The sequence below is a fragment of the Virgibacillus salexigens genome (assembly GCF_000723585.1).
GTDB classification, from domain to species: domain Bacteria; phylum Bacillota; class Bacilli; order Bacillales; family Amphibacillaceae; genus Virgibacillus; species Virgibacillus salexigens.
This window is the reverse complement of the sequence record NZ_CCDP010000001.1, coordinates 2247953-2363295: the sequence shown is the minus strand read 5'-3', so window position 1 is coordinate 2363295 and position 115343 is coordinate 2247953. Positions and strand designations below refer to the sequence as shown.

The window sequence follows — 115343 nt, the reverse complement described above, 5'->3', positions numbered from 1 at the left end:
GGTTTTTATTAGGAATATGGTATTTTGTTGCGTCAGTACTATTACTTATTACCGGTTTTATTCTTGTAGTCAAGCGTAGATTTCCAGACTTTGCGAATAAAAAATTAATTGGGTTTTATATTGTTTTTGCAGGTATACTATTATTAACGCATATTCAAATGTTCGATGAAGCAATAGCAACAAATTCAAACCTTTCGATTATCGGCACCACTTGGGAGAATTATTCAGAATTTCTAAATAGCCAACTAACCTCTGGATATTTAGGTGGGGGGATGGTTGGTGCATTATTACTAACATTTTCTTATTATTTATTTTCACTTGCTGGTGCAAAAATAGTTGCTGTCTTTTCCATTGGTATTGGGATTATTTTTATGACAGAACTATCTGTTGGTGATATCTTTTCTAAGTTTTGGAAACGAATATCGACAACCATGAAGCAGGCAAATGAAGCTAGAAGGGAAAAACGAGAAGCAAGGCAAGCTAAATCAGAAACTCCTTCTAAAGAAGTAGAAGAGCAAGCAGATGATGAGGTCGTCTATCATATAGATGAAGAGCCGGTAATTCAAGATTTTACGGATGTAGCCTATTCAGGTCAGGAACCTGTACCTGAGTCACCCACTCCATCAGAACCGGTTGATGTGACGCCAAATCAAGAGAAAACAGAGGATGCTCTTGAAAACATGCCAATGACAGAAACAGAAAACTATGAATATGTATTGCCATCAATGAAATTGCTGGCGGAACCTGCTCATAATTCACAGCAGCAAGAAAAATCACAAATCCAGGCGACAGTTAGAAAATTAGAGCGTACATTTACTAGTTTTGGGGTTAAGGCGAGGGTAACCAAGGTACATGTTGGACCAGCAGTTACCAAGTATGAGGTTTATCCAGAAGCAGGAGTTAAAGTAAGTAAAATAGTCAGTCTTCATGATGACTTAGCACTAGCTTTAGCAGCAAAGGATATACGTATTGAAGCACCAATACCAGGGAAATCAGCAGTGGGAATTGAAGTACCGAATCAAGAAGTTGCGATGGTTTCATTACGAGAAGTACTTGATAGTATGGGAAGTAAGGAGTCAAAACTATTATTCGCTTTAGGAAGGGATATTTCGGGAGATGCGATAGTTTCAGAGTTAAATAAAATGCCGCATTTACTTATCGCAGGTGCTACTGGTAGCGGTAAGAGTGTATGTGTGAATGGAATTATCACTACCATTTTAATGCGTACCAAACCACATGAAGTAAAAATGATGATGATCGACCCGAAGAAGGTTGAATTGAATGTGTATAACGGGATTCCACATCTATTGGCACCAGTTGTAACGGATCCGAAAAAGGCATCTAGAGCATTGAAAAAAGTTGTTTCCGAAATGGAAAGAAGGTATGAATTATTTTCTGACACAGGGACCAGGAATATTGAAGGTTATAACGAATATATTCGGAAGCATAATCAACGTGAGGGCGATACGCAACCGAATCTACCATATATTGTTGTTCTTGTAGATGAACTCGCAGACCTCATGATGGTTGCTTCTAATGATGTGGAGGACGCGATTACACGATTGGCTCAAATGGCCAGGGCAGCTGGTATTCATTTAATTATTGCAACTCAAAGGCCTTCTGTAGATGTTATTACTGGTGTGATTAAGGCAAATATCCCATCAAGAATTGCTTTTAGTGTATCCTCATCAACAGATTCAAGAACGATACTTGATTCTGGAGGAGCAGAGAAGTTATTAGGAAGAGGAGATATGTTATTCCTACCAGTTGGTGCATCCAAGCCTACTCGTGTTCAAGGAGCCTTCTTGTCCGATGAAGAAGTAGAACGAATCGTTGATCATTGTATTGAGCAGCAAAAAGCATCCTACCAAGAAGAAATGATCCCAGAGGAAACAAACGAGGTCGTTGATGAGGTAGATGATGAATTATTTGATGATGCCGTACAATTGATTACGGAGATGCAAAGTGCAAGTGTGTCCATGCTACAACGGCGATTTAGAATTGGTTATACACGTGCAGCACGATTAATTGATGCCATGGAACAACGTGGAATTGTAGGGCCATATGAAGGTAGTAAACCTCGTACAGTTCTCGTTAGTCAGCCGACAGAAGAGCAGTCTTCTTAGAAAGGGCAGTATAATACCAGTGCTGGTATTATACTGTTTTTATATTTTTTCTTTCATACGATTATACATTCGGGGTCTTTTTGTCGATGGATGTCAAAATTGGAAGAAAATTTTTAAGGAATTTGTCCTAGAAGTATTTATTTATTAAGTAATACATGATATGATTTATGACGAATAAACCAGTCAAACGTCAGATGTCGGATTTCTTGATGTAAGAAATGATTTTGTAAGGAGGGATACAGCTTGTCTATCAAAACCGATTCGAGGCACTTATATTTACAAGTAATTGATGAAATTAAACGTGATATTGAAAACGGTAAGTATAAAGAGAAAGAAAAACTACCTTCTGAATTTCAATTATCAAAGCAATTAGGTGTGTCCCGTGCAACATTAAGAGAAGCATTACGAATACTAGAAGAAGACAACATTGTTAATCGCAGACACGGTGTTGGGACGTTTGTTAACCCAAAGCCAGTTTTTTCTTCAGGTATAGAGCAGTTAACCAGTGTAACGCACATGATTGAACAATCTGGTAAATCTGCTGGTTCACAATATTTATCAACAGAAATCATTGACCCAACAAATGAAGATAAGCGTAAATTTGGCCCAAAACGTATGAATCGATTAGCAAAAATTGAGAGGGTTCGTACCGCAGATGACCAACCTGTCGTTTTTTGTATCGATAAAATACCCGAAAACTATATACCAATGGATAGGGTGCATAAATCGGATTCTATCTTTCGTCTGATGGAAGAATACGCAAATAAACGAGTTGCTTATGCTGTCACATATATTGAAGCAATAGGTTACCATGATCGAATATACGATATACTGAACTGTCATCCGGAACAAACGCTCTTATTATTAAAGCAAATGCATTATACCGAAGATGATGAACCCGTACTTTATTCTGCGAACTATTTTCGATCCGATATGTTCAGTTTCCATGTTTTACGAAAACGACTCTACTGAATCCCCGATTAAAAAAATGAAGCTTTACTCAATATGTAACGGCTTCCATTTTTTTAAATATATTTTTCCTAATTTTTTAAAAATTAAGGAGGTGATCTTACATAATTGATAGGAAGGATTAGATGATTCAAACGTAAGATGAAAAAACATAACAGGGGGGCTTTTAAGTGAAGAATCGTACATTTATTTTACTATTTGCAATTATGGCGAGTGTCGCTGTCGTTCTTTCCGCTTGTGGTGGAAACGAAAGTAGTAACAAAGATAATGCAGCTGCAAATGAGAGTGAGTCCGAAGATTATTCAGTAGCGATTGTTACGGATGAAGGCGGTGTCGATGACAAATCTTTTAATCAATCATCTTGGGAAGGCTTGAAAGCATGGGGAGAGGAACAAGGATTATCGAAAGGGAACGGATTTGACTACGCGCAATCTTCTGATGAATCCGACTATCTGCCGAATTTAACTCGGTTAACGAGAGATGGTTATAATCTTATTTTTGGAGTGGGCTTTTTATTACAAGATGCAGTTACAAAAGTAGCTGAGCAAAATCCAGATACGAATTACGCTATTATTGATACGGTAGTAGAAGCGCCAAATGTTGCAAGTATAACATTTGCTGAGCATGAAGGATCTTTTCTGGCAGGTGTAGCTGCTGCTATGAAAACAAAAACAGATAAGCTTGGTTTCATTGGAGGAGTGGATTCAGACTTAATCAATAAGTTTGAGGCAGGTTTTGAGGCAGGAGCAAAATCAGTGAATCCGGATATTGAAGTGGATATACAATACGTAGGTAACTTTAGCTCGGCGGCTGATGGTAAGCTAATTGCCACCCGCATGTACGAAAATGATACGGATATTATTTATCATGCTGCAGGTGCAGCTGGTAATGGGGTGTTTGCTCAAGCTAAAGACTTGAAACAGAATGATCCAGATCGTGAAATTTGGGTCATTGGTGTTGATCGTGATCAACATGAAGAGGGCAAAATCGGTGAACATAATGTTACCTTTACATCTATGGTAAAACGTGTCGATTTATCGGTTCAGGAAGTCAGCGATATGGGAGCAAAAGATGCATTTCCTGGTGGTGAAGTGCTTGAGTTTGGTTTAGTAGATGATGGGGTGTCTCTTGCAAAAACAAATGAAGAAGCAATGAGTGATGATATCATATCCGCTGTTGATGAATGGAAAGAAAAAATTACGAATGGCGATGTGACCGTTCCAAAAACGAGAGATGAATTAAAGGAATTCGAAGAAAGCTTATAATATAAAACGGAGGCTGGATAGCCAGCCTCTTTATATGTACATATTTTTTCGGAAAAATAGCAATTATTTGTCTTTTAAAAAGGGGGCAGCAATTGAATGGAATACGTCATCGAAATGTTAAATATAAGAAAAGAATTTCCTGGAATCGTTGCCAATGATAATATTACTGTTCAACTAAAATCTGGTGAAATACATGCACTATTAGGAGAAAACGGTGCTGGAAAATCAACTTTAATGAATGTGTTATTTGGATTGTATCAACCTGAACAAGGAGAAATACATGTAAAAGGTAAAAAAGTAAACATTTCAGATCCAAACGTCGCAAATGATCTAGGGATAGGAATGGTCCATCAGCATTTTATGTTGGTAGAACCGTTCACAGTCACCCAAAATATTATTTTAGGAAGTGAACCAACAAAAAAAGGGAAAATTAATCTAAAAAAAGCAGAAAAAGAAGTACAAGAATTATCCGATAAATACGGATTGCGAGTCGATGCGACTGCGAAGATAAGCGATATCTCGGTAGGTATGCAGCAGCGAGTTGAAATATTAAAAACACTTTATCGAGGAGCAGATGTGTTAATTTTTGACGAGCCTACGGCGGTGTTAACTCCTCAAGAAATAACCGAGCTTATTGAAATTATGCATGCTCTAGTGGCTGAAGGTAAATCGATTATTCTAATTACGCATAAGCTAAAAGAAATCATGCAAGTGTGTGATCGGTGCACTGTAATCCGTAAAGGGAAAGGGATTGGTACCGTCAATGTCGAAGATACCAATGTTAATGAGTTAGCATCATTGATGGTTGGTAGAGAAGTTTCTTTTAAAACAGAAAAAAAACCCGCGGAACCAAAGGAAACGGTACTTGAAATTAAGAATTTAATTGTAAAAGATACAAGGAAAGTAGAAATGGTAAAAGGGCTGAATTTAGATGTGCGAGCTGGGGAAATTGTAGGTATTGCCGGAATTGATGGCAATGGTCAAACGGATTTAATAGAAGCCATTACTGGCTTAGCAAAATCTAGTTCAGGTAGCATTCAATTAAATAATAAAAAAATAACGAACCTCTCACCTCGAAAAGTAACAGAAAGCGGAGTTGGCCATATCCCTCAAGACAGGCATAAATTTGGACTTGTACTTGATTTTCCAATTGGTGAGAACATGGTGTTGCAAACGTATTACCAAAAACCGTATTCCAAATATAAGGTGCTGAATTATAAAGAAATTTACCAAAAAGCTAAAACACTAATTGCTGAATATGATGTACGTACGCCAAGTGTGTATACGAAAGCAAGGGCGTTATCCGGGGGAAATCAGCAAAAAGCTATTATTGCAAGGGAAGTGGATCGTTCTCCCGATCTGCTGATCGCCGCCCAACCTACTAGGGGCCTTGATGTAGGAGCTATCGAATTTATTCATCAAAAATTAATTGAAGAGCGGGATAAGGGAAAGGCAATTTTGCTACTGTCCTTTGAATTAGACGAGATATTAGATGTAAGTGATCGGATTGCTGTTATTTTTGATGGAAAGATAGTAGCAGATGTTCATCCTGATGAAACCAGCGAACAGGAATTAGGTTTATTAATGGCTGGCAGTAAAACCAAAGAGGCAGGTGATCATCATGCATTCGAATAAATGGTTTAACATTTTGGTTCCAATTATTTCTGTCATCATTGGACTATTGTCTGGTGCAATTATTATGCTTGTCTCCGGATATAACCCGATACAAGGCTATGTCGCTTTATTTAATGGGGCATTTGGTGACCTGTATTTCTTTGGAGAGACAATTCGTCAAACAACGCCGTATATATTAACTGGACTTGCGATCGCTTTTGCTTTTAGAGCGGGGTTATTTAATATCGGGGCAGAAGGCCAGGTAATAGTAGGCTGGTTAGCAGCTGTTTGGATAGGTACCTCAATGGAAGCACCTATGTATATTCACCTTCCATTAGCCTTATTCGTAGCAGCATTGGCCGGAGCATTTTGGGGATTCATCCCAGGTTTATTAAAAGCACGCTTAGGTGTTCACGAAGTTATTGTTACTATTATGATGAATTATATTGCTTTATATAGCGCCAATGCCATTATTCGTCGTGTATTAACAGATAGTGCAGATAAAACTGAGACCATTGCTTCCAGTGCATCATTGGCATCTGAATGGTTAGAAGGATTAACATACTTTTCTCGCATGCACTATGGAATTATGATTGCTTTATTTGCAGCAGTGATTATGTGGTTTATTATAGAACGAACAAATATCGGTTATGAACTTAAGTCGGTTGGTTATAATCAACATGCATCTAAATATGCAGGGATGAGTGTAAAACGGAATATCGTATTAGCAATGGTTATCTCAGGGGCTTTTGCAGGTTTAGCAGGATCAATGGAAGGGTTAGGTACTTATGGTAATATGACCGTTAGCTCTGGTTTTTCCAATATTGGCTTTGATGGTATTGCTGTCGCTCTTTTAGGAGCAAATACGGCAATTGGTGTGGTACTGGCAGCATTTTTATTTGGTGCATTAAAAGTTGGAGCGCTTAATATGCCAACACATGCTGGCGTCCCAAATGAATTAGTAGATATTATTATTGCATTGATTATTTTCTTTGTAGCATCTAGTTATATTATTCGGTGGATAATACTTCGCTTTAAAAAGGAGGAGAAATAAATGGGGGTTATTGAATTATTGCAATCGATTATCCCAACTGCATTATTTTATTCTGCACCTTTAATTTTCACAGCTTTAGGCGGAGTATTTAGTGAGCGCTCCGGCGTCGTGAACATCGGTTTAGAAGGATTAATGGTCATGGGGGCTTTTGTTGGAATTGTATTTAATCTGACATTTGCGGATGTGTTGGGAGCTTGGACACCTTGGGTGTCGATTATAGTCGCTATGATCGTTTCCGCACTGTTTTCTATTATTCATGCCGTGGCATCTGTTTCATTTCGCGCAGATCAAGTAGTTAGTGGGGTCGCAATTAACTTTCTCGCATTGGGATTGGGTGTATTTTTAACAAAGCAATGGTATGACAAGGGACAAACAGATATGGTAAGTCAACCATTCTATACAACTGACATTCCATTACTAGCAGATATTCCAATTATTGGGTCGATTTTCTTTGAAGGGATATATATTACCTCATATGTAGCGATCATCCTAGCTTTTTTTGCATGGTATGTATTGTATAAAACGCCTTTTGGTTTAAGACTTCGAGCAGTAGGTGAACATCCGATGGCAGCGGATACAAACGGTATTCATGTTTATAAAATAAGGTACATTGCCGTGATTATTTCTGGTGCAATGGGGGGACTAGGCGGTTCTGTGTTTGCTTTAACGATCGCTCTAAATTTCTCTCATGCTACTATTGTAGGGCAAGGTTTTATGGCGTTAGCAGCTGTTATCTTTGGAAAATGGCATCCATTAGGAGCAATGGGCGCTGCTCTTTTCTTTGGGTTTGCACAAAGTCTAAGTGTTATTGGAGCCGGAATTCCTTTCCTTGCAGATGTACCACAAGTATTTCTGTTAATCGCACCATATGTCCTAACGATATTAGCATTAGCCGGTTTTATTGGCCGGGCAGAAGCACCGCGAGGGAATGGAGTACCTTATATTAAGGGAAGTAGATAAGTTATTACATTTACGGTTTGCGTATTATATTCGCAAGCCGCTTTTTTTTACTTTATAATGGATGATAAATGGAAAATTTGTGAAGAATAAATAAGTAAAAAATTATCAAGTATACAGGAGGATGGTTATGCGTGAAATCACCGAAATTGTAAAGGACATGGATGGATCACAGCTTCATCTTATTCCCAATAAAAAATATAAAACCATAACTTTAGTGATTAAATTAAAAGCACCATTAACGAAAGAAACAATAACTAAACGTGCGCTGCTTCCATATATTCTCAAGCAGGGAACAGAGAAATATCCTACCAAGCAAAAATTGCAACTCAAGCTTGATGAATTATACGGGGCTTCTATTTCCATTGACGGTGCCAAAAAAGGTGAGAATCATATTATAAGTCTGCGTCTGGAAATAGCGAATCCTAAATTTCTCAAAGATGCGTCTACGATTGTAGATGAAGGCATTCATTTATTACACGAAGTCTTATTTAATCCAAATATCGAAGGCTCAGGATTTGAACCAACCATTTTTAATCGAGAAAAGGATACACTAAAACAAAAAATACACGCAATTAAAGATGATAAGATGAGTTATGCAAATATGCGATTAATGGATGTAATGTGTGAGGGTGAACCCTATCAATTACATGTACATGGTTATTTAGAAGACTTAAAGGATATTACTCCGGAAACGCTTTATACTTACTATCAAGAGATGCTCGTATCCGACCGAATAGATATCTATATGCAAGGTGATATGGATGAGCAGCTGATGGAAGAAAAAATAACTACAGTCTTTGAACGCTTAACATCAAATAATTCAATCGTTAAAAAGACAAGGACATCTTCTGTTTCTAGTGATAAGCAACCAAAGGAAGTCATCGAAACCGATCAGATTCAACAAGCGAAATTGCATATTGGGTATCGCACGAATGTTACATTTGAAGATGAGGCATATTACGCCTTGCATGTATTTAACGGTATTTTCGGCGGTTTTCCTAGTTCAAAACTATTTATAAACGTACGTGAAAAGAATAGTCTAGCATACTACGCTGCTTCTCGAATGGAAAGTCATAAAGGATTATTACTTGTATTTAGCGGCATTGCTCCTAGTGATTTTGAAAAAGCAAGAGAAATTATTCGAGAACAAATGGTTGCGATGAAACAAGGGGATTTTACAACAGAGGCATTAGAGGAAACGAAAGCGTTAATAACGAATCAATTATTAGAAACCATGGATCATCCACAAGGCACAATTGAATTCTTATACCAGCAAGTATTATCCGACAAGCAAGTAGAGCCATTAACATTTATTGAAAAAATTAAACAAGTAACCAAAGAAGATGTCCTTCATGTTGCCCAGCAAATCCAAGAGGATACACTGTACTTATTAACTTCTGCGAAAGGAGATACCCATGAATAAACATACGTATCAAGATATGGATGAAACTTTGTATACGAATAAATTAGATAACGGTCTTACCGTGTGTTTACTGCCAAAACCTGAAATGGCTAAAACACATGCATTATTTACAACAAATTATGGCTCCATCGATTTACATTTTACTCCCATCGGGAAAGAACAGGTTATCTCTGTGCCAGAAGGGGTTGCCCACTTTTTAGAACATAAGCTGTTTGAAAGTGAGAAAGGGGATGTATTTGCTGATTTTTCAAAGCAAGGAGCTTCTGCAAATGCGTATACATCATTTACGAAAACGGCTTATTTATTTACGGCCACGGATCAAATTGAAAAGAATGTAGAAACGCTAATCGATTTTGTTCAAGATCCTTATTTTACGGAAGAATCCGTAGAAAAAGAAAAGGGAATCATCGCACAAGAAATAAAAATGTACGATGATCAGCCAGATTGGCAATCGTTTATGGGAACGATTAAAGCAATGTTTAAGAATCATCCAGTAAATGTTGATATTGCTGGTACAGTAGATTCAATTAATCAGATTACAAAAGATGATTTGTATACCTGTTACAATACGTTTTATCATCCAGAAAATATGATTTTGTTTGTTGCTGGGAATTTTAACCCAGAAGATATGATGAAGTTAATTGAGCGAAATCAAGCGAAAAAATCATTTAAGGAAATGGAATCATTAAAACGAGAGTTCCCAGAGGAACCTTCTGCAGTTGCTGCGAAAACGAAGAAAATTACGATGCCTGTCTCGATTGCTAAATGTACGGTGGGCATTAAAAATCTAGCTAATGGTCTTTCAAGTGATGCGTTCTTAAAAAAAGATATCCTCCAAGACATGATCATGGACCACTTCTTTTCGAAAGGTGGCGCATTTTATCAACAGCTTTATAGCGAGCAACTAATTGATGATAGCTTCTTTTTTGAAACCAATTTAGATCGTGACTTTGGTTATACCTTAATTGGTAGTAACACCGAGCAACCTGAAGCATTTGCATCATTATTGAAAAAAATGTTACTAGAAATGAAAAACACGACACTTTCACAAGCAGAATTTGATCGTATGAAAAAGAAAAAAATCGGTCAATTGCTTCGTTCCATGAACCGCTTAGAAAATGTAGCTAATGCTTTTACACATTATCATGCAGCAGGAATCGATTTTTTCTCCATTCTGCCAGCAGTCAGAAATCTAACATTAGAAGATGCTCAGCAATTTGTGAAGCAATGGATAGATGAAGAGCGTTTGGCAGTATGCACGATTGCTCCGGAGTAATAAGTCATGGGGAAAAATATTTTAATCGTTGGGGCAAGCGGTGATATTGGAATGGCAATAGCTAACCAATTAGTTATCGAAGGTTATCAATTGCTGCTTCATTATCATCGTAATAAACAAGAAGTAGATCGGATTATAACAGAATATCCGACTTCAATTGTAGCGATGATTGAAGCAGACTTAAGCTCTCAAGCAGGTTGTAAACATTTTCTTAACCACCTTGTATTTACAATTGATGGGGTAGTGTTTGCAAGTGGCAGAGGAGAATACGGGTTATTTCAAAACACAGATGAAACCGTTATGGACGACATGATACAATTGCATGTGAAATCCCCATGGATGATTACCAAACAAGTTTTACCGGCAATGATCAAGCAGCAGGCTGGGAAGTTTATATTTATAACGTCTATATGGGGTGAACAGGGCGCTAGTAATGAAGTGATCTATTCTTCTGTAAAAGGCAGTCAAAATAGTTTTGTTAAAGCACTGGCAAAAGAAGTTGCACCTAGTGGTATTTCTGTTAATGCAATTAGTCCAGGTTTTATAAATACGAAGATGAATCAGCATTTATTGCCAGGAGAAAAAGCCGAAATATTTGCTGATATACCAATGAACCGTGCTGGAAAGCCGCAAGAAATTGCTGACATGGTATCTTTCCTATTATCGAATAAAAGCAATTATATCCAAGGAGAAGTAATTAATATTACAGGCGGCTGGTAATTTTCTTCTGCCTACATGTATAAACTAGGAAGTATTTCAAATACTATGCATGTATAAATTGAGAAGGAGGAGAAAAGTATGTCAGTTCTTGATAACTTTGATTCATGGAAAAGCTTTCTTTCCAGCAAACTTACACAGGCGCAGCAGCAAGGAATGAGCGACAAGACCATTCAAAATGTAGCCCAAGAAGTAGGCGATTATCTTGCACAGAATGTAGATGCTAAAAATAATGAAGAAGCAGTGTTACGTGATTTATGGAATGCAGCATCTGAAGATGAGCAACAAGCGATCGCAAACACAATGGTTAAATTTGTTCAAAATCAAGGAAACCAACAGTAAACAATATGTCGATACGCTGAAAGAAGCTGTTCAAAAGCAGCTTCTTTTTAATTTTTTGGATAATCACTTTTCACATTAGGGAAAATCCTTTATTATATATTTAGATAGTATCAAAAAAGAAGGCTCATAAGTAAAGTCTCGGTAAAGGAGCTTTATATGGAAAAAACAGAGTGGTATCTTGAATATGAAATTCAAATTAATCGACCTGGTCTATTAGGTGATATATCTTCTTTATTAGGTATGCTATCCATTAATATTATTACGATAAACGGTGTGGAAAATGCTCGTAGAGGAATGCTTTTACTTTCCAAGTATGACGAAAACATAACACGATTAAAATCCATTTTGCAAACCATGGACATGATTCAGGTCACAAAACTGCGGAAGCCTAAGCTTCGAGATAAGATGGCAGTACGTCATGGAAGATACATACATAGAGACGTAGATGATCGCAAAACGATTCGTTTTGTACGAGATGATCTTGGCCTGTTGGTCGATTTTATGGCAGAACTTTATAAAAAAGATGGTCATAAATTAATTGGTATTCGAGGAATGCCCAGAGTAGGTAAAACAGAATCAATTGTTGCCGCAAGTGTATGTGCAAATAAACGATGGTTGTTTGTATCCAGTACCTTATTAAAACAGACCGTCCGTAGCAAATTAATTGAAGGGGAGTATAACCCTGATAATATTTATATTATCGATGGAATGGTGTCGACAAGACGAGCGAATGAGCAGCACTGGCAATTAATTCGGGAAGTCATGCAGCTTCCTGCTATTAAAGTGGTAGAACATCCAGATATATTTGTACAATCAACAGAATACAAAATGGATGATTTTGACTATATTATTGAATTACGAAGTCATGAAGAAGAAGAAATTACTTATGAACCTGTTCAAAGACAACAATTTGGTCAAGAAGATGGTTTTTCGATGTTTGATTTTTAAATTGGATGGTGTTTGGAATGGAAATTGGAGCAAGACTAAAAGAGGCAAGGGAGGCAAAAAACCTCTCTTTGGAAAGCCTACAAGAAACAACAAAGATACAGAAAAGATATCTAATTGCAATTGAGGAAGGCAATTTACATATTCTTCCTGGAAAATTTTACGCAAGAGCTTTCATAAAAGAGTATGCCAATGCAGTAGGGGTAGATCCAGATGAACTAATGGAAGAATTCAAAGAAGAAGTTCCAAAAACGGAAGAACCGACGGAGGAGCATTACAGTCGGATGCAGCGATCGCGTAAAAATAACAATACCGATAAGCCATCATCTAACTTTTCCTTATTTCCTACCGTAATTGTAGTATTATTGATTGTCGGTATTATTCTTGTTGCCGTATTTTTTATTTCTCAAAGTATGTCTGGTAAGGGAGAAAATGAGCCTATTAATCAAGATGGGGATGAGGATGTCATTATTAATGATGACACAAGTCAAACGCAGGACTCCGAAACAGCTAGTGACGAAAACGAAGAAAACAAGGACAGTGCAGCGAATGAAAAATCGGAGGATGCATCTATTGATGATGAAGCAAGTCAAGAGGAAACAGAACCGAAGGGTGAATTTTCTACTGTAGAAAAGGGAACAGGAAATACGCCTGAATCAATTGTAGCATATAATTATACAGGTGAAGAAGTTACTGCAACCTTAGAAGCAGAAGGAGATACTTGGCTTGGAGTGAAATCGGAAAGTGATGAAATTTTCTTTGAAGAAGCTATGTTCAATGAAGAAAAGTCACCACTTGAAATCGATCTAACAGGACAAGAGCGTGTATTTTTCAAAATCGGTAATGCTTCTGTATTAACGATTACGGTTAATGGGGTTGAGATGGAATATCCTGTGGATTCAAGTACTGTAAGACAAAATATTTGGATAGAATTGAATCAAGAAGCTGAATAAATCAATTGACCCTTCCTTTCAACTTTTTGGAAGGGTTTATCACTTTTCGTTGAAATACTAGGAGGATAAAAACAAATGAATATACCGAATAAAATTACCATTTCTCGTATCCTATTAATTCCAATCTTTATCATTCTTATGAGTGTACCGTTTAATTGGGGAACATGGAATATTGGAGAAGCAGAGCTACCCGTATCTCATTTTATAGCTGGGCTGTTATTCATTATAGCAGCAGCAACAGATTGGGTAGATGGTCACTATGCCAGAAAATATAATTTAGTAACGAATTTAGGGAAATTCCTAGACCCGCTAGCAGATAAATTACTTGTATCCGCAGCACTAATTATTTTAGTTGAAGTGGGGGTAGCCCCTGCATGGGTTGTTATCATCATTATTAGTCGAGAATTTGCTATAACTGGACTCAGACTTGTTGCTGCGGGTGAGGGAATTGTGTTAGCAGCGGGTAGCATGGGGAAATTAAAGACAGCTACACAAATGGTGGCAATTGCTGTTTTACTGCTTCATAATTTTCCATTTTCCTATATTGGCTTCCCTTTTGGAGAAGTGATGCTATATATTAGTCTTCTATTCACTGTCATATCTGGTGTTGACTATTTTGTGAAAAATTGGCATGTGATGAGGGATTCTAAATGATAAAACAAGTGAAAGCAGAAATTGTTGCGGTTGGAACCGAATTATTGCTTGGACAAATTGCAAATACGAATGCTCAATGGCTTTCTCAGCAATTAGCCAACTATGGAATTAATGTCTATAACCATGTGGTTGTTGGTGATAACCTCACGCGTGTGGAGGAATCGTTCTATCAGGCACAGCAGCGATCTGATCTGATTATTGTAACTGGTGGTCTTGGACCAACCGATGATGATTTAACTCGGGAAGCTTTTCAAAACATCAGCCAACTTTCCATGATCGAACATCAACCATCCATGGAAAAGATAACAGCATATTTTGCCAAACAACAAGCAACAATGACGCCAAATAATCGGAAACAAGCAAGAGTATTTGAAGGTGCTGAGGTTTGGTTAAACAATGCTGGTATGGCTCCGGGGATGTGTGTGTCTTTTCAAAATAGAACATGGATCTTCTTACCTGGTGTGCCAAGAGAAATGAAAGCATTGGCAACGGAGCATCTGTTCCCGCTCGTTCAACAATTAGTAGGAAAAAATGAAATTATTAAGTCGAAAGTGTTGAAGTTTATTGGTATTGGAGAATCTAAATTGGAGCATGAATTGAAAGATATTATTCAAGCTCAAACAAATCCAACGATTGCCCCGCTAGCTCAGGATGATGGGATTGTCATTCGCTTAACTGCTAAGAGTGAGTCAGATCTTCAAGCTAGTCAACTAATTGAACATACAGAAGACCAGATAATAAATCGAGTAGGCTCATATTTTTATGGATCTGATCAAGACACGTTAGAAGGGAAAGTGATCGACCTTCTAATAAAGAAACAGAAAAAACTTGCAGTAGCTGAAAGTATAACTGGAGGTTTATTTACAGGGAAAATATCTTCTGTTTCTGGCGTTTCTTCTGTTTTTGAAGGTGGAATCGTCAGTTATGCTGCGCATGTTAAGCAACATGTATTAGATATTTCGGAAGAGACATTGACCGACAAGGGTACCATTAGTGAAGCATGTGCACTTGCCATGGCTAAAAATGTTGCTGCTAAGCTAGGAGTGCCTGTTGGAATAGGATTTACTGGTGTTGCTGGACCGGATGAGGTTGAGGGACAACCTGTAGGGACCGTGTATATCGCTATCTATGATGATGGAAAAGAACAAGTAGAAAAATGGATGTTTCAAGGTGATCGTAATACGATTAGAAATAGAGCCGTATTAAAGGGAATGGAACTTCTCTACAAATGGCTAAAATCATAAAATATAAGTTTAAATGATTATCATTTTAAATAATTTCATTACTTGGGTTAGCTGTAAATCTATTTTTATCTCATTTTCGCTTCAGAAAAAGGGAACATTTATTCGATTTATTGCTTGGCAAACGATGAAAAAGCATGTATGATAGAACTAGATTATTAAAGGAGGACGACGCTTTGAGTGATAGAAAACAAGCTTTAGATATGGCGTTAAGACAGATAGAGAAACAGTTCGGTAAAGGGTCTATTATGAAACTAGGCGAACAAGCAGAACAAAAAGTGGCAACCATCCCTAGTGGTTCATTAGCATTAGATGTAGCTCTTGGAATTGGTGGGTATCCTCGTGGCCGAGTTGTTGAGATTTATGGTCCGGAATCCTCTGGTAAAACAACCGTAGCGTTACATGCTATAGCTGAAGCACAACGTCAAGGGGGACAAGCCGCTTTTATTGATGCGGAACATGCGTTAGACCCTACTTATGCACGTGCTTTAGGTGTTAATATAGAAGAACTTTTACTTTCACAGCCAGATACTGGCGAACAGGCCTTAGAAATTGCTGAAGCACTTGTGCGTAGTGGTGCAGTCGATATTATTGTGGTGGATTCAGTTGCTGCCCTTGTGCCAAAAGCTGAAATTGAAGGTGAAATGGGTGATTCCCATGTTGGGTTACAAGCTAGGTTAATGTCACAAGCCTTACGTAAATTATCTGGAGCAATTAATAAATCAAAAACGACGGCGATATTTATTAACCAAATTCGTGAGAAAGTTGGCGTTATGTTTGGAAATCCTGAGACTACACCTGGTGGACGGGCGCTGAAATTCTATTCCTCCGTTCGATTAGAAGTACGACGAGCAGAGACGTTGAAGCAAGGGAACGAAATGGTAGGAAATAAAGCAAGAATAAAAGTAGTTAAGAATAAAGTTGCCCCGCCATTTAAACAAGCAGAAGTAGATGTCATGTATGGTGAAGGGATATCTAAAGAGGGCGAAATTATTGATATTGGCTCCGATTTAGATATTGTAAACAAGAGTGGTGCTTGGTATTCTTATAATGAAGAACGTCTTGGTCAAGGACGGGAAAATGCCAAGCAGTTCCTAAAAGAAAATACTGATATGATGGCAGAAATACATGCTGCAATTCGAGAGCACTATGGTTTAGACGAAGAGCCGAAAGAAGAAGAACAACAAGTTGGTCAAGAAAGCTTAGATGTATAATGCTATTTACATCCCCTTGCGATAGAAGCAAGGGGATTTTTACTATAAGAATAATGTATTACCAATATTTTCAATCAATATGAGGTGAAGTTGTGACGTTTCCTTGACATTCGTATAGTACACAATTAAAATTAAATTTGTATAGATTTATCATATCAATGATATAATTTATTGTTATTACACGCATTAAAACTGTTACATGCCGACAATAATGAATTGTACAATTTTATAGCAATAGGAGGTGAAATCATGGACAGTCTTATACTCATCTCCATTTTGCTTGTAATCCTAATCGTCGGTATTGTTGTTGGTTATCTGATTCGTAAATCTATTGCAGAAGCAAAAATCTCTAGTGCAGAAACATTAGCAAAGCAAATCGTTGATGAAGCACATCGAAATGCTGACGCTTCCAAGAAAGAAGCGCTTCTTGAAGCAAAAGATGAAAACCATAAGCTTCGTCAACAAACGGAAGACGAACTTCGTGAACGGAGAAATGAAGTTCAAAAGCAAGAAAATCGTCTGATGCAAAAAGAAGAAAATCTAGACAGGAAAAGTGAGTCACTAGATAAGCGTGAGCTTATGTTAGAAAAGAAAGAACAGTCTCTAACAGAAAAACAACAACAAATTGAAGAAATGGAAAGCAAAGTGGAAGCTATGATACAAGAGCAGCAAACGGAGCTTGAGCGCATTTCGGGATATACTACAGACCAGGCTAGGCAGATTATTTTAGAACGAATTGAACAAGATGTTGCACATGAATCAGCATTATTAATCAAAGAAGCAGAAAATCGTGCAAAAGAAGAAGCAGATAAGAAAGCTAAAAACATTCTATCATTAGCTTTACAACGCTGTGCTGCTGACCACGTTGCTGAAACAACCGTATCGGTTGTTAATCTTCCTAATGATGAGATGAAAGGACGTATTATTGGTCGTGAAGGTCGTAATATTCGAACACTTGAAACGCTGACAGGAATTGATTTAATTATTGATGATACACCGGAGGCAGTAATACTATCTGGATTTGATCCAATTCGTCGAGAAACTGCTCGTATAGCGTTAGAGAAACTCGTACAAGATGGGCGTATTCACCCGGCTCGTATTGAAGAGATGGTGGATAAAGCAAGACGCGACGTCGACGAATATATACGTGAAATCGGGGAAGAAACAACATTTGAAGTGGGAGTGCATGGCTTACATCCCGATTTGATTAAGATTCTTGGGCGTTTAAAATATCGTACAAGCTATGGACAAAATGTCTTGAAGCACTCAACGGAAGTAGCATACTTATCAGGTTTGCTTGCTGCTGAACTTGGTGAAGATGAAACATTAGCAAGAAGAGCTGGATTACTGCATGATATCGGAAAAGCAATCGATCATGAAGTAGAAGGAAGCCACGTTGAAATTGGTAAAGAGTTGGCTGTTAAATACAAGGAGCATGAGGTTGTTATTAATTCAATAGCTTCTCACCATGGTGATGAAGAGCCTACTTCGATTATTTCCGTGTTGGTAGCTGCAGCGGACGCGCTTTCTGCGGCTAGACCTGGAGCTAGAAGTGAGACGCTAGAGAATTATATTAAACGATTAGAGAAATTAGAAGAAATTTCGGAATCGTTCACAGGTGTAGAGAAATCATTTGCTATTCAAGCTGGTAGAGAAATTCGAATTATGGTGAAACCAGATGAAATTGATGATGTAGAATCTGTTCGAATCGCACGAGATATTCGTAAGCGTATCGAAGGAGAACTTGATTATCCAGGTCATATCAAAGTAACTGTAATTAGAGAAACGAGAGCAGTTGAATACGCAAAATAAAAAGTGGTCTGAGGGCCGCTTTTTATTTTGCGGTGGAATCAAGCTATGCTTTGACAATACATACCCATTGTGGAAAACTGAAAGTACTATAATAGATAGGATGATTGAATAAATGAAGATATTATTTATAGGAGATATCGTTGGATCTCCAGGAAGAAATATGGTACAAGAATACCTACCAAAATTAAAAGAAAAATACAAACCAAACCTAACAATCGTAAATGGAGAAAATGCAGCCTCAGGAAAAGGGATTACCGAGAAAATATATAAACAGTTATTAGATTGGGGAGCTCAAGTAGTAACTATGGGTAATCATACTTGGGATAAAAAGGAAATATATGACTTCATCGATGATGCTTCGAATATGATTAGACCAGCAAACTTCCCTGAAAACAATCCAGGAAAAGGAATCATTTATATCAATATTAATGGTGTGGAAGTTGCGGTAATTAATCTACAAGGAAGGACGTTTTTGCCGCCAATTGACGATCCCTTTACAAAGGCTGATGAATTAATAAAAGAAGCAAAACAAAGAACAAACATCATTTTTATCGATTTTCATGGTGAGGCAACCAGTGAGAAACAAGCGATGGGCTGGTATGTTGATGGTAGAGTAAGTGCTGTAGTAGGTACCCATACCCATACACAAACAGCAGATGAACGTATATTACCAGCAGGAACCGCATATATATCTGATGTAGGAATGACAGGCCCGTATGATGGTATACTGGGAGTTGATAGAGAATCGGTAATGAACCGTTTTTTAACTTCTATGCCAGTACGTTTTGAAATTACAAAAAAGGGAAGAAGCCAATTAAATGGTTTTTTTGTTACCATTGATGATAAAACGGGAAGGGCAAAAAGTGTAGAACGTATTTTAATTAATGATGACCATCCGTTTTTCATTTGATTATTTGAATGTTTTGAATTATTAATGCATAATAGGGTAATAAGCTAACATCTCCAGGAATATAGTAGGTATAGAACTATAATAGTAAATGAAGGAGGTACTAGTAATGGAAGTATTAAAAGTGTCAGCAAAATCAAATCCCAATTCAGTAGCAGGTGCACTTGCGAACGTCTTAAGAGAACGTGGATCAGCAGAAATTCAGGCCATCGGAGCTGGTGCACTAAACCAAGCTGTGAAGGCAGTAGCAATCGCCAGAGGATTTGTTGCACCTAGTGGAGTAGACCTTATCTGTATTCCAGCTTTTACTGATATTTTAATTGATGATGAAGAACGTACCGCAATCAAATTAATTGTAGAACCTAGATAGATATGACGGAAGAATAGAAAATAAAAGTGTTACGACTAATCGTAGCACTTTTTTTATGACAATAAGGAGATATAACTTATCTGATAGATGTCTTTTTATTGGAAGGCATCAGATTAATATTGTTAAAATAAATAGAAACGTTTATACTGTAATAATGGGAAAATTATCTTCCAATCAATAGAAAGGAGATATATCATGAACGAAGAACAGCGTAATCATCAAGCGCAAATTAAACAGGTCGATCCAATGGACAAAAGATCCAGTCAAGATAAACCTTTAAGTGAAAAGACTAGTGCAGATTTTGCGAAGTATTTTGAAACTACCTATGAACCACCAAATTTAAACAAAGCTAGAAAACGTGGTCGCGATAAAGTAAATGTTCATTATGATTTTGGTATTCCTGAAGATATGGAAAATATCGGTAAAGGCAAAAAGTTTTTAATACGTACATATGGCTGCCAAATGAATGAGCATGATACGGAAGTAATGGCGGGAATATTAACAGAAATGGGCTATGAACCTACTTCTGAAACCAATGAGGCAGATATTATCTTATTGAATACTTGTGCAATCCGAGAGAATGCTGAGAATAAGGTGTTCGGTGAAATTGGTCATTTAAAGCCGCTAAAGTTAGAAAAACCTGACTTGATTTTAGGAGTGTGCGGCTGTATGTCGCAGGAAGAATCCGTTGTAAACCGGATTATGAAGAAACACCAACATGTTGATCTTATATTCGGAACACATAATATTCACCGCCTGCCGCACCTTGTAAAAGAAGCAATGTTCGGTAAAGAAAAAATTGTTGAAGTATGGTCAAAAGAAGGCGATGTTATTGAAAATTTACCGAAAGCTAGAAAAGGAAAGATTAAAGCTTGGGTAAATATTATGTATGGTTGCGATAAGTTTTGTACATATTGTATCGTACCAATGACTCGCGGAAAAGAGCGAAGCCGCTTACCAGAAGATATTATTCAAGAAGTACGTCATTTAGCAGCTCAAGGTTATCAGGAAATCACTTTGTTAGGACAAAATGTAAATGCCTATGGAAAAGATTTAGAAGATATGGAATATGGCCTTGGTGATTTAATGGATGATCTTCACCGGATTGACATCCCAAGAATTCGATTTACTACCTCTCATCCAAGAGATTTTGATGATCGACTAATCGAAGTGTTAGCCAAAGGTGGTAATCTTCTTGATCATATCCACCTTCCTGTCCAATCTGGGAGCAGTGAAATATTGAAGAAAATGAACAGAAAATATACCAGAGAATCCTATTTGGAACTCGTTCGCAAAATAAGAGAAGCCATGCCTAATGCAACCTTGACAACTGACATCATTGTCGGATTCCCAAACGAAACCGAAGAGCAATTTGAAGAAACAATGAGTTTAGTTGAAGAAGTAGGTTTTGAAGCTGCTTATACCTTTATTTATTCTCCACGTGAAGGAACACCAGCAGCACGTAAAAAAGACGATGTTCCAGAAGAAGTAAAAAAACAACGGTTATATCGCTTGAACGAGTTAGTAAACAAACAATCTGCTGAATCAATGAAGAAGTATCAAGATAAAGTAGTTAAAGTCCTTGTGGAAGGTGAAAGTAAGAAAGATCCAGATATTTTAGCCGGTTATACAGAGAAGAACAAATTGGTTAATTTTAAAGGACCAACGTCTTCAATTGGTAAGATTGTAGAAGTAAAAGTAACAGAAGCGAAAACGTGGTCATTAAATGGTATAATGGTAGAAAAAACAGTTGAGGTGGAGTAGTATGGCTGAATACACACGAAAACAAGTACTTGATGAGGCCAAGAAATTAGCAGGCATGCTTGCAAGCACAGAAGAAATTGACCGCTTTAAGCAAGTCGAGGCTAAAATTAATGAAAACAAAAAAGTACAGCAGTTAATTACAAAGATAAAAGCATTGCAAAAACAAGCAGTTAATTTACAGGCTTATGGAAAAAAAGAAGCTTTAAAACAAGTAGAAGAGCAAATAGATATTTTTCAAGCTGAGATTGATGCTATTCCAGTAGTTCAGGAATTTAAAGAATCACAAGTGGTAGTAAATGATGTATTGCAGCTTGTTTCTGGAACCATCGCAAGAGAGGTTACGAATAATGTTATAGAATCAACTGGTGGCGATATCCTAGCTGGAGAAACAGGGTCTAAACTAAAAAACAAATCCGGTTGCAGCCATTAACAATTGGACAGGAAAATAATTTCCTGTCTTTTTTCCATCCTTTCTTCCTTTTTCATAAATAGCTATGCACTTTAGGTATTTGTCTTGCATAAAATGACTATGAAAAAAGAGGAGGTAAAGGTAATTATGAGTTTTCTAGATAATGAATATAGAGAGATCATTACGAAAGCGGTATGTGGCAAAGGTCGCAAATTCTCACAAGAAACACATTCCATTTCGCCATCACATAGACCTTCAAGTATTCTAGGATGCTGGGTAATTAATCATTTATACAATGCAAAGAAAAAGTCCAAAGACACAGTAGAAATCAATGGCAGCTACGATATTAATATTTGGTATTCGTATAATGATAATACAAAAACAGAGGCAATTACAGAGCGTGTAACTTATTGCGAAAAGGTTCCATTGTCTGTAAAAGATGACCACTGTTTAAATGATGACTTTGATGTGATTGCGAAAGTGATTCAACAGCCTAATTGTCTAAACTGTAATATTGAAAATAAAGGGCATAAAATTGTGGCGGAAATTGAGCGGGAATTTATTGTGCAAGTAATTGGCGATACGAAAATAGCCGTTCGTGTAGACCCTAAACGGGAAAAATTTGAAGATGACGATGACCATGTTTGGGATTATGAATTAACCGATGATGAACTCGAAGAAGTAGAACCAGATTTTCTTCATAAAGATTAAATAAAATTACGAGGGATTCTATTCCTCGTAATTTTTTTGTTTTGTGAAATGTGAATGATCGATCGTATCGATTCATCGAATGTCTGCGATATTATATGCTATAATAGCAGAAGAATACTTGGGATTTTTGGGGGATAAAACATGACAAAGAATACACCAATGATGGAACAATATTTAAAAATTAAAGCGGAGCATCAGGATGCATTTCTTTTCTTTCGATTAGGCGATTTTTATGAAATGTTCTTTAATGATGCGATTGAAGCGGCTAGAGAACTAGAGATAACTTTAACGAAGCGAGATTCAGGCAAGCAAGAACCGATCCCAATGTGTGGTGTTCCATATCACTCTGCAGCGAATTACATAAAAGTATTAGTTGATAAAGGATATAAGGTTGCTATTTGTGAACAGGTGGAGGATCCCAAGTCTGCAAAAGGCGTAGTTAAACGAGAAGTTATTCAATTGATTACACCTGGAACAGTAATGGAAAAGAATATGTTAAATGAGAAGGAAAATAACTTTATAGCGAGCCTATCCCATTTTAATCATTCCTACGTGATCGTTTATAGTGATTTATCAACGGGGGAAAATCGCTTGGTTCTATTCGAAAATGGGTGGGATGCCGTCCTTCATGAATTATATCATCAGCCAATTAAAGAAATTGTAATATCCTCCGATTTACCCGAGGGATTGCAGAACCAATTGCGTGAACGGCTTCATGTCACCCTATCTTATCAAGATGAAGTAACTTTTAATGCTGAATATCGCAGTCTTTGTGAGAATTTACATGATGATCGTCTGTTAACATCACTAAGTAGACTGTTAAATTATATACAGTATACGCAAAAACGATCACTTGAACATATGCAGCCAGCAGAAATAATTCATTTGAGTTCCTATTTATCATTGGACATGTATTCCAAACGGAATTTAGAGCTTACAGAAACAATGATGAAGAAAGAAAAATACGGGAGTTTGTTATGGGTATTGGATAAGACGGTAACAGCAATGGGAGCAAGAATGCTTAAAAAATGGTTAGAGCGCCCATTGTTGAACAAACAGCTGATAGAAGAGAGACTTGAAATCGTCGATCGTTTTTATCAGCAGTTTATGGATCGTGATGATTTACGGGAGACCTTAAAGTCAGTGTATGATTTAGAAAGACTCGCAGGAAGAATCGCATTTGGCAACGTGAATGCACGTGATCTCCTACAATTAAAGGAATCATTATCAAAGGTTCCTCGATTAAAAACGATTTTAAAACAATTTTCACAGCCTGTTGTCCAAAATCTGGCAGATCAGTTTAATTACCCGGAAGCGGTTGTTGATTTATTAGAAACGAGTTTAGTAGGGGATCCTCCCATTTCTATTAAAGAGGGAGGGATCATTAAAGACGGCTACCACCAACAACTTGATACTTATCGTGATGCTTCGAGAAACGGAAAACAATGGATAGCGGAACTCGAACGGAAAGAAAAAGAAGAAACAAATATAAAATCATTAAAGGTAGGATATAATCGAGTATTTGGCTACTATATAGAAGTAACTAAAGCCAATTTACATCTGCTTCCTGAGGGGAAATATGAACGAAAACAAACCCTAACAAATGCAGAAAGGTATATTACTCCAGAATTAAAGGAAAAAGAACAATTAATATTAGAAGCGGAAGAAAAGAGTGTCGAGTTAGAATACCAATTATTTATTGATATTCGTGAAAAGATGAAAGAACATATCCCTGCATTACAGCAATTAGCCGAAGCGGTAAGTTATGTAGATGTCTTACAAGGATTTGCTACGGTAAGTGAAGCGAATAATTATGTACGTCCTACTTTTGTAGAGAATCAGTTATCCATTGAAAAAAGTAGGCATCCAGTTATTGAACAAGTAATGAAAGAAGGTACCTTTGTTCCAAATGATATTGTCTTAAATGAGGATAAAAGTATTCTATTAATAACTGGTCCAAATATGTCCGGAAAGAGTACATTCATGCGTCAATTGGCGCTAACGGTAATTATGGGTCAAATCGGCTGTTTTGTTCCTTGCGCGTCCGCTGATTTACTTTTATTTGATCAAATCTTTACGCGGATTGGAGCGGCTGATGATCTTGTAGCTGGACAGAGTACTTTTATGGTAGAGATGCTTGAAGCAAATCATGCTATTTCGAATGCGACAGATCGCAGCCTTATCTTGCTTGATGAAATTGGCAGAGGGACTAGTACGTATGACGGTATGGCCTTAGCACAAGCAATTATTGAATATATCCACAATCATATTCATGCAAAGACGCTTTTCTCTACACATTATCACGAATTAACTGATCTGGAGCAAACCTTGCCAAGGTTGAAAAATATTCATGTTCGTGCTGAAGAGTATGAAGGGAATGTTGTCTTCTTACACCAAATTAAAGAAGGAGCGGCTGATGAAAGTTATGGCATTCATGTTGCTAAGTTAGCTGAACTACCACCGTCATTAATTGAACGTGCCAGTTCGATATTACAAGAATTAGAAGGTACAGCTAAGTCACAACTATCTGTTCAACAGTCAGAGACAGCTGCAACCGAGGAATCGGGACAGCTATCCTTTTTTATAGAAGAAGGGAAACAAAAACCAAAACAGCATACAACCGAAGAATCTGATATTGTACGTGATTTAAAAGATATTGATTTATTTGATATGACACCGATGGACGCCATGAATGAATTGTACCGATTGCAGAAGAAGCTTAGAAAGTAGAAAGGATTGTTTGCATGAAAATTATGCAGATGCCAGATGCACTTGCTAATAAAATTGCTGCTGGGGAAGTAGTGGAGCGACCTGCTTCTGTGGTAAAGGAACTAGTAGAAAATAGTATAGATGCAAACAGTACATGGATAAAAATTGACATAGCGGAAGCAGGCTTACAAGAAATTAAAGTAACAGACAATGGTGAAGGGATGTCGGAAGAAGATTGTGAACATGCATTTCTCAGGCATGCCACAAGTAAAATAAAGAACGAAAATGATTTATTCCATGTTCAAACACTTGGTTTTCGTGGAGAAGCACTTGCTAGTATAGCTTCCGTTAGCCGATTAACGGTCCAGACTTCTACTGGTGATGAAGCAGGTACGTATTTGGAATTGGAAGGCGGCAAAATTACTCAGAAACAAAAGACCACTGCCAGACAAGGTTCAGAAATCACCATACGTGATTTGTTTTTCAATACACCTGCTCGTTTAAAATATATGAAAACCATTCATACCGAGTTAGGTCACATCACAGATTTACTGAATCGATTGGCTTTATCTCATCCTGAGGTTCGTTTTGAAGTGACTCATAATGGAAAAGGATTATTTAAGACGGCAGGAACAGACGATTTATTACAGGTTATTTCACAAGTTTATGGAATGAATGTTGCGCGCCAAATGCTTTATGTAAAACTTGAAACATTGGATTTTACAATCGAAGGCTATATTGCAAAGCCGGAAGTGACTAGAGCATCAAGGAACTATGTTTCTACGATTATTAATGGAAGGTATATTAAGAGCATCCCGTTAACCCAGGCGATCATGCGGGCATATCATACGCTATTACCAATTGGACGTTCGCCTATTGTCGTCTTATCGATCCACATGGATCCAATACTGGTCGATGTAAATGTTCATCCAACCAAACTGGAAGTTCGCTTTAGTAAAGATAAGGAGTTATTTCAAGCGATCGAACATACCATAATTTCCAAATTCAGACAGCAGACCTTAATTCCAGAGGTTCAACATAAGCCGGAACCAAAAGAAAAATCCGTACAGCACCGGATGCATTTTGATGATCATGACTCCTATGCTGCATCCAATGTTTCAACTGATTCAGTTCAACCTTCTTTCGTTCAAAATGAACCGTTGATCAATCAATCCGAAGTTCCAATAATAAAAGAACCTCAAGAAGAAACGTATACGGATGGTCAAGAAGCGCAGAACGAAATGCAAAGCAATGTCAATTGGAATAAGGTAAACGACTTCACTTATCAGCAAGAAGATAGTCCTTCAATACAAGATACACATGATCCACGGATACCTATCATGTATCCCATTGGACAATTACAAGGGACCTATATATTGGCACAAAATGAAAATGGGTTATATATGATTGATCAGCATGCAGCACAAGAACGGGTAAAGTACGAATTCTTTAAAAAGAAACTAGGAAAGCCAGCGAATGAATTACAAGAGCTACTTATCCCGTTAACTTTTGATTTTTCTAAAGAAGAAGCAATATGGATCGATCAGTATAAAGAAGAATTAAAAGCTGCAGGTTTATTTTTTGAGTCATTCGGGCAACAAACATATATTATTCGCTCCCATCCTAATTGGTTTCCAACTGGATTTGAAGAAGAAGTCATTCGAGAAATGGTTGATCAAATTATGAATGAAGAGAAGATTAATGTTGAAACCATTCGTGAAGAGGCTGCAACATTAATGTCATGTAAACGATCCATTAAAGCAAATCACTACCTGAATCAAGATGAAATGTACCATTTACTTGACGATCTGAGGAAAACCAGTGATCCATTTACATGCCCGCATGGGAGACCAATTATCGTCCATTTTACAACCTATGAATTGGAAAAAATGTTTAAACGTGTCATGTAAAGTATAAAAATAGCTTCACCTCCAAACACTAATAGAAAATAAGTGAGGTGTACGCTATGGAAAACCAAAAATTAATCCAATTCCTGAATCAATTACTTTCCAATCAATTTGTACTATATGTGAAACTCCATCGTTATCATTGGTTTGTTCAAGGTCGTCATTTCTTCCAGTTACATTCCCAGTTTGAAGAAATGTATCAAGAAATGGCGAAAGACCTTGATGAAGTAGCTGAGCGAATTCTAATGATCAATGGGAAGCCATTTGCAACGATGATAAAGTATTTAAAAGAAGCAACACTAGTGGAAGCCAGTGCGGATGATAAAGAGAATGAGCTGATGAGCCAATTAATTCATGATTTTGAACAAATAATTACGGAAATTCGAAATCAAGGATTGCCTGAAGCGAGACAACTAAATGATGCTCCATCAGAGGATTTACTTATCGGTATTCAAGCGAAATTAGAGAAATATATTTGGATGTTAAAAGCTTACATTGCATATGAATAATGAGATAAAAATAGGGGAATACTCATGAAAAAAAAGGTTATTGCAGTCGTAGGGCCTACGGCTGTAGGCAAAACAAAATTAAGTATTGCAATTGCAAAGCAATACAATGGGGAAATTATCAGCGGAGACTCTATGCAGGTTTATAAAGGAATGGATATTGGGACAGCAAAGATTACCCACGAAGAAATGCAAGGGGTGCCTCATTACTTGATTGATATAAAAAAGCCAGATGAGTCTTTTTCGGCTGCTGATTTTAAGCATTATGTTATGGAGTATATTGATCACATAACAAGTAAAAATAAAATTCCGATTATTGTTGGCGGAAGTGGTTTATACATTCAAGCAGCTCTATACAATTATAATTTCCCAACGCATAAAAAGGATGATAGAATAATTCAACGAATCGAAAAAGAAATCGAAATGATGGGGATTGAACCTGCTTATCAGCGTTTACAGCAAATTGACCCACAACAGGCAAGCAGGATTCACCCAAACAATCATCGGCGAGTAATTAGAGCATTAGAAATCTATGAATCAACAGGAAAGACGATGACAGCTTATCAAAAACAACAGCAAACCGAATCACCATACGATTTAAAACTGATTGGTTTAGAAATGGATCGGACCATGTTATATGACCGGATTAATCAACGGGTCAACGAGATGATTGAAAAGGGATTAGTTGAAGAAGTTCGTTCCCTTTACCAAGCTGGGTATGCACAGGAACAGGCAATGAGAGCAATTGGCTACAAAGAGTTTATCCCTTATTTTGAAGGTGAGAGCTCCCTCTCTGAAACAATCGAAACATTGAAACAGAATTCCAGAAGATATGCAAAACGGCAATATACTTGGTTTAGGAACAAGATGAATGTTGATTGGTATTCAATCATACCTGAAACAATTAATGAAAAATTTAGAAAAATTTTGTATGATCTTGCAGGATTCTTAAAAGATAGGTAGAAACTAATATATATAGACAGAAATGAGGAGGAAGTATGATGGCGCAAACCGTTAACATTCAAGACCAATTTTTAAATCAGCTAAGGAAGAACCATATCTCGGTTACCATGTTTCTAACAAACGGTTTTCAATTAAGAGGGGTTATTAAGGCTTTTGATAATTTCACAGTGTTAATGGAAACAGATGGGAAGCAACAATTAATTTTTAAACATGCGATTTCTACCTTTTCCCCAGTCAAGAACGTTGAACTGGAAAAGGAATAATATTGAGAATATGGGAATAGCCCAGTAAATAAAAAGGGTGGCACGTACTGCTGGATTAGTCGGTAAAGGTGCCGCTCTTTTCTATTGGCTACAACATATATCTATATTCTGTAATAGGGTGCTTCCCTCGGATAAGAACTGGGTCAAACGGCTATTTTGATGATTAATGGATAATTTTTAAGCAATCGAGAAGAAATTTCGAGCATTTATATGTGATAAACTAAAAAAGACTCAGTGACATAACGAAAAAAAGGAGGATTTCATCATGGCGAATCCATCCAATAATAAGAGAATAGATTCTGCTTCAAGAGTGATTATGGCTTCACCACAAACCATTTATCAGTCATTCATAAACCCGGAAGCATTGGTTTCTTGGCTTCCACCGAAAGGAATGGCGGGTCATATTGACATGTTTGACCCCCGTGAAGGCGGAGCTTATAGAGTAACCCTTACGTACGAAATGAATCACTCAAATTCTGGAAAAACTTCGGAAAACACCGATGTAGCCCAAGGGAAATTTTTGGAACTAGTTCCAGACAAGCGAATTGTTCAATCCGTAACGTTCGATTCCGAGGATCCAGAGTTCTCAGGTGAGATGACACAAAAATGGTTTTTGGAAACCATTTCAGAAGGTACAAAGGTCACTATCGTTTGCGAAAACGTACCTGAAGGAATACGAAAGGAGGATCACGATGCAGGTTTAATGTCCACACTGGAGAATCTCGCTATCTTTACCGAATGACATACTATAAAAATCATTATGACTTTATAAATAGGATCGATCTTAAGTAATCGGGTACAATGCTCGATTATAGAATTGTCCCTGATTTTTGAGAACAGAGCCATATTCTGGAGTAAGTCATTGTAAAATGAATTTTTGCAAAAATGAGATTTCCTGAGGGATTATCTTTAAAAGGAATAAATTGGAGGGAATAGAAAATGGAGGCAAAGACACTTTTGTTACAACAATGGGCAAGCTGCTTAGATGAAAGAGACTGGTTTCCGCCACTTGAAAAAGCGCTAGAGGATATTACTTTTGAACAGGCAATTTGGAAACCAACTGATGGGGCAATGAATTCCATTTGGGAATTAGTGTGTCATTTACTTTTCTATGAAAAGAGATTTCTGATGCGATTTCTTGGTGAAACTGCGAATGAACCACAGGCAGAAAACAATGAATCTACTTTTCGATTACCAACGAAGACGGTAGATAATTGGAAGAAAACAAAACAAGAATACTTTTATGTTCATCGTGAGCTTGGAAAAATATTAGCAAAATCAGAACATGAGGATTTGTATAGAAAGGTTCCAGGAGAAGATAATTCATTAATGCTTGAACTGAAGAGTTTAGCAATGCACGACGCCTATCATATAGGGCAAATTGTATTCCTAAGTAAAATGCAAGGAGCTTGGGCAGGAAAATCCAGCTCTTAAAAAGCTTCATTAGCTTTACAGTCAGATTCTTGAATTACTAAAAAAAGAAAGTGAGGTTCGTATATGGTGGTTGCTAGCATAGAAATCCAAGATTTATCCATTAAATCCTTGGACTCAACTTTAAATAAACTTTCAACTGCTTATAAAAGCATGACTGAAAAAGTGTCAAATATAAGTCTTGTTAAAAAAAGGCGAAACGCAGTAAAAATTGGTTTAGAAAGTTTCAAAGACGATTGGAAAGGGGAAGCGTTTTTTTATGACGAAGAAATCATATTGGCCCCTAAGGATACTTTACAAGGTTTTATTGCATCTATCGAAAAACAGATAGCAAAAGCAAAAGAAGGCAGTTCGCAAAAAACAATAAATGAGCGTCGCTTAACTGCACTTAAACTGGCAACTGAATCCTTGGAAAACCGACTTAAATAATGCTATTCCACGATTTTTAGGTGTTTCAGAATAAGGTGCGAACCAGGTAAAGGATTGTGTTTGAAATATAGTAATGGGTATTTTTCATGAATTAGTAAGGAGTGAAGAAATCGTGATTCACAAGATGGGATTATTTGAAATACCATTTAACTCCATTAAATTAGGTAGAAAAATTGTTGAAGTTCGTTTATATGATGAAAAAAGAAGAAAGTTAAATATTGGAGATAAAATTGAATTTGTACAAATCCCTGACAAAAACGATGCTGTAACAGTGAAAGTTACAGGTCTAAGAAATTATAATACATTCAAAGAAATGTACGAAGACATTTCCCCTAGCGATTTAGATACGGTTGGCGAGTCTGTTGAAGAAATGGTGGAAAATACATATAAAATATATACTCCAGAAAAAGAAAAGGAATGGGGGACATTAGCCATATCAGTTAAGTTAGAAGCGTAATATTATTCTGCGATCGGTGCGCAAGTGCCACTCTTTTAATGTGATATCCCCTCGATTCGATATACTAAACAATAATTTTAGGAATACCCCCTTTTTCATCAACTGCTGTGCTATAAAATAGAGAGGGAACAGAATAAATTGGTCGTCCATTTTAGAGAGTTCTCGACCATAGTATAAGGTTACTCATTTCTATATGAAATAGGTTAAGTAAGAAGTGAAATATCTAAAGAGATTTGGGATTTATTGGAAGTGATGATGATCTAGTATAATGGGCTTGTACATGAAGGTTTATTTTCTGTTTGAATGAATACGAGACTTAATTTTAGGAACTGATTCAAAATATCTTTTGAAGAATTTCTTGTCTCCTCTATTGAATTCGTCTTCGACTTAGCGTTTCCCTTTTAAGATACATTTCATTAATTCAACTGTAAAGGGGAGGTTTAATGAGCAATTACTTGCTGGGCTTTATCCTTGTAGGGTTGGTTGGTACTCTTAGCTTAGACATACTCATCAGGAAAAAACATAACATTGTTTTTGGTATCCGTCTATATAAACCGGTTAATAATACCCATAAATGGATAGAAAATACTTTGTTGATTGTTTTTATCTTTAGTGTTCTCATAGCAGCTTTGTCTCTTTCCTATATAGCAATTTATGTATTATTGTTTTGTTTTCTAACAATCCTGATGAGTATTCGTACTGTGATGGAATATAAAAAAGGTATAGAGGAAGAAAAAGAATATATAATTAGCTTTGTTTGGGCTATAGGTTATAGTGTAATCTTTATTGGTTCAGCTTTTTTTATGTTTTAGTTGCAGCTTTTGGTACTCCCTTTTAGCATCCTATGTTAAAAAGCTATTTGATTGTTCAAGACTCGGGACAGATCGTGGAATAACTTAAAAATTGGTCAATAATATGATGAAAAATCAAATTAAAACAGAACAATCGACGTATATCTGGAATAACCTTCGTCAGAAATAGAGTGATGCTTTTTATAGGAGGTATTAGCAATGAATTTAAAGAGGTTTTTGCCAGCTATTCTAGTAGGATATCTAATTACGATGTTGCTATTATATTTTATTTTTCATTATTTTTCTGGATTTGTTTTGAGTTCTATACTCGGTTTAATCTTATTCGCGCTTATAATAACGTTATCTAAGAAAGCGAACTAAATAAAGTCGCAATTGGGCATTTTTTCTGGCAAAAGAAACATCCTTCTTCAGTTGGCCTAGGTTATGAAAGAAAAGGATAATATTAGCAAGCGAATACATCATCAGTAGCATCTTACTTTTACTAGGATTTATTGGAATATTTCTAGTCTTTTTTACTATTCAGGCTATTTATCTTTTAAGCGAAACGTTACTATTAAACTAAATAGCATTTTAAAGAATAAAGTTTAATGAAGGAGATTCTAAATGGGGTTTTTTATGGCAATTGCACTTGTTGTAATAGCTGGAGGAATCGGAGTATTTGTAATTGAAAGACTTAAATATAAATATAACCAAGGTACCCTAGGTAAGAAAAAATTAAAAAGCATTCAATATTTATTAGATAGTTTAATACCTTTAGGAATGTTCTGCGGTTGTAGCATAAGCATAATTTCAGGCATATTTGTCCCTGTTTTTTACTAATCACAGTTAGTTTAGGAACTGGATTAGGTTATTTATTTAGATATTTTGCTTATGAGATGTTTAGTAAACAAGAAATAATCATTGATAAATAACTACTTTTCTATATCGAGTGTTAAAATTTAAGAACGGGGGATCAAAGATGTCATCGCCGAAACATATTATATCAGCAGCAGTTATTGTATTAAATGACCATAAAGAAATACTATTAATTAAAGGACCTAAAAGAGGATGGGAAATACCTGGTGGACAAGTTGAAGTAGGTGAATCCTTAAAGAATGCGGCAGTTAGGGAAACAAAGGAGGAATGCGGTTTAGATATTGAGGTTACACAGTTTTGTGGTGTATTTCAAAATGTCACTGCTTCTATATGTAATACATTATTTTTAGGTAAACCAATAGGAGGAGAATTAACTGCGACTTCAGAAGCATTGGAAGTCAATTTCTTCCCTATCGAGAGAGCATTGGAAATAGTAACTTGGAAAAATTTCAAGCAGAGAATTCAATATAGTTTAAATGAGAAAAGCCACCCTTTTTACGTTGAATTTTAAAATAATTTGTTTTTAAATAAAGGCTAATTTATAAAATTATTTTAAAAGTGGGGTATGTATGTGACTAATCAGAGGAGATGGTTTATTGATTAATCTGTTGGAGAATATATTTCAACTATCGGCGATACTACTACTCCTATGTTCTTTCTACTATTATAGACATTTTAAGAAAATAAAGCGAGAAAGAAAGCTAACTTTCATTGAATTATCTATTTATATCCTAACTCAAGCTGCAATCTTTCTCTGCTCAGCAAGTTATTTGCTTCTTTTTTTAGATAGAAATTATTGAACAAATGTATTTCTTAAGAAGCGGACAGACTGCTAAATAAATTTGAATATCTAGGGGGATGTATTTGAGTGGGAAAAAGGTAACTTCTTTGATATTTATTCTTGGCATTTTATTAGGAATGTTTATTATTCCGTCCATTTTATCCTTCTTTGGAATCCCTACGTTTGGTTATCTGTTAGCGAGTGTATTCGGAAAAGGTAACCCTTTGGTACTGACCATTTTATTATTAACCATCTGCTTGGTAATCTTTAGTGTTTATAAAAGAACAAGAATGTAGGTTAGGATTAGAATGAATTTGTAAGCGATTTATTCCCTATCTTTAGATATATACAAACAGGTTTAAAACGCGATTAGATGATTTTATCAAAGTTAAGAGGTTGCAAATTTGCATAAGGAAAAGGCAAAGAGTGTATAGGGGATTCTATCACTATCAACAGTGGTAGTGAGTGTTTTTTTCTTCTTAATAATAAGAGGTCCTAATGCAAACTTGATTCTAGTTATCTATGTATTAAGCAGGACTTTCAGTATTTGGGATTATTTTTGCTGTAATATCTAAAAAATGGTAGTTTGTGATAACAGGAATCGTACTGAATAGCGCAATTTTAGCAGTGGCTTATTTTCTTTTGCTTGCGGTAGGTATTAGTGAACCATAAAATATTCAAGTATTCTGGTATTATGCTGACTAATTATTACAATACGAAGAGTCAGGGAAGAAAAGATGACCAGCTAAACGTCGACTATGTATCTGCGCCTTTCTTGAATAAGAGCGGAAAAGGAGGAAGTTTAAAATGAAAAAAGCATTACCAGTTAAGAACCAAATGAATGGGGTGTTTGTTCACGTAACTAATCTGAAGATCTCAACAAAATGGTACACGGAATTGTTAGGGTTAGATGTTGATTTAGATAAAGTCGTTTCACCAGTCTATAATATACCTTTAGTCGGGACAACTTCTCTAACTCTAGATGACCATACGTTTGATCCTGAATTCAAACATAGTATAAGCCCAAGCCCAATTTTTAATTTATATGCTCCAAATATTGAGGAAGCGTATAAATATATTAAAGACAAAGGCATTGAAATTGTGAGAGAAATAGAGCGGGTAGGCGATACAGCCTGGTTTAATATAAAAGATCCAGACGGAAATGTCGTTATGATTTGTAATTGCTAAATATTCCTTTCTAAAAAAGCCCAATTATTATTAAGCAAACGTGCGGAAGAAATCAGTCATTTCCTTTGTGAAGATTAATATAAAGGGGGATTAAAAATGCCAATTTGTCAAAATTGCGGTGAAAAATGGTCTTGGAAACAAACCATTAGAACTACCTTTAGATTAAAATGTCCATATTGTGGTAAAAAACAATACGAATCCGCTTCATCCAGAACAAGAGCTGGCGTGTTCGTGCTTATTCCTATAGTGTTTTTACCTATAAACGCTTGGTTAGAAATTTCTGTAAGCGCATCATTAATTATTGCCATTTTTATTTCATTTTTAGTATTAGGTTTGTATCCATTTGTTTTAAGTTTGTCTAATGAAGAAGAGCCTTATTGGTAAAAGGATGTTGTTAGAGTTAATTTAAATTAATGGACGAATCGCAAATAGGTAACACCCTAAGAAGGGTGCAATTTAAATCAAACAATCATGCGATTCATAAATTAAATCAATTTTCTAACTTTAGATGTAATCCATGAATATTTAAGGGGGAGTTTGTTTGATATTCTTTGCAGAAATATTGCTGGTAGTCGCTTTAGCAATATTAGTTTTTAGCTCCTTTATGTATTTAAGAGATTTGACAAATAAGAAGAAGCATAGGAATCTTTCATCTTTTGAGTCTGTCATGTACATAATCATTGGGGTTGCAATTCTTACACTTGCTGTTAGTTTGCTGGCTTTAACATTTGTTGGGTAATCGTTGTGTCTGGCGGGTACATTTCTGGAAGAAAGGATATGCTTTCAGTATTGTTGAAACGAATCAGATTGCTAAAAGGAGGTTATTTTGCAATAGGGGATTCTGGAATAACTAATTGTGGGGAATCATAAAATTTTAATGCTGTTCTTAAGAGAGGAGAACAAAATGAAGTTTTATGTTGCATCAAGTTTCAAAAATATAGATAAAGTACGTTACGTTAGTGAACAGTTGAAAAATAAGGGTTATATCCATACATATGATTGGACTAAAAATAAAAGAGCTTCGACATTTAAAGAATTAAAACAAATTGGTCAAAAAGAAAAGAATGCTGTGATTGAATCTGATTTTATAGTGATTCTATTACCAGCAGGAAAAAGTAGCCATATTGAGTTAGGGATAGCCCTAGGACTAAATAAGAAAGTTATTCTCTATTCACCAAATGATCAAAGGAATGACTTTGCATAGTCAAGCACTTTTTATCATTTATCAGAAGTTTTAAAGTTTACTGGGATCTTAGATGAGTTGGTGAATTTTCTAACTGTAAAAGAAAAAGATTAAGACTATTGGATTTAGAGAAAAACTAAAAAGAAGGAAAGATGAAGACTCTTGTTAAAGCTAATATTGAAGATTTGGATGAAGGTAATTTTAAAATCATATACTTTAAATCAAAGTCGTAGTTATTCCTGAATAGAGGCATATTGTTGCTTGAAATATAGCCAAAGAGATAATTTCATTTGCTTATTCAAGGGTAGAGCTAGATTGGTGAAAGAGGATTCCAGCGGCCTCATTGAGAATTTTAACAAAGGCGTATCTTTTTATTTGAAATATTCGTTTACATAAGTAAAGCGAAAAAAAACGAAAACATTAGATTGGAGGACTTAGTATGAAAATTGCTGCACTTTATGATATTCATGGGAACTTACCAGCGTTGAGTGCGGTACTAAAGGAACTTAAAGAAATTAAACCAGATTCAATTGTCGTTGGAGGGGATATAGTTTCTGGACCTATGCCTAGGCGGTCTTTAGAACGGGTTTTATCATTGGCTGATACGGTTAATTTTATTCGTGGAAATGGAGACAGGGAAGTGGTGATGGCTTTTGATGGTAAACCACCCCCCTCTGCTATGTCGGAAAAGGGACGTGAAAACCAACAATGGGTAGCTAGTCAGTTAACCCGGTCTCAAAGGGATTTTCTATCAGAATTACCAACAACGATAACGCTTCCCGTTGGTGGATTAGGCGACGTTTTATTTTGTCATGCTACGCCGAGTAGTGATGAAGAAATATTTACGCCGCCTACCTCGCAGGAACGGATCACCAATATTTTCTCAGATGTCCAGCAAAAGATTGTCGTTTGTGGTCATACTCACATGCAATTTGAGAGACAAGCAGGTGATATACGTATTTTAAATGCTGGTAGTGTAGGGATGCCATTCGCTGATGAACCAGGAGCATACTGGCTTCTACTTAGTCCAATGGGAGTTGAATTTCGTCGGACGACATACGATTTTGAAATGGCTGCAAAATGGATCAAAAGAAGCGGAGACCCACAGGGGAAGGAGTTTGCTGAAAAGAACGTGCTTGAAGTTCCAACAGCTGCTGAGGCTGCAAGATTATTGGAGAAAGCATAATATACATTTATTTCAATATAAGGGCGCAGTTGCTGAAGAAAAGTCTAATCTTTGGAGGGGAAATATAAATGTAGCTCCACTAATTAAAGGAAATGAAGTGTTTTTACGGCAACCAATAGAGAAAGATGTTGAGGATTTTTTTAATGTTGAGGTAAGCAAAGAACTTGTCAAAATGTACGGTGGAGATACAAAAAATATATCCCCAAAGACTATGGAACTAGCGAAAAATTTCATAGATGCCATAAAATCAAATAAGCTGGAATGGTGTGTAGAATTTGAAGGACGATTAGTTGGACAAGCAAGGCTATCAATTAATAAAGCTGATAATCGTGACGTTATGCTGTGGGTTTATTTGACCCCTCCGTCTGGAATTTAGGATTAGGAACAGAGATTACACAATTAGTATTACAGTATGCTTTTTAAGAACTTCACCTACATCGAGTCGATTTGCGGGTGCTTCAATATAATAAACATGCAATAAAGTGCTACGAAAAGTGTGGTTTTATTCAAGAAGGTGTAGAAAGAGAAGGAGCTTTAATTGAGGTAAGTATGAAACAGATGTATTTATGAGTATCTTAGACAGAGAATACCAATTTATAGAAGATACATTTATAGAAATGAGTTAACGGTAAGTTAGTTCGACAGGATAGAGTAGCAATCATTATCATTTTTGACTTTCTACAATCGTGCCCGTAGAATATATTTTAGCTTCATGAAGTAAATGAGCAAAATGGAAATTGCAAGTTAGAAAATGTGTTATTCGGACATTCCTTCCCTTTTTTAAGAATTATTTGTATAATTAAATTTGTTGGATATTAGGTGAGGGAGGGGATTCAAATGAAAAACTATAAAATTATAACAAAAATCCATACGATGGTTTATGCCCCCTCATTAAGAAGTTAATAATATTGAAAATTTAAAATTATTTTTTAAAAAGACCTTCGTATTAACGGAGGTCTTTATTTATTCCAAGAGTATCTAACAAAAAATAACAATTTAAGGAGAGAAGTAATTATGAAGATTAGGAAATACAGTGTAGATGATGAATTGGGATGGGTTCGATGTAGAGTGCTTTCTTTTTTGGATACAGCATATTATGATAACGTTTTCAGTGAAAAGGAAAAGTATGAAAATCCATCAATTGAATTAGTGGAATAATGCAAAAAGGACGATTGAAGCTGCAGCATCTCGCTTTGAAAATGCCGGCATTCCCTTACCGGAAAAAGTTGTTGTAGGAATCTTTTTAGGAGACCCAGAACACTTAGCAATGTTTGAAGGATACACGGGTATGGGATCTATACCTGGATATATATTAATAATGATAGATCCGAACGAAAAGAATCTTCCAAAGCTGAATGCATGTATTGCCCACGAGTTTCATCACAATGTGCTTTTCCATAATACAAATTGGAATTTTATGACTGACATAACAGTTGGAAGATACCTTGCTATTGAAGGCTTGGCTGAAAGCTTTGCAGCTAGTATGTTTGGAGAAGAGCATATTGGCCCCTGGGTAACAGGTGTACAAGGAGCGGATTTGGAAACCGCGAGAAGAATAATTTCAAAATCACTTGATGTCAGAGGGTTTATGGAAGTTCGTAAATATATATTCGGGGAGCACCCAATGATGCCAGAGACTCAAGACTTCGGAATGCCTTTCTGTGGAGGCTATGCTGTAGGATATCATGCAGTACAGGCATATCTGAGAAAGCCTGGTATTTCAATAGAAAAGGCTACGATTACTGATGGCGATGAAATCATAAAGGCATCTGGCTATATTGAAAATTAAATTAATGTAATAAAGCATGCTGATTGTGCAGCATGCTTTATTACTACCTAATAGTTTTGCAATAATACATAATTGCTCGATAAACGAATCCACTCAAATCTTCATCACTAAATTGGTTGATATAGTTTTTCCATCTCTTATCAGATTTATAGGTATTAGCAATACATTTTAAAATTTCTGTATCACAAGTCATATTTTGTTCCATGTAATTTTTCCATTCTACTATTAGTTTCTGTATATCCTTAGAAGAAGGAAGTTTATGTATTTGTTCTGCTAATTTTTTAAATACTTTTTCCATATTGTTTGCAAATTCATCATATAAATTTTCTTTTTCCTTATCAGATAGTTTTTCTATATTCTTCTCATACTCTTTATATTTCTCTGTTTCACCAAATACCATTTTGGCTTCACGGCTATATTGTTCTGATAGTGGCAAAATTGGTGAGTTATTAAAGATATTCAAATTAAATATATCTTTTCCTGATACATAATCCTCTAAGTCACTAATAATTGCACCTAAACGTTGTTGTTTTTCGATCAGTGTTTGATCATGTATTTTTAAAATTTGTAGTTGTTCTTGTTTCGATAGCTGCATAATATCTGATATTTCTTTTAAAGAAATATCCATTTCTTTAAAAAATAAAATAGTTCGAAGGCTTTCCAAATCTTCACGGCTATATGCTCGATAACCATTATTAGACAAGCGAATTGGTTTTAATAAATCTATTTTATCATAGTAATGTAGTGTTCTAGCAGTGACACCTGTTATCCGTACAATATCTTTAACAGTAAAAATATGCTTTTTCATTTCGAAAACCCTCTAATTAATTTTAAAATTATGTGTATTTATATATTTCACTCATTTTGTAATATATATTATACTTTAACCTTACGTCACTGCAACAGGGTTCGGACTTTTGTTTATTTTATAAGTTCGCCTAAAAGGTAAAGGAAAGTTCTTATTAAAGTAAAAAGTAGCTTTAATAATATTTTAGTATCGGGCGCTTTAACGGAGTAACGAAAAAGGCGTATATATATGTTATAAATTGGGCTTTTTAATTTGGGAATTTCCTTAACTTTGTAAATCCGCATTTTCCTGACGCTACCCCGTAAATTAGATGAACTAGGAATGGTAGTCGTACCAAAAGAACTTCGAGATAACGAAATAAATTTTACACTTGACAATACCTAACTGGGGTATGGTAAGGTAAAAAAGAATTAAAAATAGGAGGTAATTTAAATGACAAATAAAACACTTAACGTACAAGGCATGTCTTGCGGACATTGCGTGAACTCTATTGAGGAGAGTGTAGGAGAACTGAACGGTGTTGAAACGCTAAAGGTTCATTTGCAAGATGGAAAAGTCGATGTAATCTTTGATCCAGATAAAGTGAATTTGAAAGATATTATAGAGGTTATTGAAGAACAGGGATACGATGTTGCCTAAGTAGGATGATCGTGCTTACGCAGAGCGATCCCAAAATTTTGTACCTTTATGGTCAATAGCAATTGACCTGGGGCTATTTTTAACGCGCATTTTTATAAACTAAAGGGAGGTAAGGGTAGAGTGAAAAACTTTCACCTTGAAGTCTACACCAGGCCCACTTGCTCTGATTGCCAAGACTTGAAGAAATTCTTGCAAGTTCATCATATTCCTCATAAAGAATATGATTTAGCAAAACAACCATTAAAAGAGAAGGATCTTATAAAGATAACAGGAAATAGAATCGTTCCGGGGCTCGTATTTTCTAAGCCGTCCCTTTTGGGTTTGAGGAGAAAACCGAAGAGCATGATAGGGTTTGAGAGAAATAAGGATGAAATTAAGCAGTTATTAAATGTAAGATAGCTGACATTTAATAACTAGGTATGTTGGGGAGGTTTTTTTATTAAATTATACCCTTCCTATGTAAGGTAATTTTAATGAAAAGAGGGAGAAATTATATGAATACCGATGTCAAAAAAACGAAAATCGCGGTAAATGGTGGAATAGGGTTCGGGGCAAAACTAAATCCCAAGCAACTTGTGACAATCTCAAAATATATGAGTGAAGATGATGAACTTGAGTTAACTACTTTTCAACAACTCTATATAGAAATTCCGGAGAATAGAAAAGAGGAAACCATAGAAGAATTTGAAAGTGTTGGGTTGGCATGTTATCCAGTTGGAAACTTTGTAAAAAGCTTGAGAACCTGCAATTTCTGTAAAGGAGAAGAACGGGAAGGGATGCCAGTAGCAAAAGAATTAAATAAACGCTTTGCTGGAAAACCTGTACCCTTTACCCTAAAGATCGCCTATACAGGTTGCCCAATAGGTTGCGGAGAACCTATGCTAAGCGATATAGGTGTTATGAAATTTAAGGATCATTACAATTTATATGTTGGTGGAAAAGCAAAAGGAAAAGACGCTGCGGTTGGTTTCTTGCTGAGGGAGAATCTAACACCAGAGGAATTGTATGATATCGTAGATAAGATTATTTCTGCCTATTCACATCTGGGTAAAAAAAGGGAATCATTCTTTAAATTTTGGAAAAGGATAGGTAAGGATCAATTGATAAGTTAATATAAAATGCTTTATCCGTTGTGGATTAATAATAGGTAAGGACTTATAATTCACCTTTTCACAAACAATTATTTTAATATTAAAACAAAGATTAAACTGTAACACTGGAGGTAATATCATTATGTCTACACATTCACAGACACTTTCGCAACCTGACCCTAAAAGATGGAAGGCACTGTTTTTATTATGTTTTGCAAACTTTCTCGTAATAATGGATGCGTCTATTATTCAAATCGCATTACCGTCAATTCAAGAATCACTCGGATATACCCAAGAAAGTTTACAATGGGTGATGAGCGCTTTCCTTCTTATATTTGGAGGTTTCCTGTTATTAGGGGGTAAATTAGCCGATTTATATGGTAATCGCCGTATTTTTAACTTAGGTGTTTTTATTTTGGCTGTTTCGTCCTTGTTTGCAGGTTTAGCCTGGAATGAGATAAGTTTAAATATATTCCGTGGGATTCAAGGATTGGGTTCAGCATTAATTGCACCTTCAGCTTTGTCTATGGTAATGCGACTCTTCAATTTCAGCACTCCCGAAAAAGAAAAAGCACTTGCTTTTTGGGGCTTATCCGGTGCAGCAGGTGGTGCATTCGGAATTGTTTTTGGCGGACTCATAACCGGATTCTTCGGATGGCGCTGGACATTGTTCATCTATGTACCATTAAGTATTCTTGTTTTGATTCTTAGCCCTAAACTATTACAAAAATCCGGGCAAAGACTTAAAGGACGTATTGATTATGTTGGTGCTGCTTTAGCCACAGCATCTTTGATGTTAATTGTTTACGGCATTGTATCAGCGGAACACAGTGGCTGGACATCAAGTAATGTTGTGATTTCTCTTATTGTCGGAGTAGTTCTATTTCTGATTTTTCTTATCGTAGAATCCAAAATGAAAGAAGCGCTATTACCACTCAATATATTTAAAACACCTAACTTAGGTATCGGTAATGTCGGTGTCTTTTTAACACAGGCAGCATGGTTCCCATTAATATATATGTTGATCCTTTATCTGCAACAAGTGTTACAATACTCTCCGACAGCCGGCGCAATGGCAGTATTGCCTGTACCTTTGTTTATGGCTTTCTTCATAATTGTCGTGGCAGAAAAAGTATTGGCCAAATTGGGTATAAAAATGACTATGGTTGTTGGTTTCGTGATTCTCGGCTTAGGTAATATTTTATTTTCGCAATTTGCAACAGTAGATGGTACTTACGTCATAAGTGTATTATTCCCTTCATTTGTAGCAGCACTCGGTAATGCACTTGCTTATTTAGCGTCTACGACAGCGTCTGTATCGGAAGTAGAGCCGAAAAAATCAGGACTTGCTTCCGGTTTATACAATACCAATTTCCAAATTGGTTCCGCAATTGGTCTAGCTATACTGGTGGCTATTGCTGGAGTAGCAACTGCTTCCAGTACAGCCGGGTCTCAGTTAGTTGCTTTGAATGAAGGTTTTCAGCAGGCATTTTTCTGGGGCGGTATCATAGCCTTTTTAGGTGCTGTATTAGCACTTCTGTTTACCCGTTCACCAAAGCAGGAAGAATCTAATAGGTAAAAATAGGGTAAGTCCCAGGGTTATATAGCCGGGACTTGACCTTGAAATAAAAGTGGTAAATTAAGCCTGTACTTTCAATCTAATATTAAAGAATTTTCTAGGTTATTTTACAAAATATGAAGCTTTTGTTGACAAATATACCATATGGGGGTATAGTATAAGTATAAACAAAAAGGAAGTGATTGAGTTGGATAAATTCTTACGTAATCAACCAAGTAAACCAAGAACACGAGATGAAAAGGAGAAAACCATTAACCGTTTAAAGCGAATTGAAGGTCAAGTTCGTGGAATACAGAAAATGGTGGAAGAGGATCGATATTGTGTAGATATTTTAGTACAAATTAGCGCCATTCAATCCGCATTAAAAAATGTAGGTTTCTCTGTCACGGAACGACATATCAATCATTGTGTCAGTGATGCGATCAGAGAAGGTGAAGGTACAGAAACGATTGAGGAATTAATGAGTGTATTGAAGCAGTTTTCCAAGTAATTAAGGGAGGGAACGATGATGAGCGAAACAAATCATGCAACACTTGGTATAACAGGAATGACCTGTGCTGCTTGTTCCAATCGCGTTGAAAAAGTTTTAAATAAAATGGATGGAGTAGAAGCCCAAGTCAATTTAACAACAGAAAAGGCGACCGTCGATTACGATTCAGAGAAGGCTTCTATTGAAGAGATTACAAAGAAAATAGAAAATACTGGTTACGGTGTACTAACGGAAAAAGCCGAATTTGATGTTTTTGGGATGACTTGTGCAGCTTGTTCTAACCGTATTGAGAAAGTTTTGAATAAACAGGATGGTGTTAAGCTTGCAACTGTAAACTTAACGACGGAAAGTGCAACGGTTGAGTATAACGCTGGATTAGTCGATCAAAAGGCTTTGATTGAGAAAATCCGAAATGTTGGCTATGATGCAAAACCTAAAGCTGAAGCATCAGAAAAGCAAACACACAAAGAAAAGGAACTAAAACATCAGAAGACGAAGTTAATCATTTCAGCTGTGTTAGCTTTACCGTTATTAGTAACAATGTTGGTTCATTTATTTAATATGACGATACCAGATATATTCATGAATTCGTGGTTCCAATTTGCTTTAGCAACACCCGTTCAATTTATCATCGGATGGCAATTTTATGTTGGCGCCTATAAGAACCTTCGTAATGGTGGAGCGAACATGGATGTACTTGTTGCATTAGGTACGAGTGCTGCCTATTTCTATAGTTTATACGAAGCATTTAAGACTATCGGTAATCCTGAATATATGCCGCATTTATACTTTGAAACGAGTGCTGTATTAATTACGTTGATTTTATTTGGTAAATATTTGGAGGCAAGAGCCAAAAGCCAGACAACGAATGCACTATCCTCTTTGCTAAATTTACAGGCAAAAGAAGCTCGCGTAATAAGAGATGGAGAGGAAATCATGACGCCAGTTGAGGAGGTTGTCGCCGGTGATCGGTTAGTTGTAAAACCAGGCGAAAAAATACCGGTAGACGGTATGGTTATAAAGGGGAAAACTTCTGTTGATGAATCGATGATTACGGGGGAATCCATTCCAATTGAAAAGGACGTGGACGCAGCTGTTATCGGATCAACGATAAACAAAAATGGCTCGATTGAAATGGAAGCGACAAAAGTAGGGAAAGATACCGCCCTTGCATCGATTATCAAAGTCGTGGAGGAAGCTCAAGGGTCAAAGGCGCCAATTCAACGGTTAGCTGATGTTATTTCAGGTTATTTCGTTCCAATTGTAGTAGGTATTGCCATCCTAACATTTATCGTTTGGATTTCATTTGTCCAGCCTGGTCAATTTGAGCCTGCCTTAGTTGCGGGAATTGCTGTACTTGTTATTGCTTGTCCATGTGCGTTAGGGCTTGCAACACCAACTTCTATTATGGTAGGTACAGGAAAGGCTGCTGAAAGTGGAATTTTGTTTAAAGGTGGAGAACACTTAGAAAAAACACATCAGTTAGAGGCAATCGTTCTTGATAAAACTGGAACGATTACAAAGGGAAAACCTGAAGTAACAAACTTTACAGGTGATGAGGAAACATTACAGTTGCTTGCGAGTGCGGAAAAAGGTTCAGAACATCCACTTGCTGAAGCCATTGTTGCTTATGCAACAGAGCATGATGTTGATTTTGTGGAAGTAAAGGAATTTGATGCTATACCTGGTCATGGTATTGAAGTTAAAATTTCTGGAAAACACGTTCTTGTTGGAAATCGAAAATTAATGCAAGATCATCATGTCGACGTTGGTGGTGCGGAACAAGAATTGATTGATTACGAAGTTGAAGGAAAAACAGCGATGTTAATTGCCATTGATGGAAACTATCGTGGAATTGTCGCGGTTGCTGACACCATTAAAGAAACCGCACCACAAGCAATTAAAGAATTGCAGGAACAAGGCTTAGAAGTGATCATGTTAACAGGGGACAACGAACGAACAGCGCAGGCTATTGCAAAACAAGTAGGAATCGACCATGTAATTGCGCAAGTATTACCTGAAGAAAAGGCAGATAAAATCAAAGAAATTCAGTCACTAGATAAAAAAGTGGCAATGGTAGGTGACGGTGTGAACGATGCACCTGCATTGGTTACTGCAGATATAGGAATCGCCATTGGGACCGGTACAGAAGTGGCAATTGAAGCTGCTGACATTACAATTCTAGGTGGTGAGCTATTACTCATACCGAAAGCAATTAAAATCAGCCATTCAACGATTAGAAATATTCGTCAAAACCTCTTCTGGGCATTCGGCTACAATACAGCAGGGATTCCAGTTGCAGCTATTGGGCTACTTGCACCGTGGATTGCAGGTGCGGCAATGGCATTAAGTTCGGTAAGTGTTGTTTCGAACTCCCTTCGCTTAAAACGAGTGAAACTATAAATAGACAAATTTAAAGGAGGTGAAAAAGTCATGGAGAAAACGTTAAATGTGCAAGGCATGACATGCGGTAATTGCAAAATGTCAGTTGAAGGCGCATTAAAAAAACTAGATGGCGTATCAGCAGCTGAAGTTAATTTAGATACTGGTAATGTAGAAGTTGCTTTTGATGAATCAAAAGTACATGTTGATGCCATGAAAGAAGCTATTGAAGAACAAGGTTATCATGTAAGTGCCTAAATATAAAATAGGAAAGCTGGTTTTCTGTTTGGAAACCAGCTTTTATAAAATAAGATGGGAAAAATATAGCCATGTGTTTCCCCCCATTAATAATACCTCCAGCATTAGCCAAAGCCAACCTTGATTCCACAAACTTTGAGTCAGACGAGACATTTAAAATTTTGATTAATAAAAAGGAAGAACAGATCGAGACAGTTGACAATATGGATTTTGACAATGCAACAAACGGGCCAGATTGTGGAGCAACATCTTTAAAGAAAACAGAATATAAATGAGATTCAAATGTACTTAAACTATCTTATAGAATAATTGAAGAATAGAATTATGCAATAAGGCATTGGAGAAAGCAATAATAGTAATTAATTTGCTCCTGATGTAGAAGATAATGCTAATGTTTGTACCCCAAAAATTAGATTTTGACTCTAACTCTTGGGAACATTGATAGTTAGGACACGTGTTTACTTTTGGTTTTTGATAAATTTATTGTATTATTTTTTATTAAATGAACTAATAAGGCGATTAAAGGCAAAGCTGCTCCAATGAGTAAAGTTACTTCACTATTAAATTTATAGTAAGCATAACTTCCAATCCATGAACCAAAGGCTCCTCCCAAAAAGAAAATAGTCATATATAATCCATTAAGTCTATTTCTTTTCTCGGCGTTCAAACCAAAGATAACCTTTTGACCTAATAACATATTTCCTGATACACCAATATCGATACCGATGCCTGAGATAACGATTAAAATTACACTAAATGATGAATGATCTTGAACAAAAAATAATAGTACGATAGATAATAGTACGAATGCCATTGATACATTAGTCATTGTAAAAATATAACCTTTATCTGCTATTTTACCGATAGTAGGAGTTAATAAAGCCCCTGCTATTGCAACAAATCCAATTAATGCAATTTCATTATTTGAAAAATGTAAAGACCTTAATAAAATTGGCATAACTGTCCAGTAAAGACTAAACGTTGCAAATAAACATGCGTGATAAAACGCTCTTTGTTGTAACGGAGATGTATTTATTAGTAGCTTCACCATAGAAGCTAATAAATTTGAATATGACATGTTACTAGTTGATGCTACTTCATAGTCGGGCAAAAATTTTATAATTAACAGTAATACGGCAACTAGCGTTATTAATGAAAATAGAAATACCATTCTCCAGCCGAACCAGCCAGTTATTCCGATAGATAATGGGCGAGCAATCATAATCCCAATCAATAAACCGCTCATCACTTTACCTACATATTTACCTGTCTCTTCAATGGGCACAATCCTCATTGTGAGTGGAACTAATATTTGAGCCGCACAGGCCCCAATGCCAATTATGATTGTTAATATTAAAAAAACAATACCATTTGTCGAAATAAGAGTACCCATTAATGAAATAATAGAAAGCACGATAAGAATACCAACGATTTTCTTACTTTTAAATAAGTCAGCCATTGGTACGATAAAAAATAATCCCAATCCATACCCAATTTGTGTCAAGGTAGTGAGCAATCCGGATAAATCAGAAGAGATGTTCAGATCTTTTGCAATGAATTGTACAATTGGTTGTGCATAATAAATATTAGTAGCCAGTGAACCACAACTAATTGCCAAAATAAATATTAAAAGGTTTGCTTTTTTAGTCAACAGTATCATTCCTTATGTGTTTATTTTTATTTTCTGGTACGATCATTCCAAAATACTTAAAAAAAGAAAGACTATAAATCTGCAATAGCCTTATCTACTAGACCCTGTGCTAGATTTTTTTCTTTTTTATATTTAGACATTAATTTAATGCTATGATTTAAACTTAAAAAAGAATATGCTACTAATTCAGAGTTAACCTGTTGTGAAATCTCTCCTTTCTTTTTTCCTTCTTCAATGACTTGCTTAATTATTTTCTCAAGCTCATTAAAATCATTTAAAAGGATTTCTTCTATAGAAGGATCAATCTGTCCAATAAGCAGTGAAGAATTCGTTATAATACAACTTTTGGGGAGGTCATCTGAATAACATTCTTCAATAAGTTGATAAAAATAGGATTTTAATGATGCTTTCGTGTTGATACCACTAAAAAGCAAATTTCTCTTTCGATAGCCATAGTTTTTATAATGATCTAAAACCAGTTTAAATAGTTCATCCTTATCTCCAAAACTATCGTAGAGAGTGGATCGACTTATTCCCATCGTTTCAATAAGATCTGAGACATACGTAGCGTCATAACCTTTTTCCCAGAATAAATACATAGCTTTATCCAATGCCTGTTCTTTGTTAAAACTAATACTTCTACCCAACTTACAACACCCCCATTCATATAATTTAGTATAAAGTTTACGGAACGATAAGTCCAGAAAAACTTATCTTGAAATCAAGTCTTCCGTTAAAGGGCGCGATTGTGGAACAAAAAGTTGATAAAAACTTAATCACTGCATATAATAAGAATAGAACAAACGTTCTTTGAGGTGATTCCATGAATGAGGAATTAAAACAGTTAGCAAAAGATTTCATCATTCTTCCCTTCGCAGTGAAGGTATTTGAACAGGATAAAATACTTAAGTATTGTTTATCAAAGTATGACCGTACTTCAACTTTCGTTATATCTTCTGCTTCCATAAAATATCTTCTCTTAATATTTTTTCTACATATTACCATAAATACGATATCTTAAGCCTACAGTTTCACAAGATTCTTTTAATTTTCCACTTCGTAAATCAGATATCGTATACCATATTAATATCGGATGATGCTTATAGTGAGTAAAGTAATATTGATTAAATATTACTTTACTCACTTCTTTATACTTCTTGATTTTATCTTTGTTAGTCGCCATTGTCTGTTGGGTGCGGAGTTGTCTGGTAAGGTAAAAACAAGATTCTTTTATGAATCCTTTCAAACTAAAACGAGAGATAAGTAATAGAAAAACATGGAAAAACTATAAAAGTTAAAAAATAGACATTTTTTTACCTTTATGGGAAAAATCCCTTCTTTTATCATTTTATGTATGCTAAACTTTCAGTGAACTTAATCGATTGGGGAGGGGGAAACGTTAAGGATTAAGTTTTAATTTAAACTTGGGGGAGTATACTATGGCTAAAAAAATCTTATTAAGTTCAGGACTTTTACTTGGTGTATTATTATTGTTTCAGACTTCTGTTTTTGCAGAGGAAGCAAAGTTAACTAATTCTCATGGAATTAATATTAGTGATGAAGAATATGAGAAATTAATAGATTTAGGTTTCTCTGATTTGACTATTAGAACTATGGAAGAAAGTGAATTTAATGAATTAATTGAACTGGACCCCGAATCAATGTCCAGAGATTCTAAATTCTTTGAAGTAAAAGATTCTAGTATAGAAACTAGCAATGCATTTATAAGTAGTAATCTTAAACCTAAAGTAACAGAACTTAGTAAAGAAGAGTACTTTAAAAGAGTAAAAGAACAAAAAAACAAGGTTACTACTTTCGACGATGAAGACTCTACGTCAACTAGCTACAGAAGGCTTATTACTCAAATAGAAAAGTACCCTTCTGGTATTAGGCTACATTCAAGATTTGTATGGGACATAATGCCCAAAACTCGTAGTATCGATGTTCTTAGTACTTCCATTGATGATTTATACACCCCGTTACCTGAATCAGAGTACGGGAAACAATCTTGGAAAACTATACATCCTATTGAAAACGTTGTTGATTACGGAAGTGCCAATTATAGCTCGTCAAGTTCCAAATGGAATAGACAAGGATCAGGTTATGGAGTAAAAATGAATTTGAAAAATTCCCATGCTGCAGAAGAGGTAATCGAATTAGAAGGATATGCTTATTTTTGGATTGCTAGAAGTTCTAGCACAAGACCAAACTTCATAAACGCTTATGGGAATTATTCTCACCAAGCAACTAGTACTGAGACTAATTTCTCGTATAGCCTTACATATGGGGCGCCATCTATAAGCTGGTCAGGTGTATCTAGTACTGATATAACTTCAATAACTACTCACGCACAAGATGATTATTACTAAAGATTCATTTTTTCTGTTATTAATGAAAATCTCCCTTATTTCTATACCAATAAGGGAGATTTTCATTTTATTTTAGTCCTTAATCTTTCTTTTCAATTTTTTTATAAACTTCTTTAAGTATTTCGTTTGTCTTTGATGCATCAATACCTCTTCTCACTGCTGTTTCAATAACAATATAAAGCACGAAATAAAAGATGATACTAAGAAATATAAGTAAACCTAAAGAAATTTCCATATTTACACCTCAAGTAAAGTTTAACTAAATCTACTTTAGCATATCTAATTCAATTATTAAATAATATATCAGAAACTATTACATCCTAACACTTCAAGATTAGATTGATATAAGTTTAGGCTCTAATCTATCCAGGCACCAGTTAAACTATCTAACGGTAATGTCTGATCGTCTATTGTTACGAATTGATTAAGTACACCTACACCTAACAGCTTACCTTTAATCTTATGGTAGACATGGTTCTTAAAATACTCTAACTCAATGGTAAGGTCATCTTTCAAGGCAAGTTGTAAAGCCAGGTTCATTTTTTCTTTTTGAAAATCAGAGATAATGGGCTTTTCTTTCCAGTCCTGCTGATCGTTAATTTCTTTTAAGATCTCAATATGTTCAGCCATCATCATCGATGTCCATTTAATTGTTCCTCTGTCATTAACCATTAAGCACTTACCTTCCTTCTTACTACTCCTGCTGAAAGGATATTATCTAACTTAAATTTTCTAGATATTATCAATAAATCTGAATTTTTTAAGAATTTAAGATAACAATGCCACCTTCTTCTAACTTGTTTCGATAGTAGTTATAAGGGGGTGTTATTATGTATGAGGATTATTATGATGATAAATTTACTGATGCAGGAATGACGGAGATTATAATTAAGGATAAGCTATATGCAAAGGAATGGGATGTAATATGCGCTGAAAAATCTGGAGACATATAAACTTGTAACCCTTACTCCTATTCAAGAATAGGGCCAGATTGTTTAATAAAAATTAACTAAAGCTCTTTATAAACTTAGAGAAAGGTAACTCTAAAATACTGTTTTTTGATGCTAGCTTCATTAGAAAAAATAAGATGTAAAATGAATATTCTATTCAATAATTCCAAATAATATTGGAGAGTAAAACGCTGTAATGGAGGATGGGAAATAATGGAAAACGAAAAGAACATAAGACTAACCTCTGCAGAGCTATCCCAACTTTGGGCTTCATACCAAAATGACACCGGCTCCATATGCGTGTTAAAGCATTTTTTGAAGAACGTTGAAGATGCTGATGTTCGTCCAATTTTAGAACATGCTTTGGAGTTATCTCAAACTCATATCCAAAAACTAACGGCCATTTTCACTAAAGAAAATTACCCATTGCCAAAAGGATTTTCAGAAGATCAAGACTTAAACGTGAATGCTCCACGCTTGTTTACCGATAATTATATGCTGCAGTTTATGAATCAGATGGCGCAAATATCTCTAAATGCTTACGGTGTGTCAAAGTCTTTAGCCGTACGTTCAGATATTGACCAATATTTTGGGCAATGTCTGACAGAATCGAATGAAATGGATACAATGGTAAAAAAAGTTCTTTTGCAGAAGGGACTTTATGTACGCTCCCCGTATATCCCTTACCCTCAAAAAGTAGACCTTGTTAAGAAGCAAAGTTTTCTTACAGGTTGGTTTGGCGAGAGAAGGCCACTATTATCACTGGAGATGACCAATCTTTATGCTAATTTCCAGCGTAATGCTTTAGGGGGTCGCTACTTTGATTGGTTTCAGTCAAGTAGCGAATTCACAAAAAGTAGTACAATTCTTTATTCGTGGAAAAGGAATCGCTTCCAAGCATAATGAAGTATTTGGATCAATATTACGAGAAGATGACCTACCAGTTCCAATGACTTCAGATACTTATGTGACAGAATCCACAGTTTCCCCATTTTCTGATAGAATGATGATGTTTATCATTACTGGTTTAATCGCATTGGGGATTGGATATTATGGAACAAGTATATCGACTAGCATAAGGCGTGATTTAACAGCACACTATGATCGATTGATACATGAAATCCTTAAATATTCAGAAGATGGTGCGAACATTCTTATTGATAACGGTTGGATGGAAGAACCTCCACGTGCAAGTGATCGTGACGAATTAGCTAAGAAAAAATGAATGGAAGAGTTAAGATACATTTATTGCATATAAACCACTTTACGCAAATTAATTGGGGGTTTTAAAGTTGGAAACTAATTATTACTATCAAGAAGAATTAACAGTAGCAGAGGTTTCAACCCTTTGGACATCCTATCAAAATGACACCATGTTAATTTGTGGATTGCGTCATTTTTTAGCAAATGTTACCGATGAAGAAATCCGTTCCATACTAGAACAATTTTTAGCAATATCGGAGGAACATCAAAAGAAAATTACTGATATATTTAATGCTGAAAACTATCCAATTCCTCAAGGTTTTACAGAACAAGATGTTAATTCGGAAGCACCAAGACTTTTTTCCGATCGCATATATCTTGATTTAATGTTAAATGTAACTAATTTTAGTATGGCTATTTACGGATTAGCCTCATCTCAAGTTGAACGAGATGATATTATTCAGTTTTATATAGAAGCTGTAGACGAAACACAGAGAATGTACAAAATAACAAAAGATACAGCCAAAGCAAAGGGCCTTTATATCCGTTATCCGCAAATTCCAAAGGCGAAGCAAATCGACTTTGTAACGAATGATAGCTTTTTGGCAGGATGGCTGGGTGAACGCAGGCCATTACTGGGTGTGGAGATTACAGCACTTGTATTAAACACCAGGCGTAATGCACTTGGCCAGGCACTTGTTGCTGGATTCGCTCAAGTAGCACAGTCAAAAGAGGTTAAAAAGTATTTTGAAAAAGGACGTGATATTGCCGCAAAACATCTAGAAATTTTCTCATCCATCTTAAACGAAGAATTTATCTCTGATGGATCCCGTATCTTGACATCCGAAGTAACTAACTCAACAACTGCACCTTTTTCGGATAAATTAATGATGTTTCTAGTTACAACACTTATTGCTTCAGGTATGGGCCAATATGGGTCCTCCATGTCTATTAGTCCAAGACATGATTTAGGTGTTCATTACGGGCGACTAATTGCTGAAATTTCTAAGTATGCCAATCAAGGAGCAAATATTATGATTAATAATGCTTGGATGGAACAACCACCAATTGCAGCTGATAGAAAAAACCTGACGAAATAAGGCCACGTTATGTCAGGTCGTATGAAAGAAAAAAGCCACAAATTGGAAGCATTATTATGGAGTGTTGCCCTTCCTGGGTTTGGACAAATCCTCAACAAAAAATATCTTAAAGGTATCTTATTGTTTCTTTTAGAAATTTTGGTCAATGTACAAGGAAATTTTAACGAGGTCATACTTCTAAGTTTTCATGGAGAAATTGAAGCAGCGATTCAACAAACCAATTACCATTGGATCATGTTTTATCCTTGTTTGTACTTTTTTGCTATGTGGGATGCCTATAAAGATGCAGGCGGTGGGAAAAAGCCATATTCTTCTTTACCATTTGTATTTTCAGCTTATTTTGTGGCCGTTGGAACCATATATTCGTCTAGGCTGACTTTATTTGGGCTGTTGTTGGGGCCAATTTGGCTTCCAATATTAAGTGTGATTCCGGGTTTGCTTTTGGGATTTCTATTACAATGGATTCTAAGGAAAAAGCTAATTACTTAAACGGTCAGCTTTTTTTAAAAAGAATTATATAAAAAAGAAATTTGAGAGTTGATAAACCAGAAAGAAAGTTTTAAAAAAACACTCTCTCGGCGGTTGTCCAAAGGTCTACTTATAGGAGCTAAAGTAGCCAGGAATGCTACTTAAATGCTTAAATGCCTTAAAGTGCCTAAAGTATCTCAATTCCCTTTAAAACAACCGATAACCACAAACGGTATCAGGACCAACTATGGAATAACGTGTAAGTTAGTCATTGATTAACACTTTGTAAGCTATCAATCCTCAAAATAAAATAAATACAATTAAACTTTAAATATTTTACTTCAATCCCCCCCTTTTAATGGGGGTGTTGGAATAATAATCGACTAGTTTTCTTTCTGGGTTATAAGCTCACATACTATTTTCTAATTAATTACCTTGCTGTCGTAACCATCAAATTAATAATTATATTTCCTTCATTTTAGGGAATTTCTAAGATAATAACTTATATATTTCTGAAATTATAAAGCCGATATAGCTTTAAGGAGTTAGTTAAATAAAATGAGGAAATACCACTACTTTGAATTTCTTCTTTTTATCTTAATTATTTTACCATTCTTATCTGGATGCTGGGATTGTGTAGAAATTGAAGATCGGGGCTTTGTTGTTGGTTCTGCCATAGATTTAGTAGATAAGAAATCGGATGGTACATATGAACTTATGCTCACAAATCAAGCAGTTGTTCCTTCTGGGGTAGGAACACCAATGGAAAGTAAAGGAAACCAAGAAGCTTATATGAATATATCAGCCACCGGAGGTAGTCTTTTTGAAATTACTCGAGAGATGTCTTCATTAACAAGCCAATCCCTATTTTTTGCCCATATAAAGTTACTTCTTCTTTCGGAAGACGTTGTAAAAGAACCGAGATTATTTGAAAATATCATGGATGTTCATCTTCGTGATCATGAAATGCGTCGAAATTTGAGGATAGTAGTTGTAGAAGGAGAAGCAAGGAAGGCTTTGAATATCAAACCCGAAAATGAAAAAATACCTGCTCTATATATCCATTCGTTGATGGATAACAATTATAAAAATTTCGGGGCATTAAAAACTATGCATATAGAAGATATTCATGAGAAACTATTAAGTGAAATAAGCTATGTTGTTCCAGAACTACACATATATAATAACAAATTTCTTCAGTATAAAGGAGCAGTTGTATTTCGGGGGATAAGTAATGAAATGATCGACTCTCTTTCAGAAGACGAAACAAAAGGCTTAGAATTTATGACGGAAAAGGATGAGGGTGGTGCCATAGAAGTAGAAGTAGATGGCCAAAAACTTACCGTTGAGATATCAAAAATAAATCAAACTATACAAATTAAGGATGAAAACAGAGAAAATCTTAGTGTTGAAGTAGCAATTAACATAGAAGGGGACGTTGGTGAAAGGTTTGGACAGGCAGAAAATGTTATGGATACATCATATTTAAAAAAAGTAGAAGAAGCAACTGCAAATAGGGTTAAAGAGCTAGCTGAAAAAACAATCGAAAAAGCCCAAAAAGATTTAAAGGTAGATATATTAGGGATTAGTGACATTCTTTATCAGAGACACTACGATCTTTGGAATGAGATAAAGGATAATTGGGTTAGAGGGGGAAACTCCTTTACGCAAAGTAATATACATGTATCTACAAATGCGGTCATTGAATCTGTTGGTTCGATACGTAAGGATAAAGCAACTGAAAGTGAATAATTTGTATAGGTTAGCTGCCTCTTTTTTTGGGTATGTTTACATTCTCTGAAGATCTAAAAAAATGACTAACCAAACAATGAAGCGATATATGCAAGGTACGGACTTTGAAGTGAATGATGCTATTTAAAGTCTGTATATTACAGACTTTTTTTATAAAGAAAATAGAAAAAATGGTAAAAAGTTCTTGTTAATTTATACTATTAATAGTATAAAAGGAGTATAGACAAGGAGGGAGTAAATGTTAGAAGGTCTTACAAAAATAACAGAAGCGATAGCAACGCTCATCACGGCTACCGCTTCACTAACGGACAAGACACTTTAAGCCCAATTCTTTCATAATACGTTGACCCGGGTGTGTTTATTTAAATTGGGTACTTCCTATCGGTTTAACTATTGGAACTTTTATAGGGGTATATTTACAAAATCAATCTTTTCACAAGCACTATCTGTAGCATTAGGTGCATTGGTATCTGGAATTGTGATTTCACTAATAATAAAAAATCAAAGGAGGTTGTAAAAACCTCTTTTTAATTTGACTTTTTTCACCAATGGTGTAATATATAAATTGCATATGTTAAATATATATTGCTCAAACGTAGGTGAACTTATGAAAAATAATGTGAAGATTGCTCGTATTAAAGCTTCTCTTAAGCAAGAACAATTAGCTTCGCAAACAGGAGTAACGCGACAGACGATTGGCTTAATTGAAAAAGGAACCTATAATCCAAGTCTTCAGTTATGCGTAGCAATAGCCAAGGCACTAAACAAAACGTTAGATGAATTATTTTGGGAGGTTGAATAATGGTGAAATCTTGGATACCATTTTTATTGCCAAAGGACGAATATAAAGAAAAGATGATGCTGTACTTTTATTCGGAAGGCGTAGTAATTCTATTGCTTTCACTTATCGGAATGATTATATACAGTAATTATTTCGATATGTCTGTCGTAAATGCTTTATTAATACCAATCGTCATTTCTCTATTCTATATCTTAGTAAGATACATCATAGCTGGTATTGAATATACTGATGTGGCAACTGATAAGCGCTATAAAAGAAAGTTAAAAGAAATAATGATGCGTATCCTCACGTTTTTTGTATTGATGTTCGTGTATTTAGCCATAGATGGATTTGATAAATGGCGCGGGGTTCTAGGACTAGTTGTTAGCATTGGTATCGTTTGGTTTTTTGCAAGTTTCATATCTTTAAACCGTTCTTATCGTAAAAATAGGGATTTATTATAATTAGGTTTTGGAAGTGAATTGTAAAACAATCGGGCGCGTTTGTGGCATAAAAAGAATGAGTCTAATTATTACTACCCAATCAAGTGGTATTAGTAACCGGCACGTACGCGCGTACATCGTGCCGGTATTTTTCATGCTTGCAGGTGTTACTCTTGGCGTAATTAAAAAAAGATGGATAGCGATTTGGAAAAAATTTGATACAATTTATGTGTGGTGCATGGAATACTTTGAATTCAACCATCAAGTTATTTAGATGAGGAAACAATAATTTTATAAAAATCCCTAAATTAATTACTGGAACTATTTAATCGTTTAAAAAGTTAATAACGACAGAAAGTGGTTAAAATGCAGGAATATTATTATGCAATAAAATTAAATGGTTTCTCTACAAAGTAATATCAATAGAGGGATCAGTAAATTGGCGTCATTCAAGGATATTTTGGCAATATATTAAAGAAAGTGATAGATGGGCTCGTAGCTGATGTACCTATGTACAAAAACCTAGAACATTTAAAGGACAAATTGCTGTAACTTACTCTGACGGTGACTGCGGTAAATATGAAATTCTCATGAGAAACAGTAAGGCTGTCACATTCGGTGCCAATAAAGTAAATTTTAAGTACAGTGATAAACATTATATATTATACAAAAAGAGGTCATTGAAAAAAGGTTTGACTCTAACACCTGATCCAGCAAAACTATTTTAGGAGAAAAATTAATAGCTGATTGAAATATACAAGTTGGCGAGCAAAAAATACTTGAAATTTTTCATGCTATTCTTTTCTATACGCAACAAAGGAGGAATGCAATGTTCTCTAGCGTCAATATCGTATATAAGGATCATTTTGCGGAAAAGAGAGGGAAAATATGAACTGGACAATCGGAGTTAAGATGTGGATTGGTATTTTATTTTTTGTTGTTTTATCTGCTGTTGTTTTCTATTCTACCTATGTCGTGGAGCAAAAAAGTCTAATTGTATCCTTATTTGGATTCTTCTTTGTGTTAGTTTTGGGTATATTTGCTTTGATGTTGGATCGTTCGCCCAAATGGAAAAATTATAATTTATTGTTGAGGACAGCAATAGTCTTACTTTTGGTGAACATCACATTTTTTATAATAGATTTCGTTTTATTTTCTGGAGGTTTATCCAATTTTCTTATTTCTTCAATAACCTTCACAGTGGTTTATTCCGGTGTGATGTTTTTTAGGTATAAGCGTGGGTTGGAATAAAACGCCACTTAAAAGTCTTCTAATCTTTAAACCAATCTTCTTCAAATCAGGTGCTATTCTTAATATAGAGATGCGTTTAAATTGCTTATAAAGACTAGTTTATGGAGGGATTAGTGATGAAGCTAAAGCGTTTTTTGCTGGCTTTTGTGGCAGGATATCTTTTATGTATGTTAATTGTATATCTTGTTTTTGATTTCATTTCTTTAGGTTTTGCTCTGGGTTCTGTATTAAGTATAGTTTTATTTGCGATTATAATAACCGCATTAAAAAAAAGAACGAAATAAAGAAACAATCGGAAGCAAGAGTGTGAGAAGATTTTGTGTAGGATAACACTACATGAAATAATTCGGGGTGATAATATGGGCTTTTATCAAAATTGAAAAAACACTTGTGGTACTTGTGAAGAAATTAAACTTGAAGAGTTCATGGCAGCAATCGCAAAATCGCCGGAAAAGGGTGCTCTGGAATAACAGAGTCGATCACTAATTAATGGGTGGAATCCACAAATGGGAGTATTTATTGTGAAATTTGCTTTACAAACAAATATAAACAAATTTAAGTTACTTCGATAATCTTTCAGCTATTGAGCGAAATCTGGAATAGAAATTGAACAATAGGATCAGTTAGTGGAAGAAATAGCAAAAGGATAAAAATATTAAATATTAGGATTGATATAGTTGAGTAAGAAGGCATTTCATTATATAACATTATTATTTTGCTTTTATTATTGTCGTATATCGTATTAGGCTTATTCGGGACTGGAATGAGTGAAGGGGGAATTGGCTCCGAGATGTATATGCTACTGAAGTTTCTTTCGCATCTTAGTCATCTTTTATATTATTCAATTTAAATACCCCAAAAAGACTTGGCGATTTCTTGGTTTCTCATTATGGTAAAATTTTTATGTTCTTGGGCAACAGATCTTGGTGCAAAGGTTGGTCTAATGATTGCATAACAATCGGGCCAGGTTTTGAATATGAAGCTTGATATTTATGTTAAGATCATAGTTACATTGTGAGACATGAACTTAAACTAACGAGGAAGGATTGCGAAAGGAGAATTGAATATTAGGAAATTAAAATCTAAAGGGTGAGAGCGGAGAGGAAAGTGAATTGGGTGAAAAATTATAAAATGAAAGACATAATAATAAGGATTGCTGCAGTGTCGGCTTCAAGTATTATCATTTGGAATTTTATAACCTATCTTAGTGATACGTTTATGGCTCAACAATATAGTCCTCTTAGCCACTTCATAATTGCTCTAATCACAACTGTTTTAACCGTTATTCTCTTACAGATTGCACTAAAAACTGACAAAACTTCATGGAACCAACTTGGGCAGTTAACTGTTAAAACAAATATTTTTTCATTTCTTCTTGGTTTTTTTCTCTGGACAATTCCTGCATTTATTGGCTTATATATTTGTTTAATGCTTGGGTGGGTTGAAATAAAAGTTTATACAGATTTGAGTTACCTATTGATGAGTATTTTGATTTTATTCATAACTGTATTTTTTATAGAAGCCTTGCCTGAAGAACTTGTTTTTAGGGGATATATCTATCGTTACTTAAATGCGTTATTCCCTCATTGGGGGACAATCATCTTACAAGCTTTGTTGTTTTCCTTATTTGCCTCTTTTATAGGGGCGATGTATTCTGTTGAACAGCTTCAATTTATCCCAGGTTTTGCAATTATTTTAGGTGTGCTTAGGGCTATATCTGGAAGTGTGTGGACATCAATTGGATTTCATGCTGCAATTATGACAGCAACACAAATTTTAGGACCTATTCACGGACATTTTGATGTGAGTGGGATGTTCACACTTCAATTTTTATCATTTATTTTGCTACCAAGTGTTGTTGGAGCGATTGTATTGTCATTTATTTATTCAAACCACAATTGGAAAAGAAAAGTACCTTTTAATTAAAAACAAAATGGATTTCTTCAACAAAGGGCGCGTTAACGCAATTAGGCTATGGAATTATTTTGAAAAGGGAGATATAGTTTGTTATTGTGGATACTTATTATTAAGAATAAAACTATGATAGAGAGGCAGAGAAGTAAATGGAAAGAGAAAATGCAGAGATCTTGTTAACGGGGAACATTACATATGAGGATTTTAAACTGCATAATGCTTAACATATAAGAAAATATCTTATGGGGAATTTTATATTTCAGGTAATCATATTAAGTGCTATAATTGTCTTACTTTTTTATAAAATAGGGATTTTCTTATCTTTCTTATTTGGGTATTCAATTTTCGTGGCTTGGATTACTATAATATTATCTTCTTTACTTACAGCTTCTTTTATTACGGTTCCGTTAATATTGATACTTAAATTCATACTACGGATAAGAGTTCGTAAAGAATTTCAAAGCGATACACAAATAAGACACGATCTTTCTTATTTGATTAGTGAACAAAGAATTCATCAGAAAAGAGGAAGTTCGAATACATATTTTGAATGGGGAGATATTTTTAAAGCATACGAACATAAGAAAATGTTTCGTTTATATGTTTCTAGGAATAAAGCCATTCTTTTACCTAAGAGATTTTTTAATACTAATAAAGCCATCGAATTATTAAAAAATATGGTCCATAAAAATTTAGACGATAGAAGTGTAATCATGAAATTAGTCTTTCATTAAAGGGCGCGAATCAGGAATAATGTTGGAAAAATTAGGGGTGTTTTTATTAAATATTTAGTTTCAATTCTAATCCTTTTTGCAATTATATTAAGTGCCTGTTCTGATAATGAAAAAGTTAAACAAGTAAAGGATAAAGATTTATCGGGGTCGTTATTGATTCAAAAATCGGTAAATAATTCATCATCTGAAGAATTGACTAAAATGGTGAATGAAAAACAAAAGATAAAACAAATATTAACTATTATAGAGGGACTTAAGGTAAAAAGAACAACTTCTGAGAAGGTATTTGAGAAAATGAAAACACAGGATAATTATACGTTTGCCTTTTCTGAAGGCAAAGAATTAAAAGTAGGTAAGAAAGCTTCGTATGCTTTTTACGTATTAGATGATGGAACCTTTATATTTCCATATAGTGATGTTAATTCACTACAAGAACCTCTAATTACGATTAAAAAACACAAAGAACTATTAGGTGAAATAAAAGAGCTAAGTGAAGTAGATTTCTAGAAAATGTTTACTATCCTCTCAAAGTTAAATCGTAGCTGAAGGACATCAGGCAAATAATACTGTACCTTCTTATAAACGGATTTTACGAGTTACCATAGGTGTACCGCAATAGCCTGCATATCTGGAATCGAAATAGAACCTCCGAATAAATCGTTAACTAAGGGTAAATATAACTATAAATAAAGTGAATGTACCTAGGAGGTCTACGGTTGAATAAACGAATTGTTAGGAAAATAACAGTGCTGCTGTTAATAGGCTTCGTTGGTCTTGACTTTACCGGATTCAGTGAAGTTACGTCAGCAAAAGTTAAAGGCAGTTCAAATCAATTAATTACCCATTATGAAATGATTAACGAAAACATCAAATTGGAAAATGCTATACACGACTCTTTAAAAGAGGTATTTAAGAAAAAAGGCTTTCCAGATGGCCGTGAATTAACCATTTCCCATGCCCAAAAAGAAATTATTTTTGTATATAGGCCTTATGCCAAGAGTGATTTAAATTATTTATACGACCTTAAACAACGTATTGAACAGGTCCTGAAATCAAAAAAATATAAGGGTTATGATGTTAAAGTTCTTGCTTATGCCAATGACACCAATGTGACAGAAAGGTTAAAACGAGAGCAAAAAATGATGAAGGAAGTTGCACAGAAAATGGAACAGATCCATCAAATACAGGTTCACGCAGGAGGTGGGATTACATCCACCGATGGCCGCCATGAAACACTTAATTTGTCTTTTTATAAAAAACATAAAAAGATTAAGGACCCTCAAAAGATTAACAACTATCATAAAGAATTTATCAAGCTTGCTGAAGAAAAAGGGCTTAATGTTAAGGACTTCCCAACATATTTTACTGATGGTATAAAACGAAACTGGGAGTTGAAAATTATTCCAGCCATCAACCAGGGATTGAAGGATATAGAAGGTCTTCAAATTACGTCTACGACCGTATTAACTCCTAATGATCCTGTCTTTATTAATACCTCGATAAACAGCTCAGATCCAAGTGCCAAGGAAATTGGAGAACATATTGAGAAGCTCGTGAAAGGATTATTTCAATACGACAATGTAAGAAAATCGTTTCCCGGCACTCAAAAAATTTATGTTCTAAGTGAAGATAATAAGAAAATAAATGAAGGGTAATTAAACGGGCGCAAGATTAGAATAAAGAGGTGAAAAGACTCAAAAAATTTTGTCACTATTTGATAAAATAGCGCAGCATAATAAAGCTTATTCTTTAGGTAGAAGTATTCTTATACGCCCCATTATTAAAATGATTTCTCGATCACCATAATGCTTAGTAATTTATTCATATAGGAATATTTGGTTGAATGGAAAGAACGGAAAAGCGTATTAGTGTAATGAAACCAACGGTAGCTCCAAATGAGCTACCGTTATTTTAGTTGAAATATCCTGTTTTTATTTAAGAATTATTTAAGAATTACCTAAGAGTGATTTTATATTTGGTTTGTATGATTGATACAGTGTTCAAATACAGGGAGGAAACAATTTGCGAAAAATAGATCAGAGAGTTCGTATAGGTAGGATTGTCTACCTTGTATTAGCCATTATTTTTACATTAAGTGTAGTCACTCAAATCTTTTTGGCAGGCATGTCTATTTTTATAAGTCCGGCGAATTGGATGAAGCATATGACATTCGTTCACTTATTTGGATTTAATATACCGGTTTTCATGTTGGTCTTTGCATTTATCGGTGCCTTACCACACTGGGCGTATTGGCAAGTGTTAGGGATTCTAATTTCGATGTTCCTAATGTATTTCACCGCGAATATTTCAGCTAACTTACCATTGTTAGGTGCGATGCATCCCGTTTTTGGTGTTCTATTTTTTGTAATGTCCTACTCAATGGTTTCAAAAGTATGGAAATTCACATTCGATAACAAAAATAATCTGAAGGGAAAGGCGTAATATGAGAATATTTCTAGGAATACTTGTCGGCTTAATCGGAGGATTTGTTCTTGGAATTGCGTTATCAAGTTTTATTGGAGTATTGGGAATGATATTATTTAACGAACCAATTGGTATTAAGTATCTTTCGTATTTTACGACCATTATTTGTGCAGTTATCGTACCGATTATTGACAAAAAACAATCTGAAATTAAATAAGTGATATGCTAAACTCATCTTAACGACTAGTTTAAATTCATAGTTGATAGTAACAATAATGTAAGTAGGTGAAGGTCATGTCCATTAAGCAACGATTAATATTATCTAACATAGGGATGGTGATGCTTCCGATTGTTGGGTTTTTATTAGTAGAAATAGTATTAGGATACGTTATGTTTGTTATTCTTAATGGCAGCATAGAAGGTTCGGATTTACAGTTATTTTTTAATTTGCGATTGATTTCGATTGTACTCATTTTGATTGTTACGAATGGTTTACTGACGTATTACGTGTCCAGGAGTATTATTATACCGATAAAGCAACTAATCTTTTCGGCGAGGAAGATTAGTGAAGGCGATTTGGAATATAGAATTGTAACTAATAAGAAAGATGAGCTTGGTGAGCTTTCCAATACGTTTGAATTGATGAGGTTAAGGCTAAAACAGGCAAAAGAGAATCAAGCAAGGTATGAACGCAACCGCCAGGAGCTGATTGCGAGTATTTCACATGATTTATCGACGCCATTAACATCGATAAAAGGCTACGTAAAAGGAATTCAGGATGGAGTTGCAAATAACCCGGAGAAACTGGAACGGTATATGGATATCATTTATAAAACGGCTAACAATATGGATGGTCTTATCGATAATTTATTTCGATATTCCAAATTAGATATCGAACAAATCCCGTTTACGTTTGAAGAAGTAGACTTATATTCTTTTTTCACAGATTTTATTGATGAATTGGCTTTTGACCTGGAAAAAGAAGAGGGGATAGCTGCTCTGAGGGCTGATAAAAATGATGATTATATCGTGAAAGCAGATCGTGAGCAATTAAGGCGGATCGTGACCAATATTGTTCAAAACAGCCTGAAATATATGGATAAAGAGTATAAGAAGATTGGGGTCTACTTAAAATCTGAGTCCCGACAGGTCAAAGTTGAGATTAATGATAATGGAAGCGGGATCGCTAAGCAAGATGTTCCCCGTATTTTCGAAAGCTTTTATCGAACAGACACTTCAAGAAATTCCTCTACAGGGGGCAGTGGACTTGGGTTAGCGATTGTTAAAAAAATAATCGAAGAACATGGTGGTAAGGTTTGGGCTGAAAGCGATCAAGGGGAAGGGACAAGTATTTATTTTACACTTAGGAAGGTGTCGTCTTGAAAAAGATTCTAATCATTGAGGACGAAATGCATATTGCTGAATTGGAAAGAGATTATTTAGAAGTAAACGGATATTTCTCTGATATTGCAACTACTGGTGAAGAAGGAATAAAACTAGCTTTACAAAACAATTACGACCTTATTATCCTGGACTTATTGTTGCCAGGTGTTAATGGTTTTGACATTTGCAGACAATTGCGAGATTGCTTGGATATTCCTATTTTAATGGTCACTGCACGAAAAGAAGATATTAATAAAATACGCGGATTTGATCGTGGTGCTGATGATTATATCCAGAAGCCTTTTAATCCTAGTGAACTTGTCGCTAGGGTGAAAGCCCATTTGTCCAGATACGAACGGCTCGTTGGAAAGAATCATAAACCAAATGAAATTCGTATAAAAGGTCTGCACATCGATTTGAATTCACGTAGGCTTTTTGTTAACGAAGAGGAAAAAGAGTTACGTGCGAAAGAGTTTGATTTATTAATATTGTTTGCTTCAAATCCAGACCGCGTGTTTGCGAAAGAAGAATTATTTGAACGGATTTGGGGGATCGACTCATTCGGAGATATTACAACTGTAACCGTCCATATCAGAAAATTAAGGGAGAAAGTAGAGGAAGATCCCTCCAATCCAAAGTATATACAAACAATATGGGGAGTAGGCTACCGGTTTAAAAAATAAATAAGGAATTATAAGAGCGAAGTTCATCGAGAGCTTCTTTTTTTATACCTAAAATGAATTAAGGATTCGTTAAGAATTGTATAAGAAGAATTTAAGCTTTATTGATTATGATGGTTTTAGAAAAATAACAAAGGGACACATCCTTGAGTGTCAAATAAAGGAGCTTTGATTATGTTAATAAAATTTACGTTTGGAACAGTACTAGTCCACCTCTGGGTTCAATGGCTTTTGTTGGGAAGTATTTTGGTGGATACGTTCTTGTTGTATCCGAATATTTTTCATAACATTCCCAAGTCGTTGGAGCTCGGAATGGAATTTATGGCAGTGGCAAGCCCGCATACCTATTTTCCACCCTTAGGAGCAGCAAGTATTTTAACAGGAATTCTGGCGTTGATGCTAGCCTGGAAGACCGAGCCAGTCCGATATTGGATTTTATTCAGTATCCTTATGATTGTGTTAGAAGGAGCGACATCCATTGTATTTGAATGGTCACGTAACGAGATTCTGTTCATCGAAGGGGTAGATGTTCATTCTGTTGAATTCTTAAAACGAACAGCACAAGAATTCCTTATCGTTCACGGATTCCGCGTTGCCTATAACATCATCGGTTCCATTTTAATGTTTGTTGGATTTATCAAGTACTACAAACACAATTTTATATCTAAAGAGGCGGTTAAGGGAAATGTTTTATATTGGACAGGTAATAGGTTATAATAAAAGTAAATCAGAGAGATGTTTGTCTTGTCATGATAAATAGGAGGATGAACCATGTCAAAATTGACGAAGGTTGTAAAATTGCTGAACAACCCCAAAGTGAAAAAAGCAGTTAAAGAAAAAGGTGTACCGATGATTAAAAAGGAAATTGAAAAGAGGAAAAATAGATCGAAGTAAGGCGATCGCAGATTGTTGCGGTTGTCTTTTTTGTGGGGAAAATTAGCGTCGTTAAGGGCGCTATAAAACAGGTCCGATTTTGAGAATCTTGGTTTGACTATACCACAAACGATGCTTTTCTGGAATAAGAACTTGATCAATCGGGCTAAGTTTTGGAATAGGCTTAGGGTTTAAAATACATATTTATCTGATTTTATGTTAAATTTTGGATAAATACTTTTTTATGAAGGTGGTTGTATGAAGAAAAAAATATTTGGACTCTCATGTATAGGTATCATAATTATGGGATTATTTTTGGTTAATGGAATGATTAGTACATCAGAAAATGAATCCAACGTAGCGAAAGCAAAAGAAGAAAATAACATGGATAACAAAATGAACGAAGATAATGAACAAGGGCCAGCAACAAAACCTTACGGTGATCAAGAGCGTATGGAACGATTAGAAAAGGAGATTATGTTGTATGGTGAAGGATCTAAAGGTGGTTATTATGGCACAACAGTAAATAGTGCTTATTCTGAAAAAATAAAACCAGAAGAATCAACATCTAACAATAATTATTCTGTCGTTGTTAGTTTTACTGTGAAAAATGTTCGTGATGATGGGAAGACAGTTAACCCTTCGGAATTACAGTTTGAATTGCGTGAAGAACCATGGGACAAATCTTATGAAGGACAAGTTCTTCCTGACAAAAACGCTTTAAACGTTCAAATCGAACCAAACGAATCAGTGACATTGGATGTTTCTTTTGAAGTTCCAAATGTTGCAGATGAATACATGTTTTATGTTGTAAGTTCTATTGACCCTACCGATGTACACTGGAAAGTTAATGATTTAACATCAAGCACAAATTAATAATAAGTAGTAAAAAGGCTCTTTTCAGGGATCACCACCAGGAAAAGTCTTTTTTATTGCTTATAAACGTCATTGTATTACTTGATTTGTTTAGAGTAATCAAATCTAGCTTCTCTTCAAGATGTTTCATTTAATCCTCCACAATGGAGGCAGATCTGGAATAAGAACTTGATCAATCGATCCGATTTGACGGAAAGATAGCATCTTAAAGGATATTTTATTCATTTGTCGAATTTCTTACTAAGGATAATAATTAAGGGAGTTGATCTCTGTTAAAAGAAAATTGGAAAATTACTTAGGTTCTATCGGGATATAGGCTTTGAGTCATCCTTCATGGGTAGTGAAGAACAGCCTGTCATTGTGTTTGGAATATTAGGGGAGAATCAGTTTGCAGTTTGGTATTATTTCAAATGTACTTATGACTTTTAGTTTTTTACTTTGGTTATTTAATTGCTGGAAATTCTAATGTATAACTCTTTACATTAACGGGCGCCTATCTGGGGTAAGAGGCGCCCTTTCTTCTGTATTTGTAGAACAAATTTATGATAGCGCTGGAGGAAATAAGGATGAAGATTAAACGGATTGTTGCCAATGTGGAAACTCAGGATTTTACAAAAGCTAAGCACTTTTACGAGGAAGTTCTTGGACTTGATCAATTAATGAATATGGATTTTATTGCAACATACGGATCACATGAAAAAATGGAAACGCAAATTAGTTTCCTTTCAGAAGGTGGTTCCGGCACTCCGGTGCCCGATTTGTCAATTGAAGTTGATGATCTTGATGATGCATTAGCCCGCATAAAAGAAGCAGGTATTCCAGTTGAGTATGGACCGGCTAATGAGCCATGGGATGTACGCCGTTTTTTCGTTAGGGATCCGTTCGGAAAGCTTGTCAATATTTTAGTCCATCTATAGATGAATGCTTTAAAACCTGTATATCAAGATGCTATCGAGCCAAACTCTAAGAGTCAAGAGAATACCTTTAAAGGGGCCCTCTTAGCCTATCTTTCCGAATTGGTTCAGCATATTGTCAGCCACGGCACATATCATCGCAGAAATCTTACGGATATGATATGTCAACATGGTTATTCGAGTTCACCTACTGAGTATGCTTTGTATCCTTATGAAATCAACTCAACGAAAAAGTTTTTTAAATTCTATACGGATGGTAAATAAAGTTTATATCTAACTTTCGCAATCGAGCGCAAGAACAGAATAAGGGGAAGGAGGGTTATTTCTTGTCAAACGGATTACTTCATCATATTGAGATATATGTTTCCGATTTAAAAAGGTCAATTGATTTTTGGTGTTGGTACCTTGAGGAACTAGGATACGAACCTTTTCAAAAATGGGAAAGTGGACAGAGTTGGAAAATTGAGGATACCTACATTGTTTTTGTCCAAACAGAAGAACGATTTCTTGACGTTCAAGGGTTGCAAAGGAGATGAACTTTTCTGAATATAATATTAGGATTACAAAAGAATGGGGGATATAATGTGATATAATGTAAGGTTTTTACCCCTGATTCACAGATACCATTTGCAGGCCATCCGACAATTGGTACTGCTTATGTCATTCAACGTGTGATTGAGAAAGATAAAAAATGAAATTAAACTGAATTTTAAGGTTAGAACAAGTCCCAGTGGAATTTAAAGACCAAAATGTATGGATGGCACAGAGGTAGCGATTAATCCGAATTTAGCATATTACTAATTTGAGAAAGTACTAAAAGATAATGTTTTATTCATTGATTTAAAAGAAATGGTAAATAGATATAAAACACAAGGCCTTTGTGGGGATCTTTGTAATCAATTATTAGAAAGTTAGCTGAAAAAGTAATTGTTCCATATAGGGCTCGTTTATTAATAACGTGTTTTTTTCCAAACTTCAATTTTTAAAGGAGAAAGAATGTACATAAGAACAGAAAGATTAATTATACGTAATTTTGAATTACTTGATTGGGAAGAAGTACATACGTATACTTCCCAAAAGAATGTGATGAAATATATGCCAGAAGGTGTATTAACGAAAGAAGAAACAAAGGAGCTTATTAAGAAAAATCTTGGTGATTCAGCTGAGAAATTCCCAGTAATACTAGCTGATGAAGATAGTTTAATCGGGCATTTAGAGTTTTTTAACTATTTTGGTAATCATTCTTATGAAATAGGGTGGGTATTTAATCCTGAATATTATAATAAAGGTTACGCATCCGAAGCTGCATCTGCAGTAATAAAATATGGCTTTTCGGATTTAAAGATACATAGAATTGTAGCTACATGTCAGCCAGAAAACATTCCTTCTTATCGTGTAATGGAAAAGATTGGAATGAGAAGAGAAGGTTATTTTAAAAAATGCATCCCTCATGGTGATCAATGGTGGGATGAATATTCCTATGCTATTTTAAAGGAGGAATGGGATAAGTAAATGTTTTCAATGCTTTTTATGTATTAAGTGATATAACTTCTAACCTTTTTCCTTACAAAGATTTCAATTCTTTGCAGAAGCCTTAAATCTTTACTGAAAAAACATAAGAAACGATTTAAAGATATCAAGCGGTTACTAGATATACGTTTTTAATATTAATCCATAAATAAAAGGGTGCATTCCTTAATAATAAGGATCCCTTACGCCATAAAGAAGGGAGAAATCGATGTTTAGATTACGTATAGGCTTGGCTATTATTTTCTTGTTACCTATTTTGGGGTGTTCAAGTTCAATTAATGGAAGTGATGAAAAAACTAATGACATTTATACAGGAAGTGTCTATTTCACTGGGACAATCAATGAAATTACAGGTAACACGGCGCTCGTGTACGGTAAATTAGGAAGTACAGAAGGAAATGTATATGTGGATCTTTCCGTGAATAAAGTTGATAAATTTCAAGTTGGGGACAAGATAAATGTTGAATATGATGGTATTATTTTAGAATCGCATCCCGCTAAAATTAATACACTTTCTGTCGAATTGATGGAGTAACTATAAAGAAGGTTTCCTGACAGACAAGGAACCTTTGTTGAATAGTAAAGTCTGCGGACGCTGCAATAGCTGTTTTTTGGACAACATTTGGTTCTCCTACAGATGATTATAGATCAGGTACAGAAGAAGAAATTGAAATTTTACTAGAAAGCAACAAGCAAGTATTTTTATACTTTAGTAGACGTCCGATAGATCCACATCTGATCAAAGAAGATCAACGTCAAAGAATAATAAATTTCCAAGATAAGTATTCTGATAGAGGTATATATTCAATTTACAAAGAGCTACAGGAATTTAAAACAAAACTATTACAACATCTACAGATGCATTTTTTTAAGGAAATAGCCAAAAAAACAGAGACAGTCGAGAATAAAGAAAAAGTTTTTACGGTAAAAGGAGCACAAAATGGTAAGATTAGTAACCCTCCATTGCTTTATAAATCAGAATTTATAAAATCACAGTATTTATCTGATTTAAGAGAAAAAGCTATTGAAATAATTCATAAAATTAAAACATATAAGCTTATTAGATCAGATGAACTTCTTAATTCAAAAAATCCAAACACACTAAATTTAAATATACAGTTATTTAAAACTATAGATGTAGAGATAGATGTAGAGAAGCAGAGTGAAATAAAAAAATTTGCTCTTAACAATCGAATAAATATAGAATCTAGCTTCTTTGAATTGGGAAACCTTAAGAAACAACAAAATTTAGTAGCAATCACTGGTAGTGGAAATAAATATGAACTTATTGGATCAGACGATGAGACGAAAAAATACCATCTAATATTGGATTTGTACAAATTAGTTATAGCAATAGGTCATTTCGAAGACTATTTTGAAAAATTGGATTCAAAATACCGACTTGATCTAGCAATTGAAAATACTGGAACTGAATATGATGAAGATATTGATATTAAATTAATTATGCCATCCGGCTCTTTATGTGAATTGAATGATTTTCCAGTACCAGATGATGAAATTATTAAATTATCTTTTGAAAATACACCCAAATATATTTTGAAACAAATAGAATCTTCTTCAATAAAGAATTATAAATTCAGTCCTACTGAGACTGACGCTAATTTAGATATAGCCTACTATGAAGACTTCTACAAAAACGAATATATTAGTCGTATAAAAAGTTTTTATATATACAAATTATACGAGGAAGATCAACAAACCATAATAACTTTTAATCAATCATATATGAAAGCCAAAGATAAAGTCTATTTTCCGTCAGTATTATTATTTAATAAGGTTCCAGAATATATTCGATACGAGATATCATCTAAGCATTCATCTAATATAATTAAAGGCAAATTAGAATTCGAAGCAAACGAGTAGTGGGTATTAATACCACATAATTTTTTACCCTTAGTGATAGAGGTAGTTTTAATCTTTATGCAAATAAGGTAATGGAAGAAGTACGGGAGGCCTTTATTTTCCTCTCGTCCTTATTACTTTTGATAGGAATGACTAAAGATACGTCGGGATAAACATAGAAAAAAGTGAGGTTTTATGATGGATGTTAGCTTTTTCTCTAGTCCTCTTTTCTGGGGAGTATTTGTATTTAAAGTTTTTATTACGTATCATAAGTCTTTTGGGAATTGTAAATACACATTGGTAGAAGAACAAATACTAGCTCTTTTTGATAAAAGAGTACGAGTGTCGAACGAGTTTCCTCAAACGGTTTTAAAGTGGATATCAAAATTACCTTATTTTATTGCGGTTTATCCGTTCCAATCATGGGGATTATTTCTTTTCATGATAATATTTTCATTACTTTTCCAAATAGTTGTCGTTACACCTATATTTCACAACCGTATTGTTTCGAGTGATTCGTTAAACCAAAACATAGACATTATGTTACGTAAAGCAGTAGTAGAAAATGGACTAGGTAATCAAGAGGATATTAACATGGGACTATTAGATAAGGGCTTAACGAAATATAAAGATTATTTATAGTAAAGAGCTTTAATCATAATATAGTAATCAAAAAAATAATTTAAGGAAGTGATTGGTTTGCCAACGAAAAATTTTTCTGATGAAGAACTGAAAAATATGTCTATTGATACTTTTAAATCACAATTGGGGACTGAAAAATCCTTTCATTCCTTTATTCAACACCACATTAAAAAGTATAATGATAATGATATGATTATGACTTTGAACGGTTTGTTATCTACCATGTCAGATAAAGAAGATAAATGTCGTTTAGCAATAGCTGAAGATTTAAATGAAAACTATATTAAAACAAAGAAGATTTGGAATCAGCCTGCATATAAGGCTTTTGAATTGATAGAATATAAGGTGAAAGAACGATTAGATGGAATAGTCCAAGACGGAATTATTATAAATATCTTCTTATTTTTTGTATATTCTTTTGCCCTTGAGGCAAGGCAGAATTTTAATTTTAGGAGATATCATCAATTTAAAATAGGTTCAACTCTAGGGTGTTTGTTATTATTATTGGTATTAATAGGTATAGGTACTTTTATATACCTACTTTTTTAGCAAATACAACATTAATGATGAGGGTCTAAGGAGGTGACGTATGGATACACAAACTCTAAATAAACTAAATGAAATTACATCTGTTGGTAAATGGAAAGAGGTTGAAAGTTATCCAAATTATATGGTAAACACAGATGGCGATGTACTAAATAAAACTAATGGTAAATTATTAACACATCATATTAACAATGGAGGTTATAAGTTTGTTCGTTTAAGAATTAATGGTAAACCTAAACAGCTATTAGTTCATAGACTGGTTGCAAAAGCATTTATACCTAATCCTGATAATAAACCGGTTGTTAACCATATAGATTCTGACCGATTAAATCCTAAAAAAAGTAATTTAGAATGGGTTACTCACAAAGAGAATTCTGAGCATATGGTTAATAGTTTTCGCTGTCCTAATCAAACTTTAACAATTTTGTTAGATAAGATGGGGAATGAGATATGTGTTTTTCCATCCCGTATTCGATGTATAAGATATATAGCTAATCGATTTCGCATTGAACATGGATACGATGAGGGAGAGGCAATAGTTGAAGACATAGAATTCTACACTGAGTTATCACCTGTATCAAGAGACGGAAGACTAGCAAGACTTTTCAAACTTAATTTTTAAGTAAAACAAGCAGTTACTAATTAACTAATTCTATTTTTTAAATAATCACAATATAACTAAGTATAAAAGGGGAGCTAAATAGCTTCCCTTTATTATTAGGTCAGCAACAATGAAGGAAATGAAGAAGACTGGAAAGTATAGTGTCGTAAATAAATAAAAATTAATCATGCTGCTTTATTTAATAATCACATGATCTTTCCTTGCATTCCTTTTTTCTCCTTGGAAAATCCTTTTTCTCTGCTAAACTATTTACAATATAATTTTCGGGGTCAATACTGACAGAAAATCCAGCCTCACCATTCACTGTTCCACGAATCATTAAACCTCCCATAGGATCACTTGTATCATCACTAAATTCAACTTTATTTATATTTTCGTAATTGTTTTTCAAGTAACTTTCGACTGTATCTTTAGCTCTATCAATAGCTTTTTCATCATAATTTTGGTTAGTTGAATTCACATTACACCCAACAAGTACTATGCTGACAATTATAAAAAGCACAAGATATTTCCACATTCTGAATACCGTCCTATTTAATAATCACAAACCTTTTCTTTACACTCTTCTTTTTCATCTGGAAATCCTTCATTTTCTCCAATTCTTGATACTGTAAAATCCTCATTCAAACTTATCGAGAATCCAAATTCACCATTCACAATTCCATCAACTGTCATACTTCCCATTGGTGCCTGGTAAGGCTCTTCTATTTCAATAGATTGAACGCCTTTATAGTTGTTTTTGATGTAACTTTCAGCTGTTTCTTTAGCTTTAGAGATTGTTTCTTCATCGTACTTATCATTATTTTGGTTCAAATTACAACCTCCTAATAGTATAATAATAATCATAATAAAAATTAAAATTGATAAGTTCGACCTATTTTTCAATAAAATCACCTCTGTATTTAAAGAGTATACAAGAGAAAGGAAAATTTATCTATGGGTCAAAGCGTTACAGATTTTGAAGCAAGTGGTATTTCAGAGGAAACTTATAAAGATAACAAAAAAGAAATCAAATTTACCAAGAGTAACGGTGATAAAATCATTTGGAAAAATATCGAAACCATCAAAGATAAAGATACTGGCCTTCATGGCTATGTTCTACAGAACGCCGAAACAAAGGAAGTTGTTATCAGTTTTCGTGGAACAGAAACCCCAAAGAGAACGACAAAACAAGTGGAACAAAAGTATGTTGGTTCACCCTCTCAAGATGCTCGTTTAGCCGGAGCTGGTGGAGGGGCAAAACTAAAAGATGGTAATCTGATTTATGAAACGAAAGACACGGACTTTTCCGAATTCGCAAAAGATGTTTCGTTCTAATAAAAAGCGAACCAATCAACTTAATAGAATTGAAAAGAAAATTGATGATGAGAATCATAGAATATTGATGATGAGAATCATAGAATAAAAAATGGTAATGAGTAAGAATTGTTTTATTCACCAATCGGACGCAAGAACGGATTAAGACCTGTTCCACTTTTGCTTATAAGAGACATTAATTGAACAACGATTTAAAAGGAAGTGATTCAATGTTTAAATCTGAAAAAGACAATTTGATAGCCAGCATTCTTGGTTGGATTGCAGTACTTATAATTATTTATAATGCTATCACTTTTGAACCATCTCTATGGTTTATTATTGCTTTTATGTTGATAATGGGAATACCAACATATAGATCTATCCGTAGAATTCTCAAAAAGGATGATTGAGTGTTACTATTTATTGAGTTAACCGTAGATTTTAAGCAAGGATTTTTCCTCAATCAGGCGCATTCCGGAACAAGGGGTGTTTAAAATAGGGGGGGGTGTCAAAAAGTGAATTTATTGTTTTTAATTTTAATTTTTGTTGGCATCTTTCTTGTATTTGATGCGATACGGAAGGTTAACAACAACATACTTGAACAGACCAAATTACTAAAAAGGATACGTGAGGAATTAATAAATAATAATAAAGATTAGCCTATTGTTTTTCTGCATCAATATGGGTATTGTTCAAGAAAAGGGCCGCCGTGATTGAATAAGCTGAAAGTTAATTAAGATTCATTTATTCAATTATCGGGCGCAGTTGTAGAAGAAGCACTGTGACTGAATTGGGCAAGGTTGTGAAATAGAGAGAGGGGTGTATTTACTTGTGAGGAGAGCAGAAAAAAATAGAAAATTCATAACCAAACTGGATATGGTTAAGTCACTTTCAAAGGTTTATCAGCTGTATTTAACAGATGAGTTACCATTAGGAAATGTACATATATTACTTGATGATTTTCTATGGGGTTGGACTGAATATAATGGAAAACATAAAGGTTGTAAATGGTGGTCCGATAGAGCCTATGAACAATACGCCAATAGGGAAAAAAACAAAACGAAAGGGTTAATTCACGATCATGTTGTCCCCCGTAATGTAATTAGACATGAAGTTTTAGAAATGTTATATAATAAATGCAGTAATGAAGACTTATATAAATTTCTTGAGGAGAATCTCATTGGGTGTGTAATCACGAAAGAAGAAGATAATATGCTAAGGAATTTAGGTTTAAGAGATGTATTGGGTAGCAGTTTGAATAGCGATACAGTTTGGAATAGATACGAAACAGCTAAGATATCAATAACAAAAGTCATATGGTAAGGTTTAAGGACACATTTTAGATATACCTTTTGTTCCAGAAAAGGGAGCTTTAACGGAATAAAAGGCATTCAAGTTTACATTATCGGGCCATTTTGCGGAATAATTCCTAGTAGTGATTATTTCTGTTTAAAATTAATTGTTATTAAGCAAACGGGCAGTATACTTCAATAAAAAACCTGTTTTTAAGACTACAAAGTCAACTATATAACGTATTTCTAGGCTCCTGCATAAATTATTTAGAATGAATAAATTATGCAGGAGGAAGTCAAATGAATAATGATTACCAAAATTATATAGAGCAAATTTTAAGTACTTGGGAAAAGAAACAACGAGAGGGAGCCTTAAAAATAATAAAAAAGTATGGGTATCCTCAAGAAGCCATAGCAAGCAGATTGATTTGGTATAATAACGGACCTTGGAAGCGTACGGTTGTATTACGTGACGCTGTACCACATAACTTACCGACTAATCATATGGATTTCCTTGAGCAAACGGTTGATTATAGAACTCCAGTAGAATTATTTGATGAAATTGCTCGCTTTGATGGTAGTTGTTACCCTGCTAGAACGAGAGGTGAAGTTACCGTAATTTGTGATAAAGAGGAAGCGAATTTTTTGTTTGTAAATTTGTTCCACGATATTGTGACAGGAAGACGTACTGTGGATGAAGCAAAATATACCTTTGAAAGCATTTCATCACCCTATTTAGAAAAAATACTATTCCCAAATCAACGTTATACAAATGACCCTGGTATCCAATACTTTGGAAAAGAAATGTAAGGGCTACCTTCTTAAATAAACGGGCGCTTCAACGGAATGAACTGCACCCCAATTGTTAGACACAACTAACAATTGGGGTGCAGTTCAAATAAGAAGGAACGCCTTTCTAATGCAGTAATTGGGAAGTATTTTAAAATAAAGTTGGATTATTGAAATAGGGTTTTTCTTTTTATTGACGAATATATATTGGAATTGAACAGATTTGTAGAGGTGAAGTGAATGAAAAGGTCTGATCCAGTTGTAGCAGCAAAACAATTTATTGATAAGCACTTTTCAAATTGCCAAGGGGCTTTATTAGCAGGAAGTGTAGTTAGGGGAGAGGCAACAGAAACTTCTGATCTTGATATTGTCATTTTTGATAAAAGACTTACTTCATCATATAGAGAGTCTATGTTTGACTTTGGATGGGCAATAGAGGTTTTTGTCCATAATTTAACTTCATACAAATACTTTATTGAAATGGACTGTAAAGCTGCAAAGCCTTCTATGCCAAGGATGATTTCTGAAGGGATTATTTTAAAAGATGAAGGAATATTAGAATCTATAAAAAAAGAAGCGAAAGATATATTAGAGAAGGGACCTGAAATATGGTCTGAAGAAACTGTTAGAACAAAGCGATATTTTATAACTGATGCTCTTGATGATTTTTTAGGAAGTAATAACCGAGCTGAGGAAATATTTATAGCTAACACATTAGCTGATCTTGTTCAGGAATTTGTTTTAAGAACTAATCGTCAGTGGATTGGTTCTTCTAAATGGATTTTTCGTGCTTTAAATCAACATGATGAGAAATTTACCGAAGAGTTCGTAGAAGCCTTTAATGTTTTTTATAAAACGGGTGAGAAAAATAAGGTTGTTCAATTAGTAGATAAGGTTTTGAATCCCTACGGTGGGCGTTTATTTGAAGGATTTTCTCTAGGAAAAGGAAAAGATAATCCATAAAACTTATTAAGTAATCGGGCGCATTTCCTGAATAAGAATTATCATCAATGTTGGACAATAGGGCCATATTGTTGAAGATCAACAGGGATTTTTGGTAGGGAAATCGAAGATAAAATTATGTTCTTTTAAATAATGGTTTTATTAAAAACCTCGTAATATTTGGTGGTGGATATTTGTGAAACAACACTCGCTAGAGTTAAATGGTAGAAGGCTGTTAAAATGGCAGGTTCGAGAATTACCCCCTTTAGACAAGAATGAAGTACTAATTAAAACAATCCTTGGCTCGATAAGTGTTGGGGCAGAAATGCCGCAGTATAATGAAAGTGATATTACTGATGTAAACCCCAAATATCCAAAGAACACTGGATATGAAAATTACGGGGAAGTAATAAGTATTGGGGCTAACGTTCAGTCGTTACAAATTGGTGATAGAGTAATTGCGTTTTATGGCCATAAGGATTTTTCAATAGCAAAAGAAAATAACGTGATTCCGGTTCCTAAAGATACCCCTTGCTCTCCAGCATTACTCACAATTTTATCATGTGATTCAGCAAAAGGCGTCTTAAAATTAGACCCGAATAGAGAAGAAAAGGTATTGGTTACAGGGATGGGGGCAATGGGGTTATTGGCTGTCTACTTTTTAAAAAATTATGTTGGTGTTGATCAGGTCGACATCATCGAACCAGACGTTTGCCGGAGAGATATAGCCAGGAATTTTGGTGTGAAAAGTGCCTTTGAAATCCAAAACCAATTGGGATATGAGTATGATTTCGGAATAGAGTGTTCAGGAAAATATAGTGCATTTCAAGCGTTGCAAAAATCGATCAAAAAAGATGGGGAGATTTGTATTTTATCTGATGGAAACAAAGAAGAATTTAGATTACAACCAGAGTTTTATGAAAAGGAGTTACGTATCGTGGGTTCAAGTGATGGATGGGATTATAAAAAGCATTCACAATGGTTTTTTAAGCATGTTAAAAAAACTCCCTATATTGATCAATTATTTCAATATGAAACATCTAAGGAAAATCTCATTCAATGCTTTAAGGATTTAAGTAAAGGAACAATTAAACCTTTAAAGGTGCTTGTACATTATTAGCAATGAAAGTTTTAGGAATTAACTTTGTTCCATTAAAGGGCGCTTCCTCGTTAAAGAGGATTCTCTTTTGCTGATGATGTAAAGTATATTTAACATTTTAAGTACATATGATATGATGAAAATATGTAAAATATTTTTGACATTTCGGATGAGGAGGAATGAAATATGGATTGGATTTTTTTCACTTTATTCATCATTGCTTTGATGATTAGTGTGATTTTAATTATTTTTACGCTTGTATCTTTGACGCCTTTGGGAGACGAAAGAAAAAACTTTATCAAAATGAAAACCCAATCTTACACGTTTGCAGTAGTTATCGGATATGTATTAATCGAGCTTTTTAGAAAAGGATATTTGAACATTGAGATAGAAGGGGCATACGAAGGGATAAATCCATTTACTTTTCTTGTGACAATATCAATTGTGTATTTGATCTCATTATTATTTTTCAAAAAGAAGTACGGTGGTTAAATGAAAAATTATATTAAAGAGTTAAGAAGTTCTTCTAAATTATCTCAAGCAGAATTGGCTAAAATTTGCAAAGTATCCCGGCAAACAATTAATGCAATCGAAAACGACAAGTATGACCCTACCTTACAATTGGCTTTTAATATAGCAAATGCATTAGATACTACGGTGGATAGGCTATTTGTCAATAACCCCAAATATTCAAAAACCTGAGACCGGATGTTTATCAGTATGCGAAGTAGAACTTTGCCAAAGTCCCCCCTTAACCAGACGGTCGCGATAATCGAACAACTGTATGCTGGGATAGAACCGTTTTATTGAATAAGGCTTAAGCAGTGGGTTGGATTCTAATTTGAATCTGCCCTTTTTTTGTTTTTAATATTGACCAACAAACAAACACACACATATATAAACTTTTATACGATTATATTTTATTTTAATTTTGTATAATTTTACTTTACTTTTATATAAAAATAATTTATGATGCGATTATAGAGGAAAAAGGAGGTTAGCGACTTTGAAGGAGGATTTTGAAGATTATATTGAAAACAAAGTGTACGAACATAGGGTTTTAAAGAGAATGTCACAAAAAGAGTTGGCGGATGCTGTTGGCGTGTCTAAACAAACCATATTTGTTATGGAAAAAAATAATTACTCCCCTTCTCTTGTTTTAGCTTTTCGAATAGCTGATTTCTTTAACGTAGATGTTAACGATATTTTCACTTATGTGAAAGGCAGTGATCAAAATGAAAATTGAGTCTGTTTTTAATCCTTTAAAAACCTGGGTGGAAGAATCAACTGCTAATTGGAATATGCTTATTGGCATCGGTTTTGTAATGCTTTTAATCGGATTGGCTCTAACGTTCGTATTTCTACTAAAAATGGGAAAAGCTGATGAAAGAACAATTCAAATACAATTAAAAAGTACCCTTATTATGTTATTTGGAGTAATTTTATGCGATATCATTTTCCCAAAAGAATATATGTGGCAAATTTTCTTCTTATTTAAATATTCATTTGCATTCATCGCTTCAGGAATATATCTAGCTTTTCGATATAAAAAAGATTTTTTAAACTAAACAAGAGGATCAGACATTTGAAACGCAATTATCTAAACACAAAAACACATAACATTATGCTAGCTGAGGCTGATCATCAATAAGAGGAGACGTAGAACTTAACAGTTCAACTAAAGGGCCAAATTGTGGAGTAGCGCTTAAGGAAAATACAGTATTTTTCAAAGATATGGTTAAGGATTTAATGGAAATAAGGGAAGTTTAGTTGAAGAGCTGTGTTTATTTTAAGCCCAATAATACGTCCATTTTTTTGGAAAAAGTTAAGATACAATAGAAAGTGAATAGAATCTATATGCTAAACTTTATGTAGGGGTGTAAATATGAAAAATATTTCCATATTAATTGCTGATGACGAGGAGGAAATTGCTGATTTAATTGCTTTTCATTTAGAAAAAGAAGGGTACCAGTGTTTTAAAGCATCGGATGGACAAGAGGCTGTTCGTTTTGTCGAGACTCAGGTCTTTGATTTGCTGATTTTGGATATTATGATGCCGAAAATGGATGGATATGAAGTAACTCGTCGCATTCGCGAACAGCATAATATGCCTATCATATTTTTGAGTGCTAAAACTTCTGATTTTGATAAAGTACAGGGGCTGGTAATTGGAGCAGATGATTATATGACTAAACCATTCACCCCCATTGAATTGGTTGCTCGTGTAAATGCTCAATTGCGACGCTTTATAAACCTGAATCATCCCCAAAAGGATAATAAAACGCAACTAGAATTTGGTGGGTTATTGATTTCCCCTGACCAACGCACGGTTACTCTATATGATGAGGACATTGAGCTAACACCAAAAGAGTTTGATATTTTGTATCTACTGGCCAGTCATCCAAAGAAGGTTTACAGTGTAGAAAATATTTTTCAGCAGGTGTGGGACGAAGCATATTTTGAGAGTGGGAATACCGTTATGGTCCATGTTCGTACAATAAGGAAAAAGCTTAAAGAAGATAATCGAACACACAAATGGATTAAAACTGTGTGGGGCGTGGGGTATACATTCAATGGTTAAATTCTCAAGAAGTTTTCGTTCCAAAATGATTATAATATTTGGCTTAAGTATGCTACTGTCAGGTACCATCACGTATATCATTTATAAAACCCTTCAATATTTTTATTACACGGTTGTTGATTATAAAAGTCCATTAGCCCATTTCCGTCAAATCATTGGAGAAATTGGAGACATTAACTTTTTTTTACTAATATTTATCCCACTTTCGATATTGTTTTTCTTCTTACTCACGAAGCGCTACGTGACCTATTTTAATAATATTTCTAACGGAATTCACTATCTCGCTCAAGGCAACTTTAATCACCGTGTTCAAATCCTTTCAGATGATGAATTCAGAGATATTGCGCAAGATATTAATTTAGCTAGTGAAAAATTGAAACAGGCAACTGAAAAAGGAGAATTCTCGGAAAGCAGTAAAGATCAGTTAGTTGTAAATTTAGCTCATGATCTGCGTACACCGCTCACCTCTGTATTAGGCTATTTAGATTTAATCCTTAAGGATGAAAATTTGACGAAAGACCAAGTTAAACATTTTTTAACGATTGCTTATACTAAATCTCAGCGTTTAGAAGGTCTTATTGATGAATTATTCGAAATAACGAGAATGAACTATGGCATGTTGCCAATTGAACAAAAAAATATTAATTTAAGTGACCTCCTTAATCAATTGAAAGAAGAATTATATCCTGTCTTTACGAAAAATGATTTGATCGCCCGAATGAATATGACTCCTAGCTTACCTATTACCGGTGACGGAGAGCTGTTAGCACGTGTGTTTGAAAATCTTTTGATCAATGCGACTCGGTATGGATACGATGGTCAATTTGTAGATGTTAATGGCTATATTGAGTCGGGAGAAGTGGTTGTACAAGTTGTGAATTATGGAGATAGTATTCCTGCGGAGGAACTCCCGCATCTCTTTGATATGTTCTATACTGGAGACAAAGCAAGAACTCAACACAAAAATAGCACTGGTCTTGGATTGTTCATTGCGAAGAATATTGTAGAGCAACACAGCGGATCAATTACTGTTCAAAGCAGCTTAACACAGACAGTTTTTGAAGTTCGATTACCAAAAGGAAAGTGAAGCTTTACGAAATAATGAAGATAGAATAACTTCAGATACCTGATTTAAGAAAAATTTAAAATTTACCCCACTCTTTTTTTAAGAAGTTTTCGCTATCCTTTTAAGCAAAGAGAAAATAGGAGGAAGCTAAAATATGAAGAAGTGGGGATTTTTAATTTTATTACTAGTGTGCTCATGTTTCGTTTTCGCAAATAATGTTTCTTTTTTTGAATCAAAAGAAGATATAGCAAACGTAGAAGTACAAGAGTATGATCAAGAAGAGGATAGAAAGGCTTATGATAATATCCAAAAAATAAAGATTATAGAAGAACAAATCTATCAAGGAAATCTGCTTTTAGTCAATAGTGAATATCCTGTTCGCCAAGAAGGTATTAAATCAGATGTCGTCAATCTTTTTACGCACAATGAATTGGTAAAGGGATTCGGATTGTTATATAACGATACGTATTTGTCAGTGGATATAGCACGTGAATTTTCAGAAATGATTACTGCCGCAGAAAAAGAAGGAGTTGATAATTTTTGGATTACTAGTGGCTATCGGAATTTTGATGATCAAAGGCAACTTTATCAAGAAAAGGGCTCTGGTACTGCTTTGCCAGCCGGATATAGCGAACACAATTTGGGCTTATCGCTTGATGTAGGAACCACTCAAACGACGATGGCTAAAGCACCTGAAGGGAAGTGGATAGAAGAAAATGCTTGGGAATACGGGTTCATTTTACGCTATCCAGAGGATAAAACGGACATTACTGGCATTCAATATGAACCGTGGCATATCCGCTATGTTGGTTTGCCTCACAGTGCGATTATGAAAGAAAAGAATTTCGCTCTAGAAGAATATTTGGATTACTTAAAAGAAGAAAAAGCCATTTCTGTTAGTGTGAAAGGGGAAAAATATCAGATCTCTTATTATGCTGTTAATAAAAATACGACCATTCATGTGCCTTCCAAACTTCATTATGAGATATCAGGCAACAATATGGATGGTGTGATTGTGACAGTGTTTCCCTGATAGGCATGCACTAGCATCAGCATCGCATCAATGTTGATATCAATATCAATTTTGTCGATAATCAAATTACAAAAAGTGCTTTTTCCACTACCGTTATTACCTGCAAATAAAAAGAATCACCGTCTTTATTTAAATATATCAGATTGGTGGTTTAGTTATAATATTTTTTGTCTTTTAATTTGTTTTCTTCACATTCTAATGAGTATCGATCAGTGTTCAACAAAAGGCGCGCTTGTCGAACAAGGCGTCCTTTTTGAATCCATATTCTGGGGTAAGAAAGATAATAAGATAGTTCATCTTGAATTTGTAAGTATGCCATTAAAGTTGCGGTTTAATTTTAAATGAACTGAATATTATTTATAATTAAATTAGGAAACGAAAGGAGGGAAGAAATTGATTAAAGGAATTTATGAAGCACATTTACCTGTCAGTAATCTTGAAACATCTATTGAGTTTTATAAATAATTAGATTTAGAAATTGCATACCAACAAGAAAACTTAGTATTTTTCTGGATTGAGAAAGGGAGAAGCTGGTTAGGGTTATGGGAGACAGATAAAGTTAATACACCTTACCATCCCTCATTAAGACATTTAGCCTTACAAATAGATAGAGAAGATATGAAGAGTATTAAAGAGTGGTTAGAAAAAAGAGGAATAACTGTCTCAACTAATTTTGGCTTCCCACCTGAAAAACAGCCATTGGTACTACCGAATAATCCTCAGGCTCATGCAGCTATTTATTTTAAAGACCCCGATGGTAATAGTCTTGAATTAATTACTCCTTTGAGGATAGATTTCGAAGAACAATTTAACATGATGACTTTAGAAGAATGGGAAAAAGATAATAAGGTTGAGAAGTAATGTACGTAAGCTATAGGGGAAAAGCAGTAGATTGTTTTTACTATTATCTTGAAATCAAGTCTTCCATAAGGGCGCAAAATGGAATAAGTATTTGCTCCTGTATTGTGCATAAGGGCCTAAAAAGGAGTTTTTACTTATGATGGAGAACCCTACAATATAAAACTATTCTTAACAAAGAGAAAAAGAAAGTAGGAGTCGCTATGGTAATACTGGGAAAAGTGGTGTACTTAAGACCAATCAAAGATGAAGATTTCGAAAGTATTTATAATTCTTGTCAGAATGAAGAGTTCCTTTATATGACTGGAACTCGTAAGACATTTACACTTGATGAAATCACAGAAAAGTATAAACAGTTCAGCAAAGACCCTACGCGCTATGATTTCGCCATTTGTCTGTTAGATAATGACCAGATTATAGGTGATTTATCCATTTTAGAAATTGATTCAGATAATAAAAAAGCAGGGTTTAGAATATCGCTACATAGTCGAAATACTGTAAACAAAGGTTATGGTACTGAAGCAACTCAGCTTGCACAAAAGTTTACTTTTGAGGAGCTTAATTTAAATCGTTTAGAATTAGAGGTGTTCTCTCACAACATTCGTGGCATTAAAGCATATGAAAAAGCAGGGTTTAAAAAAGAAGGGACACTAAGGCAATCACTATATATGAACAATACATACTCTGATGAAATTCTTATGGGAATGCTTCAAAAAGACTATAAACAAGGTTTGTCGTAGTTCTTGTGATACCAGTCGTATTTGGATAAACTACAGTTAAGCAATTGGGCGCTTTAACGTAATAACACAAGCAGAAAATGATCAAACTTTTTTATGAAAATTCTCCGGAACGAAATATTTTGAGAACCTGTTTTGATCAATCTTTTTTCAAAAACAGGTTCTGATCTTTTTATTGAATCAGACTTTACAGCCCTATTTTAAACTAACAAAAGTTTCCTCTGTTCGATTTTATTTCGTTTCTGATAGAGGTTAGCTTTGCCATTTTGTTATCGTTCGGTTGACAAAACCGTCAAGCTTTTTTATATCTTTTTTACCTTCGGTAAACGCATAAATAACGGCAATAATGATTAAAATTTGAAACGTATTAAAATGTCCTGTTCTCATAAAATCGAGAATAACGAGTGTCAATAGCCACAAATCACTTAGCAACCATAGTAAAATAAGGTATTTATTTAGCCGGTTTAGTTTGAACACATATCTTAACAATAAAAATCCAATGATACTGCCCCAAAAAATAATTTCCCCTGCAACAAAAAAATACCATTTGTAATCAAGAATGAAATCGATCACCAATCGTTGCCCTCTTGTTTAATTGTATTTTTAATAAAAAATACATAGAACCCTTGTCCTATTAGAATAACAAACCAAATAAATGTGATAAAGATCCCTGTTTGCTCCTGGTAAAACCATATTTCACCTTCCAAAATAGATTGTTGTATACTAGAAAAAAATTGAGGCATAGATTCCGTTCCCGTTCGTAACAACATATTGATGATGATGTGAATAACGATAAACAACGTTATATGTTTTATAAAATCCTTGTGAGCGCTCGTTTCTCTTGGTAAACTCATGATTTATCAATCTCCTCTTGACTTAAGTAATACAAAGTTTGGTCCATATATTTAATGAGCTTTTCATCTAATCCAAATATAATTTGGTTATTTTTGTTGGTGGAATCAATAAAGTTAAAATATTTTTCTTGTAGTTTTACATCTCCTTTGAACCAACTAGATATACAATGCTTCCATTGTTTTGCAAGTTCTTGCGCGATAGGTGAGCTGGGGTGGGCATGCATATTCTTACGTGTTTCTTTAATAAGTTCGATTGTCCATTGTATACGTGAGTCGTCACTTCCTATTAAGGGTAGCTGTTCAAGAATTTTTATTTCATCAACAGTAAATATATCTTGTGGAAAAGTTGCTGGTATTTCACCATCAGTAAAATCAGTTCTATCCAATCTCTTTATCAATTCAAAAATATGCGCTTCATTATAGTGACCAGACATTTCAATTGTTTGGGACATACTCCTTAAGATAAATTGTTTTCGTCTTAATTCATCAATCTTGTTTGATGCAAAATTTTTTTTGTTCACTTAATGAATGAATCCAAGCATCTTCCGGTTTTATAGGAGCTGCTTTTTCACTTTTGTCAAGTAATTCTTTAATCTGATCTAACGTATAGTCCATTGATTTTAACGCTAGAATAGTCTGAAGTTTTATTAACGCTTTAGTATCGTAATAACGGTAACCACTATCTTTGACTTTGGTCGGTTTCAAAAGTTCAATTTGGTCATAATAATGCAATGTTCTTCTGCTCACATTTACTCTATTTATGATCTCTCCAATCGAATAAATAGGATTCAACTCCTCATCCATCATTCTTATTTTATAGCGCTTATTGTTATTATTAACATTAACGTTAACGTGAAAGTCAAGTTGAAACAAACATTTTATCAGCTAATAAAATCTAAGACTATCAAGAATTGTGCACAAATCTGGAATAAGAACTTGAACAATAGGGTCATTTAATGATGTAAATTATATTAAAATTAAAATAATTGAAAAGTGAAGAAGGAGCATTTTAATATGGGCCCAAATTTGGAAGTTATGCGTATTTTATTACCTGTTGTAATAGCAGGTGGAATTGCAGTATTTGTAGTTATTAGGGTGAAACATAAATATAAGATAGGTAAGCTGGGTAAGAAAAAATCAAAAGGTACTCCATATTTATTAGATAGTTTAGTACCACTTGGAATGATGGTCGGCTGTGCTGCTGCTATACTTCTTAGCCTATTTTTCTCAATCTCCCTACTATCTACAATTGGCTTAGGAGCAGGGATAGGTTTATTATTGGGGTATTTTGCTTATGAGATTTATAGCAAAGAAAAAGAGAATTATTCATAAATAGCTTTCTTCCAGAAACGGGCGCAGTTGAAAAGATGGTACTTTCCTCTTTGAAATGTATACTAAATATTACAATTTTTATTAAAATTAATTAGTTTGGGAAGCATGCAATTGGACTATAAATAATCACCATTCATAAAAGGGCCAGTTTGTGGAAGTACCATTTGTTTACCACAGTTCTACAATAATTTTTAACACGTTAGAAAATTTGCTTTTCCTTCCAAAATTCATTTCAAGAACTTATCCGACTTTTTCAGCCGCTTCTGGTTGTTTTTAATTTTGATGATTTTACAATTAATTTTTTCTTATCCTGATAAGATGTGTTAGATTGTTGATTTATTAGTAAACTTAACTTTTCAATAGAAAAGCCTACAGATAAAAGTGATTTCATATCAACTAGAAAGTCAACAATTTCTTCAGTATATGTACGATAATTTCAACCCTTTTAACTAATGAAGATAAATCCAAATTTGGTGGCTAAGAAGAAGGGTAGGGGACAAGCGAGTTTGGATGGAAAATCCAGAAAGAAGAGGATGCAATGATAGCAAATGTTGGTGTCGTAAAAGGACTAGATTGTGAAATACTATTTTACTGGAATCGCTGCTGTACTAAAAAAGGATTGCCTTGGTGGCAATCCTTAATCCCCACTGTTTTTAACGGCATTTCCAACGGATTTTTCATTTCGGTAACTGGCAGCTGTTCAATTAAAATAGCTGGTATTTAAAGCATGAAAAACATTTGAGCTCACGTAGCGGCATTGTTACTTTTAATGTAATTGAATCATGCCCATTTTGTAGTTCTCCTTTATCTTTACTATTTAAAGCGACAGTATTTGTAGTGATTATTATTTTATTTTATCCTCTAAATGTGCTATGAATTTTGCGGGATTTCCGCCGACAATGGTATTAGGTTCGACATCTTTCGTAACGACTGACCCAGCCGCAACAATGGAATTTTCACCAACTGTAACTCCCGGAAGAATGGTTGCATTAGAGCCGATCCAGGTTCTCTCCTTCAATATAATTGGTTTCAAATACATGGTTCCTCTATTTAATGGATTATAGTTATGGTTTATGGTTGCCAAAACAACATTATGGCCAATTAAACTTTGATCTCCGATGAAGATTTGGCCTTGATCTTGAAAACGACATCCAGAATTAATGAACACGTTTTTCCCTATTTTAATATTTTCCCCGAAATCAGTCGTGAATGGTAAAAACAACGAAAAGTCTTCATCTAACTCCTGACCGACAATTTGTGAAACTTGTTGCCTGATCTGCTCATTTGTATAAACACCATTATTCAAGTGTGTACACAAACGTCTCGCTTCATCGGATACTGCTACCATCGCCTTATTTACTTCTGAACCAGCATGGATCACACCCTCATTTCTCATTTTGAATAAAAGCTTTTCTAGTTCCATTTTATACGCTCCCTTCTAGTCTGTATTTCTCACTTAAATAAGTGCTCGCTACCCGCTGAGTAGGTAGGAATTTTGTGCTGAATCGATGATTATTCCCATCTATTTATTCACTATTTGGCTTTTTTAATCGCCAATTATGCTTCTTCGCGCGGTGTGACTTTCATTGTCGGACTGATTGGTCACTGAGTCATCATTGGAGGTACATATGGACTCTCCCCATACTTTTCTCGATAAGCTTGATTAATTTTTTCCGTTAATTCTGCGCCCGTTTCAATCGGTATATAGTAAACGGAATAGGAAACTTCTTTGATAACCATTTGTCCCACGCCTTATTCAATGGCGGATTGATACCATCTGGAACATTGTCCGTTATAAGCGCGAACATATAAATTGCTATCAACTACAACTGACCAAATCCATGTCGGTGTTCTATACGTTTTGCCATCACTATAAAAGGGATACATGAAAATCGTCTTGATTACTAAAAAATTCTAATTGTTCATCTGTCCATCTAGTCATCGCTGCCTTCCTCTCGTTAATTAAATCTGATAGCCTCTTTATTACCAAGGTTGTGTGGTCGGCCCAATCGTAAATTCATTCACATTGGTATCCTCCGGCTGATCGATTGCAAATGCAACAACATTGGCAACACGGTCTGGACCGATTTGATACTGGTTGTACATTGCATTTGTCCCCTCTGCGGTTTCTTCATCTGTGATCGTTTCCAATAACTCCGTTTTGATGGCAGCAGGGTAAATGGTTGCTGTTCGGATATTGGTTCCTTCTTGTGCGGATTCCATACGCAACACTTCCATTAAATCGCGAACAGCCCATTTCGTTGCACCATAGACGGCACCACCAGGATAAGCTTTGAGTCCAGCTACTGAAGAAGTTGTAATTACATGACCAGATTTTTGTTTCTTAAATTCCGAAAGAACTGCTTCAAGACCATTTAAAACACCTTTTAAGTTTACATCAACCATTTGATTCCATTCATTGCTCTTCAGTTCGGACAATGGGGAGTTCGGCATTAAACCGGCATTTAAAAAGATGACATCGACTTTGCCAAATTCCGTTTTGGCTAATTCAACTAATTTCTGACTATCTTCTATTTTTGTAACATCCGTTACCTGGTAAATGGCTTCTCCTCCGTTATTTGAGATAGCTTCCGCTAATTCGTGTAATTTATCTTCACGACGAGCCCCTAATACGACTTTCGCTCCTTTTGATGCTAATAATTTTGCGGTAGCCTCGCCAATTCCTGAGGAAGCACCTGTAATAATAATTACCTTGTCTTTGATTGCCATAATACTCTCTCTCCCTTTTAGCTATAATTCCAAGAGAATACGCTTGTATAAATTTGAATAAGAATTTAAGTTAAAAATATCCTCTATTCATTTCACCCCTTACGTTTTTCTCTTAAAAAAAGTTTAAACCTTATAGTTAACTCTAGGTCAATAGATAAGTTTATGCATTTTTCAGATGGCTTTGACTATTAGCAAGTACCTTGATATAATCACTTTTATGTTTAGAGTTAACGCGAAATCTAAATTGTGAAAAAGAAAAGGGGGAGAAATGATGAAGACATATTCTATAAGCGAGGTTGCTAAAGAATTAAATCTTACCGTATATACCTTGCGTTACTACGACAAAGAAGGACTTCTGCCTTTTGTAGAGCGTACAGCCAGTGGAACAAGAGCGTTTAAAGAATCCGATATTGACGCTTTAAAAGTAATTGAATGTTTAAAAGCCACTGGAATGCCTATTAAGGAAATAAAAAATTTTATTGATTGGTGTTCTGAAGGAGATTCCACTTTGCGACAGAGATTTGACATGTTTATGGAGCGAAAAGCTACGGTAGAATCACAACTGGAGGAATTAAACAAGACTATGGAACTCATCAAGCATAAATGCTGGTATTACAAGACAGCTTTGGATGCCGGGACGGAAGATATTCATAAAAATGATAAAATAGAAATTCCTATTAACTAATGAACAAAATATAGTTTTCAATTATTCCTTAGAGACCGTCAAGTGCGATGACTTGAGGATTGGGAAAGTGCAACAGAACGGCAGGATTATTAAATAAACGAGAATTCTGATTATAAAGGTAGAAGAACGATCTTCCGTTAACGGGCGCTTATCAGGAATAAGAACACATCTATTATTGTCTCATCGCACCGGAAATCATATTTTTTTGAACTTTTTAATGCTCGGATCGGCCCGTTTTTTCTTAATTATTTCAGAGATAATTTACGTGATCCTTAGGGAAACAATCGAAACAAACAATCTTTCAGAAATTAGATCACTTATTGTGTAGTATTTTGTATTGTTATAATAAAATACTTATTGCAGGAATTTTCCATTGAAACATTTTTACTATAATGCTAACATAACTTTAATTGAATATTTCCTTTAATGCAGTCCAGAGAGGCTGAAAAGGGTGATATAAGCTAAACATCTGATTATGGTATATCGATGGATATTTATGCCCTTTTGTCCTTTATGACAATAGGGCATTTTTTATGTCTGCATGTTGGCTGGGGTATTTATTATTAACTTAGTCTTGTGAGGCTTGGATAGAGAATGGTAGAAAAATTCACACCCCATTCCCTTCAAAGCAAGGATCAAAATTTATTTCAAAAAATTGGAGGGGAACGTATGAATTATCAGAAAAAAACAGTAATAGCATCTGTAGCAGGTTTAACATTAGAAGGTATGGACATTATGTTTATCTCTTTTGCCATGTCGATGATTATTACACATTTTAATGTCGATTTAGCAACAGGTGGACTCATATCCTCTATTACAAACACAGGAATGCTTGCTGGTGGAGTGATTTTTGGAGTTTTAGCAGATAAATTTGGTCGAGTACGAATTTTCACTTATAGTATTTTTCTCTTTGCAATCGGTACTGCTTTAACTGGGTTTGCCACAAATATTGAACAGATTTACGCTTATCGATTTATTGCAGGTCTTGGTGCTGGTGGAGAATACGGAATTGGCATGGCACTGGTTGCAGAGGCATGGCCAAAGAATAAACAAGGTAGGGCATCTTCATATGTAAGTCTAGGTGCTCAATACGGTGTCATTCTCGCAGCGCTGCTAAGCGCTATGATCCTTCCAGCCTTTGGATGGAGAGCATTGTTTTTTGTTGGATTAGTACCGGTGATTTTTGCATTCGTTGTGCGAAGAAATTTAGATGAGTCACCAGAATGGGTAGCTGCTCAAAAACAAAAAAAGCTAGACAACAGGAAAGAAAAAGGCAGGTTAATCCAGTTATTTGATACACCTAGAGCTACAGCGACGACAATTTCTTTAGCGATCATGGCAACTGTTCAGATTGCGGGTTATAATGGTTTGATGATTTGGTTGCCATCCATGTTGCAACAATCACAAGGATTATCAGTTTCAAGCTCCGCGATTTGGACAGTTGCTACTGCAGCTGGAATGATTATTGGAATGCTAACCTTTGGACGATTTATGGATAGATTTGGGGTAAAACTTTCCTATGGAGTGTTCCTTCTTGCTTCTGCATCAGCTGTATATTTATACTCGTATGCGGAAGGAAGTGTAGGCGTACTAGTTGGTGGGGCCATCGTAGGATTCTTTGCAAATGGAATGTTCGCCGGGTATGGAGCTTTAATTGGTAGTCTTTATCCAGTTCAAATTCGAAGTACTGCTACAAATGCAATTTTTAACTTTGGTAGAGCTTTAGGAGGCTTGTCTCCAATCCTGGTTGGGTATATTTTGCAAGAATATGATATGGCATTAGCGATGAGTTACTTAGCAGTTTTATATTGCCTATCCTTTATTATTATGCTTACTTTAAAAAGTAAACAGTCAGAGGGTAGCGTCGAATCGCAGCGTTCTGCTTAATTGAATTAATAACCGTTCCGTGTTGATAAACATTTCATAATGGTCGTGCGAACAATTAAGTGCTTCCTTCTGAAACGGGCCAGATTGTGGAATAAGTGCTAATGATATATTGAGTAAAATAATGTTTCAGCCTCTAGTCTGAGGAATTTGAGTTCAATTAATAATACAATTTATTATGAACGATATATTTATGGGGGCGGATCATTATAAATGTAAAAAAAGCATTAAAAAGACCATTAATAAGTTTTGTTATCACAAGTTATGTAATATTTTTTGTGTTTTTTATGGTAATCGGTATAAGTATCATTTTAGGTGCACCTGAGAGCGTAACAAACATCTTGCAAATCATCTCTGCATGGTCAACAACCTTAGCATTTGTTATATTATTCAAAAAGATCTATCCGGGATTAAGATTAAAGGATTTTGTAAAAGAGCAATTTGCTCCAAAAATTAGGCTTTCAGTTCTTAGCATAGCAGTAATTATTCAAGTAATAATCATCGCTGTGACTATATTTCTTCTATCTATTACAAACGATACTCAAAACTTGGCTTTGTCATTTACAGGTCTTGGATTATTGTTTTTTGCATTCCTAGATACTTTAGTAAGAGGACCTTTAGGCGAGGAACTAGGTTGGAGAGGATATGCTTTAAATGAACTTCAAAAGAAGTACTCTCCTTTAAAATCAGCCCTAATAACAGGTGGTTTATGGGGGGGGTGGCACACGCCACTATGGTTTGCCTCGGGCTATACCGGAATGAATTTAATCAAGTACATTGCGCTTTTTTTGATTGGAATTATATCTTTTTCGATTATTGTGACGCTGTTCTACAACCTAAATAAAAACCTGGTGATACCTATTATTATTCACCAACTATTTAATTTTTCTCTGGTGTTGATTAAAGGAGATTTATTAGACATTTTGGTATATGTTATGCTTACTTATTTTGTTACCGCAATTATATTAATTGTTATAAATCCTAAGGAAGTTCTATACAAAAAAGGCATATGGAATTGATGTTAAGAAATTACCAATTTAATTATGGAGGTCTTGTGAGATTTTACATCAAGAAATAAACATAAATCAATTTTGATTGTAGTTTCTTCAACAATTGGGCACTTTACCAGAGTAACGAAAAAAAGTCCAATTTCTCAATTTTACTGAGAAATTGGACTTTTTATATTGTAATTTCCTTAACGTTGTAAATCCGCATTTTCCTGACGCTACCCTATTAAGTCCTTCCTTTCTGGAGATAGTTTACCGTACGGTCATTATTCCTAGAAGCCGGATTCTTTATGCATTCAATTTTGAATATTTATGAGTTTTGCAACACCCTATCCTCCTAAGATATAATTTTAAAAAAAGATATTTAGTGAGGTAGTGTTATGACAGGTGATATGCTAACAAAAAGTTTGGATTCTAGCTTTGGTAAAGTAAAATATGATGTACAGGGACAAGGGCCGAATATTGTTCTCGTTCATGGTACTTCATAATCTACATTTAATTGGAGACATATTATTAATGCCTTGAGTAATTGGTTTACTGTTTACTACTATGACCTTATAGGGGATGGAGAGTCAGAAAAAGGAGATATCGATGTTTCTTTAGGATCCAAAATGGAGCACTTAGCGAACTTCTATCTCATTGGAAGCTAGAAAACCCTTACATCATTGGGCATGATTTCGGCGGTTCAACAGTTTTAAGAACCCATTTATTAAATGAAGTTTCATTCAGTAAAATAATACTTGTAGATCCTGTCGCTGTAGCACCGTGGGGATCAACATTCTTCCGTCATGTAAAGAACTATGAGGATGCTTTTCAAGGTATACCTGAATATATTCACGAGGAGATCGTATCGACTTATGTGAAAGGAGCAATGCACAAAGAAGTAAGTGTTGAAACGCTTGAAGGTATAAAGAGACCTCGGTTAGGTAAACAAGGTCAAGAAGCTTTTTATCGACAAATTGTACAAGCAAATCAAAAATATACAGATGAGGTAGAGCCACTGTACAAGTCAATAAACGTGCCAGTGTTAATCTTATGGGGCGAAGAAGACACTTGGATTCCCTTAGAGAGGGGTCAGAAATTGCATGAGAGGGTTTCAACATCTTCATTTGTAACAATACCAGAAGCAGGACATCTGTGCAGGAAGATCAACCAACAACCTTGTTATCTCATATATTGAAGTTTCTTCTATAATATTCTTTCAACAATCGGGTGCGATTGTCGTATTATGCATATAAGAACTTTGGGGTTGGAGAAATGGGTAGAGATAATGAAACTCCTGAATTAAGGCGAGAAAGAATAAGACAGCATGAATTGAAAAAATCTTTTAGCAGTATTCGCGGAAGTAATCTTTCTGATAGTTGGCGGATTGAATTGGAAGGTAACTGGAATAATTATTCTTGTATTAATATTAGGCATTGCGGTTTACGCTACTTCGTTCCATTAAAGCGCTTTCACCTAATACGTGTCAGTATCACAATAAGGGCAACTTGTTCAATACGCAATGGGGGATTGATATGTCGAGTCAAACTGGTAGCGATTGGTTATAAGATAAAGGGTTATCTAATACGGATATTGATTTTTTCGAAACGTTTTTAACCTTTATACCTACTGCTAGACTACTTAGATTTTAAGTAATTTTAATTCTTTTGTTAGAAAATTCCGAGGAATATGGAACTTAATCAGTAATAGCTACGTAAAAGCGTGTTAAGGGAGAGAGCGGTCAATGAAAAAAATTATTAGCTGGTCGATAATATCATCAATAATAATTGCTATAGCTGTGTGGGTTGCAAGTATCATTTTCACTTTTTCATATAGTGAGTGGAGTTTTTTTATTGGTCTAGCCTTATCAGTGATAATTTTCTTTTTTAATAGTAGTAGTGGAGGAGCCTTTTCAAAAGGAGCGGCTTTGGAGACAAGCGAGTTTGAATGGAAAAACCAGAAAGAAAAGAATGAAATGAGAGCAAATCTTGGTGTCGTGTTCTATGGATCTGTTCTTTATACGATTATCAGCTTAATCGTTATAATTACCTTATATTAATAAACCTAAGTGCAAAATCGCCAGCCATTATGTTTATTACCGAAGAACAAAACGACAAGATTTAAATTATAATTAAATAAAAAGTAACCTTTGGTGACTATAGGGAACCCTGAAATAACCGTTAATAAGTTAAAGTGCGCAATTATGCAAGAATCTAAATTCGAGAAAATAATTTTTGGGTGTTGAAATCTATGCATTTGTTTTAATTGTAGACATTTTGGAAACTTTAAGGATTCCAACCAACAGAGTCACACAACTTAATAATGTATGATAGAAATAAAGCCATTCTTCAATTGAAGAATGGCTGATTATTTAATATTCTTGTTCTAATGAACTATATTTAATATTTATTAAATAGCCACTTTACAAATATCTTAAGTCCCGTATTGCTAATCAAGATACCAAAAACCAGGTAAACAAAAAAACCAATAGTATACGGATGATAATATTCTTTACTATCGCTGGCTTCAATCCAAAACCAAATGTAAGTAGATACACCTAAATTGAAACTATTAAAAATTATTACTATCCCTATAGTCGTTAAAGAAAGCGCCAAAATCAAGTGTTTAATTTTATTGGACATCTAATTGTACTTCCGCATATATTAATTTATCAAATGTTTCTTTAGGACTTTTGGTAGAATAGTTTAAAAGTAAATTAGGTGCGCTTCCAGAGAAATCAATAAAAAAGAAAATTAAATCCACCAATTAGGCTCTTATTCAAAAAATCATCCTTTCAATAATAGACTATTAAATATAATAAGTTAAACTAGTGAAAAAATATAGATCTAAAGTAAATTCTTTTTGTTAATAATTAGGAATTACTAACTATTAGGAGTGGTTCTGTAATATCATATCAGTGTAGACAATGAAGAATAATATACATTTATAGGTTAGTAATTTCTCACTAACATTGTACTTAATTGAGTGTAAGGGGATAGATAGTAGATGGATAAAGTAAGGTAGTGGAATAAAAGTGCTTTTCTAATAAAAAACAAAAGGGGAAGAGTATGGGGAATTGGTTAACTGAAATTATGAGTGAGTTTGGTTATGTGGGAATTATGTTTTTAATTGCTTTCGAAAATATTTTTCCTCCAATACCATCTGAAGTAATACTAACGTTCGGAGGTTTTATGACAACCACATCTAAACTTAGCATTATCGGTGTAATTACATCAGCAACAGCAGGTTCCGTTATTGGAGCTATTGTACTATATATGATTGGTTTACAACTTGATGTAGCAAGGCTAGAGAAGATTGTAGGTAGATGGGGGCATATTCTTCGTATAACAAAAAATGATATTCGTAAGGCTGATTCTTGGTTTGATAAATATGGTCCTTGGACGGTCTTCTTTTGTCGTTTTGTTCCTTTAATTCGTAGTTTAATTTCTATTCCTGCTGGTATGTCAAATATGAACGTTGGCTTATTTCTGTTATTTACCACAATAGGAACTTTGATATGGAATATAATTCTCGTGTATCTAGGTGCTTCAGTAGGGGACTCTTGGGAAGTGATTGTAGAATATATGGAAATCTACGCAAGACTGATTTACGCTATACTATTTTTAAGCGTTATTATTTTATTATATTTATTTATAAAAAGAAGACGGTAGGGGATGAGTTACTTTCAATAATAGTTAAATGCAATTCGTTACCAAAAGAAGAAATTTTAACAGACGTGCGTCCTTTATGGTTAAAAATCTTCTTAGATAAGGCAGGTGATAAAATGGGAAGATGGCTATATGTATTTTATGCAGTAGCATTAGCGGTGATCTCTATATTTACAGGTGAAATAGTAACCTTTATTATGCTTGGGTTTATTTTGATTAGTCTTCAAAATATTCATTCCACCTTAAAAGAGTTAGTGAAAGTTAATAAGGAAAAAGTTTAAGTAGTAGAAGCTGTTTTGTTACATTTCGTACATTCAAACAGCAGAAGCTTATTTAAATAAGTAACTGTGTCCAATTTTGGTAAAGGGTTTTTAATAGTGGCCTGTAATCTGAATAAAAATCAGCATCTAAACGACATTAATAAAGCCTTATGATAAATTGAAATGGAAAGAGTTTTTGACTTTTTAACGAGGTGATAGCATTGGATATAATCAGATGGATTGTTCCGTTATTTGTTGCTCTAGTGATATTCCTGATAATTGGCTGGTTCACTGGAAATAAGGAGTATGGCGCAAAAGATGATGAACGATCTCAACTCATCAAACAGAGGGCTATCGTAGGGAGTTGGATTTTTTTATTGATAATGTTAGTTATAAATATTATTTTTAGCTTTTTCGGCTTAAGAACTGGATTACTTAAAGGCGCACCGTTTAATCATCCGGAAATATTTTATTTGATTATTCTGGTCGTTAGCTATTTTATTTACTATCGGATTTACAGTAGACGGTTGAGCAGCAATGAATAATAAAATTCAAGAACTTCGAAAGGCAAAAGGGTTTACACAAGATGCCCTAGCAAAAATTAATTTGAGTAAAGAATACTCAATAAATCTAATCAATGTACTTATTGTCGTAGGTATATCAATTTCGTTATTCCAAGCATATTTATAGTACCAAATAAAAAAGAGAAATTAATCTACATGTACTAGAGAAAAAGAAGATCAAAACCAATGTACGGATACATAAAAGTAGAATTATACGATTTATCGGGAATATTGGTCTCAAGCGAAAGCTGTCTACCATCTATCGACTGATGAAAGGGTTGGCTGGAGAAATTATTACAATGTATGTAGGTGAACTGATCGGTTTTCTGTTACTTTATATGTCTATAGAAAATAGATAATGCTTCAATCGTTAAATGAAAGTACATATAAAAGGGGGCATCATATGCTTAATATTGGAAGTTTATTGTTAGTACTTATAGCATGGATACTTCCTATTGTAAATATGGCAAAATATAATAATAACGATTTTCAGAAATGGGCTATAGTTTCTTTAAAATAAGTATTAGCTTTTTGTGTTATATCATTATATCTACAAATTTTAAGTGGAAGTTTGCTAGTAACAATTCAGGATTGGAGCGCACTAATGGATATAAGGTCAAGTGTTGTGCTAGCAGTAACAATTCTTCTTATCGTTACGTTTATATTAAATATTGTGTCTCTAATGCTACGTCGTACTAAATCAAATGATTAGTAGGTCCCTAATTGCTTTCTACAGAATTGCTTTCTACAGATCTATTGATAAGCTAATGATATGGAACAATACATATTAAAAAGCAAAGCAGTTTGAATGAAGTAACACCACTTATCCTACGAAAGCACAGACTTCTCATTAAAGAGGGGGAATGTTTATGGCGTGGGCCATATTAATTGTCTGTTTTAGCTTGAGTTATTTATTATAAAGCAAAGGGCGAAGCTAAAACTTAAAGTGTTTTCGTTATTGGCTGTGATCTGTTTCGCATGCAATTCATTGTTATGGAATGAAAAAATCTTTATGTTCGTCACGGATATAAACCCATTTTTACCAAAAGACTTAATTATTACTGAATTAGGGTAACGAACTTTTCTGGTGTTAATAAACAAGAAATAAATTGGTGGTACGTGGAGAAATAGATGGAGAAACATATGACCACACGCCTTAATCAGGAGGAAGAAAAATGGCTATCTTTTTTTATCTTGTAGCTCTTTTACTAGGTACGTATGGAGTTTGGAAACTGTATCAACAGAATCTCAAAAACAAATCGTTTTTTAGGAAGCTAGGACTTATACTCATCGGATCTTATATATTAATTGCCGGTGTATTCTTTTTTGTCCTCATTTGATTCAAGAATAATGAAGGACATTAAAAAGTCGAACTAGGTTAATTCGACTTTTTTACTGATTTTCTAGAAGATATTCTCAATCTGTGAATTAAAAAACTTATATGAGTTAGTAGTTCTAAAGTAGGTTTTTAAAGTGGAAAATAAAATATTTATTCATTCCCTGCTAATTATCTAATTTTGTAGCATTGTTTAACATTACAGTTGAACTACCCCCGCCCAAACTTAATACAAGTCTCAAAGAATGGTATCAGTGAGGATTCTCCAGATAACCCCTCAACCTAGTAATAAGAGCCAGCTTATACCAAACATAAATGAACCACCTCCAGTAGGTGAATTGAACTGGTTCTCACGTTATTCCTCACGTTATTCACAAAATTATATGGCCAAGAAAAAGTGGTGCAAATTACATCAAATTAAATGAAGATACACAAGTAATTTACTGGGGGGGTCAATACAAGTACCTTCTTTTTAATATTCTTGGCTAGTTGTATCCAATATCTTTTTAAATTTTTTAGGCAGATGTCACACCTTTTGTTTTTATACGTATACTAACAATGACAGAGGGGTGATGACATGGAAACACAAATGGTAAAGAATAAGAATGGGCAAGTAAACATTATTTTAAACAATAAACATACCTCACATTTATCGTATTCGCATGCGAAAGCTCCGACGAAGAAGAATCCTTTTAAACATATTGATCAAGCTTTTTCATCATTTGTGGGAATGAAAGACCTAAAAGAGCGTATTAAAGAAATATATGCTACGGTAGTGATAAGTGAAAAAAGGAAGGAACTTGGCTTATTAAATAACAAGCAGGTACTTCATATGTTATTTAAAGGAAACCCCGGAACAGGAAAGACAACAGTCGCTCGGAAATTAGCGAAGTTGTACTTTGAAATGAACTTATTATCAAAAGGACATTTTATAGAAGCAGAAAGAGCGGATCTAGTCGGTGAATATATTGGGCAAACAGCTCAAAAGACGCGCGCCATCATTCAAAAAGCACAGGGTGGTGTCTTATTTATTGATGAAGCGTATTCGTTAGCGCGAGGTGGTGAAAAGGATTTCGGAAAAGAAGCTATCGATACGTTGGTCAAACACATGGAAGATAACCAACATGACTTTGTATTAATACTTGCTGGCTATCCGTATGAAATGGAACGATTTTTAACATTGAACCCTGGATTAGAATCAAGATTTCCATTTATTTTGGATTTTCAAGATTATGATTCTCAAGAACTACTTTCTATTGCCAAACGAATGGCTGCAGAAAGGGAGTATCAACTAACGAGAGAGGCAGAATTGGAGTTGAAAGCTCATTTACTTAAGAAAACCAAGGAGTATAATCGGAACTTTGCGAATGCTCGCTATGTCAGAAATATAATTGAAGGAGCTATCCGTTTGCATGCAGTACGACTATTAGAAAACGAACACTTTACTGCTGATGATTTAATCCATCTAACTGCAAAAGATTTACGATTATAATATATCTTACGCTAAAGATAGCAACGGTGTATTCTAAACAAAGAATGCACCGTTGCCTTCTTTCCTATGAATTTTTGGCGATTCTTTTTGAGAATTGGTACATGTTTGGTATGATAAAAAGATAAACATGTTGTAGTAAGTGAAGATGCAGAGAAGAAAGAGGTTCTGTTTGTGACGAAAGAAAAAATTGTAATTATTGCCGTAAGAAAAGCAGATCAAGATGAAGAACGATTCACTTCATCCATTGAAGAACTTAAATCTCTAAGCAATACAGCTGGTGGAGAGGTCATTGAAGTGATGACGCAAAAACGAGAACGAATCCATCCTGCTACATACATTGGTTCTGGAAAAGTGACTGAAATCAATACAGTGATTGATGAATTGGATATTGACTTAGTTATTTCTAATGATGAATTATCACCGGGACAACTACGAAACTTAGCGAGCTTGTTTGGCATTCGAATCATTGATCGCAGTCAATTAATTTTAGATATTTTTGCAAAACGAGCTAGAACAAAGGAAGGGAAACTTCAAGTAGAACTAGCACAGCTTGAATATATGCTACCAAGATTACGTGGACAAGGGACAGAGATGTCAAGGCTTGGTGCTGGGATTGGGACTAGAGGACCTGGGGAAACAAAGTTAGAAACCGATCAACGTCATATCCGTAGGCGTATTTATGAAATAAAACAACGATTACAAACAGTGGTAAAACAAAGAGAGCAATATCGTAAAAGAAGAAAAACCAATGATGTTTTCCAAATTGCAATTGTTGGGTATACCAATGCAGGTAAATCTACTCTATTCAATCGCTTAACAAACAGTCGTTCTTTAGAGGAGGATCAGTTATTTGCAACGTTAGACCCTTTAACTAGACAAATAAAGCTGCCATCAGGTCTTGAAATACTAATCACCGATACGGTTGGATTTCTACAAGATTTGCCAACATCTTTAATTGCAGCATTTAAATCAACATTAGAGGAAGTCACGGAAGCAGATTTCTTAATCCATATGGTGGATGGTTCGGATCCTGATTTACATCAACAGCAAGATACCGTAATAAAATTATTGGAAGAATTAGATGCGGATACGATTCCAATGCTTACCGTGTATAATAAAAAAGATCAGATGAATACAGCTATGATTCCAATTAATCACCCAAATATATTAATTAGCGCGCTTCAACCTAACGATATTGATCGACTATTACAAAAAATAGAAGCGTTACTAAAGACGGAATGGGGATATTACGCTGTTTCCATTAATCCTGATCAGGGCAAATTACTACTTCAGCTAGAACAACAAACCATTATTGAGTCAAAACAATTTGATGAGACGGATCAAGTGTACCAAATTAAAGGATATATGCGGAAGCACATCCCATTAAATCGGTTAATAGAGGAGTAAGAGACAGCCAATGATAGAACGATTCATAGAACAAGCAGAAATAGATTGTAAAGCACAGCACGAACGAATAACAGCCACAGTAGAGAAAAACCAACGAAAGGTACTACAAGCTTTTAAAACCTATCGAGTCAGTGATTCTCACTTTCAATCGACAAGTGGTTACGGTTATGACGATCTTGGTAGGGAAGTATTGGAAAGCATCTATGCCGAAGTTTTTGGTGGCGAAGATGCGCTCGTACGTCCTCAAATCGTATCAGGCACCCACGCAATCACAACCGCTTTATTTGGCGTTTTACGTCCTGATGATGAATTACTGTATATTACTGGAAAGCCTTATGATACATTAGAAGAAGTAATTGGAATTAGAGGCGAAAATACAGGATCGTTACGAGATTTTCGAATCGATTATAAGCACGTAGAATTAAAACGAGATGGGATAATCGACTTTCTCGGTGTTAAGCAAGCAATAACAAAAAACACAAAGATGATCGGTATTCAACGATCCAAGGGGTATGATGATCGCCCTTCATTTACCATCGATGAAATACAAGAGATGGTCCAATTTATTAAAGGAATTGATGAACAGTTAATTGTTTTTGTGGACAATTGTTATGGTGAATTTGTTGAAGATAAGGAACCCTTACATATAGGGGCAGATCTAATAGCAGGATCACTTATCAAGAATCCCGGCGGAGGTTTAGTTAGAGCTGGTGGCTATATTGCTGGTCGTAAAGATCTTATTGAACAATGCGCCAACCGACTAACAGCACCTGGCCTAGGGAAGGAAACAGGAGCAACCTTACATACACTCCAAGAAATGTTTCAAGGATTTTTCTTTGCCCCCCATGTAGTTGGAGAAGCATTGAAGGGCGCAATATTTACAGCGCGAATTATGGAGCTGACTGGATACAAAACGACGCCAGCTTATTCGGAAAAGCGCACCGATTTAATTCAATCGGTTACCTTTAATGACCGTGAACAAATGATTGCCTTTTGTCAGGCTATTCAAGAATATTCTCCTGTAAATTCCTATGTGAAGCCATATCCAAGTCCAATGCCGGGATACGAAGATGAGGTGATCATGGCAGCAGGTACATTTATCCAGGGAGCTAGTATTGAATTATCAGCGGACGGGCCATTACGTACTCCTTATATTGCTTTTGTTCAAGGTGGGTTGACCTATGCGCACGTAAAAATTGCTGTAACGGAATCATTAAAAAAGTTGATAGAACAAGGTTATTCCTATATAAATGAGGGTATATAGACAAAAGAGCGGTTCACGCTCTTTTTATGTAAGAAAACCTAACATTTTATTGACATGTTATTTTACATAACATATAATGGTAGTGAATTAAATATGAGGGGGTCATGAATTGAATGATCAAGATCGCCGTTCAATGCCCTTATTTGGAATTGGAATTGTCATAAAATTAACAGAATTGACTGCTAGGCAAATAAGGTATTATGAAGAGCATGCGTTAATACATCCAGAACGGACCAGTGGAAATCAACGTCTATTTTCATTTAATGATGTAGATAAGCTGCTTGAAATTAAGGATTTATTGGATAAGGGTTTGAATATTGCTGGAATTAAGCTCCTACTTAGTGGGGAAGAAGAAAAAAGGGTACTAGGCAATAAATCGTCTGAATCATCCGATTTATCCGACAAAGAATTACGAAGAATCTTGCGAAACGAGCTAAAAGAGCCAGGGAGATACGGTAAGACAAATTTGCGTCAAGGCGAACTCTCCAGATTTTTCATTAATCATTAGTGACGTTTAGGAAAACAAAGATGTTTAACTTGAATTTTTATAGACCTGTTTTTCTATTCAAATAAATAAAGTTCATAGGAGGAGAAACAATGGGAAAGAGCTTAACGAAAGAAGAAATATTACAACGAATTAAAGAGGAGAATGTTCGATTTATTCGTTTACAATTCACGGATATGTTAGGAACAATTAAGAATGTTGAAATCCCTCTAAGTCAGTTGGATAAAGCACTAGATAACAAAATGATGTTTGACGGATCTTCGATTGAAGGGTTTGTACGTATTGAAGAGTCAGATATGTACTTATATCCAGACCTAGATACGTTTGTTGTATTCCCTTGGACCTCAGAAAAAGGAAAAGTAGCACGTTTTATTTGTGATATTTATAAACCTGATGGTACACCATTTGAAGGCGACCCGAGATACAATCTAAAAAGAAATCTTCAAAAGATGGAAGAGCTAGGATTTGATGCGTTTAATATTGGTACAGAACCAGAATTCTTCTTGTTTAAACTAGATGAAAAAGGCGATCCTTCTCTTGAATTAAATGACCATGGTGGATATTTTGATTTAGCTCCAACTGATCTAGGTGAAAACTGCCGAAGAGATATCGTTTTAGAGTTAGAAGAAATGGGCTTTGAAATTGAAGCATCACATCACGAAGTAGCACCTGGACAACATGAAATTGACTTTAAATATTCCGATGCAGTAAAACATGCAGATGATATTCAAACATTCAAATTAGTAGTTAAAACAATTGCTAGAAAGCATAATTTACACGCAACCTTTATGCCAAAACCATTATTTGGTGTTAATGGATCAGGAATGCATGTAAACATGTCTCTATTTAAAAATGGCGAGAACGCATTTTATGATACAAAAGGAGATATGGAATTAAGCGAAACAGCATATCAATTTATTGCTGGAGTAATCAAACATGCGAATAGCTTTACAGCTGTGACAAACCCAACGGTAAATTCCTATAAACGTTTAGTGCCAGGTTATGAAGCACCTAGTTATATTGCATGGTCTGGTTCCAACCGCAGTTGCCTCATGCGTATCCCGAATTCTCGTGGTGTAAGTACGCGTGTAGAAGCTCGTAGTGTCGATCCATCAGCCAACCCGTACTTAGCGCTTTCTTCTTTATTAGCTGCTGGCTTAGATGGTATTGAGAAGTCTATGACTCCGCCTGCTGCAGTTGATCGTAACATCTATGTGATGACAAGAGAAGAACGTGAAGAAATCGGTATTCAAGACTTACCTAGCACCCTTGCAGATGCCTTAGAAGAATTGAAGAAAAACCAAGTTATTGTGAATTCACTTGGTGAACATTTATTTGAACATTTTGTAGAAGCAAAAGAAATCGAATGGGATATGTTTAAGACACAAGTTCATCCTTGGGAAAGAGAACAGTACTTGAGCACGTACTAAGACTAGCCTCATAGTGGTGTTTAAGCGAGTTGTTATCTTCGTCTGATTAAGGTTTCTACTTCCCTGGAAAACTACAAGATAATAATATTTTAAAAATATCGCCCATTAAGCTTTCTGTTGGGCGATATTTTTTTGCGATTTTTTTGGAAACATGAGCGGTAAACATCGGAGGTTATTTTCATGCTTCCACTGTAAAAAGAATAATTTTATGAAGGTAAAGCAGCGTATCTTTGCTTAGGAAGCTAAAAAAAACGATCCCTAAGCGTTGTAAAAGTAACGATTTTTTATAGGTGGTTAATGTATATGATTTCATTTGTTAAAAATGATAAGAATAAAATAGAAATAGAAAAGAAAATCTTCAATTCAAATATGGAATATAATTTAATCGCATTCAGTAAAAAACAATTAAAAACAAAAGACATTTTAGACCAGTACTCTGAATCAAAAAAGTTAAAAACAGAAAGATACTTAGTAAAGAAAGATGGTATTTATATCGGTATATTAGAATACGGGATGGTAAGCCCCCGTACAAGAAAACCTTGGTTAAGCTTGCTAATTATTGATAAACAGTACCATAGAGAAGGGCTGGCAAAAGAGGCTTATAACACTTTTGAAAACCAAATGAAGGATAGACAAATTGATCGTATTCAAATTGCAGTCCACGCTGTAAATAAAAAAGCATTCGTTTTTTGGACAAAGTTAGGGTTTAAAACATACGATCAAAGAATGCTTGAAGGTCATCAATTCTACAGTTTAGAAAAACAATTAAACTCCACTGAAATGAAATGAACTACTGGTTAAAGATAAGAAATATACAAAATACTTCATAATTAATGACTTTAATGCATGTTCAATTCATACAATGCTTTTGAGGTGAGAAAAATGCCAAGAATTAATTACAAAGATTCAGATGTTGCCTTAATGGCAAGGATGATGCGAGCAGAAGCCGAAGGTGAAGGAAAACAAGGTATGTTGTATGTTGGGAATGTCATTGTTAATCGTGCGATAGCGGATTGCTTAGACTTTAAAGATGTGAGAAACATTCGCGATGTCATTTTTCAGGTACAAGGCGGTAATTATTCTTTTGAAGCAGTTCAAAAAGGCAACTTATTTTATAACAGAGCACGATCTACTGAAAAAAGATTAGCTAAAAAGAATTTAGATTATTGGAGACAACATCCCGGGAAATATGCTCTGTGGTATTTCAACCCATATGCTCCATGTCCTCCGACATGGTATGATCAACCCTTTTCTGGACAATTTAAAAACCATTGTTATTACGAACCAGCAGCCGGATCCTGTGACAGTGTTTATAGTGGTTAAACATGCTTTTTATACTTGCACCCCCATAAGGTAGTGTGAAACCTACTTTTTTGGGGGTTTTACATGTACCCATTTACTAAGGAGTCATTTTCAATAAAACCCTCATTAAGCATAAAACTAAACTAAATGAACAAATTATTATATAAATCATTCACTAAGCGAACTAGGAGATTTATATGGAAGAAATAATTGCTACTTTGTTCCGTACACCACTGATGTTTCTGATTATTCTTCTCTTTTTTAGATTAACCGGAAAGAAAGACGTTGGTGAGGTCAGTGTCTTAGAAATTGCCATAACATTAATGGTCACAGATTTAGCCGTGATTATTATTGAAGATACGGAATTATCTATCTTAAATGGTCTCGTCCCCATCGTAATTCTAATTATCATTCAATATATACTCTCGTATGTTACATTAAAAAATCAAAAGACACGGGATATTATGGATGGCAGACCTTCCTTAATTATAGAAAATGGTCGATGTAACCAAGTTGAAATGAAAAAAATCGGGTACACCCTTGATGACCTATATACTGAACTTAGGAATAATAACATTGCTGATATTTCAAAAGTTCAGTTTGCAGTACTTGAATCTTCCGGAGACTTAAATGTTTTTGATGATCAAACCAAATTTAGTCTACCTTTAATACTTGACGGTGTGGTTCAGACAGAACAAGTTAAAATAATGGGAGTGAACGAAATGTGGTTAATCCAACAGTTAGAACAGAAAGGGTACACAGATTTATCATCTATTTTTATTTGCAGTTACACAGGTGGGAATCTATACATTGAGGAGAAACAAAAATAGTTGGTAATAAGAACAAAGTGAAGGGAACTAAGCGAATAAATTCTTTAAATAATTGGCCGCTTTTCTCTCTGACCCTTAGAGGGATTTTGGATGAAAAATGCTACATTCTATAATAATTGTACAGTAATCAAGTAGACAATATGCGGGTGAAAAAAATGACATCTATATTTTAGCATTCAATATAAAGATTTTTGTTTGAAAATTTTGTCAAAACGATGCTTGTAGAAGAGGATACTTTTACGAATTAACAAGAAGAAAAATGGCGGCTTCCATAATTTAAATTTTAGGAAGCGTACATTAGGAGATGTTCAACTTAAGATATTTTATTTTCCATATTAAATAGCTAATATGTGAGGTTCTTTAATATAGCCGGCATATTTATATAACCTAAATATGCGTTTTTACTCTTAACTTTTAAAAATAATACTTTATTCAATATGAGCGCAATTAGTAACAATATTAATATAGCTAAGCTTATTTGCTTTTTATTCTGCAAAGTTATGGAAGATCATTTCTAAATGAGGAGATTTTATATGCCGTTTGAACAATGTAAGCACATAAAAACCGTAATGTCAGGTTTCAGCAAAAATTGGTTCTTTGTAGGTGGTTGGGCAATTGATCTTTTTCTAGGAAAAGAAACTAGAGTTCACCATGATATTGAGATTGGTATATTTAGAGAAGATCAAATTGAATTGAAACATTTTCTAAGCAGCTGGGAATTTAAAAAAGTTGTACATCGTGAATTTATACCTTGGTACAACGAATATTTAGTATTACCTGTTCATGAAATACATGCTATAAATAAAATGGATAAGCATGAATTAGAAATTCTCTTAAACGAGTCTGACACCGTTAATTGGAGGTTTAGAAGAGATTTAAGAATTTTATATCCTTTAAAATCCGTGTTGAAGTATTCTGAAACAGGCTTACCTTATTTGGCTCCGGAAATAGTTTTATTATATAAGGTAAGAAACACAAGAGAAAAAGACCATATTGATTTTTTATCTGTTAAAGATATTCTTCACGCTAAGCAGAAGTATTGGCTCCGAGAAGCAATAGAAATGCATGAACCAAAGCATGAATGGCTCCAACTATTAGGTTAGATATATTTCAAAAACGGATGTATTTCTGGAGGAAGGATATGCTTTAGTATTGTTGAAACGGGAAAAATTACGGAATAACTCTAAAAAAGTAAGGTCTCCTAGGATGTTGTTAATTATGATGGACTTAAAGAAGAATTCTTGAAGAACAAATTAGAAGGGAAAATGAAATATGAATGTTCTTTTTAGATTATTTGTATGTAAAGGACATTGAGGAATCTTTGAGATTTTATCAAGACATTATCGGGTTAAAATTATACGGTAGAAATGAACGGTGTGGGCGTTTTAAATATGATTGTTTTTCATTATTAATTACTTCTGATTCAAACTAGAGGATTAAACCGCTATTCGAAAGAATAGATACAGCATGAATTGAGCAAGATCTAAGGATTCTACAAGAAGGTCTTGATGACCAATAAGTTATTCCAGAAACGGGGGCTTTAATTAAAGAGAAGATAGAAAAAGGGCTTGGTTCTGTGAAACGCAAGCCCTCTTTCTATCTTTTATTTCATAGTATACAATCAACAGATTTAGTAGAGGTAGGTTGATTATTCTGCTGCTTTTTTATGTTTGACAAAATGACTCCAACTAACGTGATAAGTCCACCAATTAATGTATAAGTAGTTGGAAGTTCTTCAAGCCAGATCCATGCTATAAGAAAAGTAATAGCAGGGGTTAAATAAAGTGCACTTGTTGCTTCTGATGCTCCAGTTCGTGAGGTAATATACGCTAGAGTAAAGTAAGGAATAACGGTTGGGAAAACGCCTAGATAAATCACTGTTAGTGTTATATCTATGGGCGCATGAATAACTGCCTCTCCAAGACCTGGAGAAAATATCATCATGAAAATCGTACCTGACCAAATCGTGTACATCGTAAAAGCAATAAAACCGTATTTTTTTAGATAAGTATTTTGAAAAACAAAGTAAATACTTTCTGAAAGGGATGCAACTAAAACTAGAATAATTCCGATATTTAAAGAAAAATTTTCAGTTGTCCCAGCTAAAGAAATAAACGCAACACCACAAAATCCAGTCAACGAACCTATCCATCCCAAAAATCCAAACTTTTCACGGAAAAAGAGAAAAGCCAACAAAGCTGTGAATATAGGTGTTGTTGACACCAATAAACTAGCAACTCCTGCACTAACTGTTTGTTCTCCATAATTTAGTGCTGTCTGATAGGCTGAAAAGCCTAAAAAACCAAGTAATAAAATTATTGGAACATCGTTTCGTTCTGGTAAACGAATTCCTTGAATAACTGCTACAAGAACCAATGTTAATGATCCAATTAATAGTCGTAAAAGGGATAAATGTTCAGGTGAATAAGCAGTCAATGCAGCTCTTATCCCAGGGAATGCTGACGCCCATAATATATTTGTAAGCAAATGAGCAGAAGTGAGTTTAAAATTTATAGATTTTGTCATCAATACACCTCATCTTATATTTTAATCCAACCAGTTAATTCAGATATTTCTCATCTTAATATCACTTTGGTAAAATGTCTTCAACAGGTTAAACAGAAAAATACCAACCAATTTTAACTGGATTACGAAAAAGGAGTACTAATGAAAAAGCCAAAATACCAATTGATTGTTGATTTTATAAAAGAAAAAATTTCCAAGGGTGAGTGGGCGATAGGCGGTCGGATACCAAGTCAACGTCATCTAGCAAGAATGTTTGATGTCAATCGAAGTACAGTCATAACAGCACTAGAAGAACTAATGGCAGACGGACTGATAGAAGGAAAAACAGGAAAGGGGACTGTCGTAATCAATAACACGTGGACGTTGATGGGAAACCGAACCTCAACCAATTGGAATGAAAATGTCACATTAGGTATTCATAAACCGAGTGTTTCGACGGTACAGGAGATCAATAAAGCTGAATCTAATAATAATTTGATTCAATTAAGTAAAGGAGAATTATCTCCAGAGATGTTTCCTTTAGAAGAAATGAGGTCCATTGTACAAAGGGTTTCGAATCAACTGACACCCTTTGGGTATGAAGAACCAAAAGGAAATATAAAGTTACGCCAAGCAATTAGTAATTATCTAAAAATGAGAGGAATGGACATTTCCCCCTCATCCATTCTTGTGGTTTCAGGTGCACTTCAAGCTTTACAGCTTATTTCAATAGGACTTCTACAAAGAGGGTCAACTGTATTTTTAGAAGTGCCATCGTACCTTTATTCGTTGACTGTTTTTCAATCTGTGGGTATGGAGTTGAAGGGATTACCAATGGATAAGGAAGGGATTAAGGTGGATTCAATTTATCAGACAAAGGAAAGAGGAAAGAGTATTTTATATACTATTCCAACCTTTCATAATCCAACAGGTACGTTAATGCAGAAGAAAAGAAGGGAGGAACTCATTAAATACTGTGAAAGAGAACAACTTCCCATTATTGAAGATGATGTGTATCGTGATTTATGGATGGATTCCTCACCGCCAGAATCATTGAAATCAATGGATTGTCATGGGAATGTATTATATCTAGGGAGTTTGTCAAAAACATTGAGTCCTGGTTTGCGAATTGGTTGGATAGTTGGTTCAGAATCAGTTATTAACCGATTAGCTGATTTAAAAATGCAGTCGGATTATGGATCAAGTACGTTGTCTCAGCACGTTGCAACAGAGTGGTTATCTAGTGGATTATATGATCAACATCTTGAAACTGTAAGAGAACAGCTTAAAGTTCGAAGAGGTACGGCTTTAGAAGCTTTGAACAAACATTTAAGGTCTTATGCTACATGGGATATCCCAACAGGTGGGTTCTTCATTTGGATTAAAATAAAACCTATGTTTAAAGTGAAAAGACTGTTTGATAAAGCATTATCCAAAGGTCTGCTTCTTAATCCTGGTAGTATTTATGCAGAACACTCAGGACAGTTTATACGATTGTCCTTTGGGTTTGCTTCGCTAGATGAAATTAGAATAGGTATATTTCAGTTAAGTCAAATCATTAAAAACTAATAAGGACTTGGAGAGAATAGAAGAAATAGTTGGTGTAATAATAGAATTTGGTATGTTGACAGTACAATTCAATGAAGGAGGGCTTTAGCGAAATAGCCTTTTCTTTTAGAATAATGATCCTCTTGAATCATTACATTTAAGGATTTTAGTAGTTGATAAGAGAGGTTGTATCTATCCAGAGCTATAGTTTTTATAAAAAATGCATTAAAAAAGAGTAGAACAATTAATATTTAGGACAAGTATCAGACACTGTGTTAGGTGTTGCCTGATTAGTTTTGTGATAAAATGAAGAAAACCATAAACGAGGATGTGTATCATGACGAAACATCGGATTTATACAATGAGTTTCGCAAGTGTCTATCCGCATTATGTTACAAAGGCGGAGAAAAAAGGAAGGACGAAAGCAGAAGTCGATGAAATCATCCGTTGGTTGACAGGATATAGCCAGGGAGAGTTAGAAGCGCAACTGGAAAAGCAGATAAGCTTTGAAAACTTTTTTGCGGAAGCTCCTCAACTGAATGCTTCTCGAACTTTAATCAAAGGTGTAATTTGCGGTGTTCGAGTGGAAGACATTGAAGAATCAACAATGCAGGAAATTCGCTATTTAGATAAACTGATCGATGAATTAGCGAAAGGTAAAGCGATGGAGAAGATTTTACGAAACTAATGATAAACCAGAGATCACTGATTCTGTAATAGAAATAGAAAGAAGCGGTGTTTTTTTTGCGGATTAGATGTGAAGGGTACAAAAAAGCGTATATTGAACTGCCACACCCTCAACACAGAATTCTTTAGACGTAAGAGCCGATGGAAGACAAAATCTTACATATAGGTTACAAATTATGGTGTAAGTAGCATCTATTCTAAATAATAGTTTCGACAATCGATTTAAAACAGTTTTGTTGAAAGAAGCTGTTAATCCTAGTAATTAATAAAAGTGGTGAAAGTTTGAAACCAGTACCATGTATTATATCGGTTTTTCTTTGCATTTTCGTAGCATTTTTAAATTTTTCAGGACAGCATTATATATACGGCATCTCTATGGCTGTTACTTCTTTGTTTACCCTAAAGGAATTAATAAAGCTATCAACTAACAAAAATAGCAAACCATATTAGGGACAAACATTGGAAAAGAATTACCTTTTTTGATCTAGCTATAGATAATACAATTGTAGGTTAGAACTAGCAGGTAGTGTTACGGTAAAACGCGTTTAAAATATAGGATTTCAGAAAAAACGACAACCCTCTATTTCTCTCTATTAGTAATGGGTTCTGCTATAAGATTTGATAATGAATGTTCTGCATTCCTATTTCCATTTCGCGCTTCGATTTTAAATAGATAGACCATAATGCCACGAGGAACAATACCAATTAGTAACATGGAAATAAAATCAAGGGTTGTCGCAGATGGTTTTAAGTAGGCAAAAGCATTTATGTTCACTAAGACATAATTGTAGTATCCAAATATAAGTAAAACGGAAAAACCTATATATATAAGTAGAAATTTTTTCCATGAAGATGAGAATTGATATATTAACATAGTAATTAAGGGGACATCTGTAAAGACATCTCCGAAAAAATCTGGTTTAACAGGAGACAAAGTTATATAACTCGCCCAGTAACCAAAGTAATCTCCAATTGAATGATAAACTATAAATAACACGGACACGAAAGAACCAAAAAGGAGTATCTCTATTAATCGCTGTTTGTCCACAAAGTAAAAAAATAAGACATAACAAACAAGTACTAAAATGACAATTAAAAACCACTGAAGGGAAAATAATTCCTGATTAAGCCATTTATTTAAGTCTAAGTTGTTCAATTCTTTAGATTTTTGAAGTATTTCTTCATTGGTAACCATATGAATCTCCCTCATAAGCAAAGTTGTTTTTATTATTGTCAAGTCCTTTATATGTATTCAAAGTAAATCGAAGGTTTTTAAATTAGATTGCCATCTTATTGACAGGCGAATTACTCAGTTCAAAGGAAGAGTATTAGGTCAGACGATGGTGAAAAATTGATTTATATAAATAACACATAAGACAACTATTATACGACATATTGTAAGTTGGAAGTATAATGACAATTTACAATAAGGGAGTGTACCGCATGTTTTATCATGTGAAGGAATTACAATACCATGCTAAACCAGATCGACCTGATCCTGTATATGCCAAGAAACTGCAGGAAATTTTAGGAGGGCAGTTTGGCGAAATTTCGGTTATGATGCAATACTTATTTCAAGGCTGGAATACAAGAGGGGATGGGAAGTATAAAGATTTATTAATGGATACAGGAACGGAAGAAATTGCTCATGTTGAGATGATTGCAACCATGATAGCTAGGTTATTAGATGGTGCTCCAGATGTAGAATTGGAAGATGCAGTGAAAGATCCGGTAGTTGCTGCGATTATAGGTGGAACGAATCCGCAGCAAGCTATTGTTTCTGGGTTAGGTGCTATGCCTGTAGATAGTGTAGGAAACCGATGGACGGCTAGTTATGTAGCGGCAAGTGGAAACTTGTTAGCTGATTTCAGAGCAAATCTAAATGCAGAATCTCAAGGCCGCCTGCAAGTAGCTCGACTATATGAAATGACGAATGATGCTGGTGTTCGTGATATGCTCTCCTGGTTGTTAGCCCGCGATACGATGCATCAAAATCAATGGTATGCAGCTATATGTGAATTGGAAGAAAAAGAAAACATTGTAGTACCAAGCACGTTTCCTAGAGAATTAGAGAAACAACAAGTTTCCTATACGCTATTTAATCTATCTCAGGGAGACGCAAGCGCCGAGGGACGCTGGGCTCATGGCCCGAGTATGGACGGATATGGTACATTCAACTACGTAGATCGACCAATTGCTTTTGGAGGAGTACCTCATTTAGAACCAGCACCACCATATATTTACGATACACCGCTGTGGGCGCTTCGTAAATCTGATGATCCGCCCGGACCAAGTATGAAATAATAGTTTTTCATCATTTCCAAAGATACCAATTTTCTTCTTTTTTTATTTTATATAATTCACCTATTCTTTCTTCCACGAATCCTTTTTCTTTTAAACATTTTAAATAATAGGCAATATGATGTCGATCCTCATTGCTTTGTACATCATCTATTGCAATAAATTTGGGATAATTCTTGTTTAGTTCAATAAGTAAGCTGATCTCAATTAAAGAACATTTCATATGTATAGCATTTTTTAAATATCTTTCCATCATTTAATCACTCTCTTACGATGTAAATACCAAGTAATTATAGCAAAGTGGCTGCATATAAAATAGCTATATAACCTATTTTTTACAAAAATTTAAAAGTGTAGATATATGTAGAAATTAAGAAGGGAGCCTTCTTAATTTCATCGATTTGTTTGATTTGGTCGGATGATATCATTAACTTCTTTGACAGATGGTTTTTTTCTTTTAGAAATTAAATCGTCTAGCTTCTTCACAGCATCATCAAACTCACGATCGGATATCTGCTTTGAAGCTAACATTGAGCAAAGCATAGCATAAGCCATCGGTGTTGTATCTACAATTACATTTACATCTACATCGGAATTACCGCTGTGTCTTACGGTAGATTTGTTTGAAATTTGATTATCGGAGTGACCATTTTCATTCGGCCGGATTGGAAATAAAT

The 115343-nt window shown here is 34.8% G+C and carries 133 protein-coding genes and 5 pseudogenes (2 of these 138 running past the window's edge); 119 read left to right on the top strand and 19 right to left on the bottom strand.

Features of this window, described 5'->3' with window-relative positions:
- The 43 genes and pseudogenes from BN990_RS11310 to BN990_RS11110 form a co-directional block, all read left to right on the top strand.
- On the top strand, positions 1–2126 hold the 3' portion of the coding sequence (locus BN990_RS11310) for an FtsK/SpoIIIE family DNA translocase (protein WP_021291521.1). Its footprint begins 154 nt before the window's first position; the window shows 2126 of its 2280 coding nt (coding positions 155–2280); its start codon lies beyond the left edge, outside the window; the stop codon is at positions 2124–2126.
- 243 nt (positions 2127–2369) lie between these two features.
- A complete protein-coding gene (locus BN990_RS11305; RefSeq protein WP_021291520.1) occupies positions 2370–3098 on the top strand; it encodes a GntR family transcriptional regulator in 729 nt (242 codons plus the stop codon).
- Between the two features lie 167 nt (positions 3099–3265).
- The gene (locus BN990_RS11300; RefSeq protein WP_021291519.1) at positions 3266–4360 is read left to right on the top strand and encodes a BMP family lipoprotein; all 1095 of its coding nucleotides are present in this window, start codon (positions 3266–3268) and stop codon (positions 4358–4360) included.
- Between the two features lie 96 nt (positions 4361–4456).
- The gene (locus BN990_RS11295) at positions 4457–5995 is read left to right on the top strand and encodes an ABC transporter ATP-binding protein (RefSeq protein WP_021291518.1); all 1539 of its coding nucleotides are present in this window, start codon (positions 4457–4459) and stop codon (positions 5993–5995) included.
- Positions 5982–7028, top strand: a complete 1047-nt coding sequence (locus BN990_RS11290) for an ABC transporter permease (RefSeq protein WP_021291517.1) — start codon at positions 5982–5984, stop codon at positions 7026–7028. The genes BN990_RS11295 and BN990_RS11290 overlap by 14 nt, the downstream gene beginning before the upstream one ends.
- Positions 7029–7988, top strand: a complete 960-nt coding sequence (locus tag BN990_RS11285) for an ABC transporter permease (RefSeq protein WP_021291516.1) — start codon at positions 7029–7031, stop codon at positions 7986–7988.
- Between the two features lie 127 nt (positions 7989–8115).
- Positions 8116–9411, top strand: a complete 1296-nt coding sequence (gene yfmF, locus BN990_RS11280) for an EF-P 5-aminopentanol modification-associated protein YfmF (RefSeq protein WP_021291515.1) — start codon at positions 8116–8118, stop codon at positions 9409–9411.
- A complete protein-coding gene (gene yfmH, locus BN990_RS11275; protein ID WP_021291514.1) occupies positions 9404–10687 on the top strand; it encodes an EF-P 5-aminopentanol modification-associated protein YfmH in 1284 nt (427 codons plus the stop codon). Before yfmF ends, yfmH begins: the two co-directional genes overlap by 8 nt.
- A gap of 6 nt (positions 10688–10693) precedes the next feature.
- On the top strand, positions 10694–11407 hold the full coding sequence (gene ymfI, locus BN990_RS11270; RefSeq protein WP_038244203.1) for an elongation factor P 5-aminopentanone reductase: 714 nt from the start codon (positions 10694–10696) through the stop codon (positions 11405–11407).
- Positions 11408–11485: 78 nt separating this feature from the next.
- A complete protein-coding gene (locus tag BN990_RS11265; RefSeq protein ID WP_021291512.1) occupies positions 11486–11746 on the top strand; it encodes a DUF3243 domain-containing protein in 261 nt (86 codons plus the stop codon).
- 156 nt (positions 11747–11902) lie between these two features.
- The gene (locus BN990_RS11260) at positions 11903–12694 is read left to right on the top strand and encodes a DUF3388 domain-containing protein (RefSeq protein WP_021291511.1); all 792 of its coding nucleotides are present in this window, start codon (positions 11903–11905) and stop codon (positions 12692–12694) included.
- A gap of 5 nt (positions 12695–12699) precedes the next feature.
- A complete protein-coding gene (locus tag BN990_RS11255) occupies positions 12700–13644 on the top strand; it encodes a helix-turn-helix domain-containing protein (RefSeq protein ID WP_238323675.1) in 945 nt (314 codons plus the stop codon).
- Between the two features lie 75 nt (positions 13645–13719).
- Positions 13720–14298: a CDP-diacylglycerol--glycerol-3-phosphate 3-phosphatidyltransferase gene (gene pgsA / locus BN990_RS11250; RefSeq protein WP_021291509.1), complete on the top strand. Its 579-nt coding sequence runs from the start codon at positions 13720–13722 to the stop codon at positions 14296–14298.
- Positions 14295–15542 (top strand): competence/damage-inducible protein A, encoded by a 1248-nt coding sequence (locus tag BN990_RS11245; RefSeq protein ID WP_021291508.1) that lies wholly within the window; start codon positions 14295–14297, stop codon positions 15540–15542. The genes pgsA and BN990_RS11245 overlap by 4 nt, the downstream gene beginning before the upstream one ends.
- A 173-nt stretch (positions 15543–15715) precedes the next feature.
- Positions 15716–16753 carry a recombinase RecA gene (gene recA / locus BN990_RS11240; protein ID WP_021291507.1) on the top strand — a complete coding sequence of 346 codons (1038 nt, stop codon included), beginning with the start codon at positions 15716–15718 and terminating at the stop codon, positions 16751–16753.
- 249 nt (positions 16754–17002) lie between these two features.
- On the top strand, positions 17003–18565 hold the full coding sequence (gene rny, locus BN990_RS11235; RefSeq protein WP_021291506.1) for a ribonuclease Y: 1563 nt from the start codon (positions 17003–17005) through the stop codon (positions 18563–18565).
- Positions 18566–18677: 112 nt separating this feature from the next.
- Complete coding sequence (locus BN990_RS11230; RefSeq protein WP_038244184.1) at positions 18678–19475, top strand: TIGR00282 family metallophosphoesterase; 798 nt, start codon at positions 18678–18680, stop codon at positions 19473–19475.
- 106 nt (positions 19476–19581) lie between these two features.
- Entirely contained in the window at positions 19582–19842 is a 261-nt protein-coding gene (locus tag BN990_RS11225; protein ID WP_021291504.1) for a stage V sporulation protein S, read from the top strand.
- Positions 19843–20037: 195 nt separating this feature from the next.
- Complete coding sequence (miaB, locus tag BN990_RS11220) at positions 20038–21606, top strand: tRNA (N6-isopentenyl adenosine(37)-C2)-methylthiotransferase MiaB (RefSeq protein WP_038244181.1); 1569 nt, start codon at positions 20038–20040, stop codon at positions 21604–21606.
- Position 21607: 1 nt separating this feature from the next.
- Complete coding sequence (locus BN990_RS11215) at positions 21608–22036, top strand: RicAFT regulatory complex protein RicA family protein (protein WP_021291502.1); 429 nt, start codon at positions 21608–21610, stop codon at positions 22034–22036.
- A gap of 126 nt (positions 22037–22162) precedes the next feature.
- Positions 22163–22726 carry an outer spore coat protein CotE gene (gene cotE / locus BN990_RS11210; protein WP_021291501.1) on the top strand — a complete coding sequence of 188 codons (564 nt, stop codon included), beginning with the start codon at positions 22163–22165 and terminating at the stop codon, positions 22724–22726.
- Positions 22727–22867: 141 nt separating this feature from the next.
- Positions 22868–25456 carry a DNA mismatch repair protein MutS gene (gene mutS / locus BN990_RS11205; protein WP_038244178.1) on the top strand — a complete coding sequence of 863 codons (2589 nt, stop codon included), beginning with the start codon at positions 22868–22870 and terminating at the stop codon, positions 25454–25456.
- A gap of 14 nt (positions 25457–25470) precedes the next feature.
- Positions 25471–27345, top strand: coding sequence for a DNA mismatch repair endonuclease MutL (gene mutL, locus BN990_RS11200; protein ID WP_038244175.1), 1875 nt, complete (start codon positions 25471–25473; stop codon positions 27343–27345).
- Positions 27346–27401: 56 nt separating this feature from the next.
- Positions 27402–27851: a Dps family protein gene (locus BN990_RS11195; RefSeq protein ID WP_021291498.1), complete on the top strand. Its 450-nt coding sequence runs from the start codon at positions 27402–27404 to the stop codon at positions 27849–27851.
- Between the two features lie 24 nt (positions 27852–27875).
- Entirely contained in the window at positions 27876–28811 is a 936-nt protein-coding gene (gene miaA, locus BN990_RS11190; protein WP_038244173.1) for a tRNA (adenosine(37)-N6)-dimethylallyltransferase MiaA, read from the top strand.
- A 38-nt stretch (positions 28812–28849) separates the two neighbouring features.
- Positions 28850–29074, top strand: a complete 225-nt coding sequence (hfq, locus tag BN990_RS11185; RefSeq protein ID WP_021291496.1) for an RNA chaperone Hfq — start codon at positions 28850–28852, stop codon at positions 29072–29074.
- A gap of 265 nt (positions 29075–29339) precedes the next feature.
- Positions 29340–29816 (top strand): SRPBCC domain-containing protein, encoded by a 477-nt coding sequence (locus tag BN990_RS11180; protein WP_038244170.1) that lies wholly within the window; start codon positions 29340–29342, stop codon positions 29814–29816.
- 197 nt (positions 29817–30013) lie between these two features.
- Positions 30014–30508, top strand: a complete 495-nt coding sequence (locus BN990_RS11175) for a DinB family protein (RefSeq protein ID WP_021291494.1) — start codon at positions 30014–30016, stop codon at positions 30506–30508.
- Positions 30509–30571: 63 nt separating this feature from the next.
- Positions 30572–30934 carry a hypothetical protein gene (locus tag BN990_RS11170; RefSeq protein WP_021291493.1) on the top strand — a complete coding sequence of 121 codons (363 nt, stop codon included), beginning with the start codon at positions 30572–30574 and terminating at the stop codon, positions 30932–30934.
- Between the two features lie 73 nt (positions 30935–31007).
- The gene (locus BN990_RS11165; RefSeq protein WP_420340853.1) at positions 31008–31391 is read left to right on the top strand and encodes an ASCH domain-containing protein; all 384 of its coding nucleotides are present in this window, start codon (positions 31008–31010) and stop codon (positions 31389–31391) included.
- A 443-nt stretch (positions 31392–31834) separates the two neighbouring features.
- Positions 31835–32203, top strand: coding sequence for a DUF4181 domain-containing protein (locus tag BN990_RS11160; RefSeq protein WP_038244167.1), 369 nt, complete (start codon positions 31835–31837; stop codon positions 32201–32203).
- 198 nt (positions 32204–32401) lie between these two features.
- On the top strand, positions 32402–32563 hold the full coding sequence (locus tag BN990_RS22605) for a hypothetical protein (protein WP_158295239.1): 162 nt from the start codon (positions 32402–32404) through the stop codon (positions 32561–32563).
- A gap of 243 nt (positions 32564–32806) precedes the next feature.
- Positions 32807–33114 (top strand): annotated as a pseudogene (locus BN990_RS11155) (hypothetical protein).
- 47 nt (positions 33115–33161) lie between these two features.
- A complete protein-coding gene (locus BN990_RS11150) occupies positions 33162–33569 on the top strand; it encodes an NUDIX hydrolase (protein WP_038244164.1) in 408 nt (135 codons plus the stop codon).
- Between the two features lie 85 nt (positions 33570–33654).
- On the top strand, positions 33655–33858 hold the full coding sequence (locus BN990_RS23170) for a hypothetical protein (RefSeq protein WP_074436658.1): 204 nt from the start codon (positions 33655–33657) through the stop codon (positions 33856–33858).
- 64 nt (positions 33859–33922) lie between these two features.
- Positions 33923–34135 carry a hypothetical protein gene (locus BN990_RS11145; protein ID WP_038244161.1) on the top strand — a complete coding sequence of 71 codons (213 nt, stop codon included), beginning with the start codon at positions 33923–33925 and terminating at the stop codon, positions 34133–34135.
- A 511-nt stretch (positions 34136–34646) separates the two neighbouring features.
- On the top strand, positions 34647–35027 hold the full coding sequence (locus BN990_RS11140; RefSeq protein ID WP_021291488.1) for a VOC family protein: 381 nt from the start codon (positions 34647–34649) through the stop codon (positions 35025–35027).
- 96 nt (positions 35028–35123) lie between these two features.
- A complete protein-coding gene (locus BN990_RS11135; RefSeq protein WP_021291487.1) occupies positions 35124–35411 on the top strand; it encodes a TIGR04104 family putative zinc finger protein in 288 nt (95 codons plus the stop codon).
- Positions 35412–35931: 520 nt separating this feature from the next.
- Positions 35932–36231 carry a hypothetical protein gene (locus BN990_RS11125; protein ID WP_021291485.1) on the top strand — a complete coding sequence of 100 codons (300 nt, stop codon included), beginning with the start codon at positions 35932–35934 and terminating at the stop codon, positions 36229–36231.
- Between the two features lie 418 nt (positions 36232–36649).
- Positions 36650–37396 carry a metallophosphoesterase family protein gene (locus BN990_RS11120; RefSeq protein WP_021291484.1) on the top strand — a complete coding sequence of 249 codons (747 nt, stop codon included), beginning with the start codon at positions 36650–36652 and terminating at the stop codon, positions 37394–37396.
- On the top strand, positions 37347–37772 hold the full coding sequence (locus tag BN990_RS23165; protein ID WP_238323674.1) for a GNAT family N-acetyltransferase: 426 nt from the start codon (positions 37347–37349) through the stop codon (positions 37770–37772). Before BN990_RS11120 ends, BN990_RS23165 begins: the two co-directional genes overlap by 50 nt.
- A 638-nt stretch (positions 37773–38410) precedes the next feature.
- Positions 38411–38548: pseudogene (locus BN990_RS21945) on the top strand (GNAT family N-acetyltransferase); the annotation flags it as partial.
- A gap of 19 nt (positions 38549–38567) precedes the next feature.
- Complete coding sequence (locus BN990_RS11110; protein WP_081856135.1) at positions 38568–39185, top strand: DUF2268 domain-containing protein; 618 nt, start codon at positions 38568–38570, stop codon at positions 39183–39185.
- A gap of 43 nt (positions 39186–39228) precedes the next feature.
- On the opposite strand, the gene BN990_RS11105 is transcribed toward BN990_RS11110, so the two are convergent.
- Positions 39229–39993, bottom strand: a complete 765-nt coding sequence (locus BN990_RS11105) for a MerR family transcriptional regulator (RefSeq protein WP_021291477.1) — start codon at positions 39991–39993, stop codon at positions 39229–39231.
- Positions 39994–40425: 432 nt separating this feature from the next.
- Here BN990_RS11105 and copZ (BN990_RS11100) point away from each other — a divergent pair, with 432 nt between their 5' ends.
- The 7 genes from copZ (BN990_RS11100) to copZ (BN990_RS11070) all read left to right on the top strand — a co-directional run bounded on the left by copZ (BN990_RS11100) (position 40426) and on the right by copZ (BN990_RS11070) (position 46432).
- Complete coding sequence (copZ, locus tag BN990_RS11100) at positions 40426–40632, top strand: copper chaperone CopZ (RefSeq protein WP_021291476.1); 207 nt, start codon at positions 40426–40428, stop codon at positions 40630–40632.
- Between the two features lie 120 nt (positions 40633–40752).
- On the top strand, positions 40753–41031 hold the full coding sequence (locus BN990_RS11095) for a glutaredoxin family protein (RefSeq protein WP_021291475.1): 279 nt from the start codon (positions 40753–40755) through the stop codon (positions 41029–41031).
- A 95-nt stretch (positions 41032–41126) separates the two neighbouring features.
- Positions 41127–41744, top strand: a complete 618-nt coding sequence (locus tag BN990_RS11090; protein ID WP_021291474.1) for a nitrite and sulphite reductase 4Fe-4S domain protein — start codon at positions 41127–41129, stop codon at positions 41742–41744.
- Positions 41745–41865: 121 nt separating this feature from the next.
- A complete protein-coding gene (locus BN990_RS11085) occupies positions 41866–43302 on the top strand; it encodes an MFS transporter (RefSeq protein ID WP_038244157.1) in 1437 nt (478 codons plus the stop codon).
- Between the two features lie 187 nt (positions 43303–43489).
- Positions 43490–43792, top strand: a complete 303-nt coding sequence (locus BN990_RS11080; protein WP_021291472.1) for a metal-sensing transcriptional repressor — start codon at positions 43490–43492, stop codon at positions 43790–43792.
- Positions 43793–43807: 15 nt separating this feature from the next.
- Positions 43808–46195, top strand: a complete 2388-nt coding sequence (locus BN990_RS11075) for a heavy metal translocating P-type ATPase (RefSeq protein WP_370457708.1) — start codon at positions 43808–43810, stop codon at positions 46193–46195.
- 30 nt (positions 46196–46225) lie between these two features.
- A complete protein-coding gene (gene copZ, locus BN990_RS11070) occupies positions 46226–46432 on the top strand; it encodes a copper chaperone CopZ (protein WP_021291470.1) in 207 nt (68 codons plus the stop codon).
- A 445-nt stretch (positions 46433–46877) separates the two neighbouring features.
- Here the strand turns inward: copZ (BN990_RS11070) and BN990_RS11060 are convergent, their stop codons facing one another.
- Positions 46878–48092 carry an MFS transporter gene (locus BN990_RS11060; protein ID WP_101953535.1) on the bottom strand — a complete coding sequence of 405 codons (1215 nt, stop codon included), beginning with the start codon at positions 48090–48092 and terminating at the stop codon, positions 46878–46880.
- A gap of 62 nt (positions 48093–48154) precedes the next feature.
- Positions 48155–48730, bottom strand: coding sequence for a TetR/AcrR family transcriptional regulator (locus BN990_RS11055; RefSeq protein ID WP_038244145.1), 576 nt, complete (start codon positions 48728–48730; stop codon positions 48155–48157).
- Positions 48731–49522: 792 nt separating this feature from the next.
- On the opposite strand from BN990_RS11055, the gene BN990_RS11045 reads away from it, so the two are divergent.
- Positions 49523–50452: a hypothetical protein gene (locus BN990_RS11045; RefSeq protein WP_021291462.1), complete on the top strand. Its 930-nt coding sequence runs from the start codon at positions 49523–49525 to the stop codon at positions 50450–50452.
- 79 nt (positions 50453–50531) lie between these two features.
- Here the strand turns inward: BN990_RS11045 and BN990_RS22600 are convergent, their stop codons facing one another.
- Both BN990_RS22600 and BN990_RS11040 read right to left on the bottom strand, forming a co-directional pair.
- On the bottom strand, positions 50532–50687 hold the full coding sequence (locus BN990_RS22600; RefSeq protein ID WP_021291461.1) for a hypothetical protein: 156 nt from the start codon (positions 50685–50687) through the stop codon (positions 50532–50534).
- A gap of 122 nt (positions 50688–50809) precedes the next feature.
- Complete coding sequence (locus BN990_RS11040) at positions 50810–51124, bottom strand: YolD-like family protein (RefSeq protein WP_038244132.1); 315 nt, start codon at positions 51122–51124, stop codon at positions 50810–50812.
- A 158-nt stretch (positions 51125–51282) separates the two neighbouring features.
- Between BN990_RS11040 and BN990_RS23390 the strand changes: the two genes are divergently transcribed.
- The 29 genes and pseudogenes from BN990_RS23390 (at position 51283) to BN990_RS21545 (ending at position 73401) form a co-directional block, all read left to right on the top strand.
- Positions 51283–51405, top strand: coding sequence for a hypothetical protein (locus BN990_RS23390; RefSeq protein ID WP_021291459.1), 123 nt, complete (start codon positions 51283–51285; stop codon positions 51403–51405).
- Between the two features lie 210 nt (positions 51406–51615).
- Positions 51616–52305: a DUF3231 family protein gene (locus BN990_RS11035; RefSeq protein ID WP_306465037.1), complete on the top strand. Its 690-nt coding sequence runs from the start codon at positions 51616–51618 to the stop codon at positions 52303–52305.
- Entirely contained in the window at positions 52223–52627 is a 405-nt protein-coding gene (locus BN990_RS23475) for a DUF3231 family protein (protein ID WP_021291468.1), read from the top strand. Before BN990_RS11035 ends, BN990_RS23475 begins: the two co-directional genes overlap by 83 nt.
- Positions 52628–52694: 67 nt before the next feature.
- On the top strand, positions 52695–53705 hold the full coding sequence (locus tag BN990_RS11030) for a DUF3231 family protein (protein ID WP_038244129.1): 1011 nt from the start codon (positions 52695–52697) through the stop codon (positions 53703–53705).
- A 21-nt stretch (positions 53706–53726) separates the two neighbouring features.
- Positions 53727–54194: a hypothetical protein gene (locus BN990_RS11025; RefSeq protein ID WP_031335570.1), complete on the top strand. Its 468-nt coding sequence runs from the start codon at positions 53727–53729 to the stop codon at positions 54192–54194.
- Between the two features lie 537 nt (positions 54195–54731).
- On the top strand, positions 54732–55925 hold the full coding sequence (locus BN990_RS11020; protein ID WP_038244128.1) for a Ger(x)C family spore germination protein: 1194 nt from the start codon (positions 54732–54734) through the stop codon (positions 55923–55925).
- 607 nt (positions 55926–56532) lie between these two features.
- Entirely contained in the window at positions 56533–56727 is a 195-nt protein-coding gene (locus BN990_RS11015) for a helix-turn-helix transcriptional regulator (protein WP_021291465.1), read from the top strand.
- On the top strand, positions 56727–57170 hold the full coding sequence (locus tag BN990_RS21550; RefSeq protein ID WP_021291464.1) for a hypothetical protein: 444 nt from the start codon (positions 56727–56729) through the stop codon (positions 57168–57170). Before BN990_RS11015 ends, BN990_RS21550 begins: the two co-directional genes overlap by 1 nt.
- A gap of 1346 nt (positions 57171–58516) precedes the next feature.
- Complete coding sequence (locus BN990_RS22595) at positions 58517–58684, top strand: hypothetical protein (protein ID WP_021291452.1); 168 nt, start codon at positions 58517–58519, stop codon at positions 58682–58684.
- Positions 58685–59516: 832 nt separating this feature from the next.
- Positions 59517–60326: a CPBP family intramembrane glutamic endopeptidase gene (locus BN990_RS11000; protein WP_148530704.1), complete on the top strand. Its 810-nt coding sequence runs from the start codon at positions 59517–59519 to the stop codon at positions 60324–60326.
- 335 nt (positions 60327–60661) lie between these two features.
- Positions 60662–61048: a YcxB family protein gene (locus BN990_RS10995; protein WP_158295238.1), complete on the top strand. Its 387-nt coding sequence runs from the start codon at positions 60662–60664 to the stop codon at positions 61046–61048.
- A 153-nt stretch (positions 61049–61201) separates the two neighbouring features.
- Positions 61202–61555 (top strand): hypothetical protein, encoded by a 354-nt coding sequence (locus tag BN990_RS10990; RefSeq protein ID WP_038244121.1) that lies wholly within the window; start codon positions 61202–61204, stop codon positions 61553–61555.
- A 209-nt stretch (positions 61556–61764) separates the two neighbouring features.
- Positions 61765–62703 (top strand): DUF4030 domain-containing protein, encoded by a 939-nt coding sequence (locus BN990_RS10985; RefSeq protein ID WP_038244118.1) that lies wholly within the window; start codon positions 61765–61767, stop codon positions 62701–62703.
- Positions 62704–63070: 367 nt separating this feature from the next.
- Positions 63071–63490: a DUF6220 domain-containing protein gene (locus BN990_RS10980; RefSeq protein WP_051739098.1), complete on the top strand. Its 420-nt coding sequence runs from the start codon at positions 63071–63073 to the stop codon at positions 63488–63490.
- Between the two features lies 1 nt (position 63491).
- The gene (locus tag BN990_RS10975) at positions 63492–63689 is read left to right on the top strand and encodes a DUF5957 family protein (RefSeq protein WP_021291446.1); all 198 of its coding nucleotides are present in this window, start codon (positions 63492–63494) and stop codon (positions 63687–63689) included.
- 77 nt (positions 63690–63766) lie between these two features.
- Positions 63767–64855: a sensor histidine kinase gene (locus tag BN990_RS10970; RefSeq protein WP_038244114.1), complete on the top strand. Its 1089-nt coding sequence runs from the start codon at positions 63767–63769 to the stop codon at positions 64853–64855.
- Positions 64852–65538 (top strand): response regulator transcription factor, encoded by a 687-nt coding sequence (locus BN990_RS10965; RefSeq protein WP_038244113.1) that lies wholly within the window; start codon positions 64852–64854, stop codon positions 65536–65538. The genes BN990_RS10970 and BN990_RS10965 overlap by 4 nt, the downstream gene beginning before the upstream one ends.
- Positions 65539–65709: 171 nt before the next feature.
- Positions 65710–66252 carry a hypothetical protein gene (locus BN990_RS10960; RefSeq protein ID WP_232620905.1) on the top strand — a complete coding sequence of 181 codons (543 nt, stop codon included), beginning with the start codon at positions 65710–65712 and terminating at the stop codon, positions 66250–66252.
- 54 nt (positions 66253–66306) lie between these two features.
- Entirely contained in the window at positions 66307–66429 is a 123-nt protein-coding gene (locus BN990_RS23385; RefSeq protein ID WP_021291442.1) for a hypothetical protein, read from the top strand.
- 237 nt (positions 66430–66666) lie between these two features.
- Positions 66667–67284 carry a DUF4352 domain-containing protein gene (locus BN990_RS10955; protein WP_051739097.1) on the top strand — a complete coding sequence of 206 codons (618 nt, stop codon included), beginning with the start codon at positions 66667–66669 and terminating at the stop codon, positions 67282–67284.
- Positions 67285–67850: 566 nt separating this feature from the next.
- Positions 67851–68201, top strand: a complete 351-nt coding sequence (locus tag BN990_RS10950) for a VOC family protein (protein WP_038244110.1) — start codon at positions 67851–67853, stop codon at positions 68199–68201.
- On the top strand, positions 68202–68462 hold the full coding sequence (locus BN990_RS21940; protein WP_021291438.1) for a DinB family protein: 261 nt from the start codon (positions 68202–68204) through the stop codon (positions 68460–68462). It begins immediately after the preceding gene.
- A gap of 62 nt (positions 68463–68524) precedes the next feature.
- Positions 68525–68713: pseudogene (locus BN990_RS10945) on the top strand (VOC family protein); the annotation flags it as partial.
- 481 nt (positions 68714–69194) lie between these two features.
- Entirely contained in the window at positions 69195–69710 is a 516-nt protein-coding gene (locus BN990_RS10940; RefSeq protein ID WP_021291435.1) for a GNAT family N-acetyltransferase, read from the top strand.
- Between the two features lie 226 nt (positions 69711–69936).
- Complete coding sequence (locus BN990_RS10935; RefSeq protein WP_038244106.1) at positions 69937–70263, top strand: DUF3221 domain-containing protein; 327 nt, start codon at positions 69937–69939, stop codon at positions 70261–70263.
- Positions 70264–70586: 323 nt separating this feature from the next.
- The gene (locus BN990_RS10930; protein WP_038244103.1) at positions 70587–71612 is read left to right on the top strand and encodes a hypothetical protein; all 1026 of its coding nucleotides are present in this window, start codon (positions 70587–70589) and stop codon (positions 71610–71612) included.
- A 177-nt stretch (positions 71613–71789) separates the two neighbouring features.
- Entirely contained in the window at positions 71790–72233 is a 444-nt protein-coding gene (locus BN990_RS10925; RefSeq protein ID WP_038244100.1) for a hypothetical protein, read from the top strand.
- Between the two features lie 57 nt (positions 72234–72290).
- On the top strand, positions 72291–72782 hold the full coding sequence (locus tag BN990_RS10920) for a hypothetical protein (protein WP_038244097.1): 492 nt from the start codon (positions 72291–72293) through the stop codon (positions 72780–72782).
- A 40-nt stretch (positions 72783–72822) separates the two neighbouring features.
- The gene (locus tag BN990_RS21545) at positions 72823–73401 is read left to right on the top strand and encodes an HNH endonuclease (RefSeq protein ID WP_051739095.1); all 579 of its coding nucleotides are present in this window, start codon (positions 72823–72825) and stop codon (positions 73399–73401) included.
- 178 nt (positions 73402–73579) lie between these two features.
- On the opposite strand, the gene BN990_RS10910 is transcribed toward BN990_RS21545, so the two are convergent.
- The gene (locus tag BN990_RS10910; RefSeq protein WP_038244095.1) at positions 73580–73918 is read right to left on the bottom strand and encodes a DUF1433 domain-containing protein; all 339 of its coding nucleotides are present in this window, start codon (positions 73916–73918) and stop codon (positions 73580–73582) included.
- A gap of 17 nt (positions 73919–73935) precedes the next feature.
- Entirely contained in the window at positions 73936–74214 is a 279-nt protein-coding gene (locus tag BN990_RS10905; protein WP_038244093.1) for a DUF1433 domain-containing protein, read from the bottom strand.
- Between the two features lie 123 nt (positions 74215–74337).
- On the opposite strand from BN990_RS10905, the gene BN990_RS10900 reads away from it, so the two are divergent.
- The 15 genes and pseudogenes from BN990_RS10900 (at position 74338) to BN990_RS10830 (ending at position 85097) form a co-directional block, all read left to right on the top strand.
- Positions 74338–74718, top strand: coding sequence for an alpha/beta hydrolase family protein (locus BN990_RS10900; RefSeq protein ID WP_038244090.1), 381 nt, complete (start codon positions 74338–74340; stop codon positions 74716–74718).
- Between the two features lie 494 nt (positions 74719–75212).
- On the top strand, positions 75213–75356 hold the full coding sequence (locus BN990_RS22930; RefSeq protein WP_187370455.1) for a hypothetical protein: 144 nt from the start codon (positions 75213–75215) through the stop codon (positions 75354–75356).
- 172 nt (positions 75357–75528) lie between these two features.
- Positions 75529–76020, top strand: coding sequence for a hypothetical protein (locus tag BN990_RS10890; protein WP_038244084.1), 492 nt, complete (start codon positions 75529–75531; stop codon positions 76018–76020).
- 269 nt (positions 76021–76289) lie between these two features.
- Positions 76290–76799 (top strand): hypothetical protein, encoded by a 510-nt coding sequence (locus BN990_RS10885; RefSeq protein ID WP_038244081.1) that lies wholly within the window; start codon positions 76290–76292, stop codon positions 76797–76799.
- A 219-nt stretch (positions 76800–77018) separates the two neighbouring features.
- Positions 77019–77741: a nucleotidyltransferase domain-containing protein gene (locus tag BN990_RS10880; RefSeq protein WP_038244078.1), complete on the top strand. Its 723-nt coding sequence runs from the start codon at positions 77019–77021 to the stop codon at positions 77739–77741.
- A gap of 175 nt (positions 77742–77916) precedes the next feature.
- Positions 77917–78840, top strand: a complete 924-nt coding sequence (locus tag BN990_RS10875; protein ID WP_038244075.1) for an alcohol dehydrogenase catalytic domain-containing protein — start codon at positions 77917–77919, stop codon at positions 78838–78840.
- A gap of 165 nt (positions 78841–79005) precedes the next feature.
- Complete coding sequence (locus BN990_RS10870; protein WP_021291432.1) at positions 79006–79311, top strand: hypothetical protein; 306 nt, start codon at positions 79006–79008, stop codon at positions 79309–79311.
- Entirely contained in the window at positions 79312–79521 is a 210-nt protein-coding gene (locus BN990_RS10865; protein ID WP_021291431.1) for a helix-turn-helix transcriptional regulator, read from the top strand.
- Positions 79522–79825: 304 nt separating this feature from the next.
- Positions 79826–80065, top strand: a complete 240-nt coding sequence (locus tag BN990_RS10860; protein ID WP_021291430.1) for a helix-turn-helix transcriptional regulator — start codon at positions 79826–79828, stop codon at positions 80063–80065.
- Positions 80055–80387, top strand: a complete 333-nt coding sequence (locus BN990_RS10855) for a hypothetical protein (RefSeq protein WP_021291429.1) — start codon at positions 80055–80057, stop codon at positions 80385–80387. Before BN990_RS10860 ends, BN990_RS10855 begins: the two co-directional genes overlap by 11 nt.
- Before the next feature lie 317 nt (positions 80388–80704).
- On the top strand, positions 80705–81400 hold the full coding sequence (vanR, locus tag BN990_RS10850; protein ID WP_021291428.1) for a vancomycin resistance response regulator transcription factor, VanR-F/VanR-M family: 696 nt from the start codon (positions 80705–80707) through the stop codon (positions 81398–81400).
- The gene (locus tag BN990_RS10845) at positions 81393–82487 is read left to right on the top strand and encodes a sensor histidine kinase (RefSeq protein ID WP_038244072.1); all 1095 of its coding nucleotides are present in this window, start codon (positions 81393–81395) and stop codon (positions 82485–82487) included. Before vanR ends, BN990_RS10845 begins: the two co-directional genes overlap by 8 nt.
- Before the next feature lie 133 nt (positions 82488–82620).
- Positions 82621–83499, top strand: a complete 879-nt coding sequence (gene vanY, locus BN990_RS10840; protein ID WP_038244070.1) for a VanY-A/VanY-F/VanY-M family D-Ala-D-Ala carboxypeptidase — start codon at positions 82621–82623, stop codon at positions 83497–83499.
- Between the two features lie 393 nt (positions 83500–83892).
- Positions 83893–84360 (top strand): annotated as a pseudogene (locus BN990_RS10835) (VOC family protein).
- 200 nt (positions 84361–84560) lie between these two features.
- A complete protein-coding gene (locus tag BN990_RS10830) occupies positions 84561–85097 on the top strand; it encodes a GNAT family N-acetyltransferase (RefSeq protein WP_021291423.1) in 537 nt (178 codons plus the stop codon).
- Between the two features lie 249 nt (positions 85098–85346).
- On the opposite strand, the gene BN990_RS10825 is transcribed toward BN990_RS10830, so the two are convergent.
- The 4 genes from BN990_RS10825 to BN990_RS10810 are packed head-to-tail and all read right to left on the bottom strand — an operon-like array spanning position 85347 to position 86755.
- Positions 85347–85670, bottom strand: a complete 324-nt coding sequence (locus BN990_RS10825; RefSeq protein ID WP_051739093.1) for a hypothetical protein — start codon at positions 85668–85670, stop codon at positions 85347–85349.
- Positions 85664–85948 (bottom strand): 2TM domain-containing protein, encoded by a 285-nt coding sequence (locus BN990_RS10820; RefSeq protein WP_038244058.1) that lies wholly within the window; start codon positions 85946–85948, stop codon positions 85664–85666. The genes BN990_RS10825 and BN990_RS10820 overlap by 7 nt, the downstream gene beginning before the upstream one ends.
- On the bottom strand, positions 85945–86400 hold the full coding sequence (locus tag BN990_RS10815; protein ID WP_021291420.1) for a hypothetical protein: 456 nt from the start codon (positions 86398–86400) through the stop codon (positions 85945–85947). The genes BN990_RS10820 and BN990_RS10815 overlap by 4 nt, the downstream gene beginning before the upstream one ends.
- A 34-nt stretch (positions 86401–86434) precedes the next feature.
- A complete protein-coding gene (locus BN990_RS10810) occupies positions 86435–86755 on the bottom strand; it encodes a MerR family transcriptional regulator (RefSeq protein ID WP_148530700.1) in 321 nt (106 codons plus the stop codon).
- Between the two features lie 207 nt (positions 86756–86962).
- Between BN990_RS10810 and BN990_RS10805 the strand changes: the two genes are divergently transcribed.
- Positions 86963–87280, top strand: a complete 318-nt coding sequence (locus BN990_RS10805) for a hypothetical protein (protein ID WP_038244057.1) — start codon at positions 86963–86965, stop codon at positions 87278–87280.
- An 844-nt stretch (positions 87281–88124) separates the two neighbouring features.
- On the opposite strand, the gene BN990_RS10800 is transcribed toward BN990_RS10805, so the two are convergent.
- The 4 genes from BN990_RS10800 to BN990_RS10790 form a co-directional block, all read right to left on the bottom strand.
- Positions 88125–88703: a DapH/DapD/GlmU-related protein gene (locus BN990_RS10800; protein ID WP_038244054.1), complete on the bottom strand. Its 579-nt coding sequence runs from the start codon at positions 88701–88703 to the stop codon at positions 88125–88127.
- Positions 88704–88882: 179 nt separating this feature from the next.
- Positions 88883–89020: a DUF2255 family protein gene (locus BN990_RS23160; protein ID WP_232620886.1), complete on the bottom strand. Its 138-nt coding sequence runs from the start codon at positions 89018–89020 to the stop codon at positions 88883–88885.
- A gap of 12 nt (positions 89021–89032) precedes the next feature.
- Positions 89033–89167: a DUF2255 family protein gene (locus BN990_RS23155; RefSeq protein WP_232620887.1), complete on the bottom strand. Its 135-nt coding sequence runs from the start codon at positions 89165–89167 to the stop codon at positions 89033–89035.
- Positions 89168–89263: 96 nt separating this feature from the next.
- Complete coding sequence (locus BN990_RS10790) at positions 89264–90010, bottom strand: SDR family oxidoreductase (protein ID WP_038244051.1); 747 nt, start codon at positions 90008–90010, stop codon at positions 89264–89266.
- A 271-nt stretch (positions 90011–90281) separates the two neighbouring features.
- On the opposite strand from BN990_RS10790, the gene BN990_RS10785 reads away from it, so the two are divergent.
- The 20 genes and pseudogenes from BN990_RS10785 (at position 90282) to BN990_RS22580 (ending at position 109057) form a co-directional block, all read left to right on the top strand.
- On the top strand, positions 90282–90695 hold the full coding sequence (locus tag BN990_RS10785) for a MerR family transcriptional regulator (protein WP_021291415.1): 414 nt from the start codon (positions 90282–90284) through the stop codon (positions 90693–90695).
- A gap of 669 nt (positions 90696–91364) precedes the next feature.
- A complete protein-coding gene (locus tag BN990_RS10780) occupies positions 91365–92582 on the top strand; it encodes an MFS transporter (RefSeq protein WP_038245180.1) in 1218 nt (405 codons plus the stop codon).
- Positions 92583–92866: 284 nt separating this feature from the next.
- The gene (locus tag BN990_RS10775; protein ID WP_081856133.1) at positions 92867–93598 is read left to right on the top strand and encodes a CPBP family intramembrane glutamic endopeptidase; all 732 of its coding nucleotides are present in this window, start codon (positions 92867–92869) and stop codon (positions 93596–93598) included.
- Between the two features lie 592 nt (positions 93599–94190).
- Positions 94191–94766 carry an alpha/beta fold hydrolase gene (locus BN990_RS10770; RefSeq protein WP_198433936.1) on the top strand — a complete coding sequence of 192 codons (576 nt, stop codon included), beginning with the start codon at positions 94191–94193 and terminating at the stop codon, positions 94764–94766.
- A 77-nt stretch (positions 94767–94843) separates the two neighbouring features.
- Positions 94844–95033, top strand: a pseudogene (locus tag BN990_RS23150) (DUF6366 family protein).
- Between the two features lie 279 nt (positions 95034–95312).
- A complete protein-coding gene (locus BN990_RS10765; RefSeq protein ID WP_021291411.1) occupies positions 95313–95627 on the top strand; it encodes a hypothetical protein in 315 nt (104 codons plus the stop codon).
- 1009 nt (positions 95628–96636) lie between these two features.
- On the top strand, positions 96637–97239 hold the full coding sequence (locus BN990_RS10755) for a DedA family protein (protein WP_038244043.1): 603 nt from the start codon (positions 96637–96639) through the stop codon (positions 97237–97239).
- 65 nt (positions 97240–97304) lie between these two features.
- Positions 97305–97517 (top strand): hypothetical protein, encoded by a 213-nt coding sequence (locus BN990_RS10750; RefSeq protein WP_021291404.1) that lies wholly within the window; start codon positions 97305–97307, stop codon positions 97515–97517.
- A gap of 191 nt (positions 97518–97708) precedes the next feature.
- Positions 97709–98041, top strand: a complete 333-nt coding sequence (locus BN990_RS10745; RefSeq protein ID WP_238323673.1) for a hypothetical protein — start codon at positions 97709–97711, stop codon at positions 98039–98041.
- 1193 nt (positions 98042–99234) lie between these two features.
- The gene (locus BN990_RS22585) at positions 99235–99399 is read left to right on the top strand and encodes a hypothetical protein (protein WP_021291397.1); all 165 of its coding nucleotides are present in this window, start codon (positions 99235–99237) and stop codon (positions 99397–99399) included.
- A gap of 573 nt (positions 99400–99972) precedes the next feature.
- Positions 99973–100887 carry a stage V sporulation protein K gene (gene spoVK, locus BN990_RS10735; RefSeq protein ID WP_021291396.1) on the top strand — a complete coding sequence of 305 codons (915 nt, stop codon included), beginning with the start codon at positions 99973–99975 and terminating at the stop codon, positions 100885–100887.
- Positions 100888–101058: 171 nt separating this feature from the next.
- Complete coding sequence (gene hflX / locus BN990_RS10730; RefSeq protein WP_038244040.1) at positions 101059–102294, top strand: GTPase HflX; 1236 nt, start codon at positions 101059–101061, stop codon at positions 102292–102294.
- 10 nt (positions 102295–102304) lie between these two features.
- Positions 102305–103558, top strand: a complete 1254-nt coding sequence (locus tag BN990_RS10725; protein ID WP_021291394.1) for a methionine gamma-lyase family protein — start codon at positions 102305–102307, stop codon at positions 103556–103558.
- A gap of 133 nt (positions 103559–103691) precedes the next feature.
- Positions 103692–104066 carry a MerR family transcriptional regulator gene (locus BN990_RS10720; protein ID WP_031335552.1) on the top strand — a complete coding sequence of 125 codons (375 nt, stop codon included), beginning with the start codon at positions 103692–103694 and terminating at the stop codon, positions 104064–104066.
- Between the two features lie 89 nt (positions 104067–104155).
- Entirely contained in the window at positions 104156–105493 is a 1338-nt protein-coding gene (gene glnA, locus BN990_RS10715) for a type I glutamate--ammonia ligase (protein WP_021291392.1), read from the top strand.
- A gap of 303 nt (positions 105494–105796) precedes the next feature.
- Positions 105797–106282: a GNAT family N-acetyltransferase gene (locus BN990_RS10710; RefSeq protein ID WP_038244037.1), complete on the top strand. Its 486-nt coding sequence runs from the start codon at positions 105797–105799 to the stop codon at positions 106280–106282.
- Between the two features lie 93 nt (positions 106283–106375).
- Positions 106376–106816, top strand: a complete 441-nt coding sequence (locus BN990_RS10705; RefSeq protein WP_021291389.1) for a cell wall hydrolase — start codon at positions 106376–106378, stop codon at positions 106814–106816.
- Between the two features lie 176 nt (positions 106817–106992).
- Positions 106993–107625: a DUF421 domain-containing protein gene (locus BN990_RS10700; protein WP_021291388.1), complete on the top strand. Its 633-nt coding sequence runs from the start codon at positions 106993–106995 to the stop codon at positions 107623–107625.
- 533 nt (positions 107626–108158) lie between these two features.
- Complete coding sequence (locus BN990_RS10695; protein ID WP_021291387.1) at positions 108159–108728, top strand: nucleotidyltransferase domain-containing protein; 570 nt, start codon at positions 108159–108161, stop codon at positions 108726–108728.
- Between the two features lie 173 nt (positions 108729–108901).
- Entirely contained in the window at positions 108902–109057 is a 156-nt protein-coding gene (locus tag BN990_RS22580) for a VOC family protein (protein WP_148530699.1), read from the top strand.
- 176 nt (positions 109058–109233) lie between these two features.
- Here BN990_RS22580 and BN990_RS10690 read toward each other — a convergent pair whose 3' ends face one another.
- Positions 109234–110154, bottom strand: coding sequence for a DMT family transporter (locus tag BN990_RS10690; RefSeq protein WP_369759890.1), 921 nt, complete (start codon positions 110152–110154; stop codon positions 109234–109236).
- A gap of 138 nt (positions 110155–110292) precedes the next feature.
- Between BN990_RS10690 and pdxR the strand changes: the two genes are divergently transcribed.
- Both pdxR and BN990_RS10680 read left to right on the top strand, forming a co-directional pair.
- Positions 110293–111699 (top strand): MocR-like pyridoxine biosynthesis transcription factor PdxR, encoded by a 1407-nt coding sequence (gene pdxR, locus BN990_RS10685; RefSeq protein ID WP_021291385.1) that lies wholly within the window; start codon positions 110293–110295, stop codon positions 111697–111699.
- A gap of 316 nt (positions 111700–112015) precedes the next feature.
- The gene (locus BN990_RS10680) at positions 112016–112366 is read left to right on the top strand and encodes a DUF2200 domain-containing protein (RefSeq protein ID WP_038244034.1); all 351 of its coding nucleotides are present in this window, start codon (positions 112016–112018) and stop codon (positions 112364–112366) included.
- 579 nt (positions 112367–112945) lie between these two features.
- Here BN990_RS10680 and BN990_RS10675 read toward each other — a convergent pair.
- The gene (locus BN990_RS10675; protein ID WP_021291383.1) at positions 112946–113560 is read right to left on the bottom strand and encodes a hypothetical protein; all 615 of its coding nucleotides are present in this window, start codon (positions 113558–113560) and stop codon (positions 112946–112948) included.
- A gap of 248 nt (positions 113561–113808) precedes the next feature.
- Between BN990_RS10675 and BN990_RS10670 the strand changes: the two genes are divergently transcribed.
- Positions 113809–114669, top strand: coding sequence for a manganese catalase (locus tag BN990_RS10670; RefSeq protein ID WP_021291382.1), 861 nt, complete (start codon positions 113809–113811; stop codon positions 114667–114669).
- A 10-nt stretch (positions 114670–114679) separates the two neighbouring features.
- Here the strand turns inward: BN990_RS10670 and BN990_RS10665 are convergent, their stop codons facing one another.
- Both BN990_RS10665 and BN990_RS10660 read right to left on the bottom strand, forming a co-directional pair.
- Positions 114680–114889 carry a hypothetical protein gene (locus BN990_RS10665; RefSeq protein ID WP_222860451.1) on the bottom strand — a complete coding sequence of 70 codons (210 nt, stop codon included), beginning with the start codon at positions 114887–114889 and terminating at the stop codon, positions 114680–114682.
- A 170-nt stretch (positions 114890–115059) separates the two neighbouring features.
- On the bottom strand, positions 115060–115343 hold the 3' portion of the coding sequence (locus tag BN990_RS10660) for a hypothetical protein (protein ID WP_021291380.1). It continues 16 nt past the right edge of the window; the window shows 284 of its 300 coding nt (coding positions 17–300); its start codon lies off the right edge, out of view; its stop codon occupies positions 115060–115062.

What these genes read in the sequence shown, in the direction of transcription:
- BN990_RS10755 (WP_038244043.1), top strand. Translation starts at nt 96,637, where the DNA reads ATGGGGAATTGGTTAACTGAAATTATGAGTGAGTTTGGTTATGTGGGA.
- BN990_RS10785 (WP_021291415.1), top strand. Translation starts at nt 90,282, where the DNA reads ATGAAGACATATTCTATAAGCGAGGTTGCTAAAGAATTAAATCTTACC.
- BN990_RS11225 (WP_021291504.1), top strand. Translation starts at nt 19,582, where the DNA reads ATGGAAGTATTAAAAGTGTCAGCAAAATCAAATCCCAATTCAGTAGCA.
- BN990_RS11015 (WP_021291465.1), top strand. Translation starts at nt 56,533, where the DNA reads ATGAAAAATAATGTGAAGATTGCTCGTATTAAAGCTTCTCTTAAGCAA.
- BN990_RS10880 (WP_038244078.1), top strand. Translation starts at nt 77,019, where the DNA reads ATGAAAAGGTCTGATCCAGTTGTAGCAGCAAAACAATTTATTGATAAG.
- BN990_RS10780 (WP_038245180.1), top strand. Translation starts at nt 91,365, where the DNA reads ATGAATTATCAGAAAAAAACAGTAATAGCATCTGTAGCAGGTTTAACA.
- BN990_RS11265 (WP_021291512.1), top strand. Translation starts at nt 11,486, where the DNA reads ATGTCAGTTCTTGATAACTTTGATTCATGGAAAAGCTTTCTTTCCAGC.
- pdxR (WP_021291385.1), top strand. Translation starts at nt 110,293, where the DNA reads ATGAAAAAGCCAAAATACCAATTGATTGTTGATTTTATAAAAGAAAAA.
- BN990_RS10725 (WP_021291394.1), top strand. Translation starts at nt 102,305, where the DNA reads ATGATAGAACGATTCATAGAACAAGCAGAAATAGATTGTAAAGCACAG.
- rny (WP_021291506.1), top strand. Translation starts at nt 17,003, where the DNA reads ATGGACAGTCTTATACTCATCTCCATTTTGCTTGTAATCCTAATCGTC.
- BN990_RS11180 (WP_038244170.1), top strand. Translation starts at nt 29,340, where the DNA reads ATGGCGAATCCATCCAATAATAAGAGAATAGATTCTGCTTCAAGAGTG.
- BN990_RS10675 (WP_021291383.1), bottom strand. Translation starts at nt 113,560, where the DNA reads ATGGTTACCAATGAAGAAATACTTCAAAAATCTAAAGAATTGAACAAC.
- BN990_RS21550 (WP_021291464.1), top strand. Translation starts at nt 56,727, where the DNA reads ATGGTGAAATCTTGGATACCATTTTTATTGCCAAAGGACGAATATAAA.
- BN990_RS10815 (WP_021291420.1), bottom strand. Translation starts at nt 86,400, where the DNA reads ATGTCCCAAACAATTGAAATGTCTGGTCACTATAATGAAGCGCATATT.
- BN990_RS22595 (WP_021291452.1), top strand. Translation starts at nt 58,517, where the DNA reads ATGAAGCTAAAGCGTTTTTTGCTGGCTTTTGTGGCAGGATATCTTTTA.
- BN990_RS10805 (WP_038244057.1), top strand. Translation starts at nt 86,963, where the DNA reads ATGGGCCCAAATTTGGAAGTTATGCGTATTTTATTACCTGTTGTAATA.
- BN990_RS10885 (WP_038244081.1), top strand. Translation starts at nt 76,290, where the DNA reads ATGAATAATGATTACCAAAATTATATAGAGCAAATTTTAAGTACTTGG.
- BN990_RS11135 (WP_021291487.1), top strand. Translation starts at nt 35,124, where the DNA reads ATGCCAATTTGTCAAAATTGCGGTGAAAAATGGTCTTGGAAACAAACC.
- BN990_RS10720 (WP_031335552.1), top strand. Translation starts at nt 103,692, where the DNA reads ATGCCCTTATTTGGAATTGGAATTGTCATAAAATTAACAGAATTGACT.
- BN990_RS11020 (WP_038244128.1), top strand. Translation starts at nt 54,732, where the DNA reads ATGAGGAAATACCACTACTTTGAATTTCTTCTTTTTATCTTAATTATT.
- BN990_RS11175 (WP_021291494.1), top strand. Translation starts at nt 30,014, where the DNA reads ATGGAGGCAAAGACACTTTTGTTACAACAATGGGCAAGCTGCTTAGAT.
- BN990_RS10975 (WP_021291446.1), top strand. Translation starts at nt 63,492, where the DNA reads ATGAGAATATTTCTAGGAATACTTGTCGGCTTAATCGGAGGATTTGTT.
- BN990_RS10845 (WP_038244072.1), top strand. Translation starts at nt 81,393, where the DNA reads ATGGTTAAATTCTCAAGAAGTTTTCGTTCCAAAATGATTATAATATTT.
- BN990_RS11040 (WP_038244132.1), bottom strand. Translation starts at nt 51,124, where the DNA reads ATGGTTAATGACAGAGGAACAATTAAATGGACATCGATGATGATGGCT.
- BN990_RS11295 (WP_021291518.1), top strand. Translation starts at nt 4,457, where the DNA reads ATGGAATACGTCATCGAAATGTTAAATATAAGAAAAGAATTTCCTGGA.
- BN990_RS21940 (WP_021291438.1), top strand. Translation starts at nt 68,202, where the DNA reads ATGAATGCTTTAAAACCTGTATATCAAGATGCTATCGAGCCAAACTCT.
- BN990_RS11285 (WP_021291516.1), top strand. Translation starts at nt 7,029, where the DNA reads ATGGGGGTTATTGAATTATTGCAATCGATTATCCCAACTGCATTATTT.
- BN990_RS23390 (WP_021291459.1), top strand. Translation starts at nt 51,283, where the DNA reads ATGTATGAGGATTATTATGATGATAAATTTACTGATGCAGGAATGACG.
- BN990_RS10950 (WP_038244110.1), top strand. Translation starts at nt 67,851, where the DNA reads ATGAAGATTAAACGGATTGTTGCCAATGTGGAAACTCAGGATTTTACA.
- BN990_RS10790 (WP_038244051.1), bottom strand. Translation starts at nt 90,010, where the DNA reads ATGGCAATCAAAGACAAGGTAATTATTATTACAGGTGCTTCCTCAGGA.
- BN990_RS11215 (WP_021291502.1), top strand. Translation starts at nt 21,608, where the DNA reads ATGGCTGAATACACACGAAAACAAGTACTTGATGAGGCCAAGAAATTA.
- BN990_RS10665 (WP_222860451.1), bottom strand. Translation starts at nt 114,889, where the DNA reads ATGAAATGTTCTTTAATTGAGATCAGCTTACTTATTGAACTAAACAAG.
- BN990_RS22600 (WP_021291461.1), bottom strand. Translation starts at nt 50,687, where the DNA reads ATGGAAATTTCTTTAGGTTTACTTATATTTCTTAGTATCATCTTTTAT.
- BN990_RS10910 (WP_038244095.1), bottom strand. Translation starts at nt 73,918, where the DNA reads ATGTGGAAATATCTTGTGCTTTTTATAATTGTCAGCATAGTACTTGTT.
- BN990_RS10855 (WP_021291429.1), top strand. Translation starts at nt 80,055, where the DNA reads ATGAAAATTGAGTCTGTTTTTAATCCTTTAAAAACCTGGGTGGAAGAA.
- ymfI (WP_038244203.1), top strand. Translation starts at nt 10,694, where the DNA reads ATGGGGAAAAATATTTTAATCGTTGGGGCAAGCGGTGATATTGGAATG.
- BN990_RS10700 (WP_021291388.1), top strand. Translation starts at nt 106,993, where the DNA reads ATGGAAGAAATAATTGCTACTTTGTTCCGTACACCACTGATGTTTCTG.
- BN990_RS10670 (WP_021291382.1), top strand. Translation starts at nt 113,809, where the DNA reads ATGTTTTATCATGTGAAGGAATTACAATACCATGCTAAACCAGATCGA.
- BN990_RS10810 (WP_148530700.1), bottom strand. Translation starts at nt 86,755, where the DNA reads ATGATGGATGAGGAGTTGAATCCTATTTATTCGATTGGAGAGATCATA.
- BN990_RS11150 (WP_038244164.1), top strand. Translation starts at nt 33,162, where the DNA reads ATGTCATCGCCGAAACATATTATATCAGCAGCAGTTATTGTATTAAAT.
- BN990_RS22605 (WP_158295239.1), top strand. Translation starts at nt 32,402, where the DNA reads ATGAATTTAAAGAGGTTTTTGCCAGCTATTCTAGTAGGATATCTAATT.
- spoVK (WP_021291396.1), top strand. Translation starts at nt 99,973, where the DNA reads ATGGAAACACAAATGGTAAAGAATAAGAATGGGCAAGTAAACATTATT.
- BN990_RS11060 (WP_101953535.1), bottom strand. Translation starts at nt 48,092, where the DNA reads ATGATACTGTTGACTAAAAAAGCAAACCTTTTAATATTTATTTTGGCA.
- BN990_RS10680 (WP_038244034.1), top strand. Translation starts at nt 112,016, where the DNA reads ATGACGAAACATCGGATTTATACAATGAGTTTCGCAAGTGTCTATCCG.
- BN990_RS11160 (WP_038244167.1), top strand. Translation starts at nt 31,835, where the DNA reads ATGAGCAATTACTTGCTGGGCTTTATCCTTGTAGGGTTGGTTGGTACT.
- mutS (WP_038244178.1), top strand. Translation starts at nt 22,868, where the DNA reads ATGACAAAGAATACACCAATGATGGAACAATATTTAAAAATTAAAGCG.
- BN990_RS11255 (WP_238323675.1), top strand. Translation starts at nt 12,700, where the DNA reads ATGGTGTTTGGAATGGAAATTGGAGCAAGACTAAAAGAGGCAAGGGAG.
- yfmH (WP_021291514.1), top strand. Translation starts at nt 9,404, where the DNA reads ATGAATAAACATACGTATCAAGATATGGATGAAACTTTGTATACGAAT.
- BN990_RS11085 (WP_038244157.1), top strand. Translation starts at nt 41,866, where the DNA reads ATGTCTACACATTCACAGACACTTTCGCAACCTGACCCTAAAAGATGG.
- BN990_RS23155 (WP_232620887.1), bottom strand. Translation starts at nt 89,167, where the DNA reads ATGTATCCCTTTTATAGTGATGGCAAAACGTATAGAACACCGACATGG.
- BN990_RS10870 (WP_021291432.1), top strand. Translation starts at nt 79,006, where the DNA reads ATGGATTGGATTTTTTTCACTTTATTCATCATTGCTTTGATGATTAGT.
- miaB (WP_038244181.1), top strand. Translation starts at nt 20,038, where the DNA reads ATGAACGAAGAACAGCGTAATCATCAAGCGCAAATTAAACAGGTCGAT.
- BN990_RS10830 (WP_021291423.1), top strand. Translation starts at nt 84,561, where the DNA reads ATGGTAATACTGGGAAAAGTGGTGTACTTAAGACCAATCAAAGATGAA.
- yfmF (WP_021291515.1), top strand. Translation starts at nt 8,116, where the DNA reads ATGCGTGAAATCACCGAAATTGTAAAGGACATGGATGGATCACAGCTT.
- BN990_RS10765 (WP_021291411.1), top strand. Translation starts at nt 95,313, where the DNA reads ATGAAAAAAATTATTAGCTGGTCGATAATATCATCAATAATAATTGCT.
- BN990_RS11140 (WP_021291488.1), top strand. Translation starts at nt 34,647, where the DNA reads ATGAAAAAAGCATTACCAGTTAAGAACCAAATGAATGGGGTGTTTGTT.
- BN990_RS10900 (WP_038244090.1), top strand. Translation starts at nt 74,338, where the DNA reads ATGGGTCAAAGCGTTACAGATTTTGAAGCAAGTGGTATTTCAGAGGAA.
- BN990_RS10775 (WP_081856133.1), top strand. Translation starts at nt 92,867, where the DNA reads ATGGTAATCGGTATAAGTATCATTTTAGGTGCACCTGAGAGCGTAACA.
- BN990_RS11125 (WP_021291485.1), top strand. Translation starts at nt 35,932, where the DNA reads ATGAAGTTTTATGTTGCATCAAGTTTCAAAAATATAGATAAAGTACGT.
- BN990_RS10960 (WP_232620905.1), top strand. Translation starts at nt 65,710, where the DNA reads ATGTTAATAAAATTTACGTTTGGAACAGTACTAGTCCACCTCTGGGTT.
- BN990_RS10820 (WP_038244058.1), bottom strand. Translation starts at nt 85,948, where the DNA reads ATGAGTTTACCAAGAGAAACGAGCGCTCACAAGGATTTTATAAAACAT.
- BN990_RS11195 (WP_021291498.1), top strand. Translation starts at nt 27,402, where the DNA reads ATGGAAAACCAAAAATTAATCCAATTCCTGAATCAATTACTTTCCAAT.
- BN990_RS23385 (WP_021291442.1), top strand. Translation starts at nt 66,307, where the DNA reads ATGTCAAAATTGACGAAGGTTGTAAAATTGCTGAACAACCCCAAAGTG.
- BN990_RS11245 (WP_021291508.1), top strand. Translation starts at nt 14,295, where the DNA reads ATGATAAAACAAGTGAAAGCAGAAATTGTTGCGGTTGGAACCGAATTA.
- BN990_RS11045 (WP_021291462.1), top strand. Translation starts at nt 49,523, where the DNA reads ATGGCTAAAAAAATCTTATTAAGTTCAGGACTTTTACTTGGTGTATTA.
- vanY (WP_038244070.1), top strand. Translation starts at nt 82,621, where the DNA reads ATGAAGAAGTGGGGATTTTTAATTTTATTACTAGTGTGCTCATGTTTC.
- copZ (WP_021291470.1), top strand. Translation starts at nt 46,226, where the DNA reads ATGGAGAAAACGTTAAATGTGCAAGGCATGACATGCGGTAATTGCAAA.
- BN990_RS22580 (WP_148530699.1), top strand. Translation starts at nt 108,902, where the DNA reads ATGTTCTTTTTAGATTATTTGTATGTAAAGGACATTGAGGAATCTTTG.
- BN990_RS11090 (WP_021291474.1), top strand. Translation starts at nt 41,127, where the DNA reads ATGAATACCGATGTCAAAAAAACGAAAATCGCGGTAAATGGTGGAATA.
- BN990_RS10935 (WP_038244106.1), top strand. Translation starts at nt 69,937, where the DNA reads ATGTTTAGATTACGTATAGGCTTGGCTATTATTTTCTTGTTACCTATT.
- mutL (WP_038244175.1), top strand. Translation starts at nt 25,471, where the DNA reads ATGAAAATTATGCAGATGCCAGATGCACTTGCTAATAAAATTGCTGCT.
- BN990_RS11120 (WP_021291484.1), top strand. Translation starts at nt 36,650, where the DNA reads ATGAAAATTGCTGCACTTTATGATATTCATGGGAACTTACCAGCGTTG.
- BN990_RS10705 (WP_021291389.1), top strand. Translation starts at nt 106,376, where the DNA reads ATGCCAAGAATTAATTACAAAGATTCAGATGTTGCCTTAATGGCAAGG.
- BN990_RS23160 (WP_232620886.1), bottom strand. Translation starts at nt 89,020, where the DNA reads ATGGTTATCAAAGAAGTTTCCTATTCCGTTTACTATATACCGATTGAA.
- vanR (WP_021291428.1), top strand. Translation starts at nt 80,705, where the DNA reads ATGAAAAATATTTCCATATTAATTGCTGATGACGAGGAGGAAATTGCT.
- BN990_RS21545 (WP_051739095.1), top strand. Translation starts at nt 72,823, where the DNA reads ATGGATACACAAACTCTAAATAAACTAAATGAAATTACATCTGTTGGT.
- BN990_RS11170 (WP_021291493.1), top strand. Translation starts at nt 30,572, where the DNA reads ATGGTGGTTGCTAGCATAGAAATCCAAGATTTATCCATTAAATCCTTG.
- BN990_RS10970 (WP_038244114.1), top strand. Translation starts at nt 63,767, where the DNA reads ATGTCCATTAAGCAACGATTAATATTATCTAACATAGGGATGGTGATG.
- BN990_RS11290 (WP_021291517.1), top strand. Translation starts at nt 5,982, where the DNA reads ATGCATTCGAATAAATGGTTTAACATTTTGGTTCCAATTATTTCTGTC.
- BN990_RS10940 (WP_021291435.1), top strand. Translation starts at nt 69,195, where the DNA reads ATGTACATAAGAACAGAAAGATTAATTATACGTAATTTTGAATTACTT.
- pgsA (WP_021291509.1), top strand. Translation starts at nt 13,720, where the DNA reads ATGAATATACCGAATAAAATTACCATTTCTCGTATCCTATTAATTCCA.
- BN990_RS11075 (WP_370457708.1), top strand. Translation starts at nt 43,808, where the DNA reads ATGATGAGCGAAACAAATCATGCAACACTTGGTATAACAGGAATGACC.
- BN990_RS10800 (WP_038244054.1), bottom strand. Translation starts at nt 88,703, where the DNA reads ATGGAACTAGAAAAGCTTTTATTCAAAATGAGAAATGAGGGTGTGATC.
- glnA (WP_021291392.1), top strand. Translation starts at nt 104,156, where the DNA reads ATGGGAAAGAGCTTAACGAAAGAAGAAATATTACAACGAATTAAAGAG.
- BN990_RS11105 (WP_021291477.1), bottom strand. Translation starts at nt 39,993, where the DNA reads ATGAAAAAGCATATTTTTACTGTTAAAGATATTGTACGGATAACAGGT.
- copZ (WP_021291476.1), top strand. Translation starts at nt 40,426, where the DNA reads ATGACAAATAAAACACTTAACGTACAAGGCATGTCTTGCGGACATTGC.
- BN990_RS11165 (WP_420340853.1), top strand. Translation starts at nt 31,008, where the DNA reads ATGGGTATTTTTCATGAATTAGTAAGGAGTGAAGAAATCGTGATTCAC.
- BN990_RS11035 (WP_306465037.1), top strand. Translation starts at nt 51,616, where the DNA reads ATGGAAAACGAAAAGAACATAAGACTAACCTCTGCAGAGCTATCCCAA.
- miaA (WP_038244173.1), top strand. Translation starts at nt 27,876, where the DNA reads ATGAAAAAAAAGGTTATTGCAGTCGTAGGGCCTACGGCTGTAGGCAAA.
- BN990_RS10955 (WP_051739097.1), top strand. Translation starts at nt 66,667, where the DNA reads ATGAAGAAAAAAATATTTGGACTCTCATGTATAGGTATCATAATTATG.
- BN990_RS10865 (WP_021291431.1), top strand. Translation starts at nt 79,312, where the DNA reads ATGAAAAATTATATTAAAGAGTTAAGAAGTTCTTCTAAATTATCTCAA.
- BN990_RS10930 (WP_038244103.1), top strand. Translation starts at nt 70,587, where the DNA reads ATGCATTTTTTTAAGGAAATAGCCAAAAAAACAGAGACAGTCGAGAAT.
- BN990_RS11230 (WP_038244184.1), top strand. Translation starts at nt 18,678, where the DNA reads ATGAAGATATTATTTATAGGAGATATCGTTGGATCTCCAGGAAGAAAT.
- hfq (WP_021291496.1), top strand. Translation starts at nt 28,850, where the DNA reads ATGGCGCAAACCGTTAACATTCAAGACCAATTTTTAAATCAGCTAAGG.
- BN990_RS11260 (WP_021291511.1), top strand. Translation starts at nt 11,903, where the DNA reads ATGGAAAAAACAGAGTGGTATCTTGAATATGAAATTCAAATTAATCGA.
- BN990_RS10695 (WP_021291387.1), top strand. Translation starts at nt 108,159, where the DNA reads ATGCCGTTTGAACAATGTAAGCACATAAAAACCGTAATGTCAGGTTTC.
- cotE (WP_021291501.1), top strand. Translation starts at nt 22,163, where the DNA reads ATGAGTTTTCTAGATAATGAATATAGAGAGATCATTACGAAAGCGGTA.
- BN990_RS10710 (WP_038244037.1), top strand. Translation starts at nt 105,797, where the DNA reads ATGATTTCATTTGTTAAAAATGATAAGAATAAAATAGAAATAGAAAAG.
- BN990_RS11025 (WP_031335570.1), top strand. Translation starts at nt 53,727, where the DNA reads ATGAAAGAAAAAAGCCACAAATTGGAAGCATTATTATGGAGTGTTGCC.
- BN990_RS22585 (WP_021291397.1), top strand. Translation starts at nt 99,235, where the DNA reads ATGGCTATCTTTTTTTATCTTGTAGCTCTTTTACTAGGTACGTATGGA.
- BN990_RS10925 (WP_038244100.1), top strand. Translation starts at nt 71,790, where the DNA reads ATGGATGTTAGCTTTTTCTCTAGTCCTCTTTTCTGGGGAGTATTTGTA.